Annotated in this window: 79 protein-coding genes, 7 pseudogenes and 1 riboswitch (2 of these 87 only partly in view); of the genes and pseudogenes, 29 read left to right on the top strand and 57 right to left on the bottom strand. The window is 59.4% G+C overall.

Annotation, left to right across the window (positions count from 1 at the left end; genetic code table 11):
- The 7 genes from hflX to AC4ANK_RS03825 form a co-directional block, all read right to left on the bottom strand.
- Window positions 1-1,033: the 5' portion of a ribosome rescue GTPase HflX gene (gene hflX / locus AC4ANK_RS03855; RefSeq protein ID WP_002551820.1), read on the bottom strand. The gene continues 269 nt to the left of window position 1, outside the view; only the first 1,033 of its 1,302 coding nucleotides appear in the window; the start codon lies at window positions 1,031-1,033; its stop codon lies beyond the left edge, outside the window.
- A gap of 12 nt (window positions 1,034-1,045) precedes the next feature.
- Window positions 1,046-1,306 carry an RNA chaperone Hfq gene (gene hfq / locus AC4ANK_RS03850; RefSeq protein ID WP_002551819.1) on the bottom strand — a complete coding sequence of 87 codons (261 nt, stop codon included), beginning with the start codon at window positions 1,304-1,306 and terminating at the stop codon, window positions 1,046-1,048.
- A 91-nt stretch (window positions 1,307-1,397) separates the two neighbouring features.
- A complete protein-coding gene (gene miaA / locus AC4ANK_RS03845; protein ID WP_031594762.1) occupies window positions 1,398-2,369 on the bottom strand; it encodes a tRNA (adenosine(37)-N6)-dimethylallyltransferase MiaA in 972 nt (323 codons plus the stop codon).
- Window positions 2,370-4,316 (bottom strand): DNA mismatch repair endonuclease MutL, encoded by a 1,947-nt coding sequence (gene mutL / locus AC4ANK_RS03840; RefSeq protein ID WP_002551818.1) that lies wholly within the window; start codon window positions 4,314-4,316, stop codon window positions 2,370-2,372.
- Window positions 4,313-5,743 (bottom strand): N-acetylmuramoyl-L-alanine amidase, encoded by a 1,431-nt coding sequence (locus AC4ANK_RS03835; protein ID WP_199523490.1) that lies wholly within the window; start codon window positions 5,741-5,743, stop codon window positions 4,313-4,315. Before AC4ANK_RS03835 ends, mutL begins: the two co-directional genes overlap by 4 nt.
- Before the next feature lie 2 nt (window positions 5,744-5,745).
- Window positions 5,746-6,174, bottom strand: a complete 429-nt coding sequence (gene tsaE, locus AC4ANK_RS03830) for a tRNA (adenosine(37)-N6)-threonylcarbamoyltransferase complex ATPase subunit type 1 TsaE (RefSeq protein WP_220273530.1) — start codon at window positions 6,172-6,174, stop codon at window positions 5,746-5,748.
- A gap of 29 nt (window positions 6,175-6,203) precedes the next feature.
- Window positions 6,204-7,694: a bifunctional ADP-dependent NAD(P)H-hydrate dehydratase/NAD(P)H-hydrate epimerase gene (locus AC4ANK_RS03825; RefSeq protein ID WP_002551815.1), complete on the bottom strand. Its 1,491-nt coding sequence runs from the start codon at window positions 7,692-7,694 to the stop codon at window positions 6,204-6,206.
- A gap of 63 nt (window positions 7,695-7,757) precedes the next feature.
- Between AC4ANK_RS03825 and queG the strand changes: the two genes are divergently transcribed.
- Window positions 7,758-8,852: a tRNA epoxyqueuosine(34) reductase QueG gene (gene queG, locus AC4ANK_RS03820; RefSeq protein WP_002551814.1), complete on the top strand. Its 1,095-nt coding sequence runs from the start codon at window positions 7,758-7,760 to the stop codon at window positions 8,850-8,852.
- A gap of 271 nt (window positions 8,853-9,123) precedes the next feature.
- Here queG and AC4ANK_RS03815 read toward each other — a convergent pair.
- Window positions 9,124-9,678: pseudogene (locus AC4ANK_RS03815) on the bottom strand (trimeric intracellular cation channel family protein); the annotation flags it as partial.
- A gap of 66 nt (window positions 9,679-9,744) precedes the next feature.
- Window positions 9,745-10,281 (bottom strand): oligoribonuclease, encoded by a 537-nt coding sequence (orn, locus tag AC4ANK_RS03810; RefSeq protein WP_002551812.1) that lies wholly within the window; start codon window positions 10,279-10,281, stop codon window positions 9,745-9,747.
- Between the two features lie 108 nt (window positions 10,282-10,389).
- Here orn and rsgA point away from each other — a divergent pair, with 108 nt between their 5' ends.
- Entirely contained in the window at window positions 10,390-11,421 is a 1,032-nt protein-coding gene (gene rsgA / locus AC4ANK_RS03805) for a small ribosomal subunit biogenesis GTPase RsgA (RefSeq protein ID WP_002551811.1), read from the top strand.
- A gap of 61 nt (window positions 11,422-11,482) precedes the next feature.
- Here rsgA and motB read toward each other — a convergent pair whose 3' ends face one another.
- Window positions 11,483-12,508: a flagellar motor protein MotB gene (gene motB / locus AC4ANK_RS03800; RefSeq protein WP_002551810.1), complete on the bottom strand. Its 1,026-nt coding sequence runs from the start codon at window positions 12,506-12,508 to the stop codon at window positions 11,483-11,485.
- A gap of 3 nt (window positions 12,509-12,511) precedes the next feature.
- On the bottom strand, window positions 12,512-13,363 hold the full coding sequence (motA, locus tag AC4ANK_RS03795; RefSeq protein WP_002551809.1) for a flagellar motor stator protein MotA: 852 nt from the start codon (window positions 13,361-13,363) through the stop codon (window positions 12,512-12,514).
- 207 nt (window positions 13,364-13,570) lie between these two features.
- On the opposite strand from motA, the gene AC4ANK_RS03790 reads away from it, so the two are divergent.
- The 4 genes and pseudogenes from AC4ANK_RS03790 (at window position 13,571) to AC4ANK_RS03775 (ending at window position 19,028) form a co-directional block, all read left to right on the top strand.
- Complete coding sequence (locus AC4ANK_RS03790; protein ID WP_002551808.1) at window positions 13,571-15,106, top strand: HDOD domain-containing protein; 1,536 nt, start codon at window positions 13,571-13,573, stop codon at window positions 15,104-15,106.
- A 45-nt stretch (window positions 15,107-15,151) separates the two neighbouring features.
- A pseudogene (locus tag AC4ANK_RS03785) lies at window positions 15,152-15,964 on the top strand (rhodanese-like domain-containing protein); the annotation flags it as partial.
- A gap of 156 nt (window positions 15,965-16,120) precedes the next feature.
- Window positions 16,121-16,984 carry an archaetidylserine decarboxylase gene (gene asd, locus AC4ANK_RS03780; protein WP_031594760.1) on the top strand — a complete coding sequence of 288 codons (864 nt, stop codon included), beginning with the start codon at window positions 16,121-16,123 and terminating at the stop codon, window positions 16,982-16,984.
- Between the two features lie 259 nt (window positions 16,985-17,243).
- Entirely contained in the window at window positions 17,244-19,028 is a 1,785-nt protein-coding gene (locus tag AC4ANK_RS03775; RefSeq protein WP_460384230.1) for a cyclic-di-GMP receptor FimW-related protein, read from the top strand.
- A gap of 66 nt (window positions 19,029-19,094) precedes the next feature.
- Here the strand turns inward: AC4ANK_RS03775 and serB are convergent, their stop codons facing one another.
- A complete protein-coding gene (serB, locus tag AC4ANK_RS03770; protein ID WP_002551805.1) occupies window positions 19,095-20,309 on the bottom strand; it encodes a phosphoserine phosphatase SerB in 1,215 nt (404 codons plus the stop codon).
- Between the two features lie 130 nt (window positions 20,310-20,439).
- Between serB and AC4ANK_RS03765 the strand changes: the two genes are divergently transcribed.
- Window positions 20,440-21,981: a histidine kinase gene (locus tag AC4ANK_RS03765; RefSeq protein ID WP_460384228.1), complete on the top strand. Its 1,542-nt coding sequence runs from the start codon at window positions 20,440-20,442 to the stop codon at window positions 21,979-21,981.
- Window positions 21,982-22,429: 448 nt separating this feature from the next.
- Here the strand turns inward: AC4ANK_RS03765 and AC4ANK_RS03760 are convergent, their stop codons facing one another.
- The 10 genes from AC4ANK_RS03760 to AC4ANK_RS03715 all read right to left on the bottom strand — a co-directional run bounded on the left by AC4ANK_RS03760 (window position 22,430) and on the right by AC4ANK_RS03715 (window position 32,298).
- Window positions 22,430-23,125, bottom strand: coding sequence for a PqiC family protein (locus AC4ANK_RS03760; protein ID WP_029241083.1), 696 nt, complete (start codon window positions 23,123-23,125; stop codon window positions 22,430-22,432).
- A 183-nt stretch (window positions 23,126-23,308) separates the two neighbouring features.
- Window positions 23,309-25,570 (bottom strand): DNA topoisomerase IV subunit A, encoded by a 2,262-nt coding sequence (gene parC, locus AC4ANK_RS03755; protein ID WP_002551802.1) that lies wholly within the window; start codon window positions 25,568-25,570, stop codon window positions 23,309-23,311.
- A gap of 10 nt (window positions 25,571-25,580) precedes the next feature.
- On the bottom strand, window positions 25,581-26,114 hold the full coding sequence (locus tag AC4ANK_RS03750) for a retropepsin-like aspartic protease family protein (RefSeq protein ID WP_002551801.1): 534 nt from the start codon (window positions 26,112-26,114) through the stop codon (window positions 25,581-25,583).
- Entirely contained in the window at window positions 26,111-27,088 is a 978-nt protein-coding gene (locus tag AC4ANK_RS03745; protein WP_002551800.1) for an esterase-like activity of phytase family protein, read from the bottom strand. The genes AC4ANK_RS03750 and AC4ANK_RS03745 overlap by 4 nt, the downstream gene beginning before the upstream one ends.
- Window positions 27,085-28,989 carry a DNA topoisomerase IV subunit B gene (gene parE, locus AC4ANK_RS03740; protein ID WP_002551799.1) on the bottom strand — a complete coding sequence of 635 codons (1,905 nt, stop codon included), beginning with the start codon at window positions 28,987-28,989 and terminating at the stop codon, window positions 27,085-27,087. Before parE ends, AC4ANK_RS03745 begins: the two co-directional genes overlap by 4 nt.
- A gap of 76 nt (window positions 28,990-29,065) precedes the next feature.
- Complete coding sequence (locus tag AC4ANK_RS03735; RefSeq protein WP_005731105.1) at window positions 29,066-29,683, bottom strand: YqiA/YcfP family alpha/beta fold hydrolase; 618 nt, start codon at window positions 29,681-29,683, stop codon at window positions 29,066-29,068.
- 88 nt (window positions 29,684-29,771) lie between these two features.
- Entirely contained in the window at window positions 29,772-30,578 is an 807-nt protein-coding gene (gene cpdA / locus AC4ANK_RS03730; protein ID WP_002551797.1) for a 3',5'-cyclic-AMP phosphodiesterase, read from the bottom strand.
- Window positions 30,579-30,665: 87 nt separating this feature from the next.
- Window positions 30,666-31,040 (bottom strand): hypothetical protein, encoded by a 375-nt coding sequence (locus tag AC4ANK_RS03725; protein WP_005731103.1) that lies wholly within the window; start codon window positions 31,038-31,040, stop codon window positions 30,666-30,668.
- A gap of 197 nt (window positions 31,041-31,237) precedes the next feature.
- Complete coding sequence (locus tag AC4ANK_RS03720) at window positions 31,238-31,690, bottom strand: DUF1249 domain-containing protein (protein WP_002551796.1); 453 nt, start codon at window positions 31,688-31,690, stop codon at window positions 31,238-31,240.
- Complete coding sequence (locus AC4ANK_RS03715; protein WP_002551795.1) at window positions 31,681-32,298, bottom strand: NUDIX domain-containing protein; 618 nt, start codon at window positions 32,296-32,298, stop codon at window positions 31,681-31,683. The genes AC4ANK_RS03720 and AC4ANK_RS03715 overlap by 10 nt, the downstream gene beginning before the upstream one ends.
- Before the next feature lie 207 nt (window positions 32,299-32,505).
- Between AC4ANK_RS03715 and AC4ANK_RS03710 the strand changes: the two genes are divergently transcribed.
- A complete protein-coding gene (locus AC4ANK_RS03710; protein WP_004654549.1) occupies window positions 32,506-33,252 on the top strand; it encodes an RsiV family protein in 747 nt (248 codons plus the stop codon).
- Here AC4ANK_RS03710 and cytX read toward each other — a convergent pair.
- Together cytX and thiC are read right to left on the bottom strand one after the other, a co-directional pair.
- Window positions 33,221-34,510 carry a putative hydroxymethylpyrimidine transporter CytX gene (gene cytX, locus AC4ANK_RS03705; RefSeq protein ID WP_002551793.1) on the bottom strand — a complete coding sequence of 430 codons (1,290 nt, stop codon included), beginning with the start codon at window positions 34,508-34,510 and terminating at the stop codon, window positions 33,221-33,223. The two genes, AC4ANK_RS03710 and cytX, sit on opposite strands and share 32 nt — an antisense overlap.
- Before the next feature lie 295 nt (window positions 34,511-34,805).
- Complete coding sequence (gene thiC, locus AC4ANK_RS03700; protein ID WP_005731099.1) at window positions 34,806-36,695, bottom strand: phosphomethylpyrimidine synthase ThiC; 1,890 nt, start codon at window positions 36,693-36,695, stop codon at window positions 34,806-34,808.
- Window positions 36,696-36,851: 156 nt separating this feature from the next.
- A riboswitch (TPP riboswitch) is annotated at window positions 36,852-36,956 on the bottom strand.
- A 162-nt stretch (window positions 36,957-37,118) separates the two neighbouring features.
- Here thiC and AC4ANK_RS03695 point away from each other — a divergent pair.
- Window positions 37,119-38,558, top strand: a complete 1,440-nt coding sequence (locus AC4ANK_RS03695; protein ID WP_460384222.1) for a TolC family outer membrane protein — start codon at window positions 37,119-37,121, stop codon at window positions 38,556-38,558.
- A 191-nt stretch (window positions 38,559-38,749) separates the two neighbouring features.
- Here AC4ANK_RS03695 and waaA read toward each other — a convergent pair whose 3' ends face one another.
- Complete coding sequence (waaA, locus tag AC4ANK_RS03690) at window positions 38,750-40,030, bottom strand: lipid IV(A) 3-deoxy-D-manno-octulosonic acid transferase (protein WP_002551790.1); 1,281 nt, start codon at window positions 40,028-40,030, stop codon at window positions 38,750-38,752.
- 69 nt (window positions 40,031-40,099) lie between these two features.
- On the opposite strand from waaA, the gene AC4ANK_RS03685 reads away from it, so the two are divergent.
- Genes AC4ANK_RS03685 through AC4ANK_RS03670 form a run of 4 tightly spaced genes read left to right on the top strand, consistent with a single transcriptional unit; the run spans window position 40,100 to window position 43,461 of the window.
- Window positions 40,100-40,432 carry an SMR family transporter gene (locus tag AC4ANK_RS03685; RefSeq protein ID WP_002551789.1) on the top strand — a complete coding sequence of 111 codons (333 nt, stop codon included), beginning with the start codon at window positions 40,100-40,102 and terminating at the stop codon, window positions 40,430-40,432.
- Between the two features lie 48 nt (window positions 40,433-40,480).
- Entirely contained in the window at window positions 40,481-41,656 is a 1,176-nt protein-coding gene (locus tag AC4ANK_RS03680) for an NAD(P)/FAD-dependent oxidoreductase (RefSeq protein ID WP_002551788.1), read from the top strand.
- Window positions 41,653-42,468: an aldo/keto reductase gene (locus AC4ANK_RS03675; protein ID WP_002551787.1), complete on the top strand. Its 816-nt coding sequence runs from the start codon at window positions 41,653-41,655 to the stop codon at window positions 42,466-42,468. The genes AC4ANK_RS03680 and AC4ANK_RS03675 overlap by 4 nt, the downstream gene beginning before the upstream one ends.
- Window positions 42,469-42,504: 36 nt before the next feature.
- Entirely contained in the window at window positions 42,505-43,461 is a 957-nt protein-coding gene (locus AC4ANK_RS03670) for a hypothetical protein (RefSeq protein WP_002551786.1), read from the top strand.
- Window positions 43,462-43,508: 47 nt separating this feature from the next.
- Here AC4ANK_RS03670 and hldE read toward each other — a convergent pair whose 3' ends face one another.
- Window positions 43,509-44,933 (bottom strand): bifunctional D-glycero-beta-D-manno-heptose-7-phosphate kinase/D-glycero-beta-D-manno-heptose 1-phosphate adenylyltransferase HldE, encoded by a 1,425-nt coding sequence (gene hldE, locus AC4ANK_RS03665; protein ID WP_002551785.1) that lies wholly within the window; start codon window positions 44,931-44,933, stop codon window positions 43,509-43,511.
- 127 nt (window positions 44,934-45,060) lie between these two features.
- Window positions 45,061-46,863, bottom strand: a complete 1,803-nt coding sequence (msbA, locus tag AC4ANK_RS03660; protein ID WP_002551784.1) for a lipid A export permease/ATP-binding protein MsbA — start codon at window positions 46,861-46,863, stop codon at window positions 45,061-45,063.
- 178 nt (window positions 46,864-47,041) lie between these two features.
- Here msbA and AC4ANK_RS03655 point away from each other — a divergent pair, with 178 nt between their 5' ends.
- On the top strand, window positions 47,042-47,680 hold the full coding sequence (locus AC4ANK_RS03655) for a BUD32 family EKC/KEOPS complex subunit (RefSeq protein ID WP_002551783.1): 639 nt from the start codon (window positions 47,042-47,044) through the stop codon (window positions 47,678-47,680).
- A gap of 45 nt (window positions 47,681-47,725) precedes the next feature.
- Here the strand turns inward: AC4ANK_RS03655 and AC4ANK_RS03650 are convergent, their stop codons facing one another.
- Genes AC4ANK_RS03650 through AC4ANK_RS03620 form a run of 7 tightly spaced genes read right to left on the bottom strand, consistent with a single transcriptional unit; the run spans window position 47,726 to window position 55,850 of the window.
- Window positions 47,726-48,895 (bottom strand): O-antigen ligase family protein, encoded by a 1,170-nt coding sequence (locus AC4ANK_RS03650; RefSeq protein WP_002551782.1) that lies wholly within the window; start codon window positions 48,893-48,895, stop codon window positions 47,726-47,728.
- Window positions 48,885-49,658, bottom strand: coding sequence for a glycosyltransferase family 2 protein (locus AC4ANK_RS03645; protein ID WP_019742285.1), 774 nt, complete (start codon window positions 49,656-49,658; stop codon window positions 48,885-48,887). Before AC4ANK_RS03645 ends, AC4ANK_RS03650 begins: the two co-directional genes overlap by 11 nt.
- A 31-nt stretch (window positions 49,659-49,689) precedes the next feature.
- Window positions 49,690-50,646: a glycosyltransferase family protein gene (locus AC4ANK_RS03640; protein ID WP_002551780.1), complete on the bottom strand. Its 957-nt coding sequence runs from the start codon at window positions 50,644-50,646 to the stop codon at window positions 49,690-49,692.
- A gap of 30 nt (window positions 50,647-50,676) precedes the next feature.
- A complete protein-coding gene (locus tag AC4ANK_RS03635) occupies window positions 50,677-52,086 on the bottom strand; it encodes a PIG-L family deacetylase (protein WP_031594755.1) in 1,410 nt (469 codons plus the stop codon).
- A complete protein-coding gene (locus AC4ANK_RS03630) occupies window positions 52,083-52,979 on the bottom strand; it encodes an antimicrobial resistance protein Mig-14 (RefSeq protein WP_002551778.1) in 897 nt (298 codons plus the stop codon). Before AC4ANK_RS03630 ends, AC4ANK_RS03635 begins: the two co-directional genes overlap by 4 nt.
- Window positions 52,979-54,109, bottom strand: a complete 1,131-nt coding sequence (locus tag AC4ANK_RS03625) for a glycosyltransferase (RefSeq protein WP_002551777.1) — start codon at window positions 54,107-54,109, stop codon at window positions 52,979-52,981. Before AC4ANK_RS03625 ends, AC4ANK_RS03630 begins: the two co-directional genes overlap by 1 nt.
- Window positions 54,093-55,850 carry a carbamoyltransferase family protein gene (locus tag AC4ANK_RS03620; protein WP_002551776.1) on the bottom strand — a complete coding sequence of 586 codons (1,758 nt, stop codon included), beginning with the start codon at window positions 55,848-55,850 and terminating at the stop codon, window positions 54,093-54,095. The genes AC4ANK_RS03625 and AC4ANK_RS03620 overlap by 17 nt, the downstream gene beginning before the upstream one ends.
- A gap of 302 nt (window positions 55,851-56,152) precedes the next feature.
- On the opposite strand from AC4ANK_RS03620, the pseudogene AC4ANK_RS03615 reads away from it, so the two are divergent.
- A pseudogene (locus tag AC4ANK_RS03615) lies at window positions 56,153-56,872 on the top strand (membrane-targeted effector domain-containing toxin); the annotation flags it as partial.
- Window positions 56,873-57,056: 184 nt separating this feature from the next.
- Here AC4ANK_RS03615 and AC4ANK_RS03610 read toward each other — a convergent pair.
- Window positions 57,057-58,286: an IS91 family transposase gene (locus AC4ANK_RS03610; RefSeq protein ID WP_460384216.1), complete on the bottom strand. Its 1,230-nt coding sequence runs from the start codon at window positions 58,284-58,286 to the stop codon at window positions 57,057-57,059.
- Between the two features lie 49 nt (window positions 58,287-58,335).
- The gene (locus AC4ANK_RS03605) at window positions 58,336-58,548 is read right to left on the bottom strand and encodes a hypothetical protein (protein WP_460382897.1); all 213 of its coding nucleotides are present in this window, start codon (window positions 58,546-58,548) and stop codon (window positions 58,336-58,338) included.
- 95 nt (window positions 58,549-58,643) lie between these two features.
- Between AC4ANK_RS03605 and AC4ANK_RS03600 the strand changes: the two are divergent.
- Window positions 58,644-63,959 (top strand): annotated as a pseudogene (locus AC4ANK_RS03600) (membrane-targeted effector domain-containing toxin); the annotation flags it as partial.
- Between the two features lie 10 nt (window positions 63,960-63,969).
- On the opposite strand, the gene AC4ANK_RS03595 reads toward AC4ANK_RS03600, so the two are convergent.
- The 8 genes from AC4ANK_RS03595 to glnE all read right to left on the bottom strand — a co-directional run bounded on the left by AC4ANK_RS03595 (window position 63,970) and on the right by glnE (window position 74,040).
- Entirely contained in the window at window positions 63,970-65,415 is a 1,446-nt protein-coding gene (locus AC4ANK_RS03595) for a lipopolysaccharide kinase InaA family protein (protein WP_002551774.1), read from the bottom strand.
- Window positions 65,415-66,194, bottom strand: coding sequence for a lipopolysaccharide kinase InaA family protein (locus tag AC4ANK_RS03590; RefSeq protein ID WP_031594754.1), 780 nt, complete (start codon window positions 66,192-66,194; stop codon window positions 65,415-65,417). Before AC4ANK_RS03590 ends, AC4ANK_RS03595 begins: the two co-directional genes overlap by 1 nt.
- Window positions 66,191-66,925 (bottom strand): lipopolysaccharide kinase InaA family protein, encoded by a 735-nt coding sequence (locus AC4ANK_RS03585; RefSeq protein ID WP_002551772.1) that lies wholly within the window; start codon window positions 66,923-66,925, stop codon window positions 66,191-66,193. Before AC4ANK_RS03585 ends, AC4ANK_RS03590 begins: the two co-directional genes overlap by 4 nt.
- A complete protein-coding gene (gene rfaP / locus AC4ANK_RS03580) occupies window positions 66,925-67,731 on the bottom strand; it encodes a lipopolysaccharide core heptose(I) kinase RfaP (protein ID WP_002551771.1) in 807 nt (268 codons plus the stop codon). Before rfaP ends, AC4ANK_RS03585 begins: the two co-directional genes overlap by 1 nt.
- Complete coding sequence (locus tag AC4ANK_RS03575; protein WP_002551770.1) at window positions 67,731-68,852, bottom strand: glycosyltransferase family 4 protein; 1,122 nt, start codon at window positions 68,850-68,852, stop codon at window positions 67,731-67,733. Before AC4ANK_RS03575 ends, rfaP begins: the two co-directional genes overlap by 1 nt.
- The gene (gene waaC, locus AC4ANK_RS03570; RefSeq protein ID WP_002551769.1) at window positions 68,852-69,916 is read right to left on the bottom strand and encodes a lipopolysaccharide heptosyltransferase I; all 1,065 of its coding nucleotides are present in this window, start codon (window positions 69,914-69,916) and stop codon (window positions 68,852-68,854) included. Before waaC ends, AC4ANK_RS03575 begins: the two co-directional genes overlap by 1 nt.
- 2 nt (window positions 69,917-69,918) lie before the next feature.
- Window positions 69,919-70,953, bottom strand: coding sequence for a lipopolysaccharide heptosyltransferase II (gene waaF, locus AC4ANK_RS03565; RefSeq protein ID WP_002551768.1), 1,035 nt, complete (start codon window positions 70,951-70,953; stop codon window positions 69,919-69,921).
- A gap of 129 nt (window positions 70,954-71,082) precedes the next feature.
- On the bottom strand, window positions 71,083-74,040 hold the full coding sequence (glnE, locus tag AC4ANK_RS03560) for a bifunctional [glutamate--ammonia ligase]-adenylyl-L-tyrosine phosphorylase/[glutamate--ammonia-ligase] adenylyltransferase (RefSeq protein ID WP_460384214.1): 2,958 nt from the start codon (window positions 74,038-74,040) through the stop codon (window positions 71,083-71,085).
- Between the two features lie 384 nt (window positions 74,041-74,424).
- On the opposite strand from glnE, the gene aceE reads away from it, so the two are divergent.
- The 5 genes from aceE to yccS all read left to right on the top strand — a co-directional run bounded on the left by aceE (window position 74,425) and on the right by yccS (window position 84,348).
- Window positions 74,425-77,070, top strand: coding sequence for a pyruvate dehydrogenase (acetyl-transferring), homodimeric type (aceE, locus tag AC4ANK_RS03555; protein WP_002551766.1), 2,646 nt, complete (start codon window positions 74,425-74,427; stop codon window positions 77,068-77,070).
- A 142-nt stretch (window positions 77,071-77,212) separates the two neighbouring features.
- Window positions 77,213-78,859 carry a dihydrolipoyllysine-residue acetyltransferase gene (gene aceF / locus AC4ANK_RS03550; protein ID WP_044343221.1) on the top strand — a complete coding sequence of 549 codons (1,647 nt, stop codon included), beginning with the start codon at window positions 77,213-77,215 and terminating at the stop codon, window positions 78,857-78,859.
- 299 nt (window positions 78,860-79,158) lie between these two features.
- On the top strand, window positions 79,159-80,538 hold the full coding sequence (gene dbpA / locus AC4ANK_RS03545) for an ATP-dependent RNA helicase DbpA (protein ID WP_002551764.1): 1,380 nt from the start codon (window positions 79,159-79,161) through the stop codon (window positions 80,536-80,538).
- A 296-nt stretch (window positions 80,539-80,834) separates the two neighbouring features.
- Complete coding sequence (locus AC4ANK_RS03540) at window positions 80,835-82,013, top strand: BaiN/RdsA family NAD(P)/FAD-dependent oxidoreductase (RefSeq protein WP_002551763.1); 1,179 nt, start codon at window positions 80,835-80,837, stop codon at window positions 82,011-82,013.
- A gap of 136 nt (window positions 82,014-82,149) precedes the next feature.
- A complete protein-coding gene (gene yccS / locus AC4ANK_RS03535) occupies window positions 82,150-84,348 on the top strand; it encodes a YccS family putative transporter (protein WP_032074424.1) in 2,199 nt (732 codons plus the stop codon).
- On the opposite strand, the gene AC4ANK_RS03530 is transcribed toward yccS, so the two are convergent.
- The gene (locus AC4ANK_RS03530) at window positions 84,311-85,066 is read right to left on the bottom strand and encodes a substrate-binding periplasmic protein (RefSeq protein ID WP_002551761.1); all 756 of its coding nucleotides are present in this window, start codon (window positions 85,064-85,066) and stop codon (window positions 84,311-84,313) included. The two genes, yccS and AC4ANK_RS03530, sit on opposite strands and share 38 nt — an antisense overlap.
- 227 nt (window positions 85,067-85,293) lie before the next feature.
- Between AC4ANK_RS03530 and AC4ANK_RS03525 the strand changes: the two genes are divergently transcribed.
- Window positions 85,294-85,752 (top strand): GNAT family N-acetyltransferase, encoded by a 459-nt coding sequence (locus AC4ANK_RS03525; RefSeq protein WP_002551760.1) that lies wholly within the window; start codon window positions 85,294-85,296, stop codon window positions 85,750-85,752.
- Window positions 85,753-85,813: 61 nt separating this feature from the next.
- Window positions 85,814-86,110: a winged helix-turn-helix domain-containing protein gene (locus AC4ANK_RS03520; RefSeq protein ID WP_002551759.1), complete on the top strand. Its 297-nt coding sequence runs from the start codon at window positions 85,814-85,816 to the stop codon at window positions 86,108-86,110.
- 16 nt (window positions 86,111-86,126) lie between these two features.
- On the opposite strand, the gene AC4ANK_RS03515 is transcribed toward AC4ANK_RS03520, so the two are convergent.
- Both AC4ANK_RS03515 and AC4ANK_RS03510 read right to left on the bottom strand, forming a co-directional pair.
- Window positions 86,127-86,651: a M48 metallopeptidase family protein gene (locus AC4ANK_RS03515; RefSeq protein ID WP_002551758.1), complete on the bottom strand. Its 525-nt coding sequence runs from the start codon at window positions 86,649-86,651 to the stop codon at window positions 86,127-86,129.
- Between the two features lie 33 nt (window positions 86,652-86,684).
- Window positions 86,685-88,824 (bottom strand): annotated as a pseudogene (locus tag AC4ANK_RS03510) (two-component system response regulator).
- A 315-nt stretch (window positions 88,825-89,139) separates the two neighbouring features.
- Between AC4ANK_RS03510 and AC4ANK_RS03505 the strand changes: the two are divergent.
- On the top strand, window positions 89,140-89,811 hold the full coding sequence (locus tag AC4ANK_RS03505) for a polysaccharide lyase family 7 protein (RefSeq protein ID WP_004654467.1): 672 nt from the start codon (window positions 89,140-89,142) through the stop codon (window positions 89,809-89,811).
- Window positions 89,812-89,909: 98 nt separating this feature from the next.
- On the opposite strand, the gene putP is transcribed toward AC4ANK_RS03505, so the two are convergent.
- A complete protein-coding gene (putP, locus tag AC4ANK_RS03500; protein ID WP_002551756.1) occupies window positions 89,910-91,397 on the bottom strand; it encodes a sodium/proline symporter PutP in 1,488 nt (495 codons plus the stop codon).
- A gap of 448 nt (window positions 91,398-91,845) precedes the next feature.
- Here putP and putA point away from each other — a divergent pair, with 448 nt between their 5' ends.
- Together putA and AC4ANK_RS03490 are read left to right on the top strand one after the other, a co-directional pair.
- Window positions 91,846-95,799: a trifunctional transcriptional regulator/proline dehydrogenase/L-glutamate gamma-semialdehyde dehydrogenase gene (gene putA / locus AC4ANK_RS03495; RefSeq protein WP_002551755.1), complete on the top strand. Its 3,954-nt coding sequence runs from the start codon at window positions 91,846-91,848 to the stop codon at window positions 95,797-95,799.
- A gap of 227 nt (window positions 95,800-96,026) precedes the next feature.
- On the top strand, window positions 96,027-97,829 hold the full coding sequence (locus AC4ANK_RS03490; protein ID WP_460384208.1) for an acyl-CoA dehydrogenase: 1,803 nt from the start codon (window positions 96,027-96,029) through the stop codon (window positions 97,827-97,829).
- Window positions 97,830-97,850: 21 nt separating this feature from the next.
- Here the strand turns inward: AC4ANK_RS03490 and AC4ANK_RS03485 are convergent, their stop codons facing one another.
- Both AC4ANK_RS03485 and AC4ANK_RS03480 read right to left on the bottom strand, forming a co-directional pair.
- Window positions 97,851-100,469 (bottom strand): dermonecrotic toxin domain-containing protein, encoded by a 2,619-nt coding sequence (locus AC4ANK_RS03485; protein WP_460384206.1) that lies wholly within the window; start codon window positions 100,467-100,469, stop codon window positions 97,851-97,853.
- A gap of 106 nt (window positions 100,470-100,575) precedes the next feature.
- Window positions 100,576-100,749: a hypothetical protein gene (locus tag AC4ANK_RS03480; RefSeq protein ID WP_162836992.1), complete on the bottom strand. Its 174-nt coding sequence runs from the start codon at window positions 100,747-100,749 to the stop codon at window positions 100,576-100,578.
- 248 nt (window positions 100,750-100,997) lie between these two features.
- Between AC4ANK_RS03480 and AC4ANK_RS03475 the strand changes: the two genes are divergently transcribed.
- Entirely contained in the window at window positions 100,998-102,740 is a 1,743-nt protein-coding gene (locus AC4ANK_RS03475) for a potassium/proton antiporter (RefSeq protein WP_002551752.1), read from the top strand.
- A 38-nt stretch (window positions 102,741-102,778) separates the two neighbouring features.
- Window positions 102,779-106,168: a mechanosensitive channel MscK gene (mscK, locus tag AC4ANK_RS03470; RefSeq protein WP_031595009.1), complete on the top strand. Its 3,390-nt coding sequence runs from the start codon at window positions 102,779-102,781 to the stop codon at window positions 106,166-106,168.
- Window positions 106,169-106,613: 445 nt separating this feature from the next.
- On the opposite strand, the pseudogene AC4ANK_RS03465 reads toward mscK, so the two are convergent.
- The 3 genes and pseudogenes from AC4ANK_RS03465 to AC4ANK_RS03455 all read right to left on the bottom strand — a co-directional run bounded on the left by AC4ANK_RS03465 (window position 106,614) and on the right by AC4ANK_RS03455 (window position 109,430).
- Window positions 106,614-107,610, bottom strand: a pseudogene (locus AC4ANK_RS03465) (IS30 family transposase).
- A 51-nt stretch (window positions 107,611-107,661) separates the two neighbouring features.
- A complete protein-coding gene (locus AC4ANK_RS03460) occupies window positions 107,662-107,967 on the bottom strand; it encodes a hypothetical protein (protein WP_031595010.1) in 306 nt (101 codons plus the stop codon).
- A 2-nt stretch (window positions 107,968-107,969) separates the two neighbouring features.
- Complete coding sequence (locus tag AC4ANK_RS03455; protein WP_044319767.1) at window positions 107,970-109,430, bottom strand: DUF6861 domain-containing protein; 1,461 nt, start codon at window positions 109,428-109,430, stop codon at window positions 107,970-107,972.
- A 798-nt stretch (window positions 109,431-110,228) separates the two neighbouring features.
- Between AC4ANK_RS03455 and AC4ANK_RS03450 the strand changes: the two are divergent.
- Window positions 110,229-110,815, top strand: a pseudogene (locus AC4ANK_RS03450) (Imm5 family immunity protein).
- Window positions 110,816-110,872: 57 nt separating this feature from the next.
- Here AC4ANK_RS03450 and AC4ANK_RS03445 read toward each other — a convergent pair.
- The 4 genes in view from AC4ANK_RS03445 to AC4ANK_RS03430 are tightly spaced (at most 9 nt apart) and all read right to left on the bottom strand, a layout consistent with a single transcriptional unit that may run on beyond the window.
- Window positions 110,873-112,612, bottom strand: coding sequence for an acetyl/propionyl/methylcrotonyl-CoA carboxylase subunit alpha (locus AC4ANK_RS03445; protein WP_002551751.1), 1,740 nt, complete (start codon window positions 112,610-112,612; stop codon window positions 110,873-110,875).
- On the bottom strand, window positions 112,609-114,213 hold the full coding sequence (locus AC4ANK_RS03440) for a 5-oxoprolinase subunit B/C family protein (RefSeq protein WP_002551750.1): 1,605 nt from the start codon (window positions 114,211-114,213) through the stop codon (window positions 112,609-112,611). The genes AC4ANK_RS03445 and AC4ANK_RS03440 overlap by 4 nt, the downstream gene beginning before the upstream one ends.
- Before the next feature lie 9 nt (window positions 114,214-114,222).
- The gene (locus AC4ANK_RS03435; RefSeq protein WP_002551749.1) at window positions 114,223-115,020 is read right to left on the bottom strand and encodes a putative hydro-lyase; all 798 of its coding nucleotides are present in this window, start codon (window positions 115,018-115,020) and stop codon (window positions 114,223-114,225) included.
- A gap of 2 nt (window positions 115,021-115,022) precedes the next feature.
- Window positions 115,023-115,343 carry the end of a LamB/YcsF family protein gene (locus AC4ANK_RS03430; RefSeq protein WP_460384203.1) on the bottom strand. 444 nt of this gene lie beyond the right edge of the window, so the window shows 321 of its 765 coding nt (coding positions 445-765); the start codon falls outside the window, past its right edge — the gene reads right to left on this strand; it ends in the stop codon at window positions 115,023-115,025.

The raw sequence follows: 115,343 nt of genomic DNA, 5'->3' as shown, positions 1-115,343 counted from the left end.
CAGACACCCAGACACGCTGCGGCTTGCCATCGGCATCCCGCTGTATCTGAGGCTCCACGCCTTCAAGCAGATCGAGTTTGTTATAGACCTCAAGGATCGGCAAGCCCTCGGCACCGATCTCACCGAGCACAGCCATGACCTGTTCGATCTGCGACATGCGGTCAGGCTCGTGGGAGTCGATCACATGCAGCAGTAAATCGGAGTTGCTCGACTCTTCAAGCGTCGCTCGAAACGCTTCTACCAGTTTGTGCGGCAGATGGCGAATGAAGCCTACGGTATCGGCCAGCACGATAGGCCCCAGGTCATCGAGCTGCAGACGACGCAAGGTCGGATCGAGCGTGGCGAACAGCTGGTCCGCCGCAAACACATCCGAATCGGTCACCGAGTTGAAAAGGGTCGATTTGCCGGCGTTGGTATAGCCCACCAGTGAAACCGAAGGGATGTCGGCGCGGCGGCGTCCACGACGTGCCTGATCGCGCTGGCTGCGAACCTTCTCCAGCCGCCCTTTGATCTGCCGCAGGCGAACCCGCAGAAGACGTCGGTCGGTTTCGAGCTGGGTTTCCCCAGGACCGCGCAGGCCGATACCACCTTTCTGACGCTCAAGGTGAGTCCAGCCACGGACCAGACGCGTACTCATATGCTCAAGCTGGGCCAGTTCGACCTGAAGCTTGCCTTCGTGGGTACGTGCGCGCTGCGCAAAAATATCGAGGATCAACCCCGTACGATCAAGCACGCGACACTCGAAAACGCGTTCGAGGTTACGTTCCTGACTGGGCGTGAGGGTGTGATTGAAGATAACGAGATCAGCCTGTTCGGCCTTGACCTGGTCGCGAAGCTCCTCGACCTTGCCAGAGCCAATCAGGTATTTGGCCGATGGCCGATGACGCGGCACGTTGATAAACGCAACGGTATCGGCACCGGCCGATATGGCCAGCTCCTGAAACTCCTGCGGATCTTCGCGCGCCTCAGGGTCCTGACCATCCAGATGAACGAGAATTGCACGTTCACCACCACTGTGGCGCTCAAAGAACAAGGCAGACTCCTATCAGGCGTTACCTGGCTCGGCGTCTGCGCCGTCAGCGTCGGTAGCGCTGGGAAGGCGAATCGGGCGAACCGGTACGACGGTGGAAATGGCGTGTTTGTAGACCATCTGGCTGACAGTATTCTTCAGCAAAATGACGAACTGGTCGAAAGACTCGATCGTGCCCTGCAGCTTGATACCGTTGACCAGGTAGATCGATACCCCGACCTTCTCTTTTCGCAAGGTATTCAAGTAAGGGTCTTGTAGCGAATGCCCTTTTGACATGTGCCGCACTCCTTTAAGGATCAATAAATAATAAATCGAATTCGATTGGCTTACCGGCCACCCCCCAAGGATAGACGGCTATTGCAGGGACTCAGCTCAATATGGAGACCGATCCCAGGTATTTCAAGGCGCGCGACAGATTGTCGCTGGCCAGACTGTCCAGCCAGTGCAAATCCTCCCAGCTGCGTAGCCAGGTGAACTGCCTTTTGGCCAACTGGCGCGTTGCAATAATGACGCGTTCCTGCATTTCATCCCGCGTCAGCTTCCCATCCAGGTGATCCCAGACCTGGCGATAACCGACGGCTCTTATCGAGGGCAACCCGGAATGCAGGTCGCCTCTTGAGCGCAATGCCAGTACTTCGTCCAGAAACCCCTGATCCAGCATTTGCTCAAAACGTAGCGCGATGCGTTGGTGCAGCACCTTGCGATCAGCCGGAGCGATGGCAAGGTTCGCGACAGTATAGGGCAATTGCTGACGCCCTGATGCCGCCGCTTCGGTACTTTGCGCAGTTTGTTGCTCGCGGTGTGCCGTCATGCTCATTCCGCTGACCCGATACACCTCGAGCGCCCTGATCAGTCGTTGCGGATCATTGGGGTGAATGCGCGCCGCCGAAACGGGGTCGACCACCGCCAATTGATCGTGCAATGACTGCCAGCCATAGGCCTGTGCATCAGCTTCAAGCTGTGCCCTTACCTGCGCATCGGCAGCCGGCATATCCGCCAGCCCGTGCAATAGAGCCTTGAAATACAACATAGTGCCGCCGACCAGCAAAGGAATATTTCCGCGCGCGGTAATTTCCGCCATGGCCGCCAGGGCGTCACTGCGAAAATCGGCTGCGGAGTAGCTTTGCGCCGGGTCGAGGATGTCGATCAGACGGTGTGGATATTCAGCCAGCTGTGCTTTCGAAGGCTTGGCGGTGCCGATGTCCATGCCGCGATAGACCAACGCCGAATCGACGCTGATCAGCTCACAAGGCAGCACTTTGCTCAGTTCTATCGCAAGGTCGGTCTTGCCTGCGGCGGTAGGCCCCATGAGAAAGATGGCCGGAGGTAAAGCATTCATTCATTGACCGCGCAGGAATAATTTATCCAGGTCATTGAGACCCATCTGGGTCCAGGTAGGACGACCGTGGTTGCATTGCCCGCTGCGTTCGGTGTTTTCCATGTCACGCAACAGGCCGTTCATTTCCGGGATGGCCAGACGCCGATTGGCGCGAATCGCGCCATGACAGGCCATGGTCCCGAGCAACTCGTTCATGTGTGCCTGCACCCGGTCGCTGGTGCCGTACTCCATCAGATCCGCCAGCACATCGCTGACCAGCCGATTGGCCTCGGCCTGCTTGAGCAACGCAGGGATCTGGCGGATCGCCAGGGTTTCCGGGCCAAGCCGCTGCAGCTCGAAGCCCAGGCGCTGAAACGTCGCGATATGTTCTTCAGCGCAGTCCGCTTCACGCTGGCTGACCGCGAGAGATTCGGGCACCAGCAACGGCTGGCCACTCAGGCCTTCATTGGCCATCGCTATTTTCAGGCGCTCATACATGATTCGCTCGTGGGCGGCGTGCATGTCCACCAGCACCAGCCCGTGAGCGTTTTCAGCGAGGATGTAGATACCTTTGAGCTGCGCCAGCGCATAACCCAGCGGCGGAATATCGCCGGGCGACTCCGGCAGCGACGAGGACGCTGCACTGGGCAGCGGTGCGAAGAATTCACGGTAGGCGCTTTGCGCTTCGGCCACCGGCACGCCAGAGGTGGGCCGAGGCGTATATTGATACTGATAACCGCTGCCAGCGCCGCCACCGGCAGCAGGCCGGGCAAAAGGCTCGCCCTGCGGCTGTTCCAGCACGTTGTTGGCCAGACGCATTTCACCCTGCGGCCCGAACTCACCGGCCTCAGGTCCGGTAGGCCGAGGCTCGGCGGCGACCGGTACGCTGCCACCCAGCTGGTTTTCCGGACGCACATCACCCAATGCACGGTGCAGGGTGCCGTAAAGAAAGTCGTGCACCATGCGCCCGTCGCGGAAGCGTACTTCATGCTTGGTCGGGTGAACGTTGACGTCCACAGCGGCCGGGTCGACCTCGAAAAACAGCACGAACGTGGGGTGACGGCCGTTGAACAGCACGTCGCGATACGCCTGACGCACCGCATGAGCGACCAGTTTGTCGCGCACCGCACGCCCGTTTACGAAGAAATATTGCAGGTCTGCCTGGCTGCGCGAAAATGTCGGCAGCCCTACCCAGCCCCACAGATGAAGGCCATTGCGCTCGATCTCAATGGGTAACGCCTGCTCCAGGAAGCCCGGCCCGCAAATGGCCGAGACACGCCGCGCTCGGGCGGTATCGTCATGCGCTTCATGCAGGCTCAACATGGTCTTGCCGTTGTGACGCAAATGGAAGGCCACGTCGAAACGCGCCAGCGCCATACGTTTGATGACTTCCTGCAGGTGATCGAATTCGGTTTTTTCGGCCTTGAGAAACTTGCGTCGGGCAGGCGTGTTGAAGAACAGGTCGCGCACTTCAACGGATGTGCCTACCGGATGCGCTGCCGGCTGAACGCGCGGTGCCATGTCACGGCCTTCGGTTTCCACCTGCCAGGCCTGATCGGCGTCGCGGGTGCGCGAGGTCAGCGTCAGGCGCGCCACGGAGCTGATCGAAGCCAGCGCTTCGCCGCGAAAACCGAGGCTCATGACGCGCTCGAGGTCCTCCAGATCGCGAATCTTGCTGGTGGCATGTCGCGCCAGCGCCAGCGGCAGGTCATCCGAGGAAATACCGCCGCCATCGTCACGCACTTTCAACAACTTGATACCGGCCTGCTCGACATCGACATCAATGCGCCGCGCGCCGGAGTCAAGGCTGTTTTCCAGCAGCTCCTTGATAACCGACGCTGGACGCTCGACGACTTCGCCGGCCGCAATCTGGTTGGCCAGACGCGGACTGAGCAATTCGATGCGCGCAGCGTTCAGGACAGTCTGAGCGTTATCGGCTTCGGTGCCGTCGAGCAGAAGATCGGTCATTGCTGAGTCGCCACCTCGGAACTTGGAATGCGCAGATCCTGGCCAATCTTCAGTTCATCGCTTTTCAGATTGTTGGCGCTGCGCAGCGTGGCAATGTTCATGTCATAGCGCGCTGCGAGCATGGCCAGGGTTTCGCCGGAGCGGACCACATGGTTGCGTGGCCCTTGGGCCAGCTTGCCGTTGTCACGCAGCCAGGCAATATAAGTGCCCTGTGGCGGGTTCTGCTGGAAGAACTGCTTCACCCCGGAATTGATCGAACGCGCCAACGCCTGCTGGTGCGACGCAGAACTGAGCTTGTTGGCTTCGTTGGCGTTGGAGATAAAGCCGGTTTCTACCAGAATCGACGGGATATCCGGCGACTTGAGCACCATGAAGCCCGCCTGCTCGACGCGCGATTTGTGCAGCGAGGTGACGCGGCCAATATTGCTCAGCACCTTCTGGCCGACGTTCAGGCTAGAAGACAGCGAAGCGGTCATGGACAAGTCCAGCAACACCCCGGCGAGCATGCGGTCCTTGTCATCAAGGCTTACCGCACCGGCACCACCGATCAGGTCGGAACGGTTTTCACTGTCCGCCAGCCAGCGTGCGGTTTCGGAGGTCGCACCGCGATCAGACAAGGCGAACACCGAAGCGCCAAACGCCGCCGTGGACGGCGCAGCGTCAGCGTGAATGGACACAAACAGGTCGGCCCCCTTGGCGCGGGCGATCTCGGTACGTTTGCGCAACGGAATAAAGTAGTCACCGGTCCGCGTCAGTTCGGCGCGATAGCCTTTCTCGGCATTGACCTGGCGCTGCAGCTCCTTGGCGATCGACAGCACCACGTTTTTCTCTTTCTGCCCGGCACCGCCGGAGGCACCCGGGTCTTCACCGCCGTGCCCGGCATCGATCACCACGACAATGTCGCGCTTGCCATTGGGCACCGGGGTCAGCTTGATTTCAGGCTTGGCCGGGCTGACCGGGACAGCGGGCGCGGTATTGGCCGCGGTATCCGGGATCACCGGTGTCGGGTTGGCATCGGCGGCGTTATCGAACAGGTCGACCACCAGACGGTTGCCGTACTGCTGGTTCGGCGCAAGCGTGAAGCTTTTGGGCGTCACCGCCTTTTTCAGATCGATGACCACGCGCAGATCCGTCGGCGTGCGCTGGGCAGAGCGCATGCTGTTGATCGGCGTATTGGCTGTCGAGACATTCAACGGGCCACCGAGTGTCGCGCCATTGATATCGATCACCAGACGATCAGGCGAAGTCAGGGTGAATACGCTGTGCTGGACAGGCCCGGACAGGTCGAATACCAGACGTGTGTTGTCCGGTGCTCGCCATAAGCGGACACTTTTTACTTGCGTAGCGGCAACCGCCTCGACAGCCAGGGCCATCAGCAGCAGACCAACTACAGTAACCAGCGCGCGCATGCGCATGCCTAACCCCATATCTATTTGAATTCCAAAGCCAAAGTGGCACACCAGCGTTCGCCACGCGAGCCCAGCGGGCTCAATATCACGGACCGACCTTCTCCGTGCGGGCCAATGGTAATGGTCAGGTCAGGCTTTGGCAAAAAGCCTGCACCACGCTGGGGCCATTCAATCAGACAAAGTGCATCGCCGTCGAAGTAATCACGCACCCCCATGTACTCAAGCTCTTCGGGATCGACCAGACGATAAAGGTCAAAGTGAAAGACCCGTATGGCACCTATTTCGTAGGGCTCGACCAGCGTGAAAGTAGGACTCTTGACAGCCCCGGCATGCCCGAACCCGCGAATCATTCCCCGCGAAAGAGTGGTTTTTCCAGCGCCCAGATCGCCATCGAGAAAGATGACGCCCACGCCTTCGGTAACTGCGGCCAGGCGTGCACCAAAATTCATCATGGCCTCTTCGCCAACCACATGCAGCGTTAAATCAGACACGGTTGCAGCTCCTCCAATAACTGACGAATGGCAGGAATAATATCGCTGGCCGCCAGCCCGCGACCGTATTCACCGACTTTCTGACCGGCGCTTGCATGCAGCCACACCGCCAGACAGGCCGCATCGAATGGCGTCAGATGCTGCGCCAGCAGCGCACCGATCAACCCGGCCAGCACGTCCCCCAGTCCGGCGGTGGCCATGGCCGGATGACCGCGGTCGCACAACGCCAGTTGTCCGCTCGCATCGGCGATCAGGCTGCCAGAGCCCTTGAGCACGCAAACTGTATCGAACTTGCGCGCCAGCGCCCGCACAGCAGCGGCCCGGTCAGCCTGAATGTCTTTGATGCCGACGCCCAGCAAACGCGCGGCCTCTCCCGGATGCGGAGTGATGACGCAGCCTTTGGGCAGGCTCACCGCCCCGGCGGCCAGCATATTCAGAGCATCGGCATCCCAAACCTGAGGCCGCTCGGCGTTGGCGGCAGCCGACAGCAAACTACGCCCCCAGGCGGCCTGCCCCAGCCCCGGACCGACCACCAATACGCTGGCCGGCTCGATCAACGCCATCAACTGGTTCGCCGAGCGAATGGCCGCACTCATGATTTCCGGCATGCGCGTCAAGGCGGCCGGAATATGTTCGGCGCGGGTCGCCAGCGTCAGCATGCCTGCCCCGCTGCGCAGGGCGCTTTCGGCGCTGAGCAAGGCAGCACCGCCGAAACCGTGATCGCCACCAATGACAAGCACCCGGCCGAACATGCCTTTATGTGCAGTACGCGGACGCGATGCCAGCGTCGGCAGACTGGATGCGCTCAGACGCTTCGCGCTGACCGGCACCTGCGCAACCAGCGCAGGGTCGGCGCGTAAATCATCAAACACCAGCTCGCCCACCAGGTCCGCCGCATCGCCCGTCAACAAGCCCAGTTTGAGGCCTATGAAGGTAACGGTCACATCGGCACGCACCGCCACGCCCAGCGCTTGGCCGGTGTCTGCACTCAAGCCCGACGGGATGTCCACGGCGGCGACCGGCATGCCGCTGGCATTGATCGCCTTGATGGCCGAAACGTAGGGCTCGCGCACTTCGCCATTGAGCCCGGTACCGAGCAAGGCATCCAGCACCACGCCGGTCAGCGGCTGTCCGGCCCATACCTGAGTGTCGATGCCGGAAGCCGCCGCGTGCGCCGAAGCGGCATCACCGCTCAATGCAGCCGGGTCGCCGACAGCCAGCACCCTGACTTGCCAGCCTGCCTTGTGCGCCAGCGCGGCCACCAGATACCCGTCACCGGCATTGTTGCCACGCCCGGCCAGCACGGTCAGTTCATTGGCCTGCGGCCAGCGTCGGAGTATCGTCCGCCATAGCGCCTGGGCAGCGCGCAGCATCAATTCCAGGCCTGGCGTACCGGCAGCAATCAGCCGTGCATCAAGGTCGCGGACCTGCGCGGCGCTGTACAGCGCGTCGGGTAAATGAGGTTTCGTGTCGAACATGCGTCTATAGGCTCCGATGTCTGGCAGAATTATACGCACCTTGGCCCCGGTTTCTCTCTGCGCATGTCCGCTATTACTGCTGTACTTCCCACTTCCGATGATCTCGCCGCCCTTGCCGTCTCAATCAAGGCATGGGGGCGTGAGCTGGGCTTTCAGGAAGTGGGGATCAGCGGCCTGGACCTGGCAGAGCACGAGCAGCACCTGCAACGCTGGCTCGATGCAGGCTATCACGGCGAAATGGACTATATGGTAGCCCACGGCAGTAAACGTTCCCATCCGGAAGAGCTGGTGCCGGGAACGTTGCGCGTGGTGTCGCTGCGCATGGACTATCTGCCCGGCGACACCGAGATGGCCCAGCGCCTGACAGAACCGGAAAAAGCCTATGTGTCACGCTATGCCCTGGGCCGTGACTATCACAAGCTGATCCGCAAGCGCTTGCAGCAACTGGCCGAGCGCATTCAGCAGGCCATCGGGCCGTTTGGTTTTCGGGCGTTCGTGGACAGCGCGCCAGTGCTGGAAAAGGCGATTGCCGAACAGGCCGGGCTCGGCTGGATCGGCAAGAATACGCTGGTGCTCAACCGCAAGGCGGGAAGCTTTTTCTTTCTCGGCGAGCTGTTTGTCGACATCCCGCTGCCGGTCGATGCGCCGCATGCGACTGAACATTGCGGGCGCTGCACGGCCTGCCTGGACATCTGCCCGACGGCGGCCTTTGTCGGGCCTTATGTGCTGGACGCACGGCGCTGTATTTCCTACCTGACCATCGAGCTCAAGACTGCGATCCCCGAAGAGCTGCGGCCCTTGATCGGCAATCGGGTGTTCGGTTGCGACGATTGCCAGATTGTCTGCCCGTGGAACCGCTTTGCACGGCCAACCGAGCAGAGCGATTTCCAGCCGCGCCACAACCTGGACAACGCAGGGCTGGCCGAGCTGTTTTTATGGGATGAAGACAAATTCCTCAGCAGTACAGAGGGCTCGCCCCTGCGCCGCGCCGGGTACGAACGCTGGCTACGCAATCTGGCTGTCGGACTGGGCAACGCGCCCTCCACCATCCCGGTGATCGAAGCCCTGCACGCACGGCGCGACTATCCCTCGGAACTGGTCAGGGAGCATGTGGAATGGGCGCTGCAGAGGCATGGGGTGGCAGACGCAGGGGGCTAACGCGTCTGAGCGGGCCGGGCGACGCTTAACTTGCGTGGGAGCGGACTTGTCCGCGAACTGTCGGGAACCTGCAGCAAAAACGGTCGCCTTGGTGCATCAGACACAACAGAGTCAGCAGGTTTCAGGGCCGCTTCGCAGCCCATCGCAGCCGTCGTGACCTCCTGAAGCTCCCACGCCCTCCGGGCAGAAGACCACTCTGCGGGCATCTCAGGATGTGAATGAAGCAGAGTGCTGCGTATGGGCATGCAGCTCCGGGCGTTCTGCGCCCTCTTCAGGGCTCGTCTTTATAGACGAACTTGGGCATTTCCCAGCGGAATCGGATCGCCAGCAGGCGCAGCAGCAGGCCGCCGAACAAGGTGATGAGCACGGCCTGTTCATCCGGCAGTTGCAGGTACTGGCACAGCAAAAAACACCACGCGACCAGAAATGAAACGCTGGCATACAGTTCGCGACGGAAGATCAGCGGGATGTCGTTGCAGAAGATGTCGCGCAGGATGCCACCGAAGACCCCAGTGATGACACCGCACACTGACGCGATCACCAGACCATGCCCGGCTTCCAGCGCAGTCATGCAGCCGATCAGGGTGAAGGCCACCAGCCCCAGTGCATCCAGCACCAGAAACAACGAGCGCAGGTGGCGCATCAATGGCGCGATAAAGATCGTCACCAACGCTGCCACACTGGTCAATATGAGGTATTCCGGGTGCTTGACCCAGGTCAGCGGGTAATGGCCGATCAGCACATCGCGCACCGAGCCGCCGCCCAGCGCTGTGACGCAAGCGATCAGCACCACGCCGAACCAGTCCATTCCTCGACGGCGCGCAGTCTAACCAGCCGACCAGCGCACTGAAAGAGTGCAGCGAAGATTATTCACTGCACGCGCGAGTCTTGATCAAGGCTTGATGAAGTGCTCACGATAAAAGCGCAGCTCGGCAATCGACTCGCGGATGTCATCCAGCGCCAGGTGGGTGCTGCCTTTCTTGAATTTCAGCTCGGGGGACCAGCGCGCAGCCAGTTCCTTGAGGGTCGAGACATCCAGATTGCGGTAGTGGAACCAGTTTTCCAGCGTCGGCATGTGGCGATACAGGAAGCGGCGATCCTGGCAGATGCTGTTGCCGCAGATCGGCGAACTGCGCTCCGGCACCCACAGCTTGATGAACTCAAGGGTCTGCGCCTCGGCTTCAGCCATGCTGATGGTGCTTTCGCGTACTCGCTGGGTCAGGCCCGAGCCACCGTGCTGGCGGGTGTTCCACTCGTCCATTTTCGCCAGCGTTTCGTCACTCTGGTGCACAGCGATCACCGGGCCTTCGGCCAGGGTGTTCAGCTCGCTATCAGTGATGATCGTGGCCATTTCGATGATGACATCGGTATCAGGGTCCAGACCGGTCATTTCCAGATCGATCCAGATCAGGTTCTGCTTGTTCTGCATGTGTCGACTCCTCAGCGTAGGCGCGCAGTTTAGCTCACCCTGCCGTGCTAGACTCCTGCCGATCAATCGTACTGCCTAATTCATCGGTTACATCACATCGGAACACCCATGGCCAAACGCCAACTCAATCGTCGTCAGAACTGGCGCATCGAAAAAATTCAGGGCGAGCGTGCTGCCCGCGCTGCAAAACGCGAGTCCGCTACGCTTGAAACACTGGAAGGCGGCGACCTCGGCCCCGAACAGACCGGCCTTGTGATTGCTCACTTCGGTGTACAGGTCGAAGTCGAGGCTCAGGAAGGCGAAGCAAGCGGTCAGGTCTTCCGCTGCCACCTGCGCGCCAACCTGCCGGCACTGGTCACGGGTGATCGCGTTGTATGGCGCGCCGGCAATCAGGGCATTGGCGTCATCGTTGCGCAACTGCCCCGCACCACCGAACTGCGCCGCCCGGACTCACGTGGCCAGCTCAAGCCTGTGGCTGCCAACGTCGATCTGATCGTGATCGTGTTCGCGCCCATGCCCGAGCCACATGCCAACCTGATTGACCGCTATCTGGTGGCCGCCGAGCATGCCGGGATTCGTCCGCTGCTGCTGCTCAACAAGGCTGACCTGATCGACGAACAGAACGCGCCCGCGCTCAATGCGTTGCTGGCGGTCTACCGCACACTGGGTTACCCGGTGCTGGAAGTGTCGGCGCATCATGGCGATGGCATGCAGACACTGCAAAGCCAGCTTGATGGCCACATCAGTGTGTTCGTTGGCCAGTCCGGCGTCGGCAAGTCTTCGTTGGTCAACAGCCTGCTGCCGGAAACGGATACCCGGGTCGGGCCGTTGTCCGAAGTCTCCGGCCAGGGCACACACACCACCACAACCGCCCGCCTGTTCCACTTTCCGCGTGGCGGCGATCTGATCGACTCACCGGGTATCCGCGAATTCGGCCTGGGGCATGTCAGCCGTGCAGACGTAGAAGCTGGCTTCATCGAATTCAACGACCTGATCGGCACGTGCCGCTTTCGCGACTGCAAGCATGACCGCGAACCGGGCTGCGCCCTGCTCAAGGGGCTTGAAGATGGCCGCGTGCAGCAACAGCGCATGAACAGCTACCGTTCGATCATTGCCAGCCTGCCGCAAGACAGTTACTGAGCACCGAACGCCGCACACAAAAACGCCGCGATGATCGCGGCGTTTCTGTATCGGTTGCAGCTCAGTTCTGGGCTGGCTCGACCCGCAACTTGCCATCGTCAAAGATATTCAGCTTCTGCCGGATCTCGTGAGGCTGGGCGTATGCCCGTGGGTCTGGCGGTGCCCCGACCGAAGCACCCGGAGCAGCGGGAGTAGCAGGAGCGGCGGGCGCAGGTTTGGACTGAGGCGCACCACCGGAGTTCTGGTCGCCTTCGATACGCTGCTGAGCCTTTTTGGTCAAAACCACAATGTCGATGCGGCGGTTGACCGGATTGGTCGGGTTCTCGTGATCATAAAGAGCTGACGAGGCATAACCCACCACCCTGGCCACCTGTGAGTCCGGATAGGTACCGGCCACTAGCGCACGACGTGCAGCATTGGCGCGGTTGGCCGACAGTTCCCAGTTACCGAATCCGCCGTTGCCTACAAAAGGTGTCGCGTCGGTATGACCGCTGATGCTGATCTTGTTCGGCACGCTTTTGATGGTGTCAGCCATTGCCAGCAGGATGTCTTCGAAATAAGGCTTGAGACGTGCGCTGCCCGAGTCGAACATCGGCCGGTTGTCAGCGTCCATGATCTGGATACGCAAACCGTCCTGGGTGATCTCGAACAGAATCTGGTCCTTGAATTTCTGCAGTTGCGGGTTTTCCTCGACCTTGTTCTGCAGCTCTTGCAACAGCATCTCCAGACGCTCCTGCTCGACCTCTTCAGCTTTGGTCTCGGAAGTCTCGGCCTCAAGGGGCACGGTGTCAGGTGACGGCGTGGTCTTGACCTCAGGGTTCAGCGTCTGATTCGGCGACATCTCGGGCGAGCCGCCCAGGTCGATCACATACGGCGAACCGCTGTCCGAAAAACCGACCGGGTCCTTGAAGTAACCGGCCACCGCGAGCAACTGTTCGGGCGTGGCAGAAGACATCAGCCACAGCACCAGAAAGAACGCCATCATCGCCGTCGCGAAGTCGGCAAACGCGATTTTCCAGGCACCGCCGTGATGTCCGCCACCAAAGCGCTTTACGCGCTTGATGATAATCGGCTGATTATTTTCCATGACTTAGCGACCGCGAACCGCTTGTTCCAGCTCGCTGAAGCTGGGGCGATGCAGCGGGTAGAGAACCTTGCGGCCAAATTCGACGGCCAGCGAAGGCGGCATGCCGGAGGCCGACGCCACCAGCGACGCCTTGATGCTCTCATAGACGTTCATTTCTTCCTTGGCATCATGGGCAAGGCAGGTGGCCAACGGACCGAAGAAACCGTATGCCGCAAGAATACCGAAGAAGGTACCTACCAGCGCCGCACCTACGTGCATGCCGATTGCAGCCTTGTCGCCCGACCCCAGCGACGCCATGGTCACCACGATACCGAGTACCGCCGCCACGATACCGAAGCCAGGCATACCGTCGGCGATACCGGTAATGGCATGGGATGGATGCTCGAGCTCTTCTTTCATGCTCAGCAGTTCCATGTCGAACAAGCCTTCCAGCTCGTGAGGAGCCATGTTGCCGGACGACATGATGCGCAGGTAGTCGCAGATGTACGCGGTCATGCGCTCATCTTTCAGCACACCAGGGTATTTGGCGAAGATCGGGCTGGAGGCGGCGTCTTCGATATCCCCTTCAATCGCCATCATGCCTTCACGGCGGCTCTTGTTGAGGATTTCGTACACCAGCCCCAGCACCTCAAGGTAATAGGCGTGTGTGAAGCGCGAACCGAACATCTTCAGCGACTTCTTGAACACGTGCATGGTCATGTAGCCAGGGTTGGCCTGGAGGAACGCGCCCAGTGCAGCACCGCCGATGATCAAGACCTCGTAGGGCTGGAATAGCGCCATGATCTTGCCATGGGACAGCACATATCCGCCGAGGACACTCGCGATAACGACAATGATGCCGATAATTTTAGCCATAGGAAAAAATACTTTACTGAGTCGGGTTCAGGGACAGTCCGGAAGTTCTTGAATCTCTTCTTCTCCTTATCGGCCTAACTGGGCCAGACTATAGCCGGTTCTTTTGAAAAACCCATTTATCCGCCTCCATAAAAGGAGGAAAATGGCCTCAGCGTCCCGTACGCTGGCGGTTTCCCAGCTCAGATAATCAGCCGCACAGGCCATCGAATGTCGACAGCACACGCAGCACATCATCTCGTTCCGAAAACGCTGGATGCCTGGGTCAAGCTGCTTGACGGCATCGCGTTACCGGTCCCTGCCGTCAATCATGGGCACGTTCGCGCAGCATTGAACGACAGTCGCCGCTCACTGCGTGAAATCGCTGAAATGATGCAGGAAAGCCCCGCACTGGTATTGAGTGTGATGCGCGAGGCCAACCATCACACCCACGGTTTGACCGAGCAGGCCGAGAGCCTCGAGATTGCGATCAACCGTCTGGGGCTGGCGCGTACTGAAATCCTTCTGGGCCGCTTGCCAGCCAAGCCGCCCGAGGAAATTCCCGCGGTCTATCGCCAATTGATTCTGGTCAGCCAGCACGCCACACAACAGGCCAACGGGTTGTTTGCCAGTCGCCTTGCACGACTCTGGCAAGACATCCATATGGGCAGCCTGCTTTTCCTCTCCCCCCTTTGGCCGATGGCGCTGGCCTATCCGAAGCTGCTCGAAGAGCTGGAGTTGCGGGTTATCCACAAGGGCCATTCCAGCCTTGCAGTGGAAAAAGAGCTGTTCGGCGTCAATCTGCTGGAGCTGTGCCTGGCACTCGCCGAATTCTGGCGCCTGCCGATCTGGGTCACGCGCGGTTATAAGTTGCTGATCAACGAGCGACGCGATCTGGCCAAGGTGCTGCGCATCGCCCGCGAAGAACACAGCCCGCTGCAACAGCAACAACTCATGGACGCCGACCCCAACCTGCGGCGCTGGCTGAACCAGCCAGCCAATACTGTTTTGCTGGGTAACGGCCTGGCGCTGGCGGCGCAACATGCCTGGAACAGCCCGCATTGCCTGCGCTGGGAACGGCTGACCAGCCTTTACCTGCAACAGTCGATCAGCGAAGTGCAGCAGCAGGCGCATCAAAACGCTGCCAGCAGCGCGCGTATTCATGCGGAAAAAGACCTCTGGCACCCGGCCGAATCGCTGATCTGGCCTTGGGATGCGCGCCGTGTAAGGCGCGACAACGAACCAGCGCCACCGCCATCGGCCGACGCCCTGCAGCTATGGCGCAAGCACTGCGCCGAGCTGCTGCAGGACCCCAGCCCGTTCATCAACGCCATGCACTTGACCACCTCGGCCCGCGACGCGTTCATGTCGTGCGGTATGGAGCGGGTCATGCTGCTGATGCTGGACAAGACCTCGACCGTACTGCGCGTCAATCAGATGGCCGGACTGCCGGCCGAAACCGCCTCCTTGCAGCTGTTCATCAAGGAAAGCACCGTGTTGCAACGCTTGCTGACCCAGCCGACGCAGTTGCGCATGACCCCCGCGAACAACGCGCAGTTTGCCGTCCTGCTGCCCGCGCCACTGAAAACCCTGTTCAGTGGCCAGCACTGGCTTATTCGCTCGCTGAGCAACAACGGTAAAGTCATGCTGCTGGTGGTCGCCGACCAGGGTGGTGGGGCCTTGTCGGAAATTTCCGTCCAGGCATTCGGAAAAACCGCGCAATGTATTGAAAGGGCACTTGGCATCTTTAGTCATCGCAAAGCGTGAGGCCTGGCGTACAATTCGCCTCTTTCCTTTCATCGGAGGCTGCAAATGTCCGCATTCACTGGCTTGTCGCTGGTCATCGAACCCAACGATCTGCTTGAGCGTCTAGACGCCCCGGAACTGATCCTCGTGGATCTGACCAGCAGCGCTCGCTACGAAGCCGGGCACATTCGCGGCGCACGCTTTGTCGATCCGAAACGTACGCAACTGGGCAAGCCTCCTGCGCCTGGCCTACTGCCCGACACTGCCGATCTGCAGCAGCTGTTCGGCGAGCTGGGCCACAACCCTGATGCAGTCTATGTCGTCTACGATGACGAAGGCGGTGGCTGGGCCGGGCGTTTTATCTGGCTGCTGGATGTCATCGGCCATCACCGTTATCACTATCTGGATGGCGGCGTGCTGGCCTGGGAAGCGCAATCGCTGCCGTTGAGCACAGAGGTTGCGCCCGTTGCAGGCGGCCCGGTCACGCTGACGCTGCACGACGAACCTACCGCCACACGCGAATACCTGCAAAGCCGTCTGGGTGCCGCCGACCTGGCAATCTGGGACGCTCGCGGCCCTACCGAGTATTCGGGCGAAAAAGTAGTCGCGGCCAAGGGCGGACACATACCCGGCGCAGTCAATTTCGAATGGACTGCGGGCATGGACAAGGCACGCAACCTGCGTATTCGTCAGGACATGCCAGAGATTCTTCGCGACCTGGGCATAACGCCCGACAAGGAAGTGATCACCCATTGCCAGACTCACCACCGCTCGGGCTTCACCTATCTGGTGGCGAAAGCGCTGGGCTACCCAAGGGTCAAGGCCTATGCCGGCTCGTGGGGTGAATGGGGCAATCACCCGGAGACACCGGTAGAACTTCCGGAAGTGGCCGCCGCGCCCGCCCAGGCAGTCGAGGTTGCGCAACCCGTCGCGCCTGCGCAGCCAGCACCAGCCGAAACCGTCGAACCTGTCCGCTCTAGCGAACCGCGACAGGCCTCGCAGAAATATTCAGGACACTCATCCTCAGGACCTTCAATGAAAGACCGCTTGTTCATCATCAGCCAGTACCTGCTGCCGCACCACCTGCTGTCCCGACTGGCAGGCTGCGTTGCCGAATGCCGCGTACGCTGGTTCAAAAACGCTTTCACCGCGTGGTTTGCCCGCCGTTATCAAGTGGACATGTCGCAGGCCCTGGTCGAAGACCTGACGTCCTACGAGCACTTCAATGCGTTCTTCACCCGCGCATTGAAAGCCGACGCCCGCCCGCTCGATACCACGCCGAGCGCGATTCTTTCGCCAGCCGACGGCGCCATCAGCCAGTTGGGCCCTATCGACCACGGCCGGATCTTCCAGGCCAAGGGCCACAGCTTCAGCGTACTGGAACTGCTCGGCGGTGATCCCAAGCTGTCAGCGCCCTTCATGGGCGGCGAGTTCGCAACCGTCTACCTGTCGCCAAAGGACTATCACCGCGTCCACATGCCACTGGCTGGCACGCTGCGTGAAATGGTCTACGTGCCGGGCCGCATCTTCTCGGTCAACCAGACCACGGCTGAAAACGTACCCGAGCTGTTCGCCCGTAACGAGCGAGTGGTCTGCCTGTTCGACACCGAGCGCGGACCAATGGCAGTGGTGCTGGTCGGCGCGATGATCGTGGCGTCGGTCGAGACGGTATGGGCCGGGCTGGTCACGCCGCCCAAGCGTGAATTGAAGACGTTCAGCTACGACGAAGCAGCGCGTGCGCCAATCCATCTGGAAAAAGGTGCCGAGATGGGCCGCTTCAAACTGGGCTCCACGGCCATTGTGCTGTTCGGGCCAAATCAGGTGAAATGGGCCGAGCAACTGACCGCGGGCTCCAAGGTACAGATGGGCCAGGCATTGGCAGTTCCGACACAGGCATGATCGTGACTTGAAGTCACAGTGCCCGGCATGGGCGCCCCATTAACAGGGGCGCTCATGCAGTTTAAAACCGGACAGTAATGGCTCCAGGCCATATTTACTGCGTAGTGATGCCGATACTGGTAAAGTCGCCCGATCGGTGCTGTAGGATACTTCGCACTTTCATGGGCGTATGCTCGACATGTCCCCGCTCCGCGATGACGTCAGCCACCCATCTAAAGCCTCCGTCCGGGCCAATGAGTTGTTGGAGTTCGCCTGTCACATGAGTAATTTTAGCCTCCCTCTGCTATTGCGTGCCCCTACGCCGACGCAGTCGAGCCTGACATTCAGTGAAGCCAACCCCCGCGACCTCAAACGCTGGATTTCCAGATTGCCCAAGGCGAACCTCGGAGAAATGGCGCGCCAGCTCTATCAAGGGCTGACCGAGCTCAACCAGTTGATCACCCCGAGCGAGAACCGCCTGCAATTGCTTGAATTGCTGCGGCCCGAGGTGTACTTCGTCTGCAAGCACCTTGAACGTCACTTTCTCAATCAGGCCATTGTGCTGGACGAGCGACCACGCAAGGTGGCCAACCTCTGCCAGGCGCTGCAAAACCATCTCGCAACCGGTTACAAGCAGATCATTCAGCAGGTCGCCCCGCGCTACACCCGAGACCAGGCCGGGCTGTTCAGCACTGCGCTGCAACGCGCACTGCATGGTCTCAACGGGCCACTGATACGCGCCAACCAGCTTTACTGTCCCGTTCAGGATGGCCTGTGGCTCGAGCTGCATCAGATCTACCAGATTGCCCGTCAGTACCAGTTGCACAACACGCCGGTCGAAGAGCCCCTGGCCCATCACAGCAAAGTGCTGAGCGTGGAGCAAACCTACGTGATCGCGCTGCTGATGGGTTGCTCACGCTGCAACCAGATGCGTCAGTTGAACATCGGCAAACTGGCCGATGCGCTGGAGGCCTGGAGCCCTCTGGTAAAGCTGCAATTGCCGGTCACTGAAAGCAGCCTCTTCGCTCTGGACCCGACGGTCGACAAACCACCGCTGTATCGCACCCTGTTCAGCGACGAACAATCTCCTCGGCTGCTGGGTATCAACACCTACGCGCTGGCTGAAGCGATCAATCAGTACCTGGCCCTGCCGGATGACCAGCGCACCCCTTCGCCGTTGCTTATTCCAACCGGTATCAACACCGACCTGCTGCAACATCTGGCGGGCGCCTGGGGTGATGTGGCCGAACGCACCTTTCAGCGCACGGCAGGCCAGGGCACCCTGAAGCTGTGCATAGGCATGAGCGCACTGCATTTTTATGTAGCCGGTCAGAAGTCGTTCAGCGAACTCCTGCAACTCAACAGCGCAGGCAGTGCTGCGAGTTTTTCGCTGAAGATCGCCAATGATGACGAAGACGACCCTTGGGCTTCAGCCTTCGATACACAGCGCGGCAAGACCTCATCGCACCTGCTGCCCTATGAAGAAATCGAATACCCGAAGAACGATGGCGATAACGACTCGCTTTCCAACGGTCAGCACACGTTTCCGACCTTCGACCTGAATATCGTCAACCACAGCCCGGGCGGTTACTGCCTGGCGTGGCAGAGGGAAGTGCCTCAGCAATTACAGGCTGGCGAACTGGTGGGTATTCAGGACGACTCCGGCCAGGGCTGGAGCATTGCCATCGTGCGCTGGATCCGCCAGGTACGCAGCGGCGGTACACAGATGGGGATCGAACTGATCGCCCCGTTTGCCCAACCGTGCGGCATGCAGCTGATTCGCGAACAGCAGAATAGCCAGTACCTGCGAACCCTGATGCTGCCGGAAGTACGCGCCATGGAAAAACCGCCCACCGTGCTCGCACCGCGTCTGCCTTTTCAGGAGGGCAACAAGGTGATGATCAACGTCGCCGGTGAAGAACGCCGCGCGTCACTGAGCAACCGGCAGGTCAGCAGCGCCAGTTACAATCAGTTCGAGTATCAGATGTACGACGCCCCGAAAGCGACCGAAACCGAAAAGGCCAGGCCGGATCAGGAATTCGATTCCTTGTGGGGCACGCTGTAGCGATCACTGCGACAGCCGTCGCGATTGGCCCCTCGCCATCAGGGGCAAACCACCACGGCCTGAGCGTCAGCGCTTTCCTTCGCGGTCGCGAAAACCCAACAGATATAGCACGCCATCGAGTCCCAGCGTCGAGATCGCCTGCTTTGCTGATTGCTTGACCAGCGGCTTGGCGCGAAATGCGACACCCAGCCCGGCAATCGCCAGCATCGGCAAGTCATTGGCACCGTCGCCGACCGCGATGGTCTGCTCCAGACTCAAGCCTTCCTTATGCGCCAGCTCGCGCAACAGGTCTGCCTTGCGCTGCGCATTGACGATCGGCTCTACAGCGACGCCGGTTACCTTGCCATCGACCACTTCCAGCTCGTTGGCGTACACATAATCGATGCCCAGCTTTGCTTGCAGCTGCCTGGCGAAGTAGGTGAAGCCACCCGAAAGAATAGCGGTCTTGTAACCCAGACGCTTGAGCTCGGAGAACAGCGTTTCGGCGCCTTCGGTCAAGCGCAGAGAAGCGCCGATTTCATCCAGCACACTGACATCCAGCCCCTTGAGCAGAGCCAGACGCTCCTTGAAGCTTTCGCTGAAATCCAGTTCGCCGCGCATCGCACGCTCGGTAATCTCGGAAACCTGCTCGCCCACACCGGCAGCCTTGGCCAACTCGTCGATCACTTCGGCCTCGATGAGGGTCGAATCCATGTCGAACACAGCCAGACGCCGGTTGCGGCGAAACAGCGAATCCTGCTGGAACGCGATATCTACGTTGAGATCCTGGGCAACTGCGAGGAACTCCGCCTGCATGGCTTTCGGGTCGGCTGGCTCGCCGCGCACGGTGAACTCGATGCAACCCTTGCCCTTGTCGGCCGGCGTGTCGAGCGGCATACGCCCGGACAGACGATCGATCTGATCGATATTCAGCCCGTATTTAGCCGTAATGGCGCTGACGCACTGCAATTGCTCGGCCGTAACCTTGCGGGTCAGCAGTGTGACGATATGACGGGCCTTGCCCTGACCTTCAACCCAGTGCTGATAATCCGCTTCGGACACCGCCGTGAAACGGACCTGCTGATCGAGTTTGTAGGCGGTGAACAGGATGTCCTTGAGCACGGAAGAACCCTGCACGGTATCCGGAATTTCAACCAGGATGCCGAACGACAGGGTGTCGTGGATAACCGCCTGACCAATATCGAGAATGTTCACGCCACCCTGGGCGAGGACGCCGGTGATGGCAGCAGTGAGACCTGGACGGTCGACACCTGTGATGTTAATCAGGACGATTTCGCGCAAGGCGCACCCCCATAGTGGAAAAAAACCGCATTCTAACCACATTCAGTGACCACCGGGCACAGGCAGCGCTTTGCCGCTACTGGGTCGCTCGTTATACTGCGCGACAACTTCACCGAAAGAGCCGTGCTCTGTGAACCGGCCCACGCCCGTTAAAACCGATAATTTCTTCCTGCTCATCTTTCGTGCCCTGCGTCATCGCCGTGTACCGATCGCTTTGCGCATTGCCAGCCATAACGTGATCCTGATCGCTTTGGCGCTGGTGATCTACGCCGGTGTCATGGGTCTGCAATTCAAGCAGGCCATGCATGAACAGGCGGATGCGCTGGGGCAGGCCCTGACGACCCAGACCGCCACCTCGGCCACCGAGCTGTTGGTGTCCAACGACATCCTCAGTCTCAACGTGCTGCTGGGCAATCTGGTCAAGAACCCGCTGGTAGCGCATGCCGCTATCTACAGTGTGGATAACCGCATTCTTGCGGAAGCTGGCCAGCGCCCGAAAAACGGGCTTCTGGGTGAGGCTCAGGGCCTGTATGAAATCAAGATCACGTTTCAGGACGTGATGGCGGGTCATCTGCGCATCAGCCTCGACATGTCACAGTTCCAGCAGCCGATGACCATCAGCCTGCAGAGCATGGGCATTCTGGCGGGCATTCTGCTGGCCCTGGCGCTGGCCCTGAGCCTGCGCCTCGGTCGCCATATCTCCACGCCATTGATGCAGATGCGCATCTGGCTGCGCGACATCGACCCATACACCCCGGCTACCGACCGCCAGGATGAAATAGGCGATCTGGCCCGGCAACTGCGCACCTCGTTCGCACCACCGGTTCCAGAGCCGGAGCCGCTGCCCGAACCCGAGTATGACGGCGACGAGGACGACGTTGACGATCCGTACCTGGAGCCAGAAGAGCGACCTGCACCACCGGTCTCGGCACGCAGCAGCGAACCGAAGCCGCGCCTGCCGGCACCGCCAGTCCAGCGTCGCATTGTTGCCGAAGAAGATGAAGACGACGACGAAGATCCGTTTGCGGACCTGCGTGACAATTCGAATACCGCACCAGTTGCACGCCCTGTGGCTGCGCCGGTAGCGCCCGTCGAGCCGCACAACAGCGCCGTGCTGGCCGTACAATTGGGCGCGCAGGACCAATTGCGCCGCCTGCCGCGCGCACGACTGACCGAATTGCTGCAACGTTATCGCGACTGCCTCGATCAGGCCGCCTCGCTGTATGAAAGCGAGCTGCATACCCTGAACGATGGCAGCACCCTGATGCTGTTTCACAGCCACGAAAGCGGTGATGACTACCTCACCAACGCAATCTGCTGCGGCGAGCTATTGCGTGCCCTGAGCCATGCCTTGCAGATCGAGGTGGCCGACAGCGGCATCACCTTGCAACTGCAACTGGGCCTGACGCTGGGTGAGGGCCTGAGCGGTCTGAGCCAGATCGACCTGCTGCTGACTGAAACGGCGCAGGATGCGTTGGCGCTGTCTCAGCACAGCCGCAACCTGCTGCTGGTTGAACGCCGTATCAACGACGACCCGTTGATACGCCAGCGCGCCCGTATCCGTCCTATCGCCAGCCCTGAAGGCGCATGCTGTGTGGAACGCCTGATGGAGCCCTACCCTTCGATGCTCGAACGCCAGCTGGCGCGCATGCACGAATCCAACAAGGCCTGACCACCGCCTCTCGTTCACATGCGTAAGCACAGGACGAGAGGCGCCCGACCTTGACTGTGGCAGCGCGGCGCAGATCTGTGACGCAGAGCGTCACCCAAGGCATTCCCACGCTGGAGCGTGCGGAACGATAGGTGTCTACAAGATCACCATCGTGCCCATGCTCCGCGTGGGCATGCCGTTCTGAACGCTCCGCGTCCGATCCTGACGGTGCAGCGCGGCACAGATCTGTGACGCAGAGCGTCACTCAAGGCATTCCCACGCTGGAGCGTGCGGAACGATAGGTGCCCGCAAGATCACCATCGTGCCCATGCTCCGCGTGGGCATGCCGTTCTGGACGCTCTGCGTCCTCCTGACTGCGTTGTGCGTCAGGAACGTCGAGGTGTGAGAAGCGAAGATTCGCGTCCAACAAAAAGCCCGCATCGCTGCGGGCTTTTTTGTTGGGCCAACCCTAGAAGCGGAACACTTCAAGATCGGTACGTATGGGCGAGGCCATTGGAATTCTTGGTTTGTCAGGCTCTTTGGCCTTGGCGACCGGGGGCTTTTTCGGTTCTTCGATCGGCTGCCAGGAAATCGGCTTGATCGCAGTACTGACCTGATCGGCCAGGCGTTGCAACAGCATGCCCTGGGCCTTGACCTGGTCGGCGGAGCTGCCGGCATGGACCTGTTCAAGGTGCACCAGTCGGCTGTCACGAACATGACCTTTACGGTCCAGAAGACGCCATTGCGCATCCAGAACGGCAGGCTGTTTGGCACCGGAGTCCAGACGGGTGATCGACAGTACGACCTGAACGTCCGGTGTGAAGTTGGCAACCGCAGGCGCCATGACGACACGCTGGCTGTCCAGCTTCCAGGCCAGCTGACGCAAGAGCAACTGGTCGATATCCGAAGACAGATTGCCCGCCCAGCGCCCGTCTGGCGATGCGGTCAAAGTGCCGTCAGGCTGGCGTTGCAGCAGGGTTTCGCGTTGCAGATAGTCGGCCACCGAAACAGGACCCAGCAATACTGCCAGACCACTACTCTGTTTCGGCTGACCAGGCTCACCGCTATCGAGCTGATAAAGCGCGGTCGGCTGGCGCACACTGCAACCAGCCAGACCCAAAACGCCAGTCATCAGCAAGATCAGGGGAAGGCGTAGAAAATTCATCATCCCATCCAGGTGGCCGCCCCGAGGCAGGCCACAGTATAAGTACTTTCAAGACCCATGCAGGCACTGAGCCACGCATGCACCCCAAGACCCCATATCATCCGTGAATATGCATCATGACTCCAGCGATTATGCATCGTACTTCATGGCAAAACGAAGAACGCTGGTGCCAGATCAATGTTTTTAGCTATTTTCCACCAATAACGCGTCTACGCGCTGGAAGCCTCTTGGCAATTTATTGCCACGTCGGCCCCGCTCCCCCTTGTAATGTTCAAGGTCTTCAGGTTTAAGCGACAGCGTTCGCTTGCCTGCCTGGAGTACCAGCGTCGCGCCCTGCGCAATCACCGCCAGATCGGTCACATATTCTTCTCGGCTGGCTACCCGCTCACCCGGAATACCGATGATCTTGTTGCCTTTGCCTTTGCCTTTGCCCAACTGCGGCAAATCGCTGATCTTGAACACCAGCAGGCGGCCTTCGGTGGTCACCGCTGCCAGCCAGTTCTGTTCACGGTCGGGCACCGGCCGAGGCAAGATGACTTTTGCCCCGTTCGGCAAGCTCAGCAACGCCTTGCCCGCCTTGTTCTTGGCCTGCAGGTCTTCGCCTTTGACGACAAACCCATAACCGGCATCCGAAGCGATCACATACAGCGCGTCATCTTCGGGCATCAATACGCACTCGAACGTCGCACCCGGTGGCGGTTGCAGTTTACCGGTCAACGGCTCGCCCTGGCCTCGTGCAGATGGCAGGGTGTGTGCTGCCACCGAATAGCTGCGCCCGGTCGAGTCGATGAACACGGCGAACTGATTTGAGCGGCCGATGGACGACGTCTTGAAACCATCCCCTGCTTTGTAGGAAAGCCCGGTGGCATCAATATCGTGGCCTTTGGCGCAACGCACCCAGCCTTTTTCCGAAAGCACGACAGTTACCGGCTCGGTGGGCATCAATTCGTTTTCAGACAGCGCCTTGGCTTCGGCACGGGCAACAATCGGCGAACGACGATTATCGCCATAGGTTTCAGCGTCGGCGATCAGTTCGGCACGGACCAGCTTGCGCAGTTTGGACTCACTGCCCAGCAGCGCCAGAAGCTTGGCCTGCTCTTTGCGCAGGGCCTCCTGCTCGCTGCGCAGCTTCATCTCTTCCAGACGCGCCAACTGACGCAGACGGGTATCGAGGATGTAGTCCGCCTGGATTTCCGACAGGCCAAAGCGTGCAATCAGTTCCGCCTTGGGATGTTCGGCGGTGCGGATGATGTGGATCACTTCATCCAGGTTCAGGTAAGCCGTGAGCAGACCGTCCAACAGGTGCAGACGATGCTCGACCTTGTCCAGACGAAACTGCAGACGACGACGCACAGTACCGATGCGGAACGTCAGCCATTCGCCGAGCAGTGTCTTGAGATTCTTGAGCTGCGGCTTGCCGTCCAGACCAATGATGTTGATGTTCACCCGATAGCTGGATTCCAGCTCGGTGGTCGCGAACAAATGCTGCATCAGCTCGTCCAGTTCAACCCGGTTGGAGCGCGGAATGATCACGATACGACAAGGATTTTCGTGGTCAGACTCGTCACGCAGGTCGGCAACCATCGGCAGCTTCTTGGCCTGCATCTGCGCGGCGATCTGCTCCAGCACCTTGGCGCCGGAAACCTGATGCGGCAGTGAAGTAACGACAATGTCGCCATCTTCAATGCGGTACACGGCCCGCATGCGCACCGAACCGCGCCCGGTCTCGTAGATTTTCAGCAGGTCGGCACGCGGCGTGATGATTTCCGCTTCGGTCGGATAGTCCGGCCCCAGAATGTGCTCGCACAGTTCCGGAACCGTGGCCTTGGGGTCGTCCAGCAGATGAACGCAGGCGCTGGCGACTTCGCGCAGATTGTGCGGCGGCACGTCGGTGGCCATACCGACGGCAATGCCGGTGGTGCCATTGAGCAGAATGTTCGGCAAACGCGCCGGCAGCACGGCCGGTTCCTCCAGTGTGCCGTCAAAGTTCGGCACCCAGTCAGCCGTGCCCTGGCCCAGTTCACTGAGCAGGACTTCGGAATAGCGCGACAGACGCGCCTCGGTGTAACGCATGGCCGCGAAGGATTTGGGATCATCCGGCGCACCCCAGTTACCCTGCCCGTCTACCAGCGTGTAGCGGTAGCTGAACGGCTGGGCCATCAGCACCATCGCTTCGTAGCAGGCCGAGTCGCCGTGTGGGTGGAATTTACCGAGTACGTCGCCGACGGTACGCGCCGATTTCTTGTGCTTGGCGTCAGCCCCCAGGCCCAGTTCGCTCATCGCGTAGATGATGCGCCGCTGAACAGGCTTCAGGCCGTCCCCGATATGCGGCAAGGCACGGTCCATGATCACGTACATGGAGTAGTTGAGGTAGGCCTGTTCGGTGAAGTCAGCCAGTGATCGGCGTTCTACACCATCCAGGCTGAGGTCAAGGGAGTCGCTCATGCGGGCCTCATTATTTCGTTGACTGGCGCAGCAGCAAGTTGCCGCCACGCTGTGTGAATTCAAGTTGTTTCATGGCGCTCATGCCCAGCAGCACCTGCTCACCGTCCAGACCGGGTGCCACCAGAGCACGCACATTGGTCAGGACTATATCGCCCAGTTGCAAGCAGTCGAGCGTGGTCCGAAAACCCTGACTGTTGCCATTGGCCGTGCTGAGCGTGACCGCAAAGCCGCGTTTCAGGCCCAGGCTGTCAGCCATATCACCGGGTACGGCCACGTCGGTCGCCCCGGTGTCGATCATGAACTCTACCGTCCGGCCGTTGATCTGGCCGGTACTGACAAAGTGCCCCTGACGATTACCCGCCAGTTGCACTTCGATGTATCCGTCACCGTGTTGCGAAGCAACCACCGTATTAGGGTTCTGCTGCTTGTCTTCCCAACTGCCGAAAAAGCGCGTCGCCAGAAACAGGCCAGCAGCCCAGGCCACGATCATTAATATCTTGCCAGCGCGCTTGCCGGGTTGCGGTTGATTCGCGGGCTGGCTCACTGACCGGCGCTCCAGCCCGCTTCAGGCGCAGCGAACCGCCAGACAATCGGGCGTTTTTCACCATCGGCGCGCGCACCGAAGTTATTGTCGATGCCGATCCACGCGCCCTTCTCGTCCACGACCAGCGCCTCGGTCAGGCCGTAGGGCTGATCATAGCGACGCGAAGGCACCATCGCTTCCTTGGCGAACGACCAGCAACGTTCGATCTGCCCGGTCTCAAGCCCACGCCGACAGATGCGATAGGCCGCACGTTCGAGCGTGAACAGCTTGCCGTTGTAGAGCGACAGATCGGAAAAGTCCGTAGACACGGTCTTGTGCCCCTGTTCTGCGGGCAGCAGGTCTTTACCATCTTCGGACAGCAGCACGCAGCTTTGCCCGCAGCTCCATTGTTCCTTGTCGCGCTGCACAACCAGCAGCCCGCGCTTCTCGCGCTCGGCGGCCAGCCAGATGCGGTCGCCAGAGGCGTTCACGGCAATCCCTTCGAAAATCGCATTGAAGTGTTGCAACATGCCCTGGCCGCGCGCCTGTTCTATCAGTACCTGCGGCAAGTCCAGCCAGAACGGTGCACCACTGACCGGAACCTTGAGCACCGTGCCATAGGCCTCGCTGACCAGATAACGGTTACCGGCTGCATCACAACTCACGCCTTCGAAATCCAGATCACCACCACGCACCAACGCGGAAAGGCCTGCCAGCGAACGCAGCTTGAGCGGCAGATAGCTGTGCGGCGCAGGTGCGTCAATGCGGTGTGCTTCTGCCTTCCAGGTATTTTGCGACACATCAAGGCTGTACAGCACATTGTCGTCACGGTCGGAAACGGTCCACAGCTGGCCATTGCACATGGCCAGACCCGACAGATTGCCGCCGACCATGTCGTCTACCGGGTGCTCGGATTGCAGTTTCAGGACCTCAAGCGGCGCGGCGAAAACCGGCGCGGCAACCAGGGTCAGGGCGGCGAGCCAGGCTCGTATCAAGTCAGGACCTCGGCGAGGTTGCCCTTCGATTCAAGCCAGGACTTGCGATCACCTGCACGTTTCTTCGCCAGCAACATGTCCATCATTTCCGACGTAGCAGCGAAATCATCCAGCGTGAGCTGCACCAGACGCCGTGTGTTCGGGTCCATGGTGGTTTCGCGCAATTGCGGCGGGTTCATTTCACCCAGGCCCTTGAATCGGGTGACCTGTGGTTTGCCCCGTTTCTTTTCAGCCACCAGACGGTCAAGGATTCCGTCGCGCTCGCTTTCGTCCAGCGCGTAGTAGATTTCCTTGCCAAGGTCGATCCGGTACAGCGGCGGCATGGCCACATACACATGCCCGGCGTCGACCAGCGGGCGGAAGTGCTGGACGAACAACGCACACAGCAAGGTGGCGATGTGCAAACCATCCGAGTCGGCGTCGGCGAGAATACAGATTTTGCCGTAACGCAACTGGCTGATGTCCGCCGCGCCCGGATCAACCCCGATGGCAACCGCGATGTTGTGCACTTCCTGGCTGGCGAGCACTTCGCCGCCGTCCACTTCCCAGGTATTCAGAATCTTGCCGCGCAGGGGCAGGATGGCCTGGAATTCCTTGTCCCGCGCCTGCTTGGCCGAACCACCGGCGGAATCACCTTCGACCAGAAACAGCTCGGAGCGCGCCGGATCCTGTCCGGCACAGTCAGCCAGCTTGCCCGGCAACGCGGGGCCTTGGGTAATGCGCTTGCGTTCAACCTTCTTGCTGGCCTTGAGGCGGCGACCGGCGTTGTTGATCGCCAGGTCAGCCAGTTGCAGGCCCAGCTCCGAGTGGGTATTGAGCCACAGACTGAACGCGTCCTTGACCACGCCGGAAACGAACGCCGCCGCCTCACGGGACGACAGACGTTCCTTGGTCTGCCCGGAGAACTGCGGCTCCTGCATTTTCATCGACAGGACGAAGGCAATTCGCTCCCAGACATCTTCAGGTGCCAGCTTGACGCCACGCGGCAACAGGTTGCGGAACTCGCAGAACTCGCGCATCGCATCCAGCAATCCCTGGCGCAAGCCGTTCACATGGGTGCCACCCTGCGCCGTAGGGATCAGGTTGACGTAGCTTTCCTGAACGCTGTCGCCACCTTCGGGCAGCCAGAGCAGCGCCCAGTCGACCGCTTCCTTGTTACCGGCGAAGCTGCCGCAGAACGGTTCGTCCGGCAGTCGCAGGAAGTCGCTGACCGAATCCTGTAGATACGAGCGCAAGCCGTCTTCGTAATGCCACTCGACTTTTTCGTTAGTGGACTTGTCTTCAAAGCTGACCAGCAGGCCCGGGCACAGAACCGCCTTGGCCTTGAGTACGTGCTTGAGACGACTGACGGAGAACTTCGGGGTATCGAAATACTTCGGATCGGGCGCGAAATAGACGCTGGTCCCGGTGTTGCGCTTGCCGACAGTGCCGATAACCGCCAGCTCTGTGGCCTTGTAGCCGTCGGCGAAGGTCATTTCATATTCGTTGCCATCGCGCTTGACCCGCACCCGAACCTGAGTGGAAAGCGCGTTGACCACGGAAATCCCTACGCCGTGCAGGCCGCCGGAGAACTGGTAGTTCTTGTTGGAGAACTTGCCACCCGCATGCAGCTTGGTGAGGATCAGCTCGACGCCGGACACACCTTCTTCCGGGTGAATGTCCACCGGCATGCCGCGGCCGTCGTCGGACACCTCAAGCGAGTTGTCGGCATGAAGGATGACCTGTACCGAGCGCGCGTGACCAGCCAGAGCTTCGTCGACACTGTTGTCGATGACTTCCTGAGCCAGGTGGTTGGGCCGCGAGGTGTCGGTGTACATGCCCGGACGTTTGCGAACCGGATCGAGGCCCGAGAGGACTTCGATGGCGTCTGCGTTATAAGAGCTAGCGCTGGGATTGGCCATGGGTTCTCGTTATCAATCTTTCATGGAATTTCGGGGGTTCAATGTTCTTGCATTCAGTAGGCCGGGCATCGATCGCCTATAGCGCCGACAGGTCGATCTTCTGCAACAGATCGGGGGCAAACCCGGCAAAGCTCAACAACGCTGGCATTTGCTCGGCAAAACCCTGAAAACTGTGGTCGCCGCCCGCCTGAATGCGCAAGGCACAGGCCCGGTAAAACTTCTCGGCGCGACGATAATCAAGGGTCTCGTCACCGGTCTGCAACCACACCTGAAACTGCTGCGGGTCCTGGGGAGCAGGAACCTCCAGCTCGGCCAGTGCCTGAATATGGTCTTCGGTCAACTGCCACTGCTCGCCGGTGTACAGGTTCTGCTGCACGCCGAGAAACCCGTCAAACAGCTGATGCGGGTTGACTGCCGGGTTGATCAGCACCGCCTTGAGGCCATGCTGCTGCGCCAAATGAGTCGCATAGTAGCCGCCGAGCGAGCTGCCGACCAGTAATGGCCGTCCCAGCTCCTTTATAGCGGTTTCAAGCTGCCCCATAGCCTGACGCGGATGGTGATGCAGTTCAGGGACTTGCAGACGATCAGCCAGACCCAATGACTTCATCAGCGCGGCCAACTGACAGGCCTTTCTCGACAGGGCCGAGCTGTTCAAGCCATGGATGTATAGCAGTGAAGGTGTGTCGCTCGTCACGCTGTCGCTCCCGAGTGCAAGGCAAAGCCGTGTAGTTTACAGGGACTTACGCTACAACACCTCACTGGAAACGTGTCCGCCCGCTCATTCAGTAGCCGGTGCCGCCGTAATCGACTTCGAACTCCATGCCGACCACTCGGGAAACAGCGGTTTCCAGCCGTCCGTCGTCATGCAGTCGCAGCCAGCGATAGCCCGGTGCCGTGGTGTCTACCTTGAAATCGGCACTGCCCGGCGCGAACTGAATGCAGGTCGAGGGCGACGCCAGCAGGCGCACGCCGTTACGCATCTGGTCGAACTCCTGATGTACATGCCCCCACAATACGGCCCGAACCTGCGGGAATCGATCCAGCACCGCAAACAACGCGTCAGCATTGCGCAGACCGATGGGTGCCATCCATTCACAGCCGATGGCCACCGGGTGGTGATGCAGGCAAACCAGATGATGCCGGTCAGGCGCTTCGCTCAGGGACTGCTCCAGCAACTGCAATTGCCCAGCGGCCAGAAAACCTGGCACCGAACCGGGCACTGCCGAATCCAGCAGTGTCACCCGCCACCGGCCGATGTTGATGATCGGCTCAAGCAGCCCTTCAGCCTGTGCGACATGCTCCATCTGCGGCAATTCATCATGATTACCGGCAAACCAGCGCGCGGGCGCGGCGATCTGCGTACTTATCCGGCGAAACGCTTCGTAAGACTCGACACTGCCATCCTGGGAGATATCCCCGCTTGCAACCACAAGATCAACCTGCGGCTGCTCGGCGAGGACCAGATCAACGACTTTTTCCAGACTGTCGCGGGTACTCATACCCAACAACGCCCCGTCCGCCTCGGCGAACAGGTGGCTGTCGGATATCTGTACCAGCAAAACTGACGATGAAGGGGCTGCGCTTGGCAAGACCGTCTCCCAGAGAGGATTCAGCGCGATTATGTGACGTGGCAGCGGGCGGGTAAACCGGGAATGTGAGCGCAGACGAGCATTTGGTCACATTTGCTGATTTGCTCGGTGCTTGAGCACAATTAAAGCAATAAGTCCGGCAGACACCATGCCCGCCAGTCCCGCACCCAAGAGATAGCTCAGCACCCGCTCATAAGGCATTCCAGGCCAGAGATATCCCGCCAACAAAAGCTCCAGGACAACGCCAAGAATCATTCCTGCCAGTCCAGCCAGATGAACGATCCACGGCATGAGCCTCAAAGACAGAATACCGATGACCACTCCGGTAATGGCCGTATATAGGAAGTGTTCCCAACGCAGAGCGCTGCCTGTCAGGGTTATCAACCCGAGATAGCTGAAAAGGCTGAGGGTGATTCCCGAGAAGCACGCTAACAGACATCGTGGGGTGCCTAAGTCACTCATTCGTTATACCTGCAAATAAATTCAGGTCGAATGTAAGGCATGTGGTTTCAAATCCAAGGTGCCGGGGGATTTTCAGAAACCACCTACAAGACTGGAGCCTGCCCGCTGTCAGCTGCCGTCACTTATCGGTCAATCCGGTGTGGGATAAATACAGGGCGAAGCCAAGGAGCAGTAGTGCAATGACAATTGATGAGGCGTTAACGCACTGCCTCAAACTCATGCCCACACGCCAGGCAATGACTCAGCCACTCGCCCAGAAACAAATTGAGCTGGGCCTTTTCGTCTGGCTGGTGCATGTCGGCGTTGGGGTAGGGATAAATGCCGCGAAAGCGCCGCGCATGCTCGGCGCCGATGACTTCGGCCATGCGTGCGTCGTGGTATACCTGAACCTCGAGCACCGGCACCGGCAGCCATGGCAGGCTGTGTTCCTGGCGGACTTGCAGGGTGGTGGTGTACGGGCAGTCGAGCAATACTTCGACGGCCAGTACGCCCAGCATCTGGTCGCCCTGGGTGACGGCGACGCGGCGTGAGCGCTGTTCGTTACGCATGTCGGGCAGCAGGCGCATCAGGCGCGCGTAGTTGGCCTCACACGCAGCCTGCAGCCCGGCAAGGTCGACACGATAGCGCTCGCGCAATAGATTCACGACCATAAACCCCTTATCTCCGCACGATTCAGCGCCAGCCATTGCAAGGCGATGATCGTCGACGCGTTTTTGATTGTTCCGTCTTTCATCGCCTGCATTGCGTCATCGAATGACCAGACTGTGACCCGGATGTCTTCGCCTTCGGACTCAAGCCCGTGAATTCCGCCTGCCCCTTCACTGCTGCACTGCCCCAGGTACAAGTGAACAAACTCATTACTGCCACCTGGAGAAGGAAAGTATTTGGTGATGGGCCAAAGCGAGCGGAACACCAGTCCAGCTTCCTCCTCTGCCTCGCGATGAGCAACTTCTTCCGGCTGTTCATCCTTGTCGATCAGCCCGGCGACCAGTTCGATCAGCCACGGGTTGCTGGTCTTTTCCATGGCACCCACGCGGAACTGCTCGATGAGCACCACTTCGTCACGCTTGGCATCGTAAGGAAGTACACAAACCGCATCGTGGCGAACGAAAAGCTCGCGGCTGATTTCCTTGCTCATGCCACCTGCGAACAGCTCGTGGCGCACATGCAGCTTGTCCAGCCTATAGAAGCCCTTGAAGCAGTTTTCACGCTGTATGGTTTCAAAAGCGCTTGGTGCAGATCGTGTGGTCTGGGTCATGGGTTTCTCGCTTGCCGCCGTTTTTGACATCGGGCCATCCTAACGCGCATCGACGTTAAGATGCAGCCCCCTTGAAGATGCAGGGTAGACGGCCGGGACTTAAAACAATTCTAATCTGCCATGATCGAACCGAAGACGTTGTTTACAGTCCAACCAGCCTGCATACGCACAACGCAACCGCCTTTACTGACACTGCCAAGGATCAACATGTCGTTATTGAGGATCACTTCACTGGCTTGCCTGGCCCTGTTGCTCGGCGCCTGCCAAAGCCTCTTCACGCCCAACATGCGCACACCGCTGCAGGTCCAGCGCGATGCCTCCGAGCTGATCAAGCCAGGCTGCACCACGGCGGACTGCCCGCTGGTGAACATCGATACCGTGCATTTTCCCGATGAGCCGCGATTGGACGCCATCGTCCAGAAGACCTTGCTGCAACTGACCGTTGCTGACAGCAGCGCCTCGCCGCCTGCGTCTATCAAAGCCTATCAGGAACAGTTCCTGAGCCAGGCCCAGGGCCGCAACAGCAGTTATCTGCAAGCCAAGGTACGCGAGCAGCATGACGGTATCGTGGTTGTCGAACTGTCCAGCTACCTGGATACCGGTGGTGCCCACGGCAACCCTGGCCGGGCGTTCATCAACTATTCGCGTCAGCAGCAGAAAGTTCTGACGCTGGCCGACATGATCATTCCGGGCAAGGAAAGCGAATTCTGGCAGAAGGCCCAACTGGCCCACCAGGGCTGGCTGGTCTCGACCAAGATGAATGAAGACAGCGAGTTCATGAAGACTTGGCCGTTCAAGCGCACGCCACACATCGCGCTGACCTACGGCGCGGTGATCCTCAAGTACTCGGTGGATACCATTGCGCCATATTCGATGGGTCACATCGAGCTGAAGATTCCTTACCCTCAGCTCAACGGCATCCTCAAGCCGGAACTGTTCCCCGGTCGCGGTTGATCGCACCGCCGATCAACAGCTGCAACACGCCAGCGACAACGAGCGCTGGCAGTGTTGCACCGACATTCGGGTAAAAGCCAGCCAGCAGGTGATAGGTGCTGAGCCCGCCCAGCCACGCCAGCAGACTCATCCAGCGCAAACCGCCCTCTACTACCTGACCACTGCGACGACGCAGGATGAAATGGTCGACCAGCACCACGCCGAACAGCGGCGCAAACACCGAGCCGATCAGCAGCAGAAAGTTCTGGTACTGGGCCAGCGGTGCCAGACAGGCGATCAGCGTGCAGATCACGCCGATGGTCAATGCCAGGTGCTCGACCTTGATACGTGACAGCAAAGCACTCGATACCGCCGCCGAATGAATATCGGCGAACGCATTTTCCGTCTCATCCAGCAGAATCAGCAGCAACGGGATACCCAGACCTGCGCCGGCCAGCGCCAGCAGCAAGGCATTGACCTCACCGCTCGGCGCGAACGCCAACGTATAGGCAACGCCCAGACTCATCAGCCAGAAGTTACCGATGAAAAAGCCTGCAGCCGTGCCGCCGAAGACACTTTTCGCACGTTGGCCGAAGCGCGAGTAGTCGGCAATGAGCGGCAGCCAGGACAGCGGCATGGCGATGGCAATGTCGAACCCCGAAGCAAACGGCAGTGAACCGTCCCCGGATGTCGCCCACAGCGCTGCCAGATCAGCCTTGGTCAGCAGGTTCCAGGTCAGCCATGAACACGCGGCCAGCAGTATCCAGATCCCCCACTTGCGCAAGAATCGGCGCACGAAGGTCAATGGTCCGCTGACCGCCAGCAGAGTGGCCAGCGCTCCAAAAAACAGCGTCCAGAGCAGCGGGCTGGTCCACAGACTGCCCTGCGAAAAAGCCCGATCGCCCAACAGACTGGCGGCGTCGCGCATGACGATGATCTCGAACGAACCCCAACCGATCAGTTGCAGCAGGTTCAACACTGTGGGCAGCGATGCGCCTTTGCTGCCCAGGCTGAGTTTGAGGGCTGCCATGGAAGACAAACCGGTGTCACTGCCGATCACGCCGACACTGGCGAGCAGTAAAACGCCCACCAGCGTGCCGAGGAAAATCGCCAGCATCGAGCCGGACATGCCCAGCCCCGGCGCCAGCAAGGCCCCGGTTTGCAGCACCATCAAACCGATGCCGAGGGAAAACCACAGGGAGAACAGATCCCGCCCACCGAATACCCGCTGGCTGGCAGGGATGGGGGTGTCGGGAGAATAGGTGCCAGGTGTGTTCACGTTGGTGTCTCGTGTGGGGTGTTGATCGGTGATTCGGGATCGGACGCGGAGCTTCCAGAACAGCGCTACCACGCAGAGCGTGGGATCATCGCAATTATCGTGCGGCGCTCTGCGTCGCATGCCGTTCTGGACGCTCTGCGTCCTCTTGACGACGCAGAGCGTCGAGACCTGCATTCCCACGCTGGAGCGTGCGGAACGATAATCGCAACTATCGTGCGACGCTCCGAGTCGTAAAGCCCAATGCTGGAGCGTAGCGATAACCGCTAGCGGTGTTCTGTCGTGCACGTACCGCTTTCTACACCTTCTTGTACAACTGGCTGCCTTCCTGCTTGAAGCGCTCGGCCTGCTCGGCCAGGCCTTTGGCGACATCGACGTCGACTGCTTCGATCCGCTGGTTGGCGGCGTACTCGCGTACTTCCTGAGTGATTTTCATCGAGCAGAATTTCGGCCCGCACATGGAACAGAAATGCGCGACCTTGGCCGAGTCCTTGGGCAGGGTTTCGTCGTGATAAGAGCGTGCGGTGTCCGGGTCCAGGCCAAGGTTGAACTGGTCTTCCCAGCGGAACTCGAAACGCGCCTTGCTCAAGGCGTTATCACGGATCTGCGCCCCTGGATGGCCTTTGGCAAGGTCCGCTGCGTGGGCAGCGATCTTGTAGGTGATGATCCCGGTCTTCACGTCATCCTTATTCGGCAGCCCCAGGTGCTCTTTGGGCGTGACGTAGCACAGCATGGCGCAACCGAACCAGCCAATCATCGCGGCACCGATGCCCGACGTGATGTGGTCATACCCCGGCGCAATATCGGTGGTCAGCGGGCCCAGAGTGTAAAACGGCGCTTCGTCGCAGCATTCCAGCTGCTTGTCCATGTTTTCCTTGATCAACTGCATCGGCACATGACCGGGGCCTTCGATCATGGTCTGCACGTCGTGCTTCCAGGCGATCTTGGTCAGTTCACCCAAGGTTTCCAGCTCACCGAACTGCGCCGCATCGTTGGCGTCGGCAATCGAGCCAGGACGCAAACCATCGCCCAGCGAGAAGCTGACGTCATAAGCCTTCATGATTTCGCAAATGTCTTCGAAATGGGTGTACAGGAAGTTTTCCTGATGATGCGCCAGGCACCACTTGGCCATGATTGAACCACCACGGCTGACAATCCCGGTCACACGTTTGGCGGTCAGCGGTACATAACGCAGCAACACACCGGCGTGGATGGTGAAGTAATCAACGCCCTGCTCGGCCTGCTCGATCAGTGTGTCGCGGAACAGCTCCCAGGTCAGGTCCTCGGCCGCACCGCCGACTTTTTCCAGAGCCTGATAGATCGGCACAGTGCCGATCGGCACCGGCGAGTTGCGGATGATCCATTCACGGGTTTCATGAATATGCTTGCCGGTAGACAGGTCCATGACCGTGTCAGAACCCCAGCGAATGCCCCAGGTCAGCTTGGCGACTTCTTCTTCGATGGAAGATCCCAGCGCGCTGTTACCGATGTTGCCGTTGATCTTCACCAGAAAGTTACGGCCGATAATCATCGGTTCCAGTTCGACGTGGTTGATGTTGGCCGGGATGATCGCGCGACCACGGGCGATCTCTTCGCGCACGAACTCGGCAGTAATTTCCTTCGGGATGCTCGCGCCGAAGCTGTGCCCCGCATGCTGCTGGGTCAGCAGGCCAGCGGCACGGGCTTCCTGAAGCTTCATGTTTTCGCGGATGGCAACGTATTCCATCTCGGCGGTAATGATGCCCTGACGCGCATAGTGCATCTGGCTGACGTTGGCCCCCGCCTTGGCCCGGCGCGGGTTGCGCACATGAGCAAAGCGCAGCGCAGTCAGTTCGGCGTCGCTCAGGCGTTGCTGGCCGAAGTTGGAACTCAGGCCGGGCAGACGCTCGGTGTCATTGCGCGAGTCGATCCACGGCGAGCGAACATCCGCCAGGCCTTTACGCACGTCGATGATCACGTTGGGGTCGGTGTACGGGCCGGAGGTGTCATAGACCGTGACCGGCGCGTTGATCTCGCCGCCGAAGTCAGTCGGTGTGACGTCCAGAGTGATTTCGCGCATCGGCACGCGGATGTCCGGGCGTGAGCCCTGAACGTAGATTTTCTGCGAACGGGTAAACGGCTGTACCGATCCGGAATCGACTTGTGCCGACTCGCTCAAATGGGCTGCGTTTTTTAGTGTTGTACTCATCACGGGCTCTCCAGACATCCGGTTGCGGATTTATTGTCGGAGTGACCTGACGTGACGGACGGGTGCACCAGTGCTGGTGCTGAGTATCGAAAGGAGACGTACGCTGTTCATTTTTTGAACAATCGACCCCGGACGATACTCAAGAGGACTCGCCGGGAGACGAGAAATCTTGTTCCCTACGCAGGCGCTAACCTGATCAGGTTCAACGGGATCCGGTTTAACCGATCTCAGCCTCATAGCAAGGCACCCCGACAAGAACGCGATCAGTCTATGCCGGGGCGCGGTCGCAATGCCAGCCTATTTGCACAGGGCTCGATAAATGGCGCAAATCGCCGATTGTTGCTAAAAGAGTCTGGCTCTACACTCGCTAACCCGGTTTCGCTTAAAACCGTGATTACTTTCTTCATGAACAGGGAATGCCTCATGCTGCGCAAACTTTCGTTGGTTGTGGCCGTTTCGTTTGCGTCCAGCGGCCTGACGTGGGCAGCCGATGTGCCACTGCCGACCCAGACAGGTCTGCTGAATGTCTATCAGCAGGCGGTGGACAACAATGCCGACCTTGCGGCATCCCGCGCCGATTACGATGCCCGCAAGGAAGCCGTACCGCAGGCCCGCGCCGGTTTGCTGCCGAACATTTCCGGCAGCGCACAAAGCAACAATACCCGCACCAGTATCGACCAGCCAAGAGCCGTGGCCACCCGTAGCGGTAACGTCTATCAAGCCACCCTGAGCCAGCCGATCTTCCGTGCCGACCGCTGGTTCCAGTTGCAGGCCGCCGAGGCGAGCAACGAGCAGGCGGCACTCGAGCTGTCGGCTACCGAGCAGAACCTGATCCTGCAAGCGGCACAAAGCTATTTCAGCGTGCTGCGCGCCCAGGACAATCTGGCCTCGACCAAGGCCGAGGAGGCAGCGTTCAAACGCCAGCTCGATCAGGCCAACGAGCGTTTCGATGTCGGCCTGTCGGACAAGACCGACGTGTTGCAGGCGCAGGCCAGCTACGACACCTCGCGTGCCAGCAGGATTCTCGCCAAGCGCCAGGTGGATGATGCGTTTCAAGCCCTGGTGACGCTGACCAATCGGGAATACAACTCCATCGAAGGCATCGTGCATACCTTGCCTGTGCTGGCGCCAACGCCGAACGATGCCAAGGCCTGGGTCGACACCGCAGCACAACAGAACCTCAACCTGCTGGCCAGTAACTACGCCGTCAACGCTGCCGAGGAGACCCTGCGTCAGCGCAAGGCCGGGCATGCCCCGACACTCGATGCCGTGGCGACTTATCAGCGTGGCGACAACGACGCACTGGGTTTCAGCAACCCTAACTACACCGGGCGCAATTATGGCGGCGACGTCGAGCAGCGCAGTATTGGTGTGCAGTTGAATATCCCGATCTACAGCGGTGGCCTGACCAGTTCACAGGTACGCGAAGCCTATGCGCGCCTGAGCCAGAGCGAGCAACGCCGTGAAAGCCTGCGTCGTCAGGTGGTGGAAAACACGCGTAATCTGCACCGGGCGGTGAATACCGATGTCGAGCAGGTCCAGGCCCACAAACAGTCGATCATCTCCAACCAGAGCGCGCTGGAAGCCACCGAAATCGGTTATCAGGTGGGCACCCGCAACATCGTCGACGTGCTGGATGCGCAGCGCCAGTTGTATGCCTCGGTGCGTGACTACAACAACACGCGCTATGACTACATCCTCGACAACCTGCGCCTCAAGCAGGCAGCCGGCACCCTGAGCCCGGGCGACCTGCAGGATCTGTCACGCTACCTGAAGGCTGACTACAACCCGGACAAGGACTTCCTTCCGCCCGACCTGGCAACCGCCGCGCAGAAGAACTTCGAGCGACCTGCAAAGCGCTGAGATTGCTGACCGATCTGGATGCTCTGCGCCCGACTTCAAGTCATGCAGCGCGACGCAGATTTGTGACGCGGAGCGTCACCCAAGGCATTCCCACGCTGGAGCGTGAGGAACGATAGGCGTCTGGACGAGCTCAACTATCGTGCCGACGCTCTGCGTCGGCATGCAGTTCTGGACGCTCCGCGTCCTCCGACTCAGCGCCTGCCCATCAACCGCCCGATCCCGTCGAGCAGGCGTTGCAGCGCGCCCTGATTGGCCTTCATCACAGCCAGCCCTGCATCGGCCATGCTGCGAGCCTGCTGTGGCTGGTCGAAAAGCCCCTGCACGGCGGCGGCCAGCGTGGTCGCATCGCTGACCTCTTGCAACGCACCGGCAGTGCGCAGCATGGCGGCAATCTCGAGGAAGTTGAACAGGTGCGGGCCGCTGAGCACCGGTTTGGCCAGCGCAGCAGGCTCCAGCAGGTTGTGGCCGCCGTTAGGCACCAGGCTGCCGCCCACAAAAGCGATATCCGCCAGCGCATAGAGAAACAGCAATTCGCCCATGGTATCGCCCATCAGCACCGAGACGTCCGGCGTGACAGCCTGCGCGGATGAGCGCCGAACCGTCGCAAAACCCTGCTGCTGACACAGCGCATGCACGCTGTCGAAACGCTCGGGATGACGCGGCACCAGGATCAGCAGCGCATCAGGATGGCTCGTCAATAACGTGCGATGAGCTGAAAGAACGCTTTCATCCTCGCCTGCATGGGTGCTGGCGGCGATCCATACCGGACGCTGCGTCGCCTGCCATTGCTCACGCAAGTGCGCGGCACGTTCCAGCAATTGCGGGTCAATACTCAGGTCGAACTTGATCGAACCGGTCACTGCAACGCACTCGGGACGCGCGCCCAGATCACGAAAGCGCTGCGCCTCGACTTCTGTCTGCACCGCGAACCAGGCCATTTGCGCCAGCATCGGCCGGGCAAGCTTGGCAAAACGTGCGTAGCCCCTCGCCGAGCGCTCCGAAAGCCGCGCATTGGCGAGCACCACGGGGATCCCGCGCAGGGCGCATTGGTGGATGTGGTTGGGCCACAGCTCGGTTTCCATGATGATGCCCAGCCGGGGCTGCACATGATCGAGAAAACGCCCTGCCGCCCAAGGCAAGTCATACGGCAGGTAGCAATGCTGAATGCGCGGTTCGCTGGCGAACAGCGCCATGATTCGTTCCGAACCTGTGGGCGTCATGCAAGTCACAGTGATCGGCAGTTGGGGGTATTGCAGCAGCAGCGCGCGAATCATCGGCGCGGCCGCGATGCTTTCGCCCACTGACACCGCATGCACCCAGATACCACCGCGCTGCATGGCAGGCAGGCCGCTGGCGAACCGCTCGCCGATACGTTGGCGATATGCCGGAGCCTTGCGCGCACGTAACCACAGGCGCAGGGCAACCAGTGGCAGGCCGAGATGAAACAGTAGGGTATAAAGGGTTCTATTCATGGGCGCGGAGTTTATCAGCCCGCCATCACAAGTCGCTAGAATGCGCAGCCTGACAAAAAGGAATGCACCATGAACGCTTATTACCTGCTGGCTATCGCCGTTTGCGCGGAAGTCATCGCCACCACCTCCATGAAAGCCGTGAAAGGGTTCAGCACTCCCCTGCCGTTGTTGCTGCTGATCACTGGTTATGCGATTGCATTCTGGATGCTGATTCTGGTGATGCGCACGATCCCGGTCGGCATCACCTACGCCATCTGGTCGGGCATGGGCATTGTCATGGTGAGCATTGCGGCGTTCTTCATCTACGGCCAGAAACTCGACCTGCCCGCGTTGTTGGGCATGGGCATGATTGTGGCTGGCGTAGCCGTCATCCAGCTGTTCTCGAAAACCGCCGGGCATTGAAAAGCCGATCCTTTATAATGCTTGTACTTTTTGCTCACTGAGGTGCTCATGCCATCGGTTATTTCCACTGACGTGCTGATTGTCGGGGCTGGCGTAGCCGGTCTATGGCTCAACGCCCGGTTGCGTCGTCAAGGGTTCTCGACAGTGCTGGTAGAAAGCGCCAGCCTGGGTGGCGGGCAAAGCCTCAAGTCTCAGGGGATCATCCACGGCGGTGCCAAGTACGCGCTGCACGGCGCGCTTTCCGGTGCCTCCGAGGCCATCGCCGATATGCCGCGCCGCTGGCGTGAAGCTCTCGATGGCAAAGGCGAGCTGGACCTGTCCGGTGTACGCCTGCTGTCCGAGGCCCACTACTTGTGGTCGCCAGGCACCATCGCCGGCAATCTCACCAGCTTCTTCGCCAGCAAGGCGGTGCGCGGCCGTGTGGATCAGGTCAAGGGCGAGCAATTACCGCCCGCACTGCAAAACCCCAAATTCAAGGGCAAGGTCTATCGTCTCGCGGAACTGGTGGTCGATGTGCCGAGCCTGATCGAGCGACTCGCCGAGCTGGCCGGTGACAGCCTGCTGGCCGGTCAGAATGTTGAGCCGCTGTACGAGGGCGATGAGCTGGTCGGGCTGCGCGTCGATGGGCGCGATATTCATGCCCAGCGCATCGTACTCAGTGCTGGCGGTGGCAACGCCGACCTGCTCAATGCACTTGGCGTATCGCAACCGCAGATGCAGCGCCGCCCGTTGCACATGGTGCTGGTCAAGGGCCCGACCCTGAAACCGCTGTTCGCCCACTGCCTGGGTGGCGGTCCCAAGCCGCGCATCACGGTTACCACCCACCCTGCGGCTGACGGCCAGTGCGTGTGGTACCTGGGTGGCGATCTGGCTGAGGCCGAGGGCGTGGTGCGCGAGCCGGACGCGCAGATCGCCGTCGCCCGCAAGGAGCTTGAAGCCCTGCTGCCGTGGGTCGACCTGAGTCAGGCACAATGGGCGACCCTGCGCGTGGACCGCGCCGAGCCTGCCCAGTCGGGGCTGGTGCGGCCAGACAACGCCTTTCTCGACAGCCAGCGTCGCCTGATGGTTGGCTGGCCGACCAAACTGGCACTGGCTCCGGACTTCGCTGACCGGGTTCTGTCGCAGCTTTCGAGAGATGGCATCCATCCGACACCGCAGTCACCACTGGTTGATGTACCAAGGCCGCCGATGGCCATACCTGTCTGGGATGAGCTGCTGCCATGAGCCTGAAAACCCTGCACGACCTGCATCGCCCGCTGGGCAATAGCGGCCTGAGCGTATCGCCCCTTGGCCTGGGCACCGTCAAGCTGGGCCGCGACCAAGGCGTCAAATACCCCAGCGGCTTCAAGATTCCCGATGACCAGCAGGCGCAGATGCTGCTGCGCATGGCCCGCGACATGGGCATCAACCTGATCGACACTGCACCCGCCTATGGCACCAGCGAAGAGCGCCTGGGACCGCTGCTGCGCGGTCAGCGCCAGGACTGGGTGATTGTCAGCAAGGTCGGCGAAGAATTCGACAACGGTCAGTCGAGCCATGACTTCAGCGCTGAGCACACCCGCAAATCGGTCGAGCGTAGCCTGAAACGACTTGAAACCGATTTTCTCGATCTGGTGCTGGTGCATTCGGACGGCAACGACCTGGCGATCCTCAACGAGGCCGAGGTGTATCAGACCCTCGCCGACCTCAAGCGCGAAGGCAAGGTTCGCGGCTTCGGCTTTTCCGGCAAGACGGTCGAAGGCGGCCTGTTGGCATTGCGCGAGGGGGATTGTGCGATGGTCACCTACAACCTCAACGAGCAAGGCGAGAAACCGGTGCTGGATTACGCTGCCGCCCACGGCAAAGGCATCCTGGTGAAGAAAGCGCTGGCCAGCGGTCATGTCTGTCTGACGCCGGGCACAGACCCGGTGCAGGCCAGTTTTCAGCTACTGTTTAAACATCCGGCGGTAGCCAGTGCTATTGTCGGCACCATCAATCCGTTGCACCTGGCGCACAACGTTGCAACTGCCGCTGCCGTGATTTGCCGTCAAGCCTGATTGAGGCGGCCGACCCCAACGCAAGAAGGAGCCGTTATGCCGCGAACACTGATCCGCAAGAACCCCAGCAACTTCAAGACCCTGCCGCTGTTTGTCGAGGCCACGCCGGAAGGCCTGAGCTACCAGAGCATCGGCATGCCGATGAACTTCGCGCAGACCTTGCAGCGGCGGCGCAAGATCGACGTGCCAGACACCGAACGTTTCTCCACCGAGCTTGCCAATCTGGGGGTGTCCGTTCGCCTTACCGTCAGCTGGCAGAATCGCGATTACTGGGTGCTGGTTCGCCAGCGTCGCCAGGACCGTGGCGACGTCGTACTCAAGCTGATCTCGGGTTATGTGCCGGCCCACGAACTGACCCTGCCACTGCATACCGCCATTCAGGAAGTGGCCGAAGAGTGCATGATCGAAACGCCTCAGGGCTGGCTGAGTGGACTGTTCAAAGAGACCTGGCTGCCTGCGCCATATGCCGCTGCGCTGCATTATCGCGAGGCCATGCCCTTTCGTCTGAGCCCGCTCTCCGGCGCAGCGCGGCCGGTGCGAAGCGGCAGCCTGACACTGCTGGAACGCCCACGGGCTTATGTGCATTTACCCACCGCGTCCTTGCAGCTGATTTACGACATGCGCCTGGAAATCCCCAAGGAAGCGCGCCCGGTCAGCCTTTTCCATGTCGATGAAGTGCTTGAAAACGATCAACTGGTCGCCCGCCTCAACCGCAGCAAACCCGACCTGTACCTGATGCCGCTGGAAAATGGAGTGCCGCTGCCCGAGCTGTACACGCTCAAGCGCGACAAACTGATTCCGGCTGGCACCCGAGGGCTGTACCTGGCCGAAAGTTTCGCCGCGCAGGATGGCTGGATCGTGCGTGAGGAACGAATTCGCTGGAAAGACTGGCTACGCCAGCAGGGCATGGCCCCACCGGCGAAGAAGTCAGGACTGAAACGCCTGACCGGAAAAGCCCGTGAGCTGCTGCACGCCATGAGCGGCAAGCTATGAGCCTCAAGCCTTTTGATTTGCCTTGGCTTACGGCTTGCAGCTAAAAACTATCCCTGCCCGCGGATCTTCTCGACAATTGCCGTAGTCGAGCTGTTTTCCACCAGCCCCAACACACGCACATCGCCACCGTACGCCTGGACGATATCGGCACCGACCACCTGGTCAACGCCGTAATCACCGCCCTTTACCAGTACGTCCGGTTTGACGTGACTCAGCAGATTTTCAGGGGTGCCTTCAGGGAAGCTGATCACCCAGTCCACTGCACCCAACCCTGCCAGCACGGCCATACGCCGGTCGACACTGTTGATCGGACGGCCCGGCCCTTTCAGGCGGCTGACAGACGCATCATCGTTGACGGCAACGATCAGACGATCACCCTGCGCGCGCGCCTGCTCCAGGTAGGTCACATGACCCGCGTGGAGGATGTCGAAGCAGCCATTGGTGAAGACGATTTTCTCTTTGTGCGCGCGCGCATCATCGACCGCCAGCAATAGTTGCTCCAGCCCCAGCACGCCGCGCTCGGAACCTTCTTCACGCTGAATGGCGCGGCGCAGTTCCGGGGCGCTGATGGCTGCTGTACCCAGCTTGCCGACCACAATGCCTGCTGCCAGATTGGCCAGCGCCACCGCATGCGGCAGTTCCTCGCCCGCAGCAATCGCTGCTGCGAGAGTGGAAATTACCGTGTCACCGGCGCCGGTCACATCGAACACTTCGCGAGCGCGGGCTGGCAGATGCAGCGCCTGCTGATCAGGACGCAGCAGGGTCATGCCATGTTCACCACGGGTCACCAGCAGAGCGCCCAGGTCAAGCTCCTGCATCAGCTGCGCGCCTTTGGTGACCAGCTGTGCCTCGTCTTCACAATGCCCTACGATGGCTTCGAATTCGCTGAGGTTCGGCGTAATCAGGCTGGCACCGCGATAAATCGTGAAATCCTTGCCCTTGGGATCAGCCAACACCGGGATTCCGCGTTTGCGGGCAGCCTGAATCAGTGCCTGATGGTTTCTCAGCGCGCCCTTGCCGTAATCGGACAGGACCAGCACCTTGATGCCATCCAGCAGGCTGTAGACCTCTGCACTCAGTGCCAGCGGGTCAGTATTGAACGCCTCTTCGAAGTCGATACGCAGTAGCTGCTGATGGCGACTGATAACACGCAGCTTGACGATAGTGGGCTGATTGGCAATGCGCTGAAAACGCGCCAGCACACCCGCTGCTTTCAGGCTGTTGGCCAGACTTTCTGCGGCCTCGTCGTCACCCGTCACACCGACCAGCGAAGCCGGTGCGCCCAGTGCAGCGATGTTCAAGGCCACGTTGGCAGCGCCGCCCGGACGGTCTTCGATTTGATCGACCTTGACCACAGGCACCGGCGCTTCAGGGGAAATACGCGAGGTGCCGCCATGCCAGTATCTGTCGAGCATCACATCGCCAACCACCAGGACAGGGGCCTGATCAAAGCGCGGCATGGATAACTTCATGGAACTACCCGTACTTTAAAAATAGACAGGGGCGGAATCTTAGCACAGGGGTTTATAACCGACAGGCTGTTGAATCACACCGCCCGAAGGCAGGCAGGCCGCAGGGGCCCGCCCGGTGAGAGCGAGGTCAGACTGCCCCGACAGGTGCCGGCTCGTCCAGACCCATGGCATGCAGACGGGCGTAATAGCCGTTCTGTGCCAACAGCTCGGTATGCGTGCCGCGCTCGACGATCTGCCCGGCGTCCATGACCAGAATCATGTCGGCCTTTTCGATGGTCGAAAGGCGGTGAGCGATGACTAGCGTGGTTCGGCCCTTCATGACGTGATCCAGGGCCGCCTGGATGTGGCGTTCGGACTCGGTGTCGAGCGCCGACGTAGCTTCGTCGAGGATCAGCAGCGGTGCGTTTTTAAGCAGTGCGCGAGCAATGGCCAGACGCTGCCGCTGACCACCGGACAGCAGCACGCCGTTTTCGCCCACCTGAGTATCGAACCCCTGCGGCAACTGGTCGATGAACTCTTTGGCATAGGCATCGGCGGCGGCCGCTTCGATGTCGGCACGTGGAGCACCTGCCAGATCGCCATAGGCAATGTTGTTGGCGATCGTGTCGTTGAACAGCGTGACGTTCTGGTTGACCTGGGCGATGTGCCTGCGCAGGTTGCGCAGGCGGTAATCATTGACTTCAACGCCATCGAGCAGGATGTTGCCCATCTCGTGCCCGTAAAAACGCGGTATCAGATTGGCCAGGGTCGATTTACCGCTGCCGGAACGGCCTACCAGCGCAATCATCTGCCCAGGCGCTGCGGAGAAACTGATGTCGTTCAACACCTGACGCTCGGTCTGCGGGTAGAAGAAGCTGAGGTTCTTCACCTCCAGGTGGCCGGCCACGCGATCACGCTCGATCGTGCCGGTATCGACTTCTTCTTCCACGTCCAGTTGTTCGAAGATGCTCTCGGCCCCAGCGACGCCTTTCTGGATCGTCGAACTGACTTCCGACAGCTGGCGAATCGGCTTGGGCAGCAGACCGGCAGCAGTGATATAGGCAACCAGATCGCCCGCGGTAGCATCGCCTCGCAGGAACAGCACCAGAAACATCAACACCGCCATGGCGCTGTAGATCACCAGTTGCAGCATCGGTGTGTAGATGGCACCGGTTTTGGTCATGCGCAGTTGTTTGCGCGTATTGCTGTCACTGGCCTGAGCGAAGCGGTTCTGTTCGTAGGACTCGCCACCGAAGCTGCGTACCACGCGATAGCCCTGAATGGTTTCCGAGGCAACGTGCGTAACATCGCCCATCGCTACCTGAATCTTCTTGCTCTGCTTGCGGAATTTCTTGCTCGCACTGCCGACCATGACGGCAATCAGCGGCAGGATGGCGAGCATGACCAGGGTCAGCTTCCAGTTCATCATCAACAGATAGATGAACAGGAAAACCACGGTCAGACCTTCACGAATCACCACTTTGATGGCATCGGTGGCGGCACCGGTGACCATCGTGACGTTGAATGTGATACGCGAAATCAGGTGGCCGGAGTTGGTCGTATCGAAGTAACGATTGGGCAGTACCAGCAACTTGTTGAACAGCTCCACCCGCAGGTCATGGACCAACCCGAGAGACACCTTGGCCAGGAAGTAGTTACCCAGGAAAGAGCCAAGCCCCTGCCATGCGGCGATCAGAACGATCAGCAACGGCACTGCCTGCAACAGTTGCAGCTCACGCAGATAAGGCACATTGGGGAACAGCACGGCTTCAGGATTGGTCAGGCCATCGACGAAGTATTTCAGGATGCCGGCAAGCATTGGCTGGGTCGAGGCGAAGATCACGAAACCAATGATGCTGAGCAGGAAGATGCCCACATACGGACGCACATAAGACAACAGACGGAAATAGATTTTCACGCTGGAAGTCGAGGACGATTCGGAGGTTGTCATGAGAATCCGTCGTATTAAAAAGAGGCCGAATTGTATCACAGCAGTTTTCGCGGCTGCCTGCTGCGGTAACATAGGCGGCTCGTCCATTCCCAAGGGTTTCTGACCGCTGCTTGAAGCCTGCAAATCCGGCTTCTGTATGACGACCAGTAGCCCTTGGGGCGTAAAAACCGGAGTATCGATGCAAGCGCTTGACCACGCCCATTACCTTGATCTGGTTCAAGGTGCCGAAGTGCTTGAAGCCGATGGCACGGGCGACAAAGTACTACGTCTGCGTGACGGCTCCATGTTGAAATTGTTTCGACGCAAACGCCTTGTCAGCTCGGCAGCCTGGTATCCCTATGCCCAACGCTTCGCAGACAACTGTGAAACGCTGATCAAACGCGGCATTCCCTGCCCGCGCATACGCTCGGTAAGCCGCATCGCCGAAATCGAGCGCGATGCCGTGCATTATGATCCGCTGGCAGGCTTCACCCTGCGCCAGCTATTGGGCAGTGCGGTGGCCGACGACAAGCTGCGCAGGCAACTGGGAAGCTTCATTGCCCACCTGCATGAAAAGGGCATCTACTTTCGCTCGGCCCATCTGGGCAACGTTATCCTCACACCGGAAGGCACCCTCGGCCTGATCGACATTGCCGACATGAAAACCTACCGCCGCGCATTGCGTAAAAGCCTGCGCCTGCGCAACTTCAAGCACATGTTGCGCTATCAGGAAGATCGCCAATGGCTGCTGGACAACGGCAACCCGGCCTTCCTCGATGGCTACATGAGCGCTCAGAGCCTGTGCGACACGAGCGAACTGGTTCAGGCTATTCAGTAACACTTTCATAAAAAATGGCCGCTTTCAAAGCGGCCATTTTTTATCTTACTGCTGCTGCCGGAGCCGATGCGCCTGCACAATACGGCCCAGCACCATCGTTGCCGGTAACAATACCAGCACCCAAAGCTCATCCGGGTTACCGACCAGCTGGCCACCGTCAAAGTTGAGCATCAACAGCGCACAGGCCAGGTAAAGGCCCCAGGCATCACCGTTGCGCAAGGTGTTCCACAGCGTCATCGCCATCACGACCAGAAACATCACCAGCGAAGCCGCGCCGGTGTACAGCCCCAGCGACACGAAAATGTTGTGTGGATGCTGGATGGGCATACCGCCCGTTAGAGTCTGGGTGGTATAAAAATCGACACCACAACCCAGCACCCAGCCGCAGCGACGCCATTCACCGGTCATGATTTCAAACAGCTCGACGCGATAGGAGTCGCCTCTGACCATCAGCAGAGCGACCCACTGCTCATCTTTCACAAGCCAGAAGCCTATGGCAGCCACAACGCCTGTCACCACCAAGGCCACTGCTGTGCGCAGCGGAAAGCGGTAAAGCGAATACGCTGCGCACATGGCAAACAGGAAGGCTGCGCCCACCAGCGCGGTGCGGGTCTGGACGACGAAAGCCGTTAACACCAGGGTAACAAGAACTGCAGACACCGCTTCAATCCAGCGCCGCTCTCTGGCCCATAGCGGCAGTGCCAGGGCAAGGCTGCAAACCAGCCATGCGCTGGTGTAGATCACATTCTCCATACGCCCCGGAAGAATGGCCACACGCTGACCGAACTCGAATTTCCCGGTTACCCAGCTGTAAATGCTGCTGAGCAGAATGTACAGGCAGATGGCCCAGAACATGCCGCGCACGAACAAACCGCGCCGGAAGAAACCGTTTTCCGTAATACCGGCCACGACAAAGACAAACAGGCTGACGTAGACAATATGCTTGTAATACTGGAACTCCTGCGCTTGCAGCGCCGGCACCAGAAAACACGCCATGAATACAGCCCAGGCTATGCCCAGCGGCTCTGCAAACACCCCGGCGCCGCGGTACTTGATCAAGAAGAACAAGCCCGGCAAGGCGGTGAATGCGTAAAACAGATTGTTGGTGATCTTGGCTGACGGGTTAAGAATGAAACTCAGCAGGAAGACAACAATCGCTACGGTGAAATACGTCTGTACTTTGTTGCTGGGGATTGTGATTCGGTCAACTGACATTATTGAGCAACCAACCTGTTACCAGACCAGCAAGCACAGCGATGATCAGCTTGACGCGATCACGACGCTTGCGACGCTGTTTGTCGAGCCGCTCCTGCGGCACCACCACATGCTCACCGAACCCGGTGTGCAATACGGCATCATTTTCCAGAATCAGAGCGTAACGGTTTTGCGACGCGAATAATTGTGAAAGTTTCTTCTCGCCACCATGCTCGGCATACGGCGCATGCTGCTGGTAATCAGCCAGGCGGCGCAGCCCGGGATTGAAGGAAAAACCCTGCCACTCCGGCTTGTGCGAGCCCAGCTTGTAAAACGGGATACCTTCGAACACTTCACGCTCGTTCAGGTAAACGTAAGGGCTGTGGATACGCAGATCATGATTGTAGCTGCGCAACCAGACCTGCAAGGCCTGAGGGTCGTGTTCCAGCAGCGTCATCGACTCTTCGATGAAGTGCGGGCGGTAGAAATCCCAGTCGTCTTCGCAATGGAACACCCAGGACGTTTCGATCAGCGAATAGGCCGCATCGACAGAGCGCATCTGCCCCAGCTTGGGGTTGTTGATGATGAAGCGCGTATGCGGGTGCCAGTGCTCGGGAATGCACGCCTGGACCCGGGCATCGCCGGAGTCTTCGGTAATCAGCACATGGCGTATGGGCGCAGTGTTGAAATGGTCGAACGTTTCCAGAGTGCGCTTCAACAGGTCGAACCGACCACAACTGGTGACAACCAGCGTAATGTCGCTGTTTTCGCTGAATACCATCATTCGTTCCCAATCATTGAATATTCATAATTCCTTACCATCCCAACCGTGACCGCAGACGATCGAGCCAGCTCATCGCCGGCATGCTGCGCAGCGGCGAATGCATTGCGTCCACGATGGCTTTTCCAAGGGCATGGAATGTAAAGCGTTCTTCGACCAAAGTCTGCCCATTACAGGATATTTCGCTGGCCAGCAGGGTGTTCTCGCGCAACATCGCCAGCTTTTCACGAAGCTGGGGAATGTCGCGATAGAGCACGATGTTGTGCATGTCGACAAAGCCCAGCGCGCGGTTTTCTTCAGCGCCCTGATCAAAGGCCAGCAGCACGCAACCGCAGGCCATGGCCTCGAAATTCTTGATCATGTACTCGCCCATGCCGACATCGGCACTGACGAAAAAGCGGATGCGGTTAAGGGTGTCGCAATACTCTTCCCCGGACTTGGTACGCGTGACGAGCAGATTCTCGACCTGCCCCAACTCATCCAGCAACGCCTTGCGGCCGCTGTAGGCCACACTGTTGGTGCTGCCCACGAACGCCAGTTCGATGTCACGCTCACGCGCCTGCAATTGCAGCAGGCTCTGGTCATAGCCCTTGGGCACGAACACCGCGTCGAAGCCTTCCTGGCGCAGGCGCTCGCTGACCATGAACCCCGAGCAGATCACCCGCGCCCAAGGCAGCTTGCGATAGTGCGCACTGAACTTGCCGGTGTATTTGCAAGGAATGTAGTTCTGGTAGGCATCGTGTTCAAGGATGACCAGGTTGGGAATCGTGCGGATGAACCCGACCTGACGCACTTCCTGCTTGAAGCGCAGGAAAAACACGATCCGGTCATAACGGCTGACGTCCACTTCGCGGCGGAAATAGCCACGCAGGTTGCGTTGCTCCGCGGAACTCAGCCAGCGCACATCGCATTCGCAGTGTGCCGCGATGCCGTCATAGAGACGGTCCAGAATCGCACGCTGCTCTTTCTGGACCAGAAGTAGAACTTTCATGGTTTTCCTTGCAGTACTGCGCCTGCTGAATCAGATGTCACGGCTGCGCCAGAACAACTCGTGTCGTCGCACAGCTTTGCGGAAGAATTCGTTTTCGCCTTCTGCCGGCCAGTGGCGACCGGCCAGAACGCGTTGCAACGTACGGCGCACACGGCGTTTGAACGGCATCGGCGGCAACAGGTCATGCATCATACCCAGCGCCATTGCCTTGTCGCGTTGGGCCGCAACCGATAAGTGCAGGCTGTACGGTACCAGCGGCAGACTGGCATCGAATACCGGCGGCAGGCTGATGCCACTGTAGGCATCGCCCATTGGCCAACGGTCGTTGTCGTGCAAGTGGTTGGCGTAACCGAGCACCACGTCTGGCTGCCATTCAAGACCGGCCAGCGCTTCACGCACGGCTGCCTGGGCACAGATATGGTCGGGATGCGGATCGATGGCCGGGTGCGGCATGACAATAACCTGCGGCCTGGCCTTGAGGACCAGTGCACGCAGGTCGGCGAGCAGGTTATTCCAGGTCGGCAGGCCGTCATCGCCGGGCAATGGTAGCGTATTGAACTGGCGAAACAACCGCGTATCGGTCAGATCCGCCTCACGCGAAGCGACCGGCGTATCCGGCGCGGCCTGCATGGCGGGTAACTGCAGGCAGAAATAACCCAACTGCACACACTGAGACTCAGGCACACCGCCCCAACGTGCGACGGCGATGCTGTCCCAGGCCCGCAACCGGCCTTTCATGCGCGCAGCTTCGGCGCGCTGCATGCCCATCTGGCGATAATGTTCAGCCTCGATCTCACCGGCGGTCAGCGTGACAATCCAGGCTTCCTCGGCCTGGCTGTAAAGCCCGAACGCGGCGAGCTCGGCATCGTCGGCATGCGGTGCGATGACCATGACACGCTGCTTTCGCGCATCCGCCTGACGAAACAGCCAGAGGCGCGGCGTACCAGCAAGACAACAGAAACGTCCGCGCAGTTGCAGGGCACCCGCAGCAAGCGGCTCGCCAAGCCCGGTCAGGTTCAGATAACGCACGCCGCAAACGCCACGCTCGAAGGCCTGCCGGTCACTCAAGGCCTGCCCCTGCAACTCCACCACCGGGTCGAGAAAACGTCCCAGCCAAGTGCTTTTTACTGTCAGTGCCAGTATCAATGTTTCGTCGCCGTTCAGTTGCACGGCGGGGTCGATCAGCAACGTGCCACCGTCCAGGCGGACGCTTGGTACTTCGCTGTCGGCCGGAAAACTGTACTGATAGTCGTCGGCGGGTGAATAAAACAGATGATCGGCAAACCAGGCTTCATGGGCGACCCATGCGCAAACAGCCACGAGCGGCACCAGCCACCAGAACGTCAACAAGCCGATGGCAATCAACAGCAGCAGGCCACCCAGTAACGCCAGCCGCTTGTTACGGCGATGGCGCTTGAGCAACTGTTGCTTGCGACTCAAATCTGGAACACCGGAACGGGGTTGCACCATCGGTCCTTGTACTCGCGGTCGGCACGACCAAAGGAAAAACGCAGTGATTTGCCCAAGGCGCGGGCGTTCTCCCAGGCGGACTGGGTATTGACGAAACTCAGCACGCTGCCGGGGCTGAAGTCCCGGGTTTCGGGATCGACACCGCCGTTGACGTACTCGATGCTGACCCACTGCGGCGCTTCGACGCGATACACCAGTTGAATGGCAATCGGCGCATCGTTGAGAAACACCACCGAACCGATCAGCAGTTCACGCAGCAATTCGATGACCTCGGCCTTGTGCCGGGCACCGGTGGCCTCAAAGCCCCAGCGACGCTGAAACAGATCGCAATACATACTCGCCAGCTCGGCGCTGCTGAACTCGCTGACAGGTCTTACCGTGCCGCCAGCCTCCTCCAGCAAGCGAAGTTCACGACGCTGGTTGTAACGAAATTTCTTGGACAGTTCTTCGGGCGTACGCGCCATCGCCAGCGATTCGGTCTGCGGCCTGAAGGTGCTGATGCGGCCCTCGTTGAGCGCAGACACATAGCGGGCACGATGGCGGACCGGGACCTGAATGTCATCGGCCACCGGCAAAATCAGCTCGGCGTTGCCCAGGTCGAACAGGCCTTTCTTGCCGTGACGCTTGAGTTCGTCCTTGGACAGCGCCAGCGAACGCCCCCAGGTGGCAATCGCTGCCTTTACTTCGCCGCCCTGCTCCCAGGCCAGATAACGCACAGCAATACCGGAAAACGCCGACAGGCGCGCAACGACCAGCGGATGAGTGGCTACGCTGCCACCCAACCGTTGCCATGCCTGCTCGTAAGCAGCCGCGTCGATCTGCACCCAGCCACGCTCGCGCCAGCCTTTGAATCGATTGAGCATCAGGCCCCCGCCGTCAGGCTGGAGACTTGCGGCAGCCGCCAGAAGACATCGCGCACAGCATGATCGGAAAAGCGTTCGCGCAAACGCAGCAACATGCGCTCGGCGCAGTCCTGACGCTGCTCGGCGTCAAGACCGGCCATGTGTACCAGGCCGTGCGCCAGGCTGTGAACATCACCCAGCGGGAACAGCAGACCCACGTCTTCGACCACTTCCTTCGCGCCGCCGCAGGACGTTGCAACCAATGGCACACCAGCCACCATCGCCTCCAGCAGGACCATGCCGAACGGCTCGTGGTCAGAGCTCAGGGCGAATACATCGAACGCCTTGAAGTAGCGGCGGGCGTCAGGCACCTGCCCAAGAAACAGCACGTGCGGACCAATGCCCAGCTCCAGCGCAAGCGCCTTGAGGTTTTCTTCCAGGCGGCCCTTGCCGAGAATCACCAGCTGGCTGTTCTCGGGAAGATTGGGCAGAGCCTCGGCAAAACCGCGCAACAGCGTGGCCTGATCCTTGTCCGGATGCAGGCGACCGACGTTGGCGACGATCCACGCCGAGGCAGACAGGCCCAGCTCTGCGCGGGCATCTTCAGCGGAAAACTGACTGCCCTGCAGTTGCTCGACGTCGATCCGGTTGTACAACGTCTGAATGCGGTCGGCCGGCCACTTGGGCAGGCTGCTGCGCATGTCGTCGCGGACCGCATCGGAAACACCGAGCAGGCTCAGGCGCTTGCGAAACAGGTTGGCGAACAGCTTGCGACTGCGCCGGTGATAATCGCCGAACGCATGATGCACACCGATCACCGGCAGCTTCGTCGCCAACAGGGCGATGTACACCGGCTTGAAGCGGTGCGCGATGCAAAAGCTGAACGAGCGCGTCGCGGCAATTTTGCGCAGGTCACGGATGGCACCCAGCTTCAGGCCACGAATGGCGCTGGAGCTGTATTCCATGAACAGCACTTCGTCCGAACCGCAGTCAGCGACGACATCCGGATCGGCGGCACCGGTCAGAAACACCGTCGTCACCCGATAACCCTTGCCGGCGAACAGGCTGGCGTATTGCCGTGCGCAGTCCAGAAACGGCCCATCATAGCCGTGACAGAACTGCAGTACGTGACGATCAGCCGAGCGTGTCATAAGCCTCGACGCCCTCTTTGACCACCAGAATGTCTTCCATGATCAGGTACTCGAGGTCCGAGCCGAAGAACATGTTCAGCGCATCGGTCGGCGAACAGATCATCGGTTCGCCACGGCGGTTGAGCGAGGTGTTCAGGGAAACGCCATTGCCGGTCAGTTCTTCCAGCGCCTTCATCATGTCGTAGTAGCGCGGGTTGTATTCGCGCTTGAGCACCTGGGCACGGGAAGTGCCGTCTTCATGGACGACTTCCGGAACACGGGTTTTCCACTCTTCCGCCACTTCGAAAGTGAAGGTCATGAACGGTGCCGGGTGATCGATCTTGATCATCTGCGGCGCGACGGTGTCGAGCATCGACGGGCAGAAAGGCCTCCAGCGCTCGCGGAACTTGATCTGATGGTTGATACGGTCGGCTACCCCGGTAACGCTCGGGCAACCGATGATCGAGCGACCACCCAGCGCACGCGGACCGAACTCCATGCGTCCCTGGAACCAGGCGACCGGGTTGCCCTTGACCATGATTTCGGCAATCCGCTGTGGCGTATTGTCGATCTGACGCCAGACCGGCTTGCTCGGGTGACGGGCACAGGCTGCGATCACGTCTTCGTTGCTGTACGCCGGGCCAAGGTAGACGTGTTCCATCTTCTCGACCGGCACACCGCGAGCGTGGGACACATAAGCCGCGGCACCGACCGCCGTACCAGCATCGCCGGACGCAGGCTGCACGAACAGTTCCTTGACTTCAGGACGGGCAATGATGCGCTGGTTGAGCTTGACGTTCAGCGCACAGCCACCGGCGAAAGCGATCTTGCCGGTCTCCTTGAGGATGTCACCCAGGTAGTGATCCATCATCTGCAACGCGAGCTTTTCGAACAGTGCCTGCATGCTCGCGGCATAGTGAATGTAGGGCTCGTCGGCTACGTCGCCAACGCGTTTCGGGCCGAGCCACTCGATCAGCTTCGGCGAGAAGTAGAAGCCCTTGCCGTTCTCTTTATAGCGACGCAGGCCAATGACATTGGCCAGCTCGGTATTGATGATCAGCTCGCCGTTCTCGAACGTGGCCAGACGCGAAAAATCATACTTGCTGGCATCGCCGTACGGTGCCATGCCCATCACCTTGAATTCGCCGTCGAGCATCTCGAAACCGAGGAATTCGGTGATAGCGCCATACAGGCCGCCCAGCGAGTCCGGATCGAAGAATTCCTTGATCTTGTGGATCTTGCCGTTTTCGCCATAGCCGAAGAAGGTCGTGGCGTACTCACCCTTGCCGTCGATGCCCATGATCGCGGTTTTCTCGGTGAAACCGGAGCAGTGGTAGGCGCTGGATGCGTGGGCCAGGTGATGCTCGACCGGCTCGATCTTGATCTTTTTCGGATCGAAGCCCAGTTGCTCGAGGCACCAGACGATCTTGTTGCGGTAGCGCTTATAGCGGCGGTTGCCCATCAGCAACGCATCAAGGGCGCGATCCGGCGCGTACCAGTAGCGCTTGGCGTAGTGCCAGCGGGCCTTGCCGAACAGGCTGATGGGGGCGAACGGAATTGCAACCACGTCGACGTCCGAAGGCTTGATGCCTGCCTGTTCCAGACAGAACTTCGCCGACTCGTAGGGCATGCGGTTCTTCGCGTGTTTGTCACGAACGAAGCGCTCTTCTTCAGCCGCTGCTATCAGCTTGCCGTCGATATAAAGCGCTGCGGAAGGATCATGGCTAAGGGCGCCGGACAGGCCAAGGATCGTCAATGCCACTAGGGTCTAGCCTCTTTAGTCTGCATGCAGGCGCATTGCGCCCGAGAAAAGGTGTGCCCCCGCACAGCGGGCTGAGGGCAGCTAAAGGGCGGGATTATAACGTAATGACCAAGGATTGGCTCGACGCGCTGAAATGTCATCGGGGATGCCCGCCAGACGGCGTAGGAAACATCTCTTTCTCAGCATCAATAACTATCTACGACCTGACGCCCGTTGCTTCTGATTAATTGAGGTCCATCGTCGCCGGCCCTAAGGCCGTCGCTCAAACCTCAGCGCCTCAAGCGCGCAATGGAACGCCTGTCATGACACAAACACTGTCCTCTTTGGCTATAACGCCTACACCACTGAAACCTGCCGATACCTGGCCTGCCGCCTCCGCCGCACTGAAAAGGCTCGATGAACTGCGCACACTTCTGGCCATCGAGCTGAAGGCCCAGCCTGGCCCGGGCGAAGCGCTGTTGACTGCGCTTGGCGGTGCCGATGTTTCTGAAAGGGAACTGGAAATATTCAGCCTGCTGCAACAGACCGATGACTACTGGACAGACCCTGGCAAAAACGCTGAAAGCCGCCGCGACCGGCTTGTACCTGCCTTGCAGCGAGCCTTGCGTGATGAAGCCAGCGTCAGGATTCACGAGCGTGATCTGGAGAGTGGCTATCTTGTCTGCCTGCCGGACTCGCCCGATCAAAGCCCGGCGCTCACTTACGCCTCGCTGCATGTGCAACTGCACGATGACGAACACGTTGAAATGGCAGGCGCGCTGGCGATATCCGAGGAACAGGGACGCACGCTGCTGATGTTACCCGGGCTCGGTATCATGGGCTTTGCCACGCAGGCACTGATGCTCGCAACCCTGGCGCGCTGGCTCAACACAGCGACGTTGCAGGATGCTCTTCTGAACACGATGGAAAGGCGTCATCAAGATCAGCTTTTCAAGATCATCCAGGACGCCGACCTTTACCTTGAGCCATTCAAGGCTGAAGACCTGCAACTACAGCCGGTCACCACCACCCCCTTCATGCATGTCCATGCATAGGAATTTCAAAATGCCTATGCATGAACCTGACGCTGTGAAGGAGGCGTCATGCCTTCATAGCGATGCGTAGGAAGACGCTGATGCGTTACTTATGCAGTGAAAATCCCTATCAATCCGAATTTGTGCAGGTTATTTTACCGCTGAGCCTAGGTGCGGACGCACCTTCCCCCTGTCAGGGCTTCACGTACCTCATCTGCGCGATTGCCTGAGCGTTGAGGACCAGTCCCTGCACCGTCAGCCCGCTGATTGCCGCCGTGTAGACCATCCGCGCGCCACACAGCACGCAGCGGAACGGATCGACGTTTAGAAAGGCTTTGGCCATCGGCGCAAAATACAGCTTTGGTACCGGTCCTGGCGTCGCCATCTTCAGTGCTTCATACACCTTCGGCAGGTATTTCCCACACACCCGATTGGCCAGAAAACCAAAATACCGGATCATCCGGAAATGCTTTTTCGGGATGTGCTGGACCACCCGGCGCAGCATGTCGGCCTGGCTCAGCGTTTCCTGCTGATAGGTCTGCGTGCGGTGATCCAGGTAGGTAAAGCTCAACGTGGCCCCGCAGGTGTAATGCGCCAGACGACTGCCCGAGATCGGCGGTTTTTTCAGGTAGCGGCCCAGGTAATTGACGGTCTTTCGGCCGTTTTCCGTCTTCTTCGACAAGTGGATGTGCCAGTGCTGGCCACCAGCGGTCAGTATCAGACGGCGCCAGTCGCTTTCACAGTGGATGTGGGCCAGCTGCGGCGGCATCGTCAATTGCGAAAGCGGCTGTCCCAGCAGGTAATCGCGCACCAGCCACATCCAGCGCCGCCGCAGGGCCTCTTTGTGGAACGACAGATTTTTCCAGACGCCCTGCTCATCCAGGCCGCCCGCGGTCACCGACAGGTGGACGTGGGGATGCCAGTTGAGCCGCCGGCCATAGGTGTGCAGCGCACCGAAAATCCCGACGCGCAAACCGCGCCGCTTGGCGGTGTAGATCAGGTTATCGGCCGCCAGACGAAACAGCGCATCGAGCAGCCAGCGGTTGTAGAAGAACAGGGACCACAGCGTGTCGGGCAGCGTGAACACCAGATGCTGCCAGGGGCAGTCGGGCAGACGGTTGTTTTGCACGGCGATCCACTGGTCGGTGGCCTTTTTGCCGCAGGAAGGACAGGCCCGGCAATGGCAGGTGTTGCACAGGTATTTGACGTGCGGGCAATGCTCATTGGCACAGGTGTAGTGTTTGACGCCCAGTATCGAGGTGCCGCAGGCGAGCATTTTGCTGATCGACTCCACTTCGATTTGGCGCAGACCGCCGGCTTCCAGCAAATCTGCCCAGCAGCCGTTGGCCGTGAAGAGGTTTTTGAGCGGTCGAGGTTTGTAAGCAGGCGGTGCAGAGGCCACGTCAGCAGGGCGGCTCCTCATCGTGGTGAATGACGGCGGTGATGGCGAATCCGCCTGGCCCTTCTCTCATCTAAACGCTTACGCAAGAAGCGTCGGGAAACATGTCGTTCAGATACGTTGTCTGGCAGCAACTACAAAGATCGACATCACCGAAAGGATCGATATCGAAGGAAAAGTCGGTATCGGGCACGAAGGTAGTATGCCCGGCGCGTTGGAGACGGGTCTGCTTTGCCTTGGCTTTTGCCCGGCTCGCCCGTTTACGTTTTTTGGTCTCTGACGCCATGTGTAAGCCTGTGCTGAGGAGGGATCGACTCGATTTCGGCTATGATAACCGATTTCAAAATCCCACAATTTGCAGCCGCAGGCTGCCCAGTTCTGGATCGCCTGCTGAACAAGCAGCGCAATGACATTCGCCATGCGTGCGAACGACCTGATACTGAAGACCGGGCAACACGTCAGGCGCTGATTCAGGCAGCCATCGACATGCGCGGCCTGCTTGGCCCTGCCTACATGCTCGAACTGCGCGAACTGACCAACAGGCAACGTCAGTATCATCGAAGCCTGCCGGACTGGATGAAGATTGCCAGCGAAGCCGACCTGCAGACCTATGCCTGGCACTTGCGACACTACGATGAGGCGCATGCAGCGATGCTCAGTGTACTGGGCAGCGCGGCCTCTCCAGAACATTTTGCCGAAGCACGTTTGCGCACCCGGCTGGCCGATGACCTGGGCCATGATCTGGACCCACGCGCATTGACCATCGACACGCGGCGCACGCTGCCATCCACGAGCGAGACCTACCGCGTGACATGTTCACTGGTCGAGCTGGCACTCTATGGCCTGCACCCGGAAGACGAGAGTGCAGGCTCGGACTTTCTCGATCACACCGTTATCACTCTTGATGGCAAACCGCTTGATGCAGCCTGCTCGGCATTGAATCCGGCTTACCTTGCCGGAGTTATCGATGAGCTCGATCTGCGGGCGGAGTTTGGCGAGTTTCAACGCAAGGCTTACCAGCAAGAGCACAACCGGCAAATGCTCTGCGCACTGGCGCGAACCCGACTGACCGCGCAGGGTTGGGCGGCGAAGATGCAGGGGCATATCCAGCCCGGTGATTTCGCCATGGTCGCGGCACTGACCGGCCCGGCAGCGCGCGCATCCGATCCAGCACTGCGTGTACAACAGATCAAACTCAACAACCGCAACGTGATGGCCAGATTGCTGGTGTTTCGCAAGCAGGGTGCCGAGGGGCGTACGCAGCGGCTGATCATGGTCGCCACCGATGCACCCGGGCAGCAGTACTTCAAAGCCTTCGACACTGAAACCCAACTGCTGCACGAGGTGGTCGGCTGGACTGCTTCGCCATCAATGGTCAACTACCTGCTCGATCAGGTGGAAGTGGATGCCCGTGCGGCACTGGCAGAGCAACTGACGGCACTGGCACTCAAACCCCAGCCTTCGAAAGACTTCATTCAGTTTATTGATCATGCGGACTGCGAGTCGGCCTTGCGCCGCTTTACCGACGAACAGACCCGCATATTGCTTTCCGAACAGGCCAGGCATACGCCGGACTGGTACCTGCGCGCCAGTCGCGCCCAGCGCCGGGAACTGCTGGCCCTTGAACAGGCCATTGGCGGAGCGCTCGACAACTATCAGGCGCAGCCACACACCGGAGTCAAGCCATTCAAGGATTACGTACACCAACGTGCCAGCCAGCAAATCGGCAAGCTGCTGAACGTACCAGCCGGCACGGTAGACCCCGACCTGATCGTAATTACCACCGAGCGCGAAACACTGACCTACACCGACATGCTGCTCAATGGCTATGACGACAGCATTGACCCCTTGCGTGCTTCCGCAGCAACCAACGCGACGTTCAGCGGCCCGGAAGGCATCGACGTGAGCGCGCTGTCAGCTGCTGCCGTTGCAGGTTCGGTGCGCGGTCAGTGGCTGGCGGACGAGTACATTGCCTTGATCAGAAACACCCTGCTGAACAGCGAAAGCGAAGGCTACGCCTACCGTCGCCAGTTCAGCGTGATAATCACGCAACTGCAGATGCAGGCAGCGGCATTGCGCAGCGTGCTGAAAGGTCATATCGAAGCAGCGCACTATGCGTGGTTGAAACAATCTCTGGATAACGCCCACCTTGACGACACCGCCTCCCGCGAGCGATATCCCCTCTACCCGCTGCAAGTGCATGTGGACAAACCGTTTATCGCCTCGGGGCTGACCGGCGTCGATCAACTGGTCATTCCCAGTACGCTGCTCACCCACGTCGAAACCGTGCAGGGCTGCGTGGTGATCCTGCCGACACAGACTCGCCATGCTGCGCTGCTCTACACGCCGCAGGCGCCTGACGGTATCGAGTTTCGTCTGTTCAGCGACTTTGTGCGCTCGCTCGTTAGCGAAGGCATGATCGATTACTACAAGGATCGCTGCCGGATCAAGGCGCGTCGAACCTTGTCGTTCTTGCTCCGCGACATGCAGCAGGGCAAGGCCAACAAACCTCCGGTCATTCCCAAGGCATTCATTGCAGACTTCGCCGACACCTGTTTCAACAGGCCGCTGGAGCGCAGGTTGCGTGATGTGGAAGAGACCACCACCGGCCGCAACGACATGCTCGTCCGGCTGATCTGGGTCAGCGTCGAGATAATTGCTACCGCCTTGACCCTGCCGTTCCCACCGGCAAGCTTTGCGGTTGGCAGCCTGCTTTCATTGCATGACAGCGGGCAGGCAGTTGCCGCCTTGACTGAAGGCGACCAGCAACGCGCTGCAACATACATGCTCTCGGCACTCTTCAACGGCATCGGCGCAGGCAGCGACTTGTTGGTTGGCATTAAGGGCTTCGGCGGCGTATTGCATCAGCTTGAGCACGGTCATCAATCACCGCCGGTCCTGCGCTCGTTCCAGCGCCAGTCCTCGCTGCCGCGTTACGAGGACCTGTACCCGGTTGAACTGCAGGAGCAGGTTTTTCTGATCGGCAAGCCCAACGCCCATGATCACGCCGCAGTTTTCCATGCACCCCACGTCGCCTCGGCGCCCCCGATGGCAACCGGTCAGTTCGCCCTGCGAGAGGCCGCTGGTGCCTGGCAGCCGCTCCTGCCACCGCCCAACGCCGTGGCGCGCGTGCCTTCGGGGTTGCGCACCGACCTGGCAGTCGACGTTTCGCTGGATAACGTGCCACGTATCACCGACGGCCACGCGAAAGGCGTGTACGCACTCAACGGAAAAAATTACATCAGGTTGTCAGATCACACCTTTCAGGTTCAATACGATGCGCATCTGCGCTGCTGGCAGATCATCGATCCGGCCAATCCATTCGCATTCTTCGGCAAACAGCCGGTTCGCCTGAATGAACAGGGCCAGTGGCTGGTCGTCGACCGGCGCTTGCGCGGCGGCGGGCTGGACGGTCCGGGGAGCTATAGGCCACTGCCTGAAGATGCCGCCGCAGGCTCGCTCAACACGTTGATCGACTATGAGATGCCAAGCACCATGAGAGCGCATCTGGACATCGTCATCAGCAAGGAAGTCTTTGACCCGACCGGCGCAGGTCTGGAAATCTATTTCGAGACCTATTTCACGGAAATACGCCAGACCTTTACAGCGTTTCGGGAAAAGCTCTACCAGGACGCTCAGGCATTTTTTGCCCGATTTTCTCCGCCGCCCAGGCCGACACTGCCCGCTTATGGCCTGCCCGGTAGAGTCGAGACGCTGATCGAGCACATCTTCACGCACAGCAACGGGTTGGTTTTCAGCGAGGCCCCAAAGTCGGTAGCCAGCAAGCGCCTGCTCCTGCTCAACATGCCATTGCTGGCAGAACAGCGTGTCGAGGTCCTGTACATCGAACACCTGCTCACCGACAAACACCTGCGCAAACTGGCCAGATATCGCCAGTTGGGCAAAAAGAGTCGCTCTGGCTCTCATGAGCTCAAGTACTACCTGCACGACGTCAATCGCGGCGCCTTGAACAACTCGAGCAGCGAATACGACTACTACCACCTGATCAAGGAAGCCCACCGTCACGGCATCGAAGTGCGCCCGTTCAGCTCGTCGATAAGCTACCCGTTTTTCGGCCATTCGGTGCTGGCCGCCGCTGATGATCCGGCAGCGGCCAGCAAAATGAGCAACTTCTTCGGGCACAGGCTCATCAGCCAGGACATCGCACCCGGCTCTTCCAAGCGCTGGGTCGCACTGCTCGACCAGAAACTTGCCACGACGCATGATCAGGTGCCCGGCATAGCCGAGACCCGCATAAGTGAAGGTACCAACGGGTCGCATCAAAGCACGCCGACTCGCTGTGACTTCACCATCGCGTTTGCCGACCCTGCGCTGCCGGGCGTTCCGCTGCCCCCCGCCACCCCTGTGGATGACATGCTGATCCGCGAGCTGAGGGTCTCCGTTGCCGAGGGCGAGCATTGGGCGGGCCAGTACGGGTTTGTCCACGGCGAAAACACTACCTGGCTACGCGTACCACCCGAAGAGTGGACTGCCGACAGCCCGATGACAGCGATCCAGCAATCCTTGGCCGACGCGACCTATGAGATGCCGCTTGATACCAGAACGACGCTTCATACATTGGCGAACTTCGAAAGGAAAGGGCTCGACATGGAGTATTTTTTTGAAGACACAAAACTCGACACTGTTCGCAATACGTTCGCCCAGCGCCGCAAAAATCTGCAAAAGGACGCCGCCACGATCAGATCAGCCCAACTGCCACCTCGCCCGACATTGCCAGCCATCGAGCCACAGACGAGCACGGCGGGGCTGCTTGAAACCCTGTACCGTCACACGGAAGGCATCGTTATCGGCGAGTCGCATTTTTCTGTTTCGAGCAAAAAACTGATTATCGACAACCTGCCATTGCTGGCGCGGCAAAACGTCAAGACGCTGTACATGGAGCACCTGCTGACCGACCTGCATCAGGCGGACCTGGATCGTTTCTTCGAAACCGGCCAGATGAGCAAAACGTTGTTGCATGACCTGAAAATCCTGGACCGTGGGCATCACACCGATCCGGACAAGGTCTATAACTTCGAACAACTGATCATCAAGGCGCGGCAGTACGGCCTGGAGGTCCGCGCTATCGACTGCGCAAGCAGCTATCACCTCAAAGGCATTGCCAGGGAAGAGTCCATCACCCGCCAGCAGATGATGAATTACTTTGCGTCGCGCACAATCCGCAGGCATCAGGACGTGATGGGTTCCCACAAATGGATCGCGCTGGTTGGCAACAGCCATTCCAATACCTACCAGGGCGTTGTACCCGGTATTGCAGAACTGCAAGGAGGGATCGGTCTGCGGGTTATCGATGTGGCACCAGGGAAATCGACCGGCGTAGTACCGGATCCGGGAGAGCTTGTTACGGGAGGCATAACCAATGAACAGGTCTACATCAAGGGCGATTACCGAGTGGCTATGGAAGTGTCGCGCCCAGAGTCAGCCAGGCTCTTGAGCATTGACCAACGCCTCTTCAAGCCGGGAATGTTTCTGGTGCAACAGGGCGAAGGCGATTTGCAGACCATCGTCCATCGTGCTCGTGACACATGGATTCATCGCACACCGGTGCAGCGCAATGCCGAGGGCAAACTGTATCTGGAGCGTGTGCGTTGGCCGCGTATCCACCTCAAACCCTTCGACGACATGGACGCGCTGGTGACGGCCCTCGAGGCGATGAACCTCACCCGCATTGCCTGAGAGGCCAGGCTCAGTCTGGCGTGATCTTCGGCAAGCGCTGCTCCAGTATCTGGTGCAGCGCACTCTGCACCGGCCAGTTGCGCATAAACCGCGCCCGGTCACGCGCGTAGGCTGCTGCAAAGGACGATTGAGAACTGTGCTGCTGCATGGCATCCAGGTCGATCATCGCCCAGCGATCGGTGCGCCAGAACAGGTTATGCCCCTTGAAATCACCATGACTGATACGCGCCTGGATAAGCTGTGCGAACAGCGTGTCCAGCGCCAGCAGTTCGGCCTCTGGTGCATCACCGGTTGCCACATGGGGAGCGAAGCGCTCGATGATGTCCGGTCCCTCGATAAACTCGGTCACCAGCCAGGCTTTGCTGCGCAAGCCGAGAAAACGCTTTTCCTGAACTGCCAGCGGTTTTGGCGTGGCGATGCCGAGAAACATCAGGCGGTTACCTTCGCGCCATGAATGCCAGGCCCGGCTGGGACGCCAGAAGCGCTTGAGCCAGTGACTGAAATTCTTGATGTTGTAACGCTTGATGACCAGCGTACGACCACTGATTTCGACACGGCCGACGCTCGCAGCGCCACCGGTCTTGTACAGATGCCCCTTGCCGAGCAGGGCATCAGCCTGAGCCAGCACCGGTAGCATCGCGGGTTCTTCCTCGCGACGAACAGCACGGAACACCGAAGCGCTGTCCTCGACGCTGAACAGACTGCAATCGCGCACGGTCTTGCTCATGAAGTCCTTGAGCCGCCAGCTGCGAACCTTGTCGATCTGCTTTTGCAGCGCCTCCATCGGCAAACCATGTTCGGCGTTGCTCAACAGGTAATGCACCAGCAACTCTTCAGTGAAGGGCTCGAAAGACCTGGGCAACTGGGCGAAGAACACGCCGAGGTTTTCCAGCACCTTTTGCCGGGACAACGGTTTGCCGGCCTGCTCGGCGCGAATGCCAGCACCATCAATCAGGTACAGCCGGCCTTGGTGGCGCAGCAGATTGTCCAGATGCAGATCTTCCTGCCACAAGCCTTTGGCGTGCTGTTGAGCGATGGCGCTCAGCGCCTCGCCGAGCACGGCTTGCTGCTCATCCGCCAGCGGTGGCAGGTGCTGGACAGCATTCCAGGCATCGCCCAGGCTTGACGCCTGCTCCAGAAACTCGAACAGCAGCCAGCCACCCTCGCCATCCTGCAAACCGTCGGCAAGCAGCAGCGGAGTGGTCAGCCCCTGTTCGGCAAGCAGACGCACCCCGGCCAGTTCACGCTGAAAGTGCCGGGCCGCCTTGTCGCCCACCAGCAGTTTTGCCAGCACCGTTCGGCCTCGCCAAACGCCTGCGCCCACATAGCGCTGCCCCGGCAATACCCGCAGCAGGGTCAATAATTGCAGTTCAGCCGAACCGGCAGCATCGGCCAGCGTCAGACTCATCGGCAACTCGGGGGTACGTCCGGCATTCTTGAGTTCAGACAAGCGCATCAACGGGTCTCTTTATCATCGCGGTGTTGAAGGTCTCGTTTGTGAGCGCTGCGCTTGCCCAAACGCGCATTCCAGGCATCGACCAGCAAGCTGTCCGGAGTGGCTTGCAGATAAGCCGCCAACAGTTCGCGGCGATCGGCCTCATTCCACATCGGCGCGCGGCGCAGCAGCGGTTCGAGGTCCCGGGCAAGGTCACGCTTGCCGAAGATCACCGGACGGGTTTTCTCCAGGTCGATCAGTTGCGCCTGGTAGCCCTTTCCCACCGCCTGCAGAAAAATATGCTTGGGATAAAAGCAGCCATGAACCTGTCCGGCGCCGTGCAGCGTGCGCGCCAACTGGCCGCAGGCGTGAAGTACCGCCAGACGCTGGACGCTCTCCATCTGGTTCCACTGCTGCAACAGTTCGTCAAGATCGGTCCAGCCGTCCAGCGCACGCGTCATGAGGATCGCCCGGTATTCCCCGTCGACCTTGCGCTCGCCATAAAACACCGCTTGCAGCGCTGGAATGCCCAGCTTGCGGTAGCGACTGATGTTACGAAACTCACGAGAGAAGGACGGCTCGCCAAACGGATGATGCAACGTGTGGGTCAGGTAATTGCTCTGGCGCTTGAGGTAAAACCCCTGACCGTCCAGGTCGAGACGGAACACACTGCTCCAGCCGCCGCGCCCGGTATTGGGCTCGTCGACCGCATCAAGCCTGATGTTCCAAAGCGATTCAAAATCAGCCAGGTTGTGACGCGCCAGTAACGGCTGGTCAGCACTGGCAATAAAAACGCTCATTCACGGCCCTCGAAAAAGCTGACGATATGTCGAATACGTTTCTTGTCGGAGGCGTTCAACCGCGTTCGCTGACGGTACTGCAGGTAGAAGCGCAGACGCTGGGTAGCTGACAAGTGATACTTGGCGACCTTGTCCAGGCACGCCAGATCCTTGGTGATCCGATAGCGCAGCATGAAGCTCCACCAGAATGCGCCATTGGGGCAATCGATGAAAAACAGCTTGCCTTCGTCATCGACCAACAGGTTGCGCCATTTCAAATCATTATGTGTGAAATGGTTGTCGTGCATGGTCCGGGTACAGGCAGCCAGCTGATGACTTACAGCGTCGACCCATTGCCGGTCGGCCAGTCGCGGATCCTTGCGTTGCGCCAGCGCAGACAAGTCTTCGGTATTGGGCAAGCCGCGAGTGATCAGTGCGCCGCGATCATACGCTGCGCCGTTGCGCTCCAGCCCCCAGGCCACCACTTCTGCCGTGGGAATGCCCCATTTGGCAAAACGTTTGAGGTTCTGCCACTCGGACTTGACCCTGGGCTTGCCGATGTAACGGCGCAGGCCTTTGCCCGCACCTACGTAGCGTTTGACGTAGTAGTAAACCCCGGCGCGCTCGACGCGGATGACGTCGGACAGCGGGTCTCGGGTCAACTGCTGGCCTTGCAAGGCAAACACGGAATCCAGACTGCCGAAATCCTGCTGCAGAAAAGCGTACTCGGGCTCAAGCTTCCAGCCCGCCATCAGAGCGCATCCCCGTAGCGCACTTTGCGCTGATACAGCTTGTCGGCCTTCTTCTCCAGCCAGCTCAGCAGCGGCGCTTCCTTAAGCAGTATTTCGCGCAGCGGTTTCTGGAAATAACCCTTGAGAAAACGCAGCTTGTCGCGTCGCGTGAGACCAATGTCCAGCGCTGAAAAATACAACGCGGCCAGGTCCTTGTTGCGCCAGCGTGGTGTTATTGCTCGACGCGTCTGGGCACGGTGCAGGTCGATGACTGACAATCTGAAATCGTCAGCGGTGACCGGTGTGTCGGTGTGCAACAAAAAATGACAGATGTAACAGTCGCGATGGTTCACGCCGGCGCGATGCATCATACCGACCAAACGGGCAACTTCGGCGATAAACGCTCTTTTCAGACGGGGCTCCGGCGGCTCGTTGCGCCAGTTGATACTGACGTCTTCCAGGCTGGTAGTCGGGGCCAGCTCTTCAGTGACAATAAACGAATGCTGCGCGGCAGGGTTGCTGCCACGTTCACCATAGGCCACGGCCGTCATGGTCGGGACGCCGACTTCATGCAGACGCTCGATGGCGTCCCACTCCTTGCCAGCGCCCAGCACTGGCAACTTGGCAGTTGCCAGGTTCTTGGCGATTTCACCCCAGCCGATACCACGGTGGATCTTGACGAAATAACCACGCCCGTTGACCTCGGTGCGCAGCGTGCGGCGTCCTTCCAGCTCGCGGTAGACCTCGCCGCTCAGGCCCTCGACCTCGACGAACGCATCGCGTCCGGCCCACAGGCTCTTGAACGGTTCAGCCAGGAACAGCTTCATCAATAGTGCTCCGCCAGAATCACATCCGCAGCGTGTTGCGGCATGCTGTAAAGGTCCGCTGTGTCAGCAAAGGCCAGGCCATTGCGACCCCAGGCGCTGCGCGCGTCATCATCCTCAAGCATGTCCGACAGGTAGCGATTGAGTTGTACCTGATCGAACGGCTCGTCCAGCACCCGCCCGCAGTCAGCTTCGGCTATGTAATGGGCGTACCCGCAGACTGCACTGACCAGAACCGGCAAACCGGCGACCAGTGCTTCAAGCAATACGGTGCCAGTATTCTCGTTGTAAGCCGGATGAATCAGCAGGTCGGCGCCCAGCAGAAAACGCGGAATATCGCTGCGCCCTTTCATGAACGTCACCTGGTCGCCCAGGCCCAGCGCCGCGCTTTGCAACTGGAATACTTTGGGGTCGTCCTGGCCGATTACAAACAGGCGGGTACGCTTTTTGAGCTCGGCAGGCAACGCCGCTAGCGCCTTCAGGCTGCGATCGACGCCCTTTGTCTTGAAACCGGAGCCGATCTGCACCAATAACAGGTCTTCGTCGGCAAGCCCGAATTCCTTGCGAAAGCCAGCACGGATGTCTGGTGCGTCCGGCGGTGCGCGGCGATCCTGGGAAATGCCCGGTGGCAACAAATGAAAGCGCGACGGCGGGGTGTCGTAATGCTTGATGAACAGCGGCTGCTGTACTTCGGAAATCATCAACACCTGAGTTTTCGAGTCTTTAGCAAACACCGCGCGCTCGTAGTCAGCAAAGTGGCGATAACGGCCCCACTTGCGATACAGCGGGCTGCGCAGGTTCTGCGCCTTGTCCTCGAAGCAGCCGTCGGCGGCGTAATACACATCCAGACCGGGCATCTTGTTGAAACCGATCAGACGGTCCACCGGGCGCCTGGCCAGGTCTGCTTCCATCCACGCCGTGAGCTTTTCATTGCGTCGATGATTGAAGAAAGCCTTGACCGGCGCTACCAGCACTTCAAAACCGGGCGGCACATCGCCTTCCCAGATCAGGGTGTAGACGCGGATCTGGTGGCCGCGCTGCTGGCACTCCAGAGCAATGCGCATGAAATCGCGTTGCAGACCGCCGAACGGAAAGTATTTGTAGAGTACAAAAGCCAGTTGCATCAGCCAGGTTCCTTTGCCAGCAACAGCGCGCCCAGTTGGCTCGCTACTCGCTCGGGATTCAGGCGAGTGAAGCACATCGGCCACTCGCGTTTAAGGTCGAACCGGCGCTGATCATCGGCGGTCGGTTGGTACGTGCATTTCTTTTGCAGGCAAGGTGTGCAGCCCGGATAGTCGCTGGCCAGATGCACCTGCGACTTGCCATACGCTCCGGTCAGGCCCGGGTTGGTCGGGCCGAACAGGGAAATGGTCGGCACGTCCAGTGCGGCGGCCAGGTGTCCGATTCCGGTATCCACCGCAACGCAGGCCTGTGCGCTGGCCAATACCCGCGCTACACCCGCCAGATTCAATTTCGGCAGCACGTGTGCGCTGTCCAGACCGTCGGCAATGCGCTCGGCGCGTGCCTTTTCTGCCGGGTTGCCCCATGGCAATTGCACCTGCAAACCGCGAGCCGCCATCAGTTCGGCCAGTTGTCGCCAGTACAACTCGGGCCAGTGCTTGGTGTCCCAGGTTGTGCCATGCAGAAACAGCACGAACGGAGCCTGCAACGTGTCATCCAGAGTCGCCAGCGGCTTGAGGCCGTAGTCGCCCATACCGGACGGCTGTGAATAACCCAATGCCTGAGCGAACAACTGACGCAGTCGTTCGACCGCATGCTGCCCGCGTGGCACTGCAAAAGCGCGGTCATAAAAGCGACTGGCGACCGGTTCGCGTGCCGAGTCGCGGTCCAGCCCCGCCACCGACGCATCGACATAACGTGTCAGCCAGGCACTTTTGAACAAGCCCTGAGCGTCAATCACCAGATCGTAGCGCTGTTCGCGCACCTGCTGTTTGAAGCGCCGCCACTCCCCCGACCTGAAGGTCTGCCAGAGGTGCTTGCGCCAGCGGCGGATCGCCACCGGGATCACCCTGTCGACCGCTGGGTGCCAGGCGGGAATTTCGGCGAAACCCTCTTCCACTACCCAGTCAAAGCGGATGCCGGGCAGCGCTCGCTGCGCATCGGTCAGTGCGGGCAAGGCATGGATCACATCGCCCAGCGAAGAAGTCTTGATCAGCAGTACCCGCAAAATCAGGCGACCTCCACCGGCGTGCTGTTCAGGCGGCTCAGCGCCTGAATCACGGCGTCCGGTTCAAGCAGACGCATACAGTTGTAATGGCCGAAACGGCAGGTGCGCTCAAAGCACGGGCTGCACTCTATACCCAGGCGCACCACTTCCACTGCGTCGGCCAGCGGTGGCGTGAAGCCCGGCGAGGTCGAACCGTAGACGGCCACCAGCGGGCGGTTCAGCGCTGCGGCCACATGCATCAGGCCGGAATCGTTGGACACCACCGCGTCAGCACACGAGAGCAGGTCGATGGCTTCGGCCAGCGAGGTTTCACCACTGAGGTTGACCGACTCCTCACGCAGACCGGGAATCAGTTCCTGGCGAATACTCTCGCCGACCGGGTGATCCTTTTTCGAGCCGAACAGCCAGACTTGCCAGCCTTCGCGAATGCTGGCGTCGGCGACTTGTGCGTAATGCTCGGCAGGCCAGCGCTTGGACTCGCCGAACTCTGCACCTGGGCATAGTGCCAGCACCGGACGATCGAGGGTCAGCCCGAACTTGCTCAATGCCGCATCGCGAGTCGCGGTGTCGATGCGCAGGCTGGGCTTGGGATAAGGACGCGGCAACTCGGTGCTCTTGTCGAATGCCAAAGCCATGAAACGCTCGATCATCAGCGGATAGCGCTGTTTGTCGAGGGTGCGCACGTCATTGAGCAGGCCATAGCGGAATTCACCGCGCCAGCCGGTACGCTTCGGTATACCGGCAAAAAAGGGCACCAAAGCGGATTTCAGCGAGTTGGGCAGCAGGATAGCCTGATCGTATTGGCCAGCCAGGGACTTGCCGATCCGGCGACGGGTCGCCAGCTCGAGGGCGCCGTGACCCAGCGGGAAACTGAGCGCAGCACGAACCTGCGGCATGCGTTCCAGTATCGGACGGCTCCATTCAGGGGCCAGCACGTCGATTTCGCACTCGGGATGACGCTGTTTCAGACACTGGAACAGCGTTTGTGCCATCACCATGTCACCGACCCAGCTAGGCCCAACGATCAGAATTTTCATGTTCTATCCAAAAACGACCAGAAACGATCAGGGAGGCCGATCAGACTGCGTGACATTCCCACACAACCTGTCGCCTCCCTGTCATAGCTTTATATAGTGTTGCAGCGGAATATGGCGTTGCCGCGCGGCTCAGCTCAAACCCATCTGCGTCCAGATCCGCATCACCTCACGCCGCTGGGCATGAAACTGATCGCCGCTGACCACGCCCGCCTGCTTCTGTAAAGCCTGACGATGCGCTGCCGAGCGGTACGCCTTGTAGGCTTCGCGCAACAGGCCGGCGTCCGTGTCAGGCAACAGCCCGGCGTCCTCAAGCCCTTCGAGAATCCGAATGTTGTCGGTGTATTGCAGCAGCGCTGGATGCTCTCTGGACCACGCCAAGGCGGCGTATTGCACCATAAATTCGATATCGACGATACCTCCGGCGTCCTGCTTGAGGTCGAACGGCACCGACGCCTCGAAGGCACTGGCCGCCCTTCCGGCTGCTGTCACGCGGGTGCCGAGGTTGTCGCGCATCTTGCCGCGCATCTCTCTGACTTCGGCGCGCAGCTTGTCCAGATCACGCTCGCGCCCCAGCACATCGGCACGGACTTTTTCGAACTGCTCGCCAACATCGCGACTGCCGGTCATCACCCGCGCACGCACCAGCGCCTGATGCTCCCAGGTCCAGGCTTCATTGGCCTGATAACGGGCGAAGGCCCCCAGCGAACTGACCAGCAACCCGGATGCACCCGACGGCCGCAGGCGCATGTCGACGTCATACAGCTGACCGGAGTTGGTTTGCGTGGTCAGCAAATGGATCACCCGCTGCCCCAGACGAGTGAAGAACTGCGCGGTGTCGATCGGTTTGGCACCGTCGGTCTCGGCCTCCAGATCGCCATCATGAATGAACACCAGATCCAGATCGGAGCCGTGCCCCAGCTCGATGCCGCCGACCTTGCCGTAGCCGACAATCACGAAACCTGGGTCGCACAACGTGCCGTCCGGACGTAAAGGCGTACCGTGCCGGGCCACGCTGTAGCGCCAAGCCAGAGCGAGCACCTGATCGAGAATCGCCTCGGCCAGCCAGGTCAGGTAATCACTGACTTTCATCAACGGCAGGCTGCCGGATATCTCGGACGCCGCAACCCGCAGGCTGTGGGCCAGCTTGAAATGCCGCAGGGCTTCCATCTGCTGCTCGAGGTCGTCCTCCGGGATACGAATCAGTCGCTCACGAAGCTCGGCCGCCAACTCTGGTGCCAACGGCGGATTGAACAGGCGACCTTCATTGAGCAGCTCATCGAGCAGCAGCGGGAAGCGTGCGATCTGCTCCGCAATCCATGGGCTGGCAGCGCACAGGGTCAGCAGTTGTCGCAACGCATCGGGGTTTTCGGTCAGCAACACCAGATACGCCGAGCGCCGGGCGACCGCTTCTACCAGCGGCAGCACACGCTCCAGCACCAGGTCGGGCTTCTCATGCTCTACCGCCTGAGCCAGCAACCGAGGGATGAACGCATCCAGCCGCTCACGACTCAGACGCTGCATCGAACGCAGGTTGGGACTGCTGCGCAGGCTGGCCAGATTCTTCAGTGCCTTTTCCGCATCGACGAAACCGGCCTGCAACAGCTGGCGACCCGCGGCTTCCTCGTCCTGGGACTCTTCCCACAGGGGCAGCCACTCGCCACCCACCGCGACTTCACTGTCGTCCTGCTGCTCGTCGTCGGGATCCGAATCGGGGTCGGCGATGACCTGACGGAAATGCCAGGACACCCGACTGCACCAGTACATAAGGCGCTCGTGAAAACTGACCCAGTCGGCAAAGCCCATGATCAGGGCAATGCGTGCCTGATCCTGATCGTTGTCCGGCAACATTTGCGTCTGACGGTCGGCAATCGCCTGAATGGCGTGCTCGGTGTAACGCAAAAATTCGTAACCCTCGCGCAGCTCTTCAGTCACCGCCGAAGGCAGATAACCCTGCCCTTCAAGGGTTTTCAGCACTTTGAACAGCGGGCGCTGTTGCAGGCTCAGGTCGCGGCCGCCGTGGATCAGCTGGAACGCCTGGGCGATAAACTCGACTTCGCGAATCCCCCCCGCACCGAGCTTGATGTTTTCCGCCATGCCCTTGCGCTTCACTTCCTGCTGAATCAGCTGCTTCATGGTGCGCAGCGCTTCAATGGCCGAGAAGTCCAGGTAACGGCGATACACGAACGGGCGCAACATATCCAGCAGCTCGGCACCTGCGGCCTGATCGCCGCCGACCACTCGTGCCTTGATCATCGCGTAACGTTCCCAGTCCCGGCCCTGATCCTGGTAATACTGCTCCAGCGCGTTGAAACTGAGCACCAGCGCCCCGGAAGAACCGTAGGGCCGCAGGCGCATGTCGACCCTGAACACGAAACCATCGACGGTTACCGGGTCCAGAGCCTTGATCAGCCGCTGCCCCAGGCGAATGAAAAACTCCTGGTTATCCAGCGCACGCTTGGTGCCCAGCGTCTCGCCACCCTCCGGGTAGGCAAAGATCAGGTCAATGTCCGACGAAAGGTTCAGTTCGACCGCGCCTAGTTTGCCCATGCCCAGAATGACCATGTGCTGCGGCTGCCCAGAGTGACGACCGGTCGGTGTGCCGAACTGCTCGCAGTGCCGTGGATACAGCCATTGGTAGGCCAGGTCGATCGAAGCATCGGCCATTTCCGATAGATCACGGCAGGTTTCGATCAGATCTGCCTGACGGGTCAGATCGCGCCAGATGATTCGCACTTGCTGGCGTGCGCGCTGCCGACGTAGATTACGCCCCAACTCGTCATCACTGGTGGCGCTCGACAGGGCATCGGCAATCTGACCGCGCAATTGGCCGGCAGAGAGGCTACGCTCCAGCTCGCCCGAATCGGCCAGTTGCAGGAGCATCTGTGGGTCACGGCAAACTTGCTCGGTGACAAAATCACTGGCGGCGCAAACCCGGTCGAACGCCTTGCGGCGCGCTTCGGGCCAGGCCTCGAAAGACGCCAGCGCGTCCTCTGACAAAGCAGTGAGCGCGGCCTGGAAAGTCTGGCGGGCACGGGTAATCAATGGCAGCAGAATGGCCGGAAATTCAGCCAGTAAAGGTAGGCTCATGGTCTATCCTTGATCGGCGTGCAAACGCCCGTCTGTCATGACGGCAAGACGCGTCTGCCAGCACCGCTTGTCGAACAAAGGTTATAAATTGCTGGAAAAATCAAATTAGAAGCATAAAAATCCGCTTTTTCCCTGCAAGATATTCAATAGCAATCAACAGTAACGTTTTAAGTTACAAGACAACAGGAGCGATTGAGTCGCTTCTCTGTAGTTTTACTACTGGGTCCGATACTCGGAGGGCTGAAATCGTCGTCGATTTGTAGTAAAACTACACGCCGCCGGATCCCACCCTCCGGTAATCCAAGAATTTATGTCGTCTGCCCACAAGGCCAGTCGCAAACTCAGGCAACCGATTCTGGAAGCCTTTCCGCCCTGGAGCAAGCCATGCAAGACCTCGATCCCGTCGAAACCCAGGAATGGCTGGACGCCCTGGAATCGGTTCTCGACAAAGAAGGCGAAGACCGCGCTCACTACCTGATGACCCGTTTGGGCGAGCTGGCCACCCGTAGTGGTTCGCAGCTGCCGTACGCCATCACTACGCCATACCGCAACACGATTCCTGTCACCCACGAAGCACGCATGCCTGGCGACCTGTTCATGGAACGCCGCATTCGCTCGCTGGTGCGCTGGAACGCATTGGCAATGGTCGTCAAAACCAACCTGAACGACCCGGATCTGGGCGGCCACATCTCCAGCTTCGCCTCCAGCGCCACGCTGTACGACATCGGCTTCAACTACTTCTTCCAGGCCCCGACCGACGAACACGGCGGCGACCTGATCTACTTCCAGGGTCACGCATCGCCAGGCGTCTATGCCCGTGCGTTCCTCGAAGGCCGTATCACCGAAGACCAGATGAACAACTTCCGCCAGGAAGTCGACGGCAATGGCCTGTCGTCTTACCCACACCCGTGGCTGATGAAGGATTTCTGGCAGTTCCCGACTGTATCGATGGGCCTTGGCCCGATCCAGGCGATCTACCAGGCGCGCTTCATGAAGTACCTGGAGCACCGCGGTTACATCCCGGAAGGCAAGCAGAAAGTCTGGTGCTTCCTGGGTGACGGCGAGACCGACGAGCCAGAATCCCTGGGCGCCATCGCTCTGGCCGGTCGCGAGAAGCTCGACAACCTGATCTTCGTCGTCAACTGCAACCTGCAGCGCCTCGACGGCCCGGTTCGCGGCAACGCCAAGATCATCCAGGAACTGGAAGGCGTGTTCCGTGGTGCTCAGTGGAACGTCACCAAAGTCATCTGGGGCCGTTTCTGGGACCCGCTGCTGGCCAAGGACGTCGACGGTATCCTGCAACGTCGTATGGACGAAGTCATCGACGGCGAATACCAGAACTACAAGGCCAAGGACGGCGCGTTCGTCCGCGAGCACTTCTTCAACTCGCCTGAACTCAAGGCAATGGTTGCCGATCTGTCCGACGACGAGATCTGGAAACTCAACCGTGGTGGCCACGATCCGTACAAGGTTTATGCGGCCTACCACGAAGCCGTCAACCACAAGGGTCAACCGACCGTGGTTCTGGCCAAGACCATCAAAGGTTATGGCACCGGCGCCGGCGAAGCGAAAAACACTGCACACAACACCAAGAAGGTCGATGTCGACAGCCTGCGTCACTTCCGTGACCGTTTCGACATCCCGGTCAAGGACTCCGAACTCGAAGCCCTGCCGTTCTACAAGCCGGAAGAAGGCAGCGCCGAAGCCCGTTACCTGAGCGAGCGTCGTGCTGCGCTGGGTGGCTTCGTACCTCAGCGCCGCGCGCAGAGCTTCAGCCTGCCGACGCCGCCACTCGATACCCTCAAGGCCATCCTTGACGGTTCGGGCGACCGTGAAATTTCCACCACCATGGCTTTCGTGCGCATCCTGGCGCAGCTGGTCAAGGACAAGGAAGTCGGTCAGCGCATCGTGCCGATCATCCCGGACGAAGCCCGTACCTTCGGTATGGAAGGCATGTTCCGCCAGCTGGGCATCTACTCGTCGGTCGGCCAGCTCTACGAGCCAGTCGATAAAGAACAGGTAATGTTCTATCGCGAAGACAAGAAAGGCCAGATTCTCGAAGAAGGCATCAACGAAGCGGGCGCCATGTCCTCCTTCATCGCTGCCGGTACTTCGTATTCCAGCCACAACCAGCCGATGATTCCGTTCTACATCTTCTACTCGATGTTCGGTTTCCAGCGTATCGGCGATCTGGCATGGGCTGCTGGCGACAGCCGCACCCGTGGTTTCCTGATCGGCGGCACCGCCGGCCGTACCACGCTGAACGGCGAAGGCCTGCAGCACGAAGACGGTCACAGCCACATTCTGGCGTCGACCATCCCGAACTGCCGCACCTTCGACCCGACTTACGGTTACGAACTGGCAGTGATCATCCAGGACGGCATGCGCCGGATGTTCGAAGAGCAGCAGGACGTTTTCTACTACCTGACCGTGATGAACGAGTCCTACACCCAGCCAGCCATGCCGGCCGGTGCGGAAGAAGGCATCGTCAAGGGCATGTACCTGCTCGAAGAAGACACAAGGGAAGCGGCGCACCACGTCCAGTTGCTGGGCTCGGGCACCATCCTGCGTGAAGTTCGCGAAGCGGCGAAGATTCTCCGTGACGAGTTCAACATCGGCGCTGACGTCTGGAGCGTTACCAGCTTCAACGAACTGCGTCGCGACGGTCTGGCTGTAGAGCGTAACAACCGCCTGCACCCTGGCCAGAAGCCGGAACTGAGCTATGTTGAGCAGTGCCTCAACGGTCGCAAAGGCCCGGTCATTGCATCGACGGATTACATGAAGCTGTTCGCTGACCAGATTCGTCAGTGGGTTCCAACCAAGGAGTATAAAGTCCTGGGCACCGACGGTTTCGGCCGTAGCGACAGCCGCAAGAAGCTGCGTCACTTCTTTGAAGTCGATCGTCACTTCGTTGTGCTGGCAGCCCTGGAAGCTTTGGCGGATCGTGGCGATATCGAACCTAAAGTGGTGGCGGAAGCCATCGCCAAGTTCGGCATCGATCCTGAAAAACGCAATCCACTGGACTGCTAAGAGTCTGCTTCAAGAGCGCTGATCAGAGCGTAAACAGCCGAGGATGCGGAATTTACCTACCGTAAATGAGCATCCAACGCTGTTTCGTTGTAACTGAACCAGCGTATTGGTGAGTGAACAGGTTCTCCTAAGGAGAGACATAGTGAGTGAGTTAATTCGTGTACCCGACATCGGCAACGGTGAAGGCGAAGTCATTGAATTGATGGTCAAGGTCGGTGATCGCATCGAAGCCGACCAGAGCATTCTGACGCTGGAATCAGACAAGGCGAGCATGGAAATCCCTGCTCCCAAGGCTGGCGTCATCAAGGCCATGAAGGTCAAGCTGGGCGACCGCCTGAAAGAAGGCGACGAGCTGTTCGAGCTGGAAGTGGAAGGCGAAGCGGCTGCCGCACCTGCCCCCGCAGCCGAACCTGCCGCGGCACCTGCTGCTGCCGAAAAACCGGCTGAAGCTGCACCGGCACCTGCCGCTGCTGCGCCTGCTCCGGCAGCCAGCGCCAGCGTTCAGGACATCCACGTGCCGGACATCGGCTCGTCGGGCAAGGCCAAAATCATCGAGCTGATGGTCAAGGTCGGTGACTCCATTCAGGCTGATCAGTCGTTGATCACCCTGGAATCCGACAAGGCCAGCATGGAGATCCCATCTCCGGCAGCAGGCGTTGTCGAGAGCATCGAAGTCAAGCTGGACCAGGAAGTCGGTACCGGCGACCTGATCCTCAAACTGAAAGTCGAAGGCGCAGCGCCCGCCGCAGCTCCGGCACCTGCTGCCAGCGCACCGGCTGCCGCTCCTGCCAAGGCTGAAGCGGCTGCACCGGCCGCTGCTCCAGCGCCGAAAGCCGAAGCAGCACCTGCTCCGGCTGCACCGGCCAAAGACGGCGCCAAGGTTCACGCAGGCCCGGCTGTTCGTCAGCTGGCACGCGAGTTCGGCGTCGAGCTGAGCGCGGTCAGCGCCACCGGCCCACACGGCCGCGTGCTGAAAGAAGACGTTCAGGTTTACGTCAAGACCATGATGCAGAAGGCCAAGGACGCTCCGGCTGGCGGCGCAAGCGGCGGCTCGGGCATTCCGCCGATCCCGGAAGTCGATTTCAGCCGTTTCGGCGAGATCGAAGAAGTACCGATGACGCGCCTGATGCAACTCGGCGCTTCGGGTCTGCACCGCAGCTGGCTGAACATTCCGCACGTCACGCAATTCGACCAGGCCGACATTACCGACCTGGAAGCTTTCCGTGTTGCGCAGAAAGGTGCTGCAGAGAAGGCTGGCGTCAAGCTGACCGTTCTGCCACTGCTGCTCAAGTCCTGCGCCCACTTGCTCAAGGAGCTGCCGGACTTCAACGCTTCGCTGGCACCTAGCGGCAAGGCCGTGATTCGCAAGAAGTACGTGCACATCGGCTTTGCCGTGGACACCCCGGATGGCCTGTTGGTACCGGTTATCCGCGACGTCGATCAGAAGAGCCTGTTGCAGCTGGCCGCCGAAGCCGCAGCACTGGCTGAAAAGGCACGTAACAAAAAGCTGACTGCAAACGACATGCAGGGCGCGTGCTTCACCATCTCCAGCCTCGGCCACATTGGCGGCACCGGCTTCACGCCGATCGTCAACGCGCCGGAAGTGGCGATCCTCGGTGTTTCCAAGGCAACCATCCAGCCCGTCTGGGACGGTAAAGCCTTCCAGCCGAAACTGATGCTGCCGCTGTCGCTGTCCTACGATCACCGCGTGATCAACGGCGCAGCTGCTGCCCGCTTCACCAAGCGCTTGAGCGAATTGCTGGCGGACATCCGCACAATCCTGCTGTAAGCCCTGCAGGCCCGTTCCCGGACGGGCCTTGCTATACACCTTTGCGAGCTGCCACGCTCGAACCTCAACCCCGCCCTCCAGCGGGGATTTTTTTGCCTGGCTATCGCGCCCATGCTCCGCGCTCATTGCTGGATTCTGTGGGAGTGACCGGGGCGGCGATCCGCATTGCTCACGACCATCTTCTGGGGTTGTACGGACCCCTTCGCGAGCAAGCTCGCTCCCACGACCTTTATCGCGGTGCCAGGTCTGACTGGCGGGTGATACACTACGCGACATTTTTGTTTTGCAGGTCCACCGTCGTGACTAACACCGCTTTCAATTCTCTGCCTCTGTCCGCTGCCATGCTGGCTAACCTGGAGTCGCTTGGTTACGCCGAAATGACACCGATTCAGGCGCAGAGCCTGCCGGTGATCCTCAAGGGCATGGACCTGATCGCGCAAGCCAAGACCGGCAGCGGCAAGACCGCTGCCTTCGGTATCGGCCTGCTCAACCCGATCAACCCGCGGTTCTTCGGTTGCCAGGCACTGGTCATGTGCCCGACCCGCGAACTGGCGGATCAGGTCGCCAAGGAAATCCGCCGTCTGGCGCGCTCGGAAGACAACATCAAGGTGCTGACCCTCTGCGGCGGCGTGTCTTTCGGCCCGCAGATCGGCTCGCTGGAGCACGGCGCGCACATCATCGTCGGTACGCCGGGGCGTATTCAGCAACATTTGCGCAAGGGTTCGCTGGTGCTGGACGGCCTGAACACGCTGATCCTCGATGAAGCCGACCGCATGCTGGACATGGGCTTCTACGACGCCATCGCCGACATCATCGAGCAGACCCCGCAGCGCCGTCAGACCCTGCTGTTCTCCGCGACCTACCCGGTCGGCATCAAGCAGCTGTCGTCGAAATTCATGCGTGACCCACAGACCGTAAAAGTCGAAGCGCTGCACGCCGACAGCCAGATCGAGCAGATTTTCTATGAAATCTCTCCGGAGCAGCGTCTGGAAGCGGTGGTCAAGGTACTCGGTCATTTCCGTCCGGCGTCCTGTGTGGCGTTCTGCTTCACCAAGCAGCAGGTTCAGGAAGTGGTCGACCACCTGACCGCCAAAGGCATGTCTGCCGTCGGTCTGCATGGTGATCTGGAACAGCGCGACCGCGATCAGGTACTGGCGATGTTCGCCAACCGCAGCACCTCGGTACTGGTCGCCACCGACGTGGCCGCGCGCGGTCTGGACATCGACGCACTGGACATGGTGATCAACGTCGAGCTGGCGCGCGATTCGGAAATCCACATTCACCGCGTAGGCCGTACCGGTCGCGCAGGCGAAAAAGGCATCGCGGTCAGCCTTGTGGCACCGTCGGAAAGCCAGCGCGCCCGCGCTATCGAAGAATTGCAGAAAGCCCCGTTGAACTGGCAGCAGTACGATCAGCTAAGCGTTAAGGAAGGCGGCAAACTGCTGCCGACCATGACGACGCTGTGCATCGGTTCGGGTCGCAAGGACAAACTGCGCCCGGGCGACATTCTTGGCGCGCTGACCGGCGAAGCGGGTATTGCAGGCACTCAGGTGGGCAAGATCGCGATCTTCGATTTCCAGGCGTACGTCGCCGTCGAGCGCAGCATGGCCAAACAGGCTCTGGAGCGTTTGAACAACGGCAAGATCAAAGGCAAGTCGCTGCGCGTGCGGATTTTGTAAAGTTTATAGTTGACCCTGATAGTCCCTACACTCCGCGCCGAGCATCATATACAGGCCCCGAAGGTCCTGAAAACGCGGTTTTCAGGCCTCTGCCCGTAGGGCGTGGGAGCGAACTTGTTCGCGAAGACGGTAGTTCAGACGATAAATCTTCGGAGAACATACCGGCCCTTTCGCGAACAAGCGAAGCGTCGCCCGGTCCGCTCCCACGGCCTTCGGCCAGAATCAAAAACAGGCTTGTATATAGCTTAGCGCGGAGCATGGGAACGATCGTGACCTACAGATCGAGGAAACACGCTGTGCCCGTTACCGACGTTGTAATCATTGGCGCTGGCGCCGCTGGTCTGATGTGTGCGTTCACCGCTGCCGCTCGCGGGCGCCGGGTGATGTTGATCGATCACGCCAACAAACCCGGCAAGAAGATCCTCATGTCCGGTGGCGGGCGCTGCAACTTCACCAACATGTACACCGAGCCGGCCAACTTCCTGTCGCAGAACCCGCACTTCTGCAAATCGGCCCTGGCGCGCTACACCCAGTGGGATTTCATCGCGATGGTCGCCAAACATGGCGTGCCTTATAACGAGAAGAAGCTTGGTCAGCTTTTCTGTGACAACAAGTCCAGCGACATTCTGGAAATGCTCCTGGAGGAATGTCGACAGGCCGGTGTCAGCCTGCACATGGATACCTCCGTGCAGCAGATCGAAAAGACCGAATCCGGCTACAGCCTGCAAACCACGCTGGGCACGTTGAGCTGCGAGGCACTGGTCATCGCCACGGGCGGGCTGTCGATTCCGACGCTGGGCGCAACCGGTTTCGGCTATCAGGTCGGCAAGCAGTTCGGCCACACGCTGCTGCCCACCCGCGCAGGCCTGGTGCCGTTCACCATCACCGATCAGCTCAAGGAGCTGTGCACAGAGCTTTCAGGCACATCGGTGGATTGCCTGGTCAGTTGCAATGACACCAGCTTCCGCGAAAACATCCTGTTCACGCATCGCGGCCTCAGTGGTCCGGCGATCCTGCAGATCTCTTCGTTCTGGCAGCCCGGTGACACCGTGGAAATCAACCTGCTGCCCGATCACGATGTGCCCACCTGGCTCAGTCAGCAACAGGCCGAGCGTCCCAACAGCGAATTGAAAACCCTGCTGGGCGAGATTTTCACCAAGAAGATGGCCAATCTGATCGCCGAACACTGGTTCGTGTCCAAACCCATGAAGCAGTACACCCATGCCGAACTGGCCGACATCGCCGAAAAGCTGGCGAGCTGGCAGGTGGTCCCGGCAGGCACCGAGGGTTATCGCACCGCTGAAGTGACGCTGGGCGGTATTGATACCCGTGAAGTGTCGTCCAAGACCATGGAGTCACTGAAATCCCCCGGCCTCTATTTCGTCGGCGAAGTGCTCGATGTGAGCGGTCATCTGGGCGGCTTCAACTTTCAGTGGGCGTGGGCCTCGGCGTACGCAGCGGCGCAGTACGTGTGACGTAGTGCGCGTGGCGTAACATCACGACACTGCAAATCGGTATAAATTTTGCCAAGCGGATGTACAGCCAGTCGTTTGGTCTGTACATATCCTCCTGCAGAATTGATCAATTGCGAACAGGGCCGTCAGCTTACCCATGGCATCGAAATCTCTCCGTCATACATTCCGTCGATTGTGGGCGCTGGATAAATTCAGCTATAGCGTTCGAGTCTTTATCGCACTGACCGGCAGCATGGCGCTGTGCTGGTACCAAAACGAGATGGCATTGCTGATCCCGCTGTTTCTGGGGATTATTGCCTGCGCACTGGCAGAGACTGACGATAGCTGGCAAGGCCGACTCAATGCCCTGGCCGTGACACTGGTGTGTTTCAGCATCGCCGCCCTCGCCGTCGAATTGCTCTTCCCCTACCCCATCCTGTTTGTCTGCTCGCTGGCGCTGGCCAGCTTCTGCCTGACCATGCTCGGCGCGCTGGGTGAGCGGTATGGCGCAATCGCCTACGGCACGCTGATCCTCTCGGTCTACACCATGATCGGCGTCGATCAGCGCGGCGGTGAGGTACTGGACTTCTGGCATGAGCCGATGCTGCTGGTGGCGGGTGCAACCTGGTATGGCCTGCTGTCAGTGCTGTGGCAGATGCTGTTTTCCAACCAGCCGGTGCAACAGGCGCTGGCCCGGCTGTTCCGTGAGCTGGGGCAGTACCTGAAACTCAAGTCGACGCTGTTTGAGCCGATCCGCACACTCAATGTAGAGGCCCGTCGTCTGGAACTGGCGCAGCAGAATGGCAAAGTGGTCGCCGCGCTGAACTCCACCAAGGAAATCATCCTGCACCGCGTTGGCAGCGGCCGCCCCGGTTCGAAAGTCAGCCGCTACCTGAAGCTGTATTTCATCGCCCAGGACATCCACGAGCGCGCCAGCTCGTCGCACTACCCCTACAACTCACTGGCCGACGCCTTTTTCCACAGCGATGTGCTGTTCCGCTGCCAGCGCCTGCTGCGTCAACAGGGCGTTGCCTGCCAGGCGCTGTCAGAATCCATCCAGCTGCGGCAGCCGTTCGTGTATGACCCCAGCTTCGCCGAAGCCATGGAAGACCTGCACGCCTCTCTGGAACACCTGCGCATCCAGAGCAACCCTGCGTGGCGTGGCCTGTTGCGTTCGCTGCGTGCGCTGGCTGCCAACCTCGGCACACTGGATCGCCTGATCAGCGACGCCAGCAACCCGGACGCCGTGGCCGATGCCACCGACAGCAGCCTGCTGGACCGCTCGCCGCGCAACCTCAAGGATGTCTGGACCCGCCTGCGCCTGCAGATGACCCCGACCTCACTGCTGTTCCGCCACGCCCTGCGCCTGCCGCTGGCGCTGACCATCGGTTATGCGATGGTGCACCTGATTCACCCGTCACAGGGCTACTGGATCATCCTGACCACGGTGTTTGTCTGCCAGCCGAGCTACGGCGCCACCCGGCGCAAACTCGGCCAGCGGATCATTGGTACGGCAATAGGTCTGACGGTCGGCTGGGTACTGTTCGATCTGGTTACCAGTCCGATTCTGCAATCGATGTGCGCGGTGTTGGCCGGTGTGGTGTTCTTCGTCAATCGCACCACGCGCTACACCCTGTCGACCGCCGCCATCACAGTCATGGTGCTGTTCTGTTTCAATCAGGTCGGCGACGGTTACGGGCTGTTCCTGCCACGGCTGTTCGATACGCTGCTGGGCAGCTTGATCGCCGGGCTCGCGGTGTTCCTGTTCCTGCCGGACTGGCAAGGACGACGCCTGAACAAGGTGCTGGCCAACACCCTGACCTGCAACAGCATTTACCTGCGGCAGATCATGCAGCAGTACGCCAAGGGCAAGAGTGACGACCTTGCCTATCGACTGGCGCGACGCAACGCACACAATGCCGACGCTGCGCTGTCGACCACATTGGCAAACATGCTTATGGAGCCCGGTCACTTCCGCAAGGAGGCCGATGTCGGTTTCCGCTTTCTGGTCCTGTCACATACGCTGCTGAGCTACCTTTCCGGCCTCGGCGCGCACCGTGATACACAGTTGCCTGGCGATGTCCGCGAACACCTGATCGATAACGTCGGCGCTACGCTGGCAGCCAGTATCGACGAAATCGCCGCAGGGCTGGCCGAGAAGAAACCTGTCGCCGTACAGAGTGACGCAGAGGAAGCACTGGCCGCGCAACTGGAACAGCTACCGGAAGAGATGGACGAAAGCCAGCGTCTGGTACAGGCTCAGCTAGCCTTGATCTGCCGCCAGCTGGCACCGCTACGCACCCTTGCCGCCCACCTGATCAAAGCTCCGGAGGCTGTTGCAGCCCATGCAGTCTGAACAGCTCGTCGTAGGTGCCGTCGGCCTTCATGGCGGCAATTTCACGATCAAAATCGGCGACGATTTTTGCGTGCTGAGGGTTTTTCAGGCTGACCAGAATATGCAGACTGTTCTCGCTCAACGAGCCGGGTAGAAACTCGACACGGTCGCGAACCTCGTCGGGCTCCATCGCCAGGTTATAGCGAGCGACGTATTCGTCCTCCAGTGTCAGGTCCACACGTTCGGCAGCGAGCATGCGTACGGCTGTGGAGAAGTTTTGTACGGGAACCTTCTTGAGCAGACTGTCGCTGTCAAACGCAGGGGAATAGGCATAACCGCGTACAACCGCAATCATGTAATTGTGCAGTTGTTCATGGCTCCGAACCTCGATAGCCGATTCCTTGCGTTTGATGAAGCGCACCCTATTAAGCAGGTATTCGGCTGAAAACTGACCAATTTTTGTGCGATCTTCGCTGAACCATGCGTTGATCAGAACATCGTGCCGCCCTTCACTCAACCCCAGCATTGCCCGCGCCCAAGGCACTTGCTCATACAGAGTGGTGTATCCGGCGCGGCGCAACGCCGTATTGACGATATCGGTCGCAAGTCCGCCGTTGAGCAGCAGCGCATCGGTAAAAGGTGGCCAAGGGTCAGCGACGAGGCGCAGTTTCTCGGCTGCACTGGCATGCGCCATCAGCAAAAAGACCAGCAACCCAACCGCTCGAAGCCACTGCGACATGCTCAGGTTCCTGAAAAGGGCGGTATACCCGATTTAATCCTATCGGCAGCAAAACCATCACTCATGAGAGTGCCAGCAGCTTTTAATTGAAGACCTGAAGCGGTCAGTAGACAAGCCGGAAGAAGAACATGCTCAGTAAAGCTGTACGCACATCGTTGACAGCGTTTATTGGGAATGTCGGCGGATACGTTTAGACTTCTCTTCTGGTTTCCCTGCGAGTCTGCGACATGTCTATCAAATGGATCTGCAAACATCACACCGAGTTGAGCATCCAGCAGCTGTATGCCGTGCTGCAACTGCGCGCCGAGGTGTTTGTGGTCGAGCAGCAATGTGTGTATCTGGACGTGGACGGGCAGGACCTGACGGGCGATACCTGCCACCTGATGGCCTGGCAGGAAGACAAGCTGGTCGCCTACCTGCGCTTGCTGGACCCTATCCAGCAGGGCGGCGACGTCACTATTGGGCGAGTCGTGACAGCCCCTTCGATTCGCAGCCGGGGCATTGGCCATGAACTGATGGAACAGGCTCTGGAAAACGCCGAACGCAAATGGCCTGACCAGCCCATCTATCTGTCGGCACAAGCCCACCTGCAAGGCTATTACAGCCGCTACGGTTTCAACCCGGTGGGCGAGGTCTACCTGGAAGACGACATCCCCCACATCGGCATGCGCCGCGATCTGGACTAAGAGCAGTTGCACGCCTTGAGCTGCAAGCTGCACATTGAAAGCATTGAAAAGGGATTCGTCGATGGAGGTCAGCAAGACCAAAAGCAGTTTCTATCGCCGCCTGTACGTGGCGTACCTGATTGATTCGAAGCTCGCCAGCAGCGTACCCGAACTGACCGCCGTAACCGGCATGCCACGCCGCACCGCGCAGGACACCATCAGCGCGCTCTCCGATCTGGACATCGTGTGTGAATTCGAACAGCAGGAAGGTGCCCGCAATCACGCAGGCAATTACCGTATTCGCAACTGGGGCGCCATCGACAAAACATGGATCGCCCGCAACCTGAACAGCATCAAGGCCGTGCTCGGGTATCCCTAGCAGGGCAGTTGCGAGCTTAAAGCTTGCCGTTCGAAGCCTGCAGCTCGTTATAGGTCAGGTAGACGCGCAGGTCGAATTCCAGCTGGTGATACCCGGGCAGCATGTGCTCGCATAACTGGTAGAACGCCTTGTTGTGGTCTGACTCGCGAAAATGTGCGAGCTCATGAACCACGATCATCTTCAGGAATTGTGCAGGGGCTTCCTTGAACAAGGCGGCTACCCTAATTTCATTGCTTGCCTTGAGCTTGCCGCCCTGCACTCTGGATATTTTAGTGTGCAACCCGAGCGCGCGATGGGTCAGGTCCAGGCGACTATCGAAGAGCACCTTCCTGATGGCCGGCGCGTTGCGCAGGTAATCCTGCTTGAGCGCCAGCGCGTAGGCGTAAAGAGCCTTGTCGCTTTGTATCTGATGACGCTCAGGGTAGCGCTGCTCCAGATAGTCCGCCAGACGGTTCTGGGCAATCAGCTGATGCACTTGATCCTGCAGGGTCTGCGGATAGGCCTGCAGGTATTTGAGCGGAGCATGGCTGGCGGCAGTCATGGGGCCTTTTGCATGATGACGAAAGACGCCATTCTACAGCAATCCACTCGATCTCAAGCCTGCCACCTCAAAGTGCCCGGGGAAGCGCAGCGCGTCTTCGGGCACCATCGGATGCGCGATCAGAAAGCCCTGCATGACCTGACAGCCGTTGTCCGCCAGCCACTGGTATTGCTCGGGGGTCTCGACCCCTTCGGCAATAACCAGCATATCGAGGTTGCGACTCAGGTCGATGATGCTGCTGGCCATCGCCGCCTCGCGCCTGGACTCGACAATGTTGGCGACAAAACGCCTGTCCAGCTTCAAGGTGTCTAGCTGAAGATTGCGCAAGTGCGACAGCGAGCATTCGCCGGTCCCGAAATCGTCCAGCGCAATACGCACGCCGACGTCATGCAGCAACTTCAGCTGTTTATGGCTATGCGTAAGGTTATGCACCAGAGAGCTTTCAGTGATTTCCACCTCGATCTGCCCTGGTTTGAGCTCGAAGCGATCCATGGCACGCTTCAGCTCCGAAGCCAGGTTGGGCATGCAGAATTGCGTGGGGCTGACACAGACACTCAGTACCACATCGGCAGCAAACACCCGACTCCACGCCTGACGCTGTTCGGCACCCTGATCGAAAATCCAGCTGCCTAGCCGGTTGATCAACCTGGTCTCCTCAAGCAAGGGAATGAACAGTGCAGGAGGTACCTCGCCGACCGCCGGATGCTGCCAGCGCAACAACGCTTCGAAACCACGCAGGCGGCCATCCGCAACGTGGACCTGGGGCTGGTACACCACCGAAAAATCCTTGCCATCGATGGCCGTGCGCACGCTTTCCTCAAGCATCAGCCGTGAGCGGGCGCGTCCGTTCATGTTCTGGTCGTAGAACCGGTATTGCTGACGCCCTGCACGCTTGGCCTCGTACATGGCGATATCTGCCGCACGCAGCAAACCGTCCAGATTCGAGCCGCAGTCCGGAAAGGTCGCAATACCGACACTGGCACCCAAGGTGATATCGACACCGTCGACCCTGGCGTCTTCCCGACACCCGTTCAATGAGCTTTTCGGCGATTTTGGCCGCCTGTTCGGGGTAATCAAGCCCATCGATCACGACCGTGAATTCGTCGCCGCCAATGCGCGCCAGAACATCATAGGGGCGCATGCTGTCCTTGAACTGCTCGGCGACCCAGAGCAATACCTGATCACCGGCGTCATGACCCAGCGCATCATTGATCTGCTTGAAGCCGTCCAGGTCCATGAACAGCACAACCAGGTATTTGTCTGTCTGCTCCTTTCGCAGGAGCATGCCTTCAACGGCCTGATAAAGCCCGCGGCGATTGAGCAGGCCTGTCAAAGCGTCGGTAACGGCCTGTTTTTCAAGTTGCTGATAAAGATCACGGACTACCGACATATCCAGAACCGTCATCACCATCGCCTTCTGCTCCGCAGGCAGCGCCGCGCAAGACAAGGCAACCGGCAACTGTGTACCTTGTGCGGTACGCAGAACGGCATCGTGCACCCGGTAGGTGTCGGCCTTGCGATAGTGCTTGTAGAAGCCAGACTCCAGCCAGTCGCCCACTTGCGGTTCGATAATGTAATCCAGCACTTGCGTACCGCGCAGTTGATCGACCGAAGCGCTCAACAACTGGCAGATGGCGGGATTGGCAAAACTGATGGTGCCCGCCTCATCAACGACCAGAATGCCTTCGGCGACGTTGGCCAGCACTGACGCGTTGAACGCTCGGGCCGATTCAAGCTCCAGCGAGAGCTGTTGCAGCGCACGACGGTTACGCTGCTGCTCAAGCAGGGTCTGCACCTTGGGCTTGAGAACGTTCGGGTCGAAGGGTTTGAACAGGTAATCCGTCGCGCCATTCGCATACCCCTTCTGCACGGCATCCTGAGTCTGCTCATTGGCCGTGAGAAAGATAATCGGCGTCAGACGGGTGCGCTGACTGCCTCGCATTAGCCGAGCGACTTCGAAGCCGTCCATGCCCGGCATCTGCACATCCAGCAGAACCAGGTCGACTTCCTGCTCAAGAAGTACCGTCAATGCTTCGATGCCTGAACTCGCAGTCACAATGTGCCAGTCCGTTCTTTGCAGAACAGCGCACATCGTCACCAGATTTTCCGGGTAATCGTCTACAACCAGTAAAACCGAAGAGCCATCATGTGGCTGTGTTGGCACGCGTTCCATGCTGCTTCTCTATGTGGGCATGACGCCTGGGTTTCAGGACGACCGTCATACTTTGGAATAACTCTAGCCCCGTCTCGCAAAAAGCAGAAGCAAGGCACCCCTTCCCTACCATCAAAGTTCGATCTACCCGACTAACGGTCATTCCCTGTACGCCGTGCACACTCTGCTCTGCAGGAAAAGTGACAGCACTTTGACGTCATTGGTTCGACAACTTTTAATTAACAAATCGCCCTACAATCCGTATAAAACGCGCTCAAACCCTCTTGCTAGAGGCCACCCCTTGGTAGCAAACAGACATGCGCGGAAGGATTGAACATGATCGATCTCGGATCGTACCAACTCAGCATTCCAGTGGGCTCCCCCCCCCAAACCATTACCACCGCTCAGCTTGTTAAGGGTTATGACGGCAAATACTTCAAATCAAAATCGGACTCCATTGTGTTCTGGTCTCCGGTGACCGGGACCAAAACCGAAAACGCTAAATATTCGCGCAGCGAGTTACGGGAAACATGGTCAGATGGATCACTGCACAATTGGGTATATCCCGACGCGGACAACTATCTGAACGCTAAACTGGAAGTCGATCAGGTGCCCTCTTCCGGCAAGATCGTGATCGGCCAGATACATGCCTACGAGAGCACCGAGCCTCTTCTGAAAGTCGAGTATCAATACAAGGAAGACACCAAGACCGGAGACATCGTTGCGAAAGTTCGCAATCGTTTCGATGACGACGAAAGCAAGGTCTATAAGATAGTCGAAGGTGTGAAGCTCAATCAGACATTCAGTTACGTCATTCACCTGAGCAAGGGTGGAAAATTGACTGTCAGTGTCAACGACACCGACTGGAGCAAGCGCATCAGCGAGACCTGGCGCGACAAGCCTTTGTATTTCAAAGCCGGTGTTTATACCCAGGACAACACCGGGTATACCTCGGAAGGCGGCAAGGCCACGTTCTATAATCTGGATATTGATCACAACAAGAGCTGAGTCGCACGCAGGCCTTGAATCAAACGATCAAAAAAACGGCCCGCACTTGCAGAAAGTGCGGGCCGCTTTTCATTTCATCGGTTATTCAAGCAGCATTATCAGCGGTTGGCTTTGAACTCCTGCTCAGCCGCCAGGAAACGTGTCTGCATGGACGCAGACGCAGGCTTGCCGATCAGACTGAATACCACGATGGCAATGCTGGCAAGGATGAAACCCGGGATGATTTCATACAGGCCAAGGGTACTGAACTGCTTCCAGAGTACGACAGTCGCAGCGCCGACTATTACCCCAGCCAGCGCACCATTGCGCGTCATGCCTTTCCACAGCACAGATATCAGCACCACAGGGCCGAATGCAGCGCCAAACCCTGCCCAGGCATAGCTCACCAGCCCCAGTACGCGATTCTCGGGATTGGCGGCCAGCAGAATGGCAATGACAGCGATCAGCAACACCATCGCACGCCCGACCCACACCAACTCAAGCTGCGAAGCCCCCTTGCGCAGGTAAGCCTTGTAGAAGTCTTCGGTCAGCGCGCTGGAGCACACCAGCAACTGGCAACTCAGCGTACTCATCACCGCAGCCAGAATGGCCGACAGCAATACACCGGCGATCCATGGATTGAACAGCAGCTTGGCCAGTTCGATGAAGACCCGCTCCGGGTTCTCGGTCACCGGCCCGGCCACATCCGGGTGCGCGGAGAAGTAAGCGATACCAAAGAAGCCTACCGCCACAGTACCGCCAAGGCACAGGATCATCCAGGCCATGGAGATGCGTCGGGCGCTGGCAATCGACTTGACCGAATCAGCCGCCATGAAGCGCGCCAGGATATGCGGCTGACCGAAATAACCCAGTCCCCAGCCAAGCAGGGAAATGATGCCGATGAAAGTCGTGTTCTTGAACATGTCGAAGCTGGTCGGATCTTTCGCTTCAATGGCCAGGAAGGTGGTATCGACCCCGCCTGTTGCCAGCAGGACGATGATCGGCGTCAGGATGAGGGCGAAGATCATCAGCGTGGCTTGTACGGTGTCGGTCCAGCTCACGGCCAGAAAACCACCGACGAAGGTGTACGCAATGGTAGCCGCAGCGCCGGCCCACAGGGCGGTTTCGTAGGACATGCCGAAGGTGCTTTCAAACAGACGCGCGCCCGCAACGATGCCCGAGGCGCAATAGATGGTGAAGAACACCAGAATCACGACGGCCGAGATGATGCGCAGCAGGCCGCTGCTGTCTTCGAAGCGGCTGCTGAAGTAATCCGGCAGGGTCAGCGCGTCACCGTTGTGCTCGGTCTGCACACGCAGACGACCGGCCACGAACAGCCAGTTCAGGTAGGCGCCGATGATCAGACCAATGGCGATCCAGCTTTCCGACAGGCCGGACATATAGATAGCCCCCGGCAACCCCATCAACAGCCAGCCGCTCATGTCCGAGGCCCCTGCTGAAAGCGCTGTTACCACGCTGCCCAGGCTGCGCCCGCCGAGGATGTAATCCGAAAGGTTGTTGGTAGAGCGATAGGCCATCAAGCCGATCAAGACCATTGCCGCTATATAGATCACAAACGTGATCAAGGTAGGGTTACTGACACTCATGAGTTCTGCCTTGGCATTGTTTTTATGTTGGCACCCGATGCCAAAGGGAATAGCGACCGATATACGGCGCATCCGTGCTTTTGCACCCGACACCGCGTTGACTGATCGCTCCGCAAGGATCGGCAATCAATGACTGGCGGTCGCACCGCGGGAATGAATCCTATTAAACAAACCAAACAAGGTGCAACCCATTTCACCGTGCAAGTTGCACCTGTTACAAAAAAACCAATAAAGGCGTTTTTCTGCTCCATTTTAGGGCGCTTTCGACCCTCTCTACAAACAATCGCGCACCAGCTCTGAGCAAAGCAGCACTTTTGCGGGTCACTTGCCGGGAATGTCACAAAATATTATCGAAACAGGGTTGCACTCGGTTGCACCTGACCCCGTCACAGCGCTAATCTTCGCCAAAGCCGATGCCACCGTTGCGTGGCTATAATGAGGACAACACATGGCCACCACTACTCTGGGCGTCAAACTTGACGACCCGACCCGCGAGCGATTGAAAGCCGCCGCCCATTCGATCGACCGCACACCGCACTGGTTGATCAAGCAGGCGATTTTCAATTACCTGGAAAAACTGGAGAGTGGTGCAACCTTGCTGGAGCTCAATGGCGCGACTGGCAAAGACAGCGAAGACCGAGGCGAAGTGGCGGAAGACACAGGCCTGCAATGCTTCCTGTATTTTGCCGAGAGCATTCAACCGCAGTCGGTACTGCGGGCGGCCATCACCTCCGCCTACCGCCGCCCCGAGCAGGAAGTGGTGCCGATGCTGCTGGAGCAGGCGCGCCTGACTGCACCTGTTGCCGAAGCCACCAACAAGGTGGCCGCGTCTATTGCCGAAAAGCTGCGCAACCAAAAAAGCGCTGGCGGCCGCGCTGGCATTGTTCAAGGCCTGTTGCAGGAATTTTCGCTGTCCTCGCAGGAAGGCGTTGCACTCATGTGCCTGGCCGAGGCGTTGCTGCGCATTCCGGACAAGGGCACGCGCGATGCCCTGATTCGCGACAAGATCAGCAACGGCAACTGGCAGCCGCACTTGGGCAACAGCCCCTCGCTGTTCGTCAACGCTGCCACCTGGGGCCTGCTGCTGACCGGCAAGCTGGTCGCCACTCACAATGAGGCAGGCCTCACTTCTTCACTGAGCCGCATCATCGGCAAGAGCGGCGAACCGATGATCCGCAAGGGCGTCGACATGGCCATGCGCCTGATGGGCGAGCAGTTCGTCACCGGCGAAACCATCGGCGAAGCCCTGGCCAATGCCAGCCGTTTTGAAGCCAAGAGCTTCCGCTATTCCTACGACATGCTGGGTGAAGCGGCGCTTACCGAGCATGATGCGCAGAAGTATCTCGCGTCCTACGAGCAGGCCATACACTCCATCGGCAAGGCCTCCCACGGCCGCGGTATCTACGAAGGCCCGGGCATTTCCATCAAGCTGTCGGCACTGCACCCGCGCTATAGCCGCGCCCAGTACGAGCGCGTGATGGAAGAACTGTACCCGCGCCTGCTGTCGCTGACCCTGCTGGCCAAGCAGTACGACATCGGCCTGAACATCGATGCCGAAGAGGCTGATCGTCTGGAGCTGTCACTGGATCTGCTCGAGCGCCTGTGCTTCGAACCGCAGCTCACTGGCTGGAACGGCATTGGCTTCGTGATTCAGGCTTACCAGAAGCGCTGCCCTTATTTGATCGATTACGTGATCGATCTGGCTCGGCGCAGCCGTCACCGCCTGATGATCCGTCTGGTCAAGGGCGCGTACTGGGACAGCGAGATCAAGCGCGCCCAGGTCGAAGGTCTGGAAGGCTATCCGGTGTACACGCGCAAGGTGTACACCGACGTCTCGTACATCGCCTGTGCCCGCAAGCTGCTGGCGGCACCAGAAGTCATTTATCCACAATTCGCCACACACAACGCCCACACCCTGGCGGCTATTTACCAGATCGCCGGGCAGAATTATTACCCAGGTCAGTATGAGTTCCAGTGCCTGCACGGCATGGGCGAGCCTTTGTACGAGCAGGTCGTAGGCAAGGTCGCAGACGGCAAGCTGAACCGTCCATGCCGCGTGTACGCTCCGGTCGGCACGCATGAAACGCTGTTGGCCTATCTGGTCCGTCGTCTGCTGGAAAACGGTGCCAACACGTCGTTCGTCAACCGGATTGCCGACCATTCGATCTCCATTCAGGAACTGGTGGCCGACCCGGTCAGCCAGATCGAACGCATGGCAACACAGGAAGGCGGTTTCGGCTTGCCGCACCCGCGCATTCCGCTGCCGCGCGACCTGTATGGCACCGAGCGCGCCAACTCCAGCGGCATCGACATGGCCAACGAGCATCGTCTGGCTTCGCTGTCATCGGCCCTGCTCGCCACAGCGCACAATGACTGGAAAGCTGCCCCCATGCTCGGCTGCCCGGCCAGCGCAGGCACACTGACTGCCGCGTTGAACCCATCGGACCTGCGTGATGTGGTCGGTCATATTCAGGAAGCCTCGCTGCAGGATGTCGAGAACGCCATCCAGTGCGCCTTGAGCGCTGGCCCGATCTGGCAGGCAACACCGCCTGCCGAACGCGCCGCAATTCTGGAACGTGCTGCCGATTTGATGGAAAGCGACATCCAGCCCTTGATGGGCCTGCTGGTCCGCGAGGCGGGCAAGACCTTCGCCAACGCCATCGCCGAGGTGCGCGAAGCCGTCGACTTCCTGCGTTACTACGCCGTACAGGCGCGCAATGATTTCACCAACGACGCCCATCGTCCGCTGGGGCCGGTGGTCTGCATCAGCCCGTGGAACTTCCCGCTGGCAATTTTCAGCGGTCAGGTCGCTGCTGCACTGGCTGCGGGCAACCCGGTGCTGGCCAAACCGGCCGAGCAAACACCGTTGATTGCCGCCCAGGCCGTGCGCCTGCTGCTTGAAGCCGGCATCCCGGAAGGCGTGGTGCAATTGTTACCGGGGCGCGGTGAAACCGTAGGTGCCGGGCTGGTCGGCGACGAACGCGTCAAAGGCGTGATGTTCACCGGTTCCACTGAAGTCGCCCGCCTGCTGCAACGCAACGTGGCGGGTCGCCTGGACTCGCAGGGCCGCCCCATCCCGTTGATCGCCGAAACCGGCGGTCAGAACGCGATGATCGTCGACTCTTCGGCGCTGACCGAACAGGTTGTCATCGACGTGGTTTCTTCGGCGTTCGACAGCGCCGGGCAACGCTGCTCGGCACTGCGCGTGCTGTGCCTGCAGGAAGACTCTGCCGACCGCGTCATCGAAATGCTCAAGGGGGCGATGGCCGAGAGCCGCCTCGGCAACCCGGAGCGCCTGTCCGTGGACATCGGCCCGGTGATCGATGCCGAGGCCAAGGCGGGTATCGAAAAACACATCCAGGCCATGCGCGACAAAGGCCGTACGGTTTATCAGGTGGCCATTGCCGACAGCACGGAGCTTAAGCGTGGCACCTACGTGATGCCGACCCTGATCGAGCTGGAAAGCTTCGATGAGCTGCAACGCGAAATCTTCGGCCCGGTGCTGCATGTGGTGCGCTACAAGCGCAAGGAACTGGGCCTGCTGATCGACCAGATCAATGCATCCGGCTACGGCCTGACCCTTGGTGTTCATACCCGCATCGACGAGACCATCGCCAAGGTCATCGACAACGTCAACGCAGGCAACGTCTATGTAAACCGTAACATCGTCGGTGCTGTGGTGGGCGTCCAGCCATTTGGCGGCGAAGGCTTGTCCGGTACCGGCCCTAAAGCCGGTGGCCCGCTGTACCTGTACCGCCTGCTGTCGACGCGTCCGCAGGATGCCATCGAGAAATCGTTCGTGCGCAGTGATGCACTGTCTGCTCCGGACACCCGCCTGCGTGACATCCTCAACAAACCGTTGCAAGCCTTGAAGGCCTGGGCAGCCAGTAATCAGCAAAGCGATCTGGATGCCCTGTGCAGCCAATACGCCGAGCAATCGCAAAGCGGCATCACTCGCCAGCTGGCGGGGCCGACCGGCGAGCGCAACAGCTATGCGATTCTGCCGCGTGAACACGTGCTTTGCCTGGCGGATGACGAGAACGACCTGCTGATTCAACTGGCGGCCGTGCTGGCTGTCGGCAGCTCTGCCGTGTGGCCGGAAACAGACATCAGCAAGCCATTGCGCGCTCGTCTGCCAAAGGACGTTCAGGCACGCATCAAGCTGATCCCTGACTGGACCAAGGACGAAGTCGCTATCGACGCCGTCCTGCACCACGGCGATTCCGATCAGCTACGCGCCATCTGCCAGCAGATCGCACAACGCAGCGGTGCAATCGTCGGCGTCAATGGCCTGTCCCACGGCGAAACCAACGTGCCGCTGGAACGTCTGGTGATAGAGCGGGCATTGAGCGTCAACACCGCGGCGGCGGGTGGCAATGCGAGCCTGATGACGATCGGCTGATGCCGCTAGGTAACAGATGACGCAGAGCGTCAAGAAAGGCATTCCCACGCTGGAGCGTGCGGAACGAGAGGTGTCCGAAAGACACCGACCGTTCCCATGCTCTGGACGCTCCGCGTCCGCTCTCGATACCCCCCGCACACGCTCGACCATCACCCGAATCAATCTTGCTACCCTCCCCCCCTCAACCCGACCTAGACTTGGGTCATTCCAAGAATAGGTACGCCATCATGTCCGAGTCGCTGCTCAGTTCACGAAACCTGGCTTTCGAGCTGTATGAAGTGCTGGACGCCGAAGGGCTGACGCGGCGTGAGCGGTTTGCCGAGCATTCGCGGGAAACCTTCGATGCAGCGCTGGGGACGGCGCGTACTATCGCGGAAAAATATTTTGCGCCGCACAACCGCAAGGCTGACGAAAACGAGCCGCGCTATGAAAATGGCGAAGCGATTCTGATCCCCGAGGTCAAGCCTGCGGTGGATGCGTTTCTCGCCGCTGGTTTTCTCAATGCATCGCGTGATTTTGAAGCGGGCGGCATGCAGTTGCCGACCTTGCTGTCACAGGCCTGCTTTGCCCACTTTCAGGCAGCCAATGTCGGAACCACGGCCTACCCGTTCCTGACCATGGGCGCGGCGAACCTGATTGAGAGTTTTGGCAACGACGAACAAAAACAGCGCTTTCTGCAATCGATGATCGAGGGGCGCTTTTTCGGCACCATGGCGCTGACCGAGCCACACGCAGGCTCGTCGCTGTCAGACATCCGCACCCGCGCCGAACCGGCAGAAGACGGCACCTATCGGCTGCGCGGCAACAAGATTTTCATCTCGGGTGGTGATCACGCACTTTCGGAAAATATCGTGCACATGGTATTGGCAAAGCTGCCGGATGCGCCTGGCGGGGTCAAAGGTATCTCGCTGTTCATCGTGCCCAAGTTTCTGGTCAACGACGACGGCAGCCTCGGCAAGCATAACGATGTGCTGCTGGCTGGCCTGTTTCACAAGATGGGCTGGAAAGGCACGACCTCTACCGCGCTGAATTTCGGCGATAACGGTGAGTGTGTTGGCTATCTGGTCGGCAAGCCTCATCACGGTTTGAGTTACATGTTCCAGATGATGAACGAAGCACGCATCGGCGTCGGCCTGGGCGCGGTCATGCTCGGCTATTCGGGGTATCTGTATTCTCTGGATTATGCCCGCGACCGACCTCAAGGTCGGCTGCCCGACAGCAAGAGCCCCGAGAGCACGCCTGTTCCGATCATTCAGCACGCCGACGTGCGACGCATGCTGCTGACCCAGAAAGCGTATGTAGAAGGCGCGTTCGACCTGTGCCTGTATGCCTCGCGACTGTTCGACGACACACAGACCGGAGAAGCCGAAGACGCCCGCAAGCATGCCCATGAACTGTTGGACCTGCTGACTCCGGTGGTCAAGTCATGGCCCTCGGAGTTCTGCCTGAAGGCTAACGAGCTGGCGATTCAGGTTCTAGGCGGTCATGGCTATACCCGCAAATACCCTGTTGAGCAGTACTACCGCGACAACCGGCTTAATCCGATTCATGAAGGTACTCACGGCATTCAGTCGCTGGACCTGCTTGGCCGCAAGCTGGCGCAGAACGGCGGCACCGGCCTCAAGCAACTGCTGCGCCTGATATCCGATACCTGCGAGCGGGCGCAGGGCTACGATTCACTTCATGAGCTGCGCCAACCTCTGGAGCAATTGGTCGCTCATGTGCAGGCTGTCACCCTCGGCCTGCTGACCGATCTGGCGCAAGGCAGAATCACCAGTACGCTGGCCAATTCGGCGCTGTACCTCAAGGTATTCGGCCACACCATTATCGGCTGGCGCTGGCTGGAACAGGCGATCCGCGCCGAGGAAGGTCTGGGCAAAGGTGATTCGGCCGACAGCGACTTCTACAAGGGCAAGCTGCAAGCTGCCCGCTACTTCCTGACATGGGAATTACCGGGCTGCCATCACGAGCTGAGCATTCTGGAAAACCGCGATGACACCTGCCTCGCCATGCGCGATGACTGGTTTTAAATAAAACCGGGCGGCGCTTGATCAGTGAGGGCTGAACAGGTCAGTCATCGGGTTCTGTGGAAAGAACCGGTCGACCAATACTTTCGCATCTGCCCCCAACTTGAGCGCGTATTGCTCTCGACTGAATGGCTCGCCCGTGCGCATATCGTAAAGCGCCCTTCCCTGAACCGGGCGATCGACCTCCTGCATCTGGACTTTCATGAGACGATAAAAATCGCCGACCACTTCTTGGATACTCTCGATCTGAAAATAACAACCAGGCAAAAAGATCGATTCGGCCTCATCGGGCGAGGCTGAAAATGGCGCGATCGGCGTGGCCCTCAAATACCGTCCTTTGGGTAAAACAAAGACCACCGAAGTATCATCGAACGTTATCGGCCCAATCACCGCATTAGTAGGAGCACCGGCTCGACTGCTGGCGAACGCGCTGACCACATAGGGGTTTTCACTGAACGAAGTGATATCGGTATTGACCAGCACATCGCCAACCTTGATCTGCCCGCTGCGGAACACGGCACCCGAGGTGCCCCGATCACCGCTGCCACCCCGATACAACTCGACATCATTGCTATAGCCCACCACCTGGATGTCATCGGCAAGACGCTCGATGAACCTTACCTGGTTGGGGCCCCTACGTTCGCCTGTACGCAGGAATCGATTGAACACCGTATCCTCCTGGGTATAGAGCATGATGTTAGCGCCGTAATAGTCGTCCTCGCCCAGCTTGAATACCCTGTGTTTACCGTGCCACGGGTCCCGGTACACTTCATCGCCTTCGGGTGAAGAGTCAGACTCCAGAACATCGTCCGTGGTTGGCTCCCAGATATCCATGACCTCTTTCTGACGAGCCAGGGCTCTTTCTGCATAATATTGCTCATTGAATATGTCCGTTTGCAGGTACCTGTCCCAGAACGTTGAATGCACTGTTGCATAAGGTTTTCCTGGCGGGACTGATGAGCTGGTAGACGGAACCTGCGGATCCATAGGCGAGCCACCCTGCAAGCCAGGTGATTGAATCAGCGTCCATTCTCCGTCGAGCCCCAAGCGAACCGGCTTACTGCCAACGAACGCAAAAGGATTGTCAGGGTCAACGATAAACCAGCACTGCTGTTGCTCACTGAACATCACGCGATACGGCAACCGCGCAAGCTTGATCCAGGTTTCGCCATTGCCCAACGAATAAACGCCACGAAACCTGCCTTCCTCGGCTGAGGGCGTGAGGCTGTCCAGCAGCAGGTTGCCTTCCATGTTTTCCAGCGGATCGACAATCACGCCATTCTCCACAACTTCACTGGGGAGCGACACGACATCCGCCCGCACTAATGGCACAGGCTCAGGCATGGCACGAATGGACATCAGTAGCGGCAGATTAAAAAGCAGGTAAAGGGTGTTGATAATGGCACCCAATACACCAGCGCGACGTTGCGCCGGGGTCTTGCCATTGACCGCCTGATCAATGATCAACCCGGTATTGGCGAGGCCTGCGCCAACCAGCGTCAGAGCAACGGGCCACCCCAACGCGGCTAGCCCGCCAAAAGCCTGCATGAAGGCACTTAGATAACCGATCCATATCTGCTTGCGCAGATCGGCGTTGGACGTCAGCAACTGATGCGCGTCGGTGGTCATGACCTGACGCGCGATATCACGCAGATAAATAAAGGGATCACCCACGATGGGTGCCCGGGATTGATTGATAAGTCGGACATCGGCACGCCAGTCATGCGCGAGCAATTCACTGACCCCGCGCGCAAACCTGACGCTGTCCTGTGTTCGTGCCGCCTCGCCGCGCAGGAAATTGCCTGTCAGTGCCTTACCCGCCTGCTCGCTCGCGAACTGCCCCTTGAGCCAGTTGTACAGCGCGCGTTCGTTTTCGAACACCTGAAAAGGCTGCTCGGCATCAGGCCGGTAAATCACTTCCCGGCCATCAGCGATAACGATACGCAGCATGTCGTAAGTCTTGACGCCGTTGATATCCAGCGTATGCACCGAAAGGCCAGGCGTTACCAAGGGCGAGTCCCGCAAGGCCTTCAGCGTCGCAGGCTGCGAGGGATCAGTGACGACGAATCGAGTGACTTGCTTGAAGTCGTCTGGCGAAAGCTGACCTTTGCGCAGGCAATTACCGGCCGCAACCAAATAGTGCGCTTTGGCCAGAATGCAAAAATTCTCACTGTGCGAACTCCAGAAACGCTCCATGCGGCGGGTGTACAGCGAGCTGAAATCCAGCGTCCACATTTCTGCCAGCAAAGTCTGCGGCAGCATGGGCACCTCGTTGCGCTCGTCGAACACCTCATGATCCGGACCGTCGGTATAAAAACCGCCGTAAAGGGAAAGCTCATCACTGGCCTCTTCGTCGTGGGCGTTGAAGTTCTGCATGAGCAGTTCGATCAACGTCATCGATTGCAGCGGTTTGCCGGAATGTTGCCAGCCGGTGAATGTACGCGGACTGCTGCTTGCGCTGCCGAAACGATGCCAATAGACCTTGTCAGGGTTAAACACCTTTTGCGTGTGCTGAAGCATGATCTTGCTGACTACGCTATAGGCCAGATCGTGCAGATCGGGGTAGTCGAAAACAAATTGCTTCGCGCGTTCACGCAGCAGTTGCTGATCGGTTTTAGGTGTTTTCAGAGATTGGGTCGTCATGACTTCTTCCTGTATGAGAGAAGTCCTGCACGTAATCACTCTTTACGGCATACGTGGCACTAACTATTTATAACGCGACCCTGCGCAGGCAGGCACGTGAACTGATTCAGTCAGAGGCCCGAACAGCAAAGGCGGCGGGTGACTGCAGATTGATCGGGTTCAGCCGGAAGTAATCGCGACCGAAAGTATTTGCTCGCCCGCCTCCAGAACTCTGCATGCGGATCCCGCTTATCGCCGAACGGATTTCCGCCCCTCTTATTTCTGCAATTTCATCGTCCATGATGAAAACCTTCTATAGCTGAAGCTCGACAACAGGCCGCAAGAAGGCTTGGCTTGCGGCATATACGTCTGTGTCGACCGCAAGATTGCGACGAGTCACGTGCTCTGGAACGCCGAATCTGCGTGATCCGCCGAAAATTGATCTTTGACAGCCAAGCAATTCAACAGGTTAAATCGCTTGGCACGCGGACTGCTTGGTCAGTTTTCGCCCCTCTCGCTTCAATTCAGTTTTTCTACGGAGTACCGCCCTTGGACGCCACCACCATCAACAGCCTGTTCCTGATCGGCGCGTTGCTGGTAGCCGCAAGCATCCTGGTCAGCTCTCTTTCATCACGCCTGGGTATTCCGATCCTGGTCATCATCCTGGCCGTGGGCATGGTGGCGGGCGTGGATGGCGGCGGGATCATCTTCGACAACTACGCTACCGCCTACCTGGTCGGCAACCTTGCGCTGGCGGTGATCCTGCTCGATGGCGGGCTGCGAACGCGGGTGGCCAGTTTCCGGGTTGCGCTGTGGCCTGCCTTGTCGCTGGCAACGGTGGGCGTGCTGATCACCACCGTACTGACCGGCATGGTGGCTGCCTGGCTGTTCAATCTGAGCGTTATCCAGGGGCTGCTGATCGGTGCAATCGTCGGTTCGACAGACGCTGCTGCGGTGTTCTCCCTGCTGGGCGGCAAAGGCCTGAACGAGCGGGTCACCGCCAGCCTTGAGATAGAATCGGGCAGCAACGACCCTATGGCCGTGTTCCTGACCGTCACCCTGATCGGCATGCTGGCCAGCGGTCAGACCGGCTTGCACTGGGGGCTGCTGGGACATTTGATCCAGGAATTCGGTATCGGCAGTTTCATCGGCCTGGGCGGCGGCTGGATCCTGCTTCAGCTGGTCAACCGCATCAATCTGGCGGCCGGCCTGTACCCTATTCTGGTGATTGCCGGGGGGCTTGCGATCTTTGCCCTGACCAACGCCATTCACGGCAGCGGCTTTCTCGCGGTCTACCTGTGCGGTCTGGTGCTGGGTAACCGGCCGATCCGCAGCCGCCACGGCATCCTGCACATGCTCGACGGCATGGCCTGGCTGGCACAGATCGGCATGTTTCTGGTGCTGGGCCTGCTGGTCACGCCCCACGACCTGCTGCCGATTGCAATACCGGCACTGGGCCTGGCGCTGTGGATGATTCTGGTGGCACGCCCGCTGTCGGTGATGGTCGGCCTGCTGCCGTTCAAGGCCTTCCATGGCCGCGAAAAAGCCTTTATCGCCTGGGTCGGCCTGCGCGGCGCGGTGCCGATCATCCTCGCCGTGTTCCCGCTGATGGCCGGGCTGCCCAATGCGCAGCTGTACTTCAACCTGGCGTTCTTTATCGTACTGGTCTCGCTGTTGCTGCAAGGCACCAGCCTGCCGTGGGTGGCCAAACTGTTGAAAGTGACGGTTCCGCCTGACCCTGCGCCTATTTCCCGGGCCGCGCTGGAGGTGCACGTCACCAGTGAATGGGAGCTGTTCGTCTACCGTCTGGGCGCTGAAAAGTGGTGCATCGGTGCGGCGCTGCGTGAGCTGAAAATGCCTGAAGGCACGCGTATTGCCGCACTGTTCCGGGGCCAGCAGTTGCTCCACCCGTCCGGCAGTACGACGCTGGAAGTGGGCGACCTGCTCTGTGTGATCGGTCACGAACATGATCTTCCGGCACTGGGCAAACTGTTCAGCCAGGCACCGCAACGTGGCCTGGATCTGCGCTTCTTCGGCGACTTCGTTCTTGAAGGCGATGCACGGCTGGGTGAAGTCGCGGCCCTGTATGGCCTGAAACTCGATGGCATTGACCCCGGAATGCCACTCAGCCAGTTCATCGTGCAGAAGAACCGCGGCGAGCCAGTGGTGGGCGACCAGATTGAATGGAATGGAACTATTTGGACAGTTGCCGTCATGGACGGGAACAAGATCCAGAAAGTGGGCGTCAAATTCCCCGAAGGAACCCGCCCGGGCCCCGGACTGTTCCTTTAAACTGCCAATCCACACGTATCATCATGCGACCGGTGTCTATGTTTTCCCTGCGTTCCATTTGTGCTGCCGCACTGTTTGCGCTTTGCCTGTCCACCTTCCCGGCGCTCGCCGCCGACCCGCCCAGCAGCGATGCCGTGCAGCAAAGCCTCGACAAGATTGCTGATCGCAAGCTGCCTGATGCCGAGCAGAAAGCGCTGCAACAAGTACTCGAGCAAACGTTGGCTTTTCTCGCCAGCAAGAAGGACAGCGAGCAGAAACTCGAAGCGCTCAAGCAACAACTGGCCCAGGCGCCAAAACAGACCTCGGAAAACCAGCGCGAGCTGGCCCGCCTGAAAGAAAGCAAAGTGGTACCCGTCGCCCAGCGCTACGGCGGCCTTGATGTGCCACAACTGGAGCAGCTTCTCAGCCAGCGCAGTACCCAGCAAAGCGACCTGCAAAGTGAACTCAACGACGCCAACAGCCTGGCCATCACCGCGCAGACCCGGCCTGAGCGGGCGCAGACTGAAATCAGCGCCAATCAGACGCGTATCCAGCAGATCAACGCCATCCTCAAGAGCGGCAAGGACAACGGCAAGACCCTGAGCGCCGACCAGCGCAATCTGCTCAATGCAGAACTGGCCTCGATCAACGCCCTCAACCTGCTGCGCCGTCAGGAACTGGCCGGTAACAGCCAGTTGCAGGACCTGGGCAATAGCCAGCATGACTTGCTGACCGAAAAGGTCGCGCGCCAGGAACAGGAAATTCAGGACCTGCAGACCCTGATCAACGACAAGCGTCGCGCCCAATCGCAGAAAACGGTCGCCGACCTGTCCCTGGAAGCGCAAAAGTCCGGTGGCAGCAGCCTGCTGGCGACCGAAAGCGCCGCCAACCTCAAGCTTTCCGACTACCTGCTGCGCGGCACCGACCGCCTCAACGAGCTGACCCAGCAGAACCTCAAGACCAAGCAGCAACTGGACAACCTGACCCAGACCGATCAAGCCCTCAGCGAGCAGATCAACGTGCTGAGCGGTAGCCTGCTGCTGTCCAAGATTCTCTACAAGCAGAAGCAGGCGTTGCCGCACCTGGAGCTGGACAAGGGCCTGGCCGACGAAATCGCCAACATCCGCCTGTATCAGTTCGACATCAACCAGCAACGCGAGCAGATGAGCACGCCGACCGCCTATGTCGAAAAGCTGCTCGCCACTCAACCGCCTGAAAACATTACCCCGCAACTGCGCCGTACGCTGCTGGACCTGGCAATCACTCGCAGCGACTTGCTGGAGCGTCTCAATCGCGAGCTGAGCGCGTTGCTCAACGAGTCCATCACGCTGCAACTGAACCAGAAGCAGCTGACCAGCACCGCTCAGGGACTGCGCGCCACACTCGACGAGCAGATGTTCTGGATCCCCAGCAACAAGCCGCTGGACCTGGAATGGTTTCAGAATATCTGGCCGCGCCTGCAAAAGCAGATCGCCACCCTGCCCTGGACATCCAGCCTGAGCGAGCTGTCAGACGGCCTGACTCAGCGACCGCTGCTGTTCCTGCCCCTGCTGCTGTTGATCGGCGTACTGACCTGGCGGCGCAAGGCGCTGTATCAGAAGCTGAATCGCCTGCATGCCGACATCGGCCACTTCAAACGTGACAGCCAATGGAAAACGCCACTGGCGCTGCTGATCAACGTGCTGCTGGCAATGCCTGTGGCGCTGGGCCTGGCGCTGTGCGGCTATGCCCTGCAAATCGATGCACGCGGGCAAAACGCCAACCTGGGCGAGGCCTTGTTGCAGATCGCCCTCGCCTGGCTGGTGTTCTACACCGCCTACCGCGTACTCGCCCCATCTGGCGTTGCCCAACTGCATTTCCGCTGGGAAACGGCGCAGGTCGAGTTCCTGCGTGGCTGGGTGCGTCGCCTCGGGCTGGTCGTTCTGGCCCTGGTGGCCGTGGTGGCCGTCGCCGAGCACCAACCTGCCGCACTGGCCGACGATGTACTGGGGATCGGCGTGGTCCTGACCTGCTACGCGCTGATGACCTGGCTGCTCGCTCGCCTGCTGATCTCGAGCCCCACGCATCACAATGCCTCACTGTTCCGCAAGACTGTCGGTGTGGTGTTCACAGCATTGCCCGTCGCACTCTTTCTGGCCGTGTGCTTTGGCTACTACTACACGGCGCTCAAGCTCAGCGACCGCCTGATCGACACCCTGTACCTGATGATGATCTGGCTGATGGTCGAGGCGACCTTCGTTCGCGGCCTGAGCGTCGCCGCCCGCCGCCTGGCCTACCAGCGTGCACTGGCCAAGCGTCAGGCAGCCCGGGAAAACGGCGACAGCGAAATTCCGGTCGAAGAGCCGAAACTGGACATCGAACAGGTCAACCAGCAGTCGCTGCGCCTGATTCGTCTGGCCCTGCTGGCCGGTTTCGTCGGTGCGCTGTACCTGGTCTGGGCCGAGCTGATCACCGTGTTCGCATATCTCGACAACATCATTCTCTACGAATACACCAGCGGCACCGGTGCCAACATGAGCATGGTGCCGATCAGCCTGAGCGACTTCCTCGGTGCAGGGGTGATCATCGTCATCACCTTCGTGCTCGCCGGCAACCTGCCCGGCCTGCTGGAAGTGCTGGTGCTGTCACGCATGAACCTCGCGCAAGGCAGTGCCTACGCGACGACCACGCTGCTGTCGTACACCATCGCCGGTGTCGGCTTCGTGACCACGCTGTCAACGCTGGGCGTGAGCTGGGACAAATTGCAGTGGCTGGTCGCAGCGCTGTCGGTAGGGCTCGGGTTCGGCATGCAGGAGATCTTCGCCAACTTCATCTCCGGCATCATGATCCTCTTCGAACGTCCGGTGCGGATCGGTGACACCATCACCATCGGCGCACTCTCGGGAACGGTCAGCAAGATCCGCATCCGCGCCACGACCATCACCGACTTCGATCGCAAGGACATCATCGTCCCGAACAAGACCTTCATCACCGGCCAGCTCATCAACTGGTCGCTGACCGACACCGTCACCCGCGTAACGCTCAAGCTGGGCGTCGATTACGGCTCGGACCTGGACCTGGTGCGCTCCCTGCTGCTGCAAGCCGCCCGGGAAAACCCTCGGGTGCTCAAGGAACCAGAGCCGATCGTCTACTTCCTGAACTTCGGCGAAAGCACCCTCGACCACGAACTGCGCATGCACGTCCGCGACCTGGGCGACCGCAACCCGGTGCTGGACGAGATCAACCGCTTCATCAATCGCGAGTTCAAGAAGCAGCACATCAACATCTCGTTCCGCCAGATGGAGATTTACCTCAAGAACACCCAGGGCCTGGAATACAAGCTGGTGCCCGCCGAGCCGAGCGAAAAATCCGGCGCACCCACCGGACAGACGACGTTGCAGCCCGTGAACACTCAAGTCACCCCGGCGACCAAAGACGCGCCAGAGCCGCCGGAGTTGAGGCTGGACTGAGGTTGGGTGTGGAATGACCGGCAGGGCGGCTGTCGGTTGTTCACGGTCTGCAAGCTGGAAGCTATAGCGCTTTGAAGGCCTGTTCAGCTTCAACTTATTGATCCACCCCATCCTATAACAACATTATTTCTGACAATGCATAAGCTGAATCATCAAAAGTGCATCGACGCACTCATCAAGCTTATAAGTTCACCTTGACACACTATACGTTCCTAGCAAAGTCGATGCTTTTTTGACAAGAAGATTTATTTCTTTATTTTTTCATTTCAAAGAACGTAAGCTCATGACTTCTATACCTTTAGTTGCCCACGGCTTGACAAAAACTATCTGTTCCGCGCCCCCACATAGAAACCACTCTGGGAGCCAATTTCATCTATGTATACCTCAGTCCCCGCTGGAATTTTTATATTAAAAACGACGGTTGCAGGAACCGAGTACAACACGGTCATTGAATTGAAGTGGGAGCCTCATGATACATGCCCATCACCTCTGTAATGACTTCAATCGGGCATTTAAACTCTAAGCGCTTACGAGGCCGAATGTTCATCTGATAACAAATAGCGTCCAATTCTTCCTGCTGTGCTTCGACAAGTCCGTGCCCTTGGGCAAGTATTGGCGAATCAAGCCGTTGATGTTCTCGTTACTGCCGCGCTGCCACGGACTCTGCGGATCGCAAAAGTAAATCGCCACACCCGTCTTCTGGGTCAATTCGACGTGTTTGGCCATCTCACGCCCTTGGTCATACGTCATGCTTTTACTCAAGTCCAACGGCATGCTGTTCAGCGCCGCACTAAAACCTTAGACCGCCGAGGTCGCGGTGGCGTCGCGCATTTTGACCAGAATCAGATAACCACTGGTGCGCCCAACAAGCGTGCCCACCGCCGAGGCATTGTCCTTGCCTTTAATCAGATCGCCTTCCCAGTGGCCGGGCATTTGCCAGTCGTCAATCTCGGGCGGACGCACGTGAATACTCACCATGTCAGTAATCTGGCCGCGTCGATCAACACCGCCACTGCGCGGCCTGCGGGTACTTTTGCCTTGCCGCAGACACATTTACGCAACTCGCCGGCGGGCAAGGCGTATATGGCGTTGTAGATCGTTTCTCGGCAAACGTAGGCTTCTGCGAAATTCATTTTCATAACGCGCAGCTTGCCCGCGATTTGCTCGGGAGAAAAGCACTCTCGAAGCAAGTGGGTAATCAGCTCGAACAGTTCATTGCCCGGCACCAGTTTTCTGGCGGGGCAACAGACTTTTCGACGCTCGCGAGTAAGGGCTTGTGCTTCGCACGCCGCATAGCCTCCAGTGGGAAGGGGATTTCTTCGCAGACTGATCGTGGGAGGACTACGCCCCAGCAGACGAGCAATCTCTCGCAGACTGAGATCTCGGTATTGTCCGATTTGAATGGTGATGCGTTCTTCCATGCAGAGTTCGGTATAAGATATCGCAGCACCTTACCTGAGGTAGGGGTGTTGCACTCAGTTTTCGCGGCCGCCCTAACTCAAATTCCTCCTTGCATTAAGCATCTTGAGGATCGGAGGTTCCCCGCCTGTAATTTCAATTGAAAACACAGCATAAGCATGCTCTAAATCACTATATCTTTGAAGCCCTTTCTCAGTAAATCGATAGCGCCCCGGAACCTCTCCCACCTCCAAAGGGGATAATATATTTCTCGACTTTGCCAATTCCAACAAGGGCCTTAAATCATCATAAAGTCGCGCAACCTGAACGTCTCTATCCACGTACTCCTTTAGTTTATCCTCCAAATTTTTTGCTGAAATTTCAATTTTATCCACATTCATCTTTAGTTACCTATAGTGCCAATCTTAACAGCCGAATCCCAATCCCCACGGTTAGGAACTAGATATTGTAATGCTTCAGAAGATCGCTCAACTAGACCTCCTAATTCACTTGTCGGGGCTATTTCGCTTACATAAACTTTAGTGGAGCTCAGAGGTTTTATCTCGTATATGCCATACGTTAAACCTTCACTTTCCAAAGGCAGCCCAAAAAAATCAGCGAGAGTCTTATCGGACTCTGAGGCCTTCATTAATTCCTTGCGCGTTGTAAAATAAGGTGAGTACTCGGGATAATCTCCCCCTTCAACAACTATTTTCACCAAAGGTTCATCTACAATCTTTGCGGTCGGAAGCGTCTTGCCAGAGGCAAGTTGCCCTAATGCTCGGTTATAAAGAGTCTCATTGGAAGCATTGGGCGAAGACCTTGCGAGAGCATCATAATAAGACTGCCCTTCTGGTGTAGCAAGGTAAGCATCTATCTCCGCCTTTTTAACCCCCATTGTTTTGAATGTACTAAATTCTTTAATCTGCTGTTCTACCGACACAAACTCTGGATCTTGCTTAGCGTAATACTCACGCATGGTCTCGGATTCAGCCTTAACCAACGGAGCAGGCTCATTAACCCGCAACGCAGGCTCAGCCAATAGCCTCCGCTCATTACGCGCCAACCAGTTCGCAAACTGCTTGTTCGAAATCTCTGCCTGAAGCTTGGCACTGCGCACTGCGATGCTATCCATGCTCCCTATGATGCCTGCCTTGACCTGCCCACGTGTCATGTAAGTCACGATGGCAGTAAAGAGCAGCAGCACCAGTTGCTCCTGGCCCTTTGCAATTTGGCGGGCAGCACGATCAATCCGCTCCTGGATTTCGTATGCCGAACCACCAGTGGGGTCGAGGCCCTCGGGTTTCAGCCCTTCGTCAGCGTGCCAGGCAGTGGCGAAGCCTTCCTGCAAGGTAGAGAGGCAAGCAGGCAGACCTTTATAGAAATACTCAGCTATAGATGAGAGACCCAGCGCCATCAGGATCAGGTTGCCAACCTGTAAACCGATACCCGCTCCAGCTGCCGCTACCGGCACAGCGCCGACACCAAAGAAAAACGCTCCAGCAACGCCGCCAGCGACCGTACCGACCGCAACGCTGCCGCCGAGAATCATCGCCACTTCTTTAACCAGCTGCAGCAGCACCGGGAGGATCTGTTCGATCTCGATGGATGCCCACTTGCGCTTGAGGTTTGACTCGATGATGGGATAGGAAAGCCTCATCGCCGCTTTCACATAGTCAATGCGGTTGCCGCCCATGTATCCGTAGGCTTGAGTCGCGGTGGTATTGACGCGTCGCGTGAAGCCATTCCAGCTGTCATAGGTGCTCTGCAGCCCATCGCTGTAGGCTTGATTCAGCGTGTTGAATTTATCATCGAGGTTCCGCTCGATGTCATCCCAGCTAGGAATGTTGGCTAATAGGTCCATTTACACATCACTGTCCCTGGGTTGAAGGAGGCTCGCGTGACGGGCCCAAAATTGACGCAGCCTGCCCCATGTGCACGTAGCTTGATCGAACCTGAGTTCTTGAGTCAGATCTCAAGACAGACTCATTTTTCTCATCTACGAAACAGACCGCAATAGAGACAATAGGCCATCACCATAACGAGTTCACGCTTAACGTGACATAACGTCTGGAAATTTACTATAACTGAGGGCTCCTGTAGTCACTCTATCTAAAACGCTTAGACTCCATCGTATCCGCCCAAAAATGCGGGGCTATCTCTGTGGTTGACACGACGCAACGACCTGGCGGGCCTCCTTTTCCGCCTCAAGTAGCTGTAACGGCTTTGACAGATGCACTGACTGTTTTCATTGGGCCGGAGGCGTATTTTTTCTTAGCGGATCCAGCAACTGCAAGATGTCGAATGCGTCTGTAGCTCAACTCCTACGGGATTTTCAGAATTTTACGGTTGGTGGTTGTCAGTTCCATATGTCACAAACACACTGATAGTCTCAAGGCTCTACGCACCAGAATCACACCACGACTTGTCAGTTCTCGCCAATGCTGAGAGGCTGGTCCCTCTGCTTCTAAGGAGGCACAAATATCGATGGATCTCTCCCGCGGCGCATTTGCTGCAAAACAGCCGCTTTTTCAAGCTCAAGAACCTCGCCAACCCCGAGCAGGAATTGCTGCCGGAATCGTTCAGGAAACTCATACTGAAGCCCGAGCACCTTGCACATGACTTCACACGAGAATACTGCCCACCCGATTAAGAAGCTCAAATGAAAAAAGAACACGAACCCTCATCATAAAACTCCTGACTGAAATCCAAAGCTCGCCCAAAGGTGAATTAGAACGTCCTCTACGAACGCGTCTATGGGCGATGATCACTGAAAACAAAAATACCAACGAACAAAAACAGATACTGACAAAGCTGAATATCGTCTGCGTGCAACACGGCATTGGATTCTGGACAAAGAAGTTTGGTAATGATCGACGCATTGAACCTGTTCTGACTGTTGCGCTTCAGGCTGCCAGTGGCGCTTTTAATGAGGCCGACGCGATGGCCGTACGAGATGGTTTTTATGTATCTTTGGTCGAGAATGAATGCTATGAACCCGATGAGTGGCCTGCGATGTTCGTCGCGCACGCGGCTGCAAATTCAATCGTAACGGCGGTTTCCGATGTTCAGTTTGGCGCCGACCAACGCGATCAAGACCTGGATCCTGAAGCATTTGAGCCTGATTATTTAGTCGCATCCGCGTTTGCAGGTGGGTTGTCAGATGATGGCAACCCGGAATTGCGGCGTGCTTTTTGGAGGTGGTATCTGTCTGTTGCCGTGCCGCAGGTGATCTCTGACTTACCTTGAAAAACACGCATCAACCGAGCGGCAACACCCGGTTGTGCGGAGCACCTAACAACCCGATCAGTCGGCAGCCTCAACCCGCCCAATCACCACCTTCGCCTCCAGATACCCGCCAGGCTCCTTGCTGATCTGCACGGTTCCGGCACACGGCGCCAGTATCGATGTTTCCATCTTCATCGCCTCCATGATGGCGATCACCTGTCCCTTCTCTACCGTCGCACCGTCTTCAACCGCCCAGGCATGCAGGTTGCCCGCGACCGGCGTCAGTACTGCGTGCGGGTCAGGGGCGTCGGCAGCTGGCTGGCTGGCGTCAGCCGGTGCAGCCGAATTCAGGCTCATGCCACGCAGCAGCGCAGCGGGCAGGCCCAGTTCGTGGCGTTTTCCGTCGATTTCGACGAAGGTGCGCAGCACACCTGCATCAACTGGCGCAGCGCTGCGCGGTGCGAGGGTGACGTGTTCGGCGAAGTCGGTTTCGATCCAGCGGGTGTGGACGGCAAAGGTATTGGACGCCGTGAAGTCATCATGGTCCATGACCGCCCGATGGAACGGCAGCACGGTGGCCACGCCTTCCACCTTGAACTCGGCCAACGCACGGCGGGCGCGGCTGATGGCCTGTTCGCGGGTTGCGCCGGTGACGATCAGTTTGGCGATCATCGAATCGAAGTTCGCTGACACTCGCGAGCCTTCTGTCACGCCGGTGTCCAGCCGCACGCCCGGTCCGGACGGTGGCTGAAACACGTCGATGGTGCCCGGGGTCGGCAGGAAGCCGTTGCCTGCATCTTCGGCGTTGATGCGGAATTCGAAGCTATGGCCGCGCGGTACCGGCGTACCGTCGAACGACAGCGGCAGGCCGTCGGCCACGCGCAGTTGTTCGATGACCAGATCCACACCGCTGGTTTCTTCAGTCACCGGGTGTTCCACCTGCAAGCGCGTATTGACCTCCAGGAATGACAGGGTGCCGTCGCCACTGAGCAGGAATTCCACCGTACCGGCACCGACATAGCCTGCCTCGGCACAAACCGCACGGGCCGACTCGTGAATGCGCTGGCGCAGCTCGTCGGTCAGGTAAGGGGCCGGGGCTTCCTCGATCAGCTTCTGGTTGCGACGCTGCAACGAGCAATCCCGGGTGCCGACCACAACTACCCGGCCATGCCGGTCGGCGATGATCTGCGCTTCAATGTGCCGTGGGCGATCCAGAAAGCGTTCGACGAAGCACTCGCCACGACCGAACGCGGTCACCGCTTCACGCACCGCAGACTCGTACAGCTCGCTGACTTCATCGAGCTTCCAGGCGACTTTCAGGCCGCGACCACCGCCGCCAAATGCCGCCTTGATGGCAATCGGCAGGCCGTACTGCTCGGCGAACGCAAGCACTTCAGAAGCATCTTTCACCGGGCTTTCAGTGCCAGCTACCAGCGGCGCACCGACTTTCAAAGCGATGCGCCGGGCTTGCACCTTGTCGCCCAGCGCGTCGATGGTTGCAGGGTCCGGGCCGATCCAGGTCAGGCCGGCGTCGATTACGGCGCGGGCAAAGTCGGCGCGTTCCGAGAGGAAGCCATAACCTGGGTGAACCGCGTCGGCACCGGCACGAGCAGCGACTGCCAGCAGCTTTTCGATGTTCAGATAGGTGTCGGTCGGGCGCTCACCTTGCAGCCCGTAGGCTTCATCGGCCTGACACACATGCAGCGCGTCGATATCGGCATCGGCATACACGGCCACCGAGGCAACCCCATAGTCACGGCAGGCGCGGGCAATACGCACGGCAATTTCGCCACGGTTGGCAATCAGAACCTTTTTCATCTGTTATTGGTCTCGTCTGAAGTGGCGGAGCGCACTGGCTCGAAGGCGCTCAGCGGGTTGAAACGAATGCGGGCATTGACCGGAATCTGCCCGGCCTTGTCCAGGTGATAGGTAGCGACTGCGCCGATGACCGGGTAACCGCCCGTCAACGGGTGGTCCGCCAGAAACAGTACCGGCTGGCCACTGGGCGGCACCTGAATGGCACCGACCGTGGTGCCCTCGCTGGGCAGTTCGCCACTGACGGCGCGCGCAAGCGACTGCTCGCCCGCCAGGCGGATACCGATCCGGTTGGATTGCGGTGTGACCAGCCAGGTCTGCTGCGTAAGCAACGCCTGCGCCTCGGCGGTGAACCAGTCGCTGCGCGGCCCCATGACCACATCCAGCGTAATGACCTGATCATTACGCGGCATATCGAAGGCCGGTTGTTCGCCAGTCGACACCGCAGCACCACCGGTTCTGCGCCTGAAGCCCAGCCGGTCACCCGCCGCCAGCGCTGCGGGCCCCACCTGGGCCAGCGTGTCGGTGGACAGACTACCCAGCACCGGCTCGTGGACAAAACCGCCGCGCACGGCCAGATAACTGCGCAAGCCTGCGGTGGGCGAACCGATGCTCACCTGATCGCCGCTCTGCAACGAAAACGGCGCGTAAAGCGGCGGCTGCATGCGTTGGCCATCAGCCGTCAGCACCTCGACAGGCGCCTGAGCACCGGTAACCGCTACCACGGCCTGGCCCTGACAGGTAAACGTCAGGCCACCCATGAGAATTTCCAGACAAGCAGTGCCCGGCTCGTTGCCTACTGCGCGATTGGCCGCACGCAATGCGCCGCGATCCAGTGCACCCGATGCGGAAACACCCTGCCCTGCCCGACCAGGACGACCCAGGTCCTGAAACAGGGTCTGCAAACCCGGCATAACGACTTGCAGATAGTCTTCGGTGATTGTCGACGCCTGCTGACGAACGGGCGCAGCAACCGAAACGCTGGTCACGGGCAGCGGACCGGCGTCTTGAAAGCGCACGCGATAGCCAGGCTGAAGCAAGGCTGGCTCGTCGCGGCCCAGATCCCACATTTTTGAGTGGGTCACGCCGATGATCTGCCAGCCACCGGGGCTGGCCTGTGGATAAATGCCGCTGAAACCACCGGCCAACGCCACTGCACCAGCCGGAATGCGCGTGCGCGGTGTGCTGCGCCGCGGCACGACAAAGCCGGCACCGCCACTGAGGTAGGCAAAACCGGGCGCAAAGCCGCAGAAGGCAACGTTGTAGTCGCTACCGGTGTGGCGCTTGATCACTTCGTCAACGCTGATGTCCAGCTCGCGTGCCACATCAGCCAGGTCTTCACCGTTGTAATGCACGGGTATTTCAATCAGCTTGCCGGGCTCGCGAGCGCTGCCGCGAATGTCACGCGAGGCAATCTGCGCCGCCAGCGCCTCGAAACCGATGGCGGACGGGCGAAAATGCACCAGCAGCGTCCGGGCCGCCGGAACGATTTCCTCCACGCCGAAAATGGGCATCTGCTGTAACGATTCGAACAGGGCCAGAGTCTCGTCCAGGTTCGACAGTTCAACCAGGAGCGCGTCCAGGTTGGCCGGGTAGAAACGCATGAGCCTCTCCTATACGTGGTAGTAGCTGTCCGGAATATCGGTAATGAACATGTGCCCCGGCGCATGGGAAATCGCGAACGGCACACGAGACGCCATCACAACCGCCTGCGGGGTCACGCCGCAGGCCCAGAACACAGGAATCTCGCCGGGCTTGATGCTCACTGCATCGCCGAAGTCCGGATGCGCCAAGTCCTTGATGCCAAGCAGCTCAGGTTCGCCGACATGCACCGGGGCGCCGTGCACGCCGGGGTAGCGCCCGGTGATCCTTGCTGCCTCGGCAACCCGGTCCGCAGCGATGGGCCGCATAGAAACCACCATGTTTCCCTGCAAGCGCCCGGCAGGTCGACAGACACGATTGCTGCGGTACATCGGTACGTTGCAGCCTTCGCTGATATGGCGCACGTCGATCCCGGCGTTCATCAGGTCGGTTTCGAAGGTGAAGCTACAGCCGATCAGAAAACTGACCAGATCGCCGTGCTGCGCCCAGATTTCGCTGGCGTCGCTGACTTCTTCAGCCAGTTGCCCATCACGCCAGACCCGATACAACGGCAGGTCGGTGCGCAGGTCGGCCTGCTCGGCCAGCAACGTGGTGTAACTGCCGGGCTCGGTCACATCCAGCACCGGGCAGGCTTGCGGGTTGCGCTGGGCGAACAGCAGAAAGTCATAGGCCCAGTCGCGCGGCAGCGTGATCATGTTGCACTGGGTCAGACCGGGAGCCTGACCTGCGGTTGGCGAAACAAACCCTTGTCGATAGCGGGCACGTGCGTCGATAGCCGCCTGACGGGCGTGTTGCAAGGTGTTGTTCATGATCAGCCCCTATTGAATGCGCGGACGGTAACGCCTGCGTCGTGCAAACGGTCTTTCAGGATGCGGGCGATGTTCACCGCGCCCGGGCTGTCGCCGTGTACGCAGATAGAATCGGCTTGCAGGCTGATTTCGCGGCCGTCTTCAGCCTCGATAACCCCGTCGCGCACCAGACGCAGCATGCGTTCGGCGATCAGCTCGGCGTCGTGCAGCACGGCACCGGGCCGCGAGCGTGAGACCAGCGTGCCTTCAGCGGTATAGGCGCGGTCGGCGAACGCTTCGGCAACGCACGCCAGTCCGGCTTCCCGCGCCCAGCCGAGCAGTGG

This window comes from Pseudomonas sp. Pmew2, assembly GCF_058129885.1.
This window is presented reverse-complemented; position numbering and strand designations above follow the sequence as displayed.

What these genes read in the sequence shown, in the direction of transcription:
- AC4ANK_RS03490 (WP_460384208.1), top strand. Translation starts at nt 96,027, where the DNA reads ATGTCCGAGTCGCTGCTCAGTTCACGAAACCTGGCTTTCGAGCTGTAT.
- AC4ANK_RS03675 (WP_002551787.1), top strand. Translation starts at nt 41,653, where the DNA reads ATGAGCCTGAAAACCCTGCACGACCTGCATCGCCCGCTGGGCAATAGC.
- rfaP (WP_002551771.1), bottom strand. Translation starts at nt 67,731, where the DNA reads ATGAAGCTGTTCCTGGCTGAACCGTTCAAGAGCCTGTGGGCCGGACGC.
- AC4ANK_RS03605 (WP_460382897.1), bottom strand. Translation starts at nt 58,548, where the DNA reads ATGGCGTCAGAGACCAAAAAACGTAAACGGGCGAGCCGGGCAAAAGCC.
- aceE (WP_002551766.1), top strand. Translation starts at nt 74,425, where the DNA reads ATGCAAGACCTCGATCCCGTCGAAACCCAGGAATGGCTGGACGCCCTG.
- queG (WP_002551814.1), top strand. Translation starts at nt 7,758, where the DNA reads ATGTCCGCTATTACTGCTGTACTTCCCACTTCCGATGATCTCGCCGCC.
- AC4ANK_RS03685 (WP_002551789.1), top strand. Translation starts at nt 40,100, where the DNA reads ATGAACGCTTATTACCTGCTGGCTATCGCCGTTTGCGCGGAAGTCATC.
- orn (WP_002551812.1), bottom strand. Translation starts at nt 10,281, where the DNA reads ATGCAGAACAAGCAGAACCTGATCTGGATCGATCTGGAAATGACCGGT.
- putA (WP_002551755.1), top strand. Translation starts at nt 91,846, where the DNA reads ATGGCCACCACTACTCTGGGCGTCAAACTTGACGACCCGACCCGCGAG.
- AC4ANK_RS03630 (WP_002551778.1), bottom strand. Translation starts at nt 52,979, where the DNA reads ATGCTCAATCGATTCAAAGGCTGGCGCGAGCGTGGCTGGGTGCAGATC.
- AC4ANK_RS03835 (WP_199523490.1), bottom strand. Translation starts at nt 5,743, where the DNA reads ATGGGGTTAGGCATGCGCATGCGCGCGCTGGTTACTGTAGTTGGTCTG.
- AC4ANK_RS03585 (WP_002551772.1), bottom strand. Translation starts at nt 66,925, where the DNA reads ATGGCGGGCTGGAAGCTTGAGCCCGAGTACGCTTTTCTGCAGCAGGAT.
- AC4ANK_RS03720 (WP_002551796.1), bottom strand. Translation starts at nt 31,690, where the DNA reads ATGGTCGTGAATCTATTGCGCGAGCGCTATCGTGTCGACCTTGCCGGG.
- AC4ANK_RS03775 (WP_460384230.1), top strand. Translation starts at nt 17,244, where the DNA reads ATGAGTAATTTTAGCCTCCCTCTGCTATTGCGTGCCCCTACGCCGACG.
- AC4ANK_RS03825 (WP_002551815.1), bottom strand. Translation starts at nt 7,694, where the DNA reads ATGTTCGACACGAAACCTCATTTACCCGACGCGCTGTACAGCGCCGCG.
- AC4ANK_RS03525 (WP_002551760.1), top strand. Translation starts at nt 85,294, where the DNA reads ATGTCTATCAAATGGATCTGCAAACATCACACCGAGTTGAGCATCCAG.
- AC4ANK_RS03460 (WP_031595010.1), bottom strand. Translation starts at nt 107,967, where the DNA reads ATGAATGTGGATAAAATTGAAATTTCAGCAAAAAATTTGGAGGATAAA.
- AC4ANK_RS03445 (WP_002551751.1), bottom strand. Translation starts at nt 112,612, where the DNA reads ATGAAAAAGGTTCTGATTGCCAACCGTGGCGAAATTGCCGTGCGTATT.
- AC4ANK_RS03480 (WP_162836992.1), bottom strand. Translation starts at nt 100,749, where the DNA reads ATGGACGATGAAATTGCAGAAATAAGAGGGGCGGAAATCCGTTCGGCG.
- AC4ANK_RS03655 (WP_002551783.1), top strand. Translation starts at nt 47,042, where the DNA reads ATGCAAGCGCTTGACCACGCCCATTACCTTGATCTGGTTCAAGGTGCC.
- AC4ANK_RS03680 (WP_002551788.1), top strand. Translation starts at nt 40,481, where the DNA reads ATGCCATCGGTTATTTCCACTGACGTGCTGATTGTCGGGGCTGGCGTA.
- AC4ANK_RS03590 (WP_031594754.1), bottom strand. Translation starts at nt 66,194, where the DNA reads ATGAGCGTTTTTATTGCCAGTGCTGACCAGCCGTTACTGGCGCGTCAC.
- tsaE (WP_220273530.1), bottom strand. Translation starts at nt 6,174, where the DNA reads ATGAATTTTGGTGCACGCCTGGCCGCAGTTACCGAAGGCGTGGGCGTC.
- AC4ANK_RS03645 (WP_019742285.1), bottom strand. Translation starts at nt 49,658, where the DNA reads ATGATGGTATTCAGCGAAAACAGCGACATTACGCTGGTTGTCACCAGT.
- AC4ANK_RS03725 (WP_005731103.1), bottom strand. Translation starts at nt 31,040, where the DNA reads ATGAGTGACTTAGGCACCCCACGATGTCTGTTAGCGTGCTTCTCGGGA.
- msbA (WP_002551784.1), bottom strand. Translation starts at nt 46,863, where the DNA reads ATGACAACCTCCGAATCGTCCTCGACTTCCAGCGTGAAAATCTATTTC.
- AC4ANK_RS03790 (WP_002551808.1), top strand. Translation starts at nt 13,571, where the DNA reads ATGTCGACAGCACACGCAGCACATCATCTCGTTCCGAAAACGCTGGAT.
- AC4ANK_RS03715 (WP_002551795.1), bottom strand. Translation starts at nt 32,298, where the DNA reads ATGACCCAGACCACACGATCTGCACCAAGCGCTTTTGAAACCATACAG.
- AC4ANK_RS03530 (WP_002551761.1), bottom strand. Translation starts at nt 85,066, where the DNA reads ATGTCGCAGTGGCTTCGAGCGGTTGGGTTGCTGGTCTTTTTGCTGATG.
- AC4ANK_RS03695 (WP_460384222.1), top strand. Translation starts at nt 37,119, where the DNA reads ATGCTGCGCAAACTTTCGTTGGTTGTGGCCGTTTCGTTTGCGTCCAGC.
- AC4ANK_RS03670 (WP_002551786.1), top strand. Translation starts at nt 42,505, where the DNA reads ATGCCGCGAACACTGATCCGCAAGAACCCCAGCAACTTCAAGACCCTG.
- AC4ANK_RS03595 (WP_002551774.1), bottom strand. Translation starts at nt 65,415, where the DNA reads ATGCGCTTGTCTGAACTCAAGAATGCCGGACGTACCCCCGAGTTGCCG.
- motA (WP_002551809.1), bottom strand. Translation starts at nt 13,363, where the DNA reads ATGGCTAAAATTATCGGCATCATTGTCGTTATCGCGAGTGTCCTCGGC.
- waaF (WP_002551768.1), bottom strand. Translation starts at nt 70,953, where the DNA reads ATGAAAATTCTGATCGTTGGGCCTAGCTGGGTCGGTGACATGGTGATG.
- yccS (WP_032074424.1), top strand. Translation starts at nt 82,150, where the DNA reads ATGGCATCGAAATCTCTCCGTCATACATTCCGTCGATTGTGGGCGCTG.
- rsgA (WP_002551811.1), top strand. Translation starts at nt 10,390, where the DNA reads ATGGCCAAACGCCAACTCAATCGTCGTCAGAACTGGCGCATCGAAAAA.
- motB (WP_002551810.1), bottom strand. Translation starts at nt 12,508, where the DNA reads ATGGAAAATAATCAGCCGATTATCATCAAGCGCGTAAAGCGCTTTGGT.
- AC4ANK_RS03640 (WP_002551780.1), bottom strand. Translation starts at nt 50,646, where the DNA reads ATGAAAGTTCTACTTCTGGTCCAGAAAGAGCAGCGTGCGATTCTGGAC.
- AC4ANK_RS03710 (WP_004654549.1), top strand. Translation starts at nt 32,506, where the DNA reads ATGTCGTTATTGAGGATCACTTCACTGGCTTGCCTGGCCCTGTTGCTC.
- AC4ANK_RS03610 (WP_460384216.1), bottom strand. Translation starts at nt 58,286, where the DNA reads ATGAGGAGCCGCCCTGCTGACGTGGCCTCTGCACCGCCTGCTTACAAA.
- AC4ANK_RS03625 (WP_002551777.1), bottom strand. Translation starts at nt 54,109, where the DNA reads ATGACACGCTCGGCTGATCGTCACGTACTGCAGTTCTGTCACGGCTAT.
- hldE (WP_002551785.1), bottom strand. Translation starts at nt 44,933, where the DNA reads ATGAAGTTATCCATGCCGCGCTTTGATCAGGCCCCTGTCCTGGTGGTT.
- AC4ANK_RS03575 (WP_002551770.1), bottom strand. Translation starts at nt 68,852, where the DNA reads ATGCAACTGGCTTTTGTACTCTACAAATACTTTCCGTTCGGCGGTCTG.
- AC4ANK_RS03455 (WP_044319767.1), bottom strand. Translation starts at nt 109,430, where the DNA reads ATGGACCTATTAGCCAACATTCCTAGCTGGGATGACATCGAGCGGAAC.
- AC4ANK_RS03515 (WP_002551758.1), bottom strand. Translation starts at nt 86,651, where the DNA reads ATGACTGCCGCCAGCCATGCTCCGCTCAAATACCTGCAGGCCTATCCG.
- glnE (WP_460384214.1), bottom strand. Translation starts at nt 74,040, where the DNA reads ATGAGCCTACCTTTACTGGCTGAATTTCCGGCCATTCTGCTGCCATTG.
- miaA (WP_031594762.1), bottom strand. Translation starts at nt 2,369, where the DNA reads ATGAATGCTTTACCTCCGGCCATCTTTCTCATGGGGCCTACCGCCGCA.
- AC4ANK_RS03520 (WP_002551759.1), top strand. Translation starts at nt 85,814, where the DNA reads ATGGAGGTCAGCAAGACCAAAAGCAGTTTCTATCGCCGCCTGTACGTG.
- parE (WP_002551799.1), bottom strand. Translation starts at nt 28,989, where the DNA reads ATGGCCAATCCCAGCGCTAGCTCTTATAACGCAGACGCCATCGAAGTC.
- mutL (WP_002551818.1), bottom strand. Translation starts at nt 4,316, where the DNA reads ATGACCGATCTTCTGCTCGACGGCACCGAAGCCGATAACGCTCAGACT.
- parC (WP_002551802.1), bottom strand. Translation starts at nt 25,570, where the DNA reads ATGAGCGACTCCCTTGACCTCAGCCTGGATGGTGTAGAACGCCGATCA.
- AC4ANK_RS03435 (WP_002551749.1), bottom strand. Translation starts at nt 115,020, where the DNA reads ATGAACAACACCTTGCAACACGCCCGTCAGGCGGCTATCGACGCACGT.
- hfq (WP_002551819.1), bottom strand. Translation starts at nt 1,306, where the DNA reads ATGTCAAAAGGGCATTCGCTACAAGACCCTTACTTGAATACCTTGCGA.
- AC4ANK_RS03650 (WP_002551782.1), bottom strand. Translation starts at nt 48,895, where the DNA reads ATGTCAGTTGACCGAATCACAATCCCCAGCAACAAAGTACAGACGTAT.
- waaA (WP_002551790.1), bottom strand. Translation starts at nt 40,030, where the DNA reads ATGAATAGAACCCTTTATACCCTACTGTTTCATCTCGGCCTGCCACTG.
- AC4ANK_RS03485 (WP_460384206.1), bottom strand. Translation starts at nt 100,469, where the DNA reads ATGACGACCCAATCTCTGAAAACACCTAAAACCGATCAGCAACTGCTG.
- AC4ANK_RS03760 (WP_029241083.1), bottom strand. Translation starts at nt 23,125, where the DNA reads ATGAATTTTCTACGCCTTCCCCTGATCTTGCTGATGACTGGCGTTTTG.
- asd (WP_031594760.1), top strand. Translation starts at nt 16,121, where the DNA reads ATGAAAGACCGCTTGTTCATCATCAGCCAGTACCTGCTGCCGCACCAC.
- mscK (WP_031595009.1), top strand. Translation starts at nt 102,779, where the DNA reads ATGTTTTCCCTGCGTTCCATTTGTGCTGCCGCACTGTTTGCGCTTTGC.
- putP (WP_002551756.1), bottom strand. Translation starts at nt 91,397, where the DNA reads ATGAGTGTCAGTAACCCTACCTTGATCACGTTTGTGATCTATATAGCG.
- AC4ANK_RS03440 (WP_002551750.1), bottom strand. Translation starts at nt 114,213, where the DNA reads ATGCGTTTCTACCCGGCCAACCTGGACGCGCTCCTGGTTGAACTGTCG.
- AC4ANK_RS03505 (WP_004654467.1), top strand. Translation starts at nt 89,140, where the DNA reads ATGATCGATCTCGGATCGTACCAACTCAGCATTCCAGTGGGCTCCCCC.
- thiC (WP_005731099.1), bottom strand. Translation starts at nt 36,695, where the DNA reads ATGAGTACAACACTAAAAAACGCAGCCCATTTGAGCGAGTCGGCACAA.